Annotated in this window: 73 protein-coding genes, 4 tRNA genes and 1 pseudogene; 45 read left to right on the top strand and 33 right to left on the bottom strand. The window is 71.8% G+C overall.

Features of this window, described 5'->3' with window-relative positions; all coding sequences use genetic code 11:
- Positions 1 to 293 precede the first annotated feature (293 nt).
- Positions 294 to 2,162 (top strand): glycoside hydrolase family 3 protein, encoded by a 1,869-nt coding sequence (locus tag ACWEBX_RS08405; protein WP_451884131.1) that lies wholly within the window; start codon positions 294 to 296, stop codon positions 2,160 to 2,162.
- A 65-nt stretch (positions 2,163 to 2,227) separates the two neighbouring features.
- Here ACWEBX_RS08405 and ACWEBX_RS08410 read toward each other — a convergent pair whose 3' ends face one another.
- Together ACWEBX_RS08410 and ACWEBX_RS08415 are read right to left on the bottom strand one after the other, a co-directional pair.
- Positions 2,228 to 3,691, bottom strand: coding sequence for a S28 family serine protease (locus tag ACWEBX_RS08410; RefSeq protein ID WP_451884132.1), 1,464 nt, complete (start codon positions 3,689 to 3,691; stop codon positions 2,228 to 2,230).
- Between the two features lie 87 nt (positions 3,692 to 3,778).
- Complete coding sequence (locus ACWEBX_RS08415; protein ID WP_451884133.1) at positions 3,779 to 4,168, bottom strand: hypothetical protein; 390 nt, start codon at positions 4,166 to 4,168, stop codon at positions 3,779 to 3,781.
- Between the two features lie 247 nt (positions 4,169 to 4,415).
- Between ACWEBX_RS08415 and ACWEBX_RS08420 the strand changes: the two genes are divergently transcribed.
- Positions 4,416 to 4,892 (top strand): hypothetical protein, encoded by a 477-nt coding sequence (locus tag ACWEBX_RS08420; RefSeq protein ID WP_451884134.1) that lies wholly within the window; start codon positions 4,416 to 4,418, stop codon positions 4,890 to 4,892.
- Here the strand turns inward: ACWEBX_RS08420 and ACWEBX_RS08425 are convergent.
- Both ACWEBX_RS08425 and ACWEBX_RS08430 read right to left on the bottom strand, forming a co-directional pair.
- Positions 4,876 to 8,604 (bottom strand): ABC transporter ATP-binding protein, encoded by a 3,729-nt coding sequence (locus ACWEBX_RS08425; protein WP_451884135.1) that lies wholly within the window; start codon positions 8,602 to 8,604, stop codon positions 4,876 to 4,878. The genes ACWEBX_RS08420 and ACWEBX_RS08425 overlap by 17 nt on opposite strands.
- 189 nt (positions 8,605 to 8,793) lie before the next feature.
- Positions 8,794 to 9,717, bottom strand: a complete 924-nt coding sequence (locus ACWEBX_RS08430) for a serine hydrolase (protein ID WP_451884136.1) — start codon at positions 9,715 to 9,717, stop codon at positions 8,794 to 8,796.
- 190 nt (positions 9,718 to 9,907) lie between these two features.
- Here ACWEBX_RS08430 and ACWEBX_RS08435 point away from each other — a divergent pair, with 190 nt between their 5' ends.
- Positions 9,908 to 12,187 carry an ArnT family glycosyltransferase gene (locus ACWEBX_RS08435; RefSeq protein WP_451884137.1) on the top strand — a complete coding sequence of 760 codons (2,280 nt, stop codon included), beginning with the start codon at positions 9,908 to 9,910 and terminating at the stop codon, positions 12,185 to 12,187.
- Between the two features lie 204 nt (positions 12,188 to 12,391).
- On the top strand, positions 12,392 to 13,195 hold the full coding sequence (locus ACWEBX_RS08440) for an endonuclease I family protein (RefSeq protein ID WP_451884138.1): 804 nt from the start codon (positions 12,392 to 12,394) through the stop codon (positions 13,193 to 13,195).
- 115 nt (positions 13,196 to 13,310) lie between these two features.
- Here ACWEBX_RS08440 and ACWEBX_RS08445 read toward each other — a convergent pair whose 3' ends face one another.
- The 3 genes from ACWEBX_RS08445 to ACWEBX_RS08455 all read right to left on the bottom strand — a co-directional run bounded on the left by ACWEBX_RS08445 (position 13,311) and on the right by ACWEBX_RS08455 (position 17,488).
- Positions 13,311 to 14,996: a thiamine pyrophosphate-binding protein gene (locus tag ACWEBX_RS08445; protein ID WP_451884139.1), complete on the bottom strand. Its 1,686-nt coding sequence runs from the start codon at positions 14,994 to 14,996 to the stop codon at positions 13,311 to 13,313.
- Positions 14,993 to 15,961 carry an agmatinase gene (gene speB / locus ACWEBX_RS08450; protein WP_451884140.1) on the bottom strand — a complete coding sequence of 323 codons (969 nt, stop codon included), beginning with the start codon at positions 15,959 to 15,961 and terminating at the stop codon, positions 14,993 to 14,995. Before speB ends, ACWEBX_RS08445 begins: the two co-directional genes overlap by 4 nt.
- A gap of 63 nt (positions 15,962 to 16,024) precedes the next feature.
- Complete coding sequence (locus tag ACWEBX_RS08455; protein WP_451884141.1) at positions 16,025 to 17,488, bottom strand: sodium:solute symporter; 1,464 nt, start codon at positions 17,486 to 17,488, stop codon at positions 16,025 to 16,027.
- Between the two features lie 199 nt (positions 17,489 to 17,687).
- On the opposite strand from ACWEBX_RS08455, the gene ACWEBX_RS08460 reads away from it, so the two are divergent.
- Both ACWEBX_RS08460 and ACWEBX_RS08465 read left to right on the top strand, forming a co-directional pair.
- A complete protein-coding gene (locus ACWEBX_RS08460; protein WP_451884142.1) occupies positions 17,688 to 19,310 on the top strand; it encodes a PucR family transcriptional regulator ligand-binding domain-containing protein in 1,623 nt (540 codons plus the stop codon).
- 62 nt (positions 19,311 to 19,372) lie between these two features.
- Complete coding sequence (locus ACWEBX_RS08465; RefSeq protein ID WP_451884143.1) at positions 19,373 to 20,161, top strand: phosphatase; 789 nt, start codon at positions 19,373 to 19,375, stop codon at positions 20,159 to 20,161.
- Between the two features lie 217 nt (positions 20,162 to 20,378).
- Here the strand turns inward: ACWEBX_RS08465 and ACWEBX_RS08470 are convergent, their stop codons facing one another.
- The 4 genes from ACWEBX_RS08470 to ACWEBX_RS08485 all read right to left on the bottom strand — a co-directional run bounded on the left by ACWEBX_RS08470 (position 20,379) and on the right by ACWEBX_RS08485 (position 24,171).
- The gene (locus ACWEBX_RS08470) at positions 20,379 to 21,347 is read right to left on the bottom strand and encodes a cation diffusion facilitator family transporter (protein WP_451884144.1); all 969 of its coding nucleotides are present in this window, start codon (positions 21,345 to 21,347) and stop codon (positions 20,379 to 20,381) included.
- A gap of 23 nt (positions 21,348 to 21,370) precedes the next feature.
- A complete protein-coding gene (gene tesB, locus ACWEBX_RS08475) occupies positions 21,371 to 22,243 on the bottom strand; it encodes an acyl-CoA thioesterase II (RefSeq protein ID WP_451884145.1) in 873 nt (290 codons plus the stop codon).
- Positions 22,244 to 22,277: 34 nt separating this feature from the next.
- Positions 22,278 to 23,435: an acyl-CoA dehydrogenase family protein gene (locus ACWEBX_RS08480; RefSeq protein WP_355988824.1), complete on the bottom strand. Its 1,158-nt coding sequence runs from the start codon at positions 23,433 to 23,435 to the stop codon at positions 22,278 to 22,280.
- A gap of 109 nt (positions 23,436 to 23,544) precedes the next feature.
- Positions 23,545 to 24,171: an SACE_7040 family transcriptional regulator gene (locus ACWEBX_RS08485; RefSeq protein ID WP_451884146.1), complete on the bottom strand. Its 627-nt coding sequence runs from the start codon at positions 24,169 to 24,171 to the stop codon at positions 23,545 to 23,547.
- 97 nt (positions 24,172 to 24,268) lie between these two features.
- Between ACWEBX_RS08485 and ACWEBX_RS08490 the strand changes: the two genes are divergently transcribed.
- The 10 genes from ACWEBX_RS08490 (at position 24,269) to ACWEBX_RS08535 (ending at position 37,333) form a co-directional block, all read left to right on the top strand.
- Positions 24,269 to 25,885 (top strand): carboxyl transferase domain-containing protein, encoded by a 1,617-nt coding sequence (locus tag ACWEBX_RS08490; protein WP_451884147.1) that lies wholly within the window; start codon positions 24,269 to 24,271, stop codon positions 25,883 to 25,885.
- Between the two features lie 8 nt (positions 25,886 to 25,893).
- The gene (locus tag ACWEBX_RS08495; RefSeq protein WP_451884148.1) at positions 25,894 to 27,822 is read left to right on the top strand and encodes an acetyl/propionyl/methylcrotonyl-CoA carboxylase subunit alpha; all 1,929 of its coding nucleotides are present in this window, start codon (positions 25,894 to 25,896) and stop codon (positions 27,820 to 27,822) included.
- Complete coding sequence (locus ACWEBX_RS08500) at positions 27,819 to 28,778, top strand: hydroxymethylglutaryl-CoA lyase (RefSeq protein ID WP_451884149.1); 960 nt, start codon at positions 27,819 to 27,821, stop codon at positions 28,776 to 28,778. Before ACWEBX_RS08495 ends, ACWEBX_RS08500 begins: the two co-directional genes overlap by 4 nt.
- An 11-nt stretch (positions 28,779 to 28,789) precedes the next feature.
- Complete coding sequence (locus ACWEBX_RS08505; protein ID WP_451884197.1) at positions 28,790 to 29,950, top strand: acyl-CoA dehydrogenase family protein; 1,161 nt, start codon at positions 28,790 to 28,792, stop codon at positions 29,948 to 29,950.
- A gap of 245 nt (positions 29,951 to 30,195) precedes the next feature.
- Positions 30,196 to 31,242 (top strand): ABC transporter substrate-binding protein, encoded by a 1,047-nt coding sequence (locus tag ACWEBX_RS08510; protein ID WP_451884198.1) that lies wholly within the window; start codon positions 30,196 to 30,198, stop codon positions 31,240 to 31,242.
- A gap of 42 nt (positions 31,243 to 31,284) precedes the next feature.
- On the top strand, positions 31,285 to 32,142 hold the full coding sequence (locus tag ACWEBX_RS08515) for a siderophore-interacting protein (protein ID WP_451884150.1): 858 nt from the start codon (positions 31,285 to 31,287) through the stop codon (positions 32,140 to 32,142).
- Positions 32,143 to 32,312: 170 nt separating this feature from the next.
- Positions 32,313 to 33,755 carry a lysine decarboxylase DesA gene (desA, locus tag ACWEBX_RS08520; RefSeq protein WP_451884151.1) on the top strand — a complete coding sequence of 481 codons (1,443 nt, stop codon included), beginning with the start codon at positions 32,313 to 32,315 and terminating at the stop codon, positions 33,753 to 33,755.
- Positions 33,739 to 35,016: a lysine N(6)-hydroxylase/L-ornithine N(5)-oxygenase family protein gene (locus ACWEBX_RS08525; RefSeq protein ID WP_451884152.1), complete on the top strand. Its 1,278-nt coding sequence runs from the start codon at positions 33,739 to 33,741 to the stop codon at positions 35,014 to 35,016. Before desA ends, ACWEBX_RS08525 begins: the two co-directional genes overlap by 17 nt.
- On the top strand, positions 35,013 to 35,564 hold the full coding sequence (locus ACWEBX_RS08530; RefSeq protein ID WP_451884153.1) for a GNAT family N-acetyltransferase: 552 nt from the start codon (positions 35,013 to 35,015) through the stop codon (positions 35,562 to 35,564). The genes ACWEBX_RS08525 and ACWEBX_RS08530 overlap by 4 nt, the downstream gene beginning before the upstream one ends.
- Entirely contained in the window at positions 35,561 to 37,333 is a 1,773-nt protein-coding gene (locus tag ACWEBX_RS08535; RefSeq protein ID WP_451884154.1) for an IucA/IucC family protein, read from the top strand. The genes ACWEBX_RS08530 and ACWEBX_RS08535 overlap by 4 nt, the downstream gene beginning before the upstream one ends.
- Positions 37,334 to 37,412: 79 nt before the next feature.
- Here the strand turns inward: ACWEBX_RS08535 and ACWEBX_RS08540 are convergent, their stop codons facing one another.
- The gene (locus ACWEBX_RS08540) at positions 37,413 to 38,996 is read right to left on the bottom strand and encodes a beta-N-acetylhexosaminidase (protein WP_451884155.1); all 1,584 of its coding nucleotides are present in this window, start codon (positions 38,994 to 38,996) and stop codon (positions 37,413 to 37,415) included.
- 138 nt (positions 38,997 to 39,134) lie between these two features.
- Here ACWEBX_RS08540 and ACWEBX_RS08545 point away from each other — a divergent pair, with 138 nt between their 5' ends.
- Positions 39,135 to 40,016, top strand: a complete 882-nt coding sequence (locus tag ACWEBX_RS08545) for a DUF4429 domain-containing protein (protein WP_451884156.1) — start codon at positions 39,135 to 39,137, stop codon at positions 40,014 to 40,016.
- A gap of 131 nt (positions 40,017 to 40,147) precedes the next feature.
- Here ACWEBX_RS08545 and ACWEBX_RS08550 read toward each other — a convergent pair whose 3' ends face one another.
- Complete coding sequence (locus ACWEBX_RS08550) at positions 40,148 to 41,716, bottom strand: purple acid phosphatase family protein (protein WP_451884157.1); 1,569 nt, start codon at positions 41,714 to 41,716, stop codon at positions 40,148 to 40,150.
- Positions 41,717 to 41,880: 164 nt separating this feature from the next.
- Here ACWEBX_RS08550 and ACWEBX_RS08555 point away from each other — a divergent pair, with 164 nt between their 5' ends.
- Positions 41,881 to 42,138, top strand: a complete 258-nt coding sequence (locus ACWEBX_RS08555; RefSeq protein WP_451884158.1) for a hypothetical protein — start codon at positions 41,881 to 41,883, stop codon at positions 42,136 to 42,138.
- A gap of 14 nt (positions 42,139 to 42,152) precedes the next feature.
- Entirely contained in the window at positions 42,153 to 43,970 is a 1,818-nt protein-coding gene (gene glmS / locus ACWEBX_RS08560) for a glutamine--fructose-6-phosphate transaminase (isomerizing) (RefSeq protein WP_451884159.1), read from the top strand.
- Between the two features lie 162 nt (positions 43,971 to 44,132).
- On the opposite strand, the gene ACWEBX_RS08565 is transcribed toward glmS, so the two are convergent.
- Both ACWEBX_RS08565 and ACWEBX_RS08570 read right to left on the bottom strand, forming a co-directional pair.
- Positions 44,133 to 44,696 (bottom strand): GPR1/FUN34/YaaH family transporter, encoded by a 564-nt coding sequence (locus ACWEBX_RS08565; RefSeq protein ID WP_451884160.1) that lies wholly within the window; start codon positions 44,694 to 44,696, stop codon positions 44,133 to 44,135.
- Between the two features lie 164 nt (positions 44,697 to 44,860).
- Positions 44,861 to 45,388: a universal stress protein gene (locus tag ACWEBX_RS08570; RefSeq protein ID WP_261703579.1), complete on the bottom strand. Its 528-nt coding sequence runs from the start codon at positions 45,386 to 45,388 to the stop codon at positions 44,861 to 44,863.
- Between the two features lie 1,359 nt (positions 45,389 to 46,747).
- Here ACWEBX_RS08570 and ACWEBX_RS08575 point away from each other — a divergent pair.
- The 4 genes from ACWEBX_RS08575 (at position 46,748) to ACWEBX_RS08590 (ending at position 49,516) form a co-directional block, all read left to right on the top strand.
- Positions 46,748 to 47,986: a helix-turn-helix domain-containing protein gene (locus tag ACWEBX_RS08575; protein ID WP_451884161.1), complete on the top strand. Its 1,239-nt coding sequence runs from the start codon at positions 46,748 to 46,750 to the stop codon at positions 47,984 to 47,986.
- A gap of 139 nt (positions 47,987 to 48,125) precedes the next feature.
- On the top strand, positions 48,126 to 48,728 hold the full coding sequence (orn, locus tag ACWEBX_RS08580) for an oligoribonuclease (RefSeq protein WP_355763633.1): 603 nt from the start codon (positions 48,126 to 48,128) through the stop codon (positions 48,726 to 48,728).
- 109 nt (positions 48,729 to 48,837) lie between these two features.
- Positions 48,838 to 48,910 (top strand) — tRNA-His (locus ACWEBX_RS08585).
- Between the two features lie 81 nt (positions 48,911 to 48,991).
- Positions 48,992 to 49,516 carry a GNAT family N-acetyltransferase gene (locus ACWEBX_RS08590; protein ID WP_451884162.1) on the top strand — a complete coding sequence of 175 codons (525 nt, stop codon included), beginning with the start codon at positions 48,992 to 48,994 and terminating at the stop codon, positions 49,514 to 49,516.
- A gap of 314 nt (positions 49,517 to 49,830) precedes the next feature.
- Here ACWEBX_RS08590 and ACWEBX_RS08595 read toward each other — a convergent pair whose 3' ends face one another.
- Positions 49,831 to 50,886, bottom strand: coding sequence for a LacI family DNA-binding transcriptional regulator (locus ACWEBX_RS08595; protein WP_451884163.1), 1,056 nt, complete (start codon positions 50,884 to 50,886; stop codon positions 49,831 to 49,833).
- A 388-nt stretch (positions 50,887 to 51,274) separates the two neighbouring features.
- Here ACWEBX_RS08595 and ACWEBX_RS08600 point away from each other — a divergent pair, with 388 nt between their 5' ends.
- From ACWEBX_RS08600 to ACWEBX_RS08615, 4 genes are all read left to right on the top strand, one after another.
- Positions 51,275 to 52,597 (top strand): ABC transporter substrate-binding protein, encoded by a 1,323-nt coding sequence (locus ACWEBX_RS08600; RefSeq protein ID WP_451884164.1) that lies wholly within the window; start codon positions 51,275 to 51,277, stop codon positions 52,595 to 52,597.
- The gene (locus ACWEBX_RS08605; RefSeq protein ID WP_451884165.1) at positions 52,594 to 53,622 is read left to right on the top strand and encodes a carbohydrate ABC transporter permease; all 1,029 of its coding nucleotides are present in this window, start codon (positions 52,594 to 52,596) and stop codon (positions 53,620 to 53,622) included. The genes ACWEBX_RS08600 and ACWEBX_RS08605 overlap by 4 nt, the downstream gene beginning before the upstream one ends.
- A complete protein-coding gene (locus ACWEBX_RS08610; protein ID WP_451884166.1) occupies positions 53,619 to 54,527 on the top strand; it encodes a carbohydrate ABC transporter permease in 909 nt (302 codons plus the stop codon). Before ACWEBX_RS08605 ends, ACWEBX_RS08610 begins: the two co-directional genes overlap by 4 nt.
- Before the next feature lie 105 nt (positions 54,528 to 54,632).
- On the top strand, positions 54,633 to 56,060 hold the full coding sequence (locus ACWEBX_RS08615; RefSeq protein ID WP_451884167.1) for a GH1 family beta-glucosidase: 1,428 nt from the start codon (positions 54,633 to 54,635) through the stop codon (positions 56,058 to 56,060).
- A gap of 232 nt (positions 56,061 to 56,292) precedes the next feature.
- Here ACWEBX_RS08615 and ACWEBX_RS08620 read toward each other — a convergent pair whose 3' ends face one another.
- The 3 genes from ACWEBX_RS08620 to ACWEBX_RS08630 form a co-directional block, all read right to left on the bottom strand.
- Entirely contained in the window at positions 56,293 to 57,771 is a 1,479-nt protein-coding gene (locus tag ACWEBX_RS08620; RefSeq protein WP_451884168.1) for a glycoside hydrolase family 18 protein, read from the bottom strand.
- A gap of 474 nt (positions 57,772 to 58,245) precedes the next feature.
- The gene (locus tag ACWEBX_RS08625) at positions 58,246 to 59,622 is read right to left on the bottom strand and encodes an ATP-binding protein (protein ID WP_451884169.1); all 1,377 of its coding nucleotides are present in this window, start codon (positions 59,620 to 59,622) and stop codon (positions 58,246 to 58,248) included.
- Positions 59,619 to 60,323, bottom strand: coding sequence for a response regulator transcription factor (locus ACWEBX_RS08630; RefSeq protein ID WP_355770372.1), 705 nt, complete (start codon positions 60,321 to 60,323; stop codon positions 59,619 to 59,621). Before ACWEBX_RS08630 ends, ACWEBX_RS08625 begins: the two co-directional genes overlap by 4 nt.
- A 157-nt stretch (positions 60,324 to 60,480) precedes the next feature.
- Here ACWEBX_RS08630 and ACWEBX_RS08635 point away from each other — a divergent pair, with 157 nt between their 5' ends.
- Positions 60,481 to 61,023, top strand: coding sequence for a hypothetical protein (locus ACWEBX_RS08635; protein ID WP_451884170.1), 543 nt, complete (start codon positions 60,481 to 60,483; stop codon positions 61,021 to 61,023).
- Positions 61,024 to 61,108: 85 nt separating this feature from the next.
- On the opposite strand, the gene ACWEBX_RS08640 is transcribed toward ACWEBX_RS08635, so the two are convergent.
- A complete protein-coding gene (locus ACWEBX_RS08640) occupies positions 61,109 to 62,014 on the bottom strand; it encodes a spermidine synthase (RefSeq protein ID WP_451884171.1) in 906 nt (301 codons plus the stop codon).
- A gap of 56 nt (positions 62,015 to 62,070) precedes the next feature.
- The gene (locus ACWEBX_RS08645; RefSeq protein ID WP_451884172.1) at positions 62,071 to 62,508 is read right to left on the bottom strand and encodes a hypothetical protein; all 438 of its coding nucleotides are present in this window, start codon (positions 62,506 to 62,508) and stop codon (positions 62,071 to 62,073) included.
- Positions 62,509 to 62,807: 299 nt separating this feature from the next.
- Here ACWEBX_RS08645 and ACWEBX_RS08650 point away from each other — a divergent pair, with 299 nt between their 5' ends.
- Positions 62,808 to 64,364 (top strand): hypothetical protein, encoded by a 1,557-nt coding sequence (locus tag ACWEBX_RS08650; protein ID WP_451884173.1) that lies wholly within the window; start codon positions 62,808 to 62,810, stop codon positions 64,362 to 64,364.
- A 19-nt stretch (positions 64,365 to 64,383) separates the two neighbouring features.
- Here ACWEBX_RS08650 and ACWEBX_RS08655 read toward each other — a convergent pair whose 3' ends face one another.
- Positions 64,384 to 64,980, bottom strand: a complete 597-nt coding sequence (locus ACWEBX_RS08655) for a histidine phosphatase family protein (RefSeq protein ID WP_451884174.1) — start codon at positions 64,978 to 64,980, stop codon at positions 64,384 to 64,386.
- 243 nt (positions 64,981 to 65,223) lie between these two features.
- Here ACWEBX_RS08655 and ACWEBX_RS08660 point away from each other — a divergent pair, with 243 nt between their 5' ends.
- The 7 genes and pseudogenes from ACWEBX_RS08660 (at position 65,224) to ACWEBX_RS08690 (ending at position 71,890) form a co-directional block, all read left to right on the top strand.
- Complete coding sequence (locus ACWEBX_RS08660) at positions 65,224 to 66,225, top strand: phosphatase PAP2 family protein (protein ID WP_451884175.1); 1,002 nt, start codon at positions 65,224 to 65,226, stop codon at positions 66,223 to 66,225.
- A pseudogene (locus ACWEBX_RS08665) lies at positions 66,206 to 67,291 on the top strand (hypothetical protein); the annotation flags it as partial. The gene ACWEBX_RS08660 and the pseudogene ACWEBX_RS08665, both read left to right, overlap by 20 nt.
- Positions 67,292 to 67,566: 275 nt before the next feature.
- On the top strand, positions 67,567 to 69,162 hold the full coding sequence (locus tag ACWEBX_RS08670; RefSeq protein WP_451884176.1) for a hypothetical protein: 1,596 nt from the start codon (positions 67,567 to 67,569) through the stop codon (positions 69,160 to 69,162).
- Entirely contained in the window at positions 69,159 to 70,493 is a 1,335-nt protein-coding gene (locus tag ACWEBX_RS08675; RefSeq protein WP_451884177.1) for an AAA family ATPase, read from the top strand. The genes ACWEBX_RS08670 and ACWEBX_RS08675 overlap by 4 nt, the downstream gene beginning before the upstream one ends.
- A gap of 85 nt (positions 70,494 to 70,578) precedes the next feature.
- The gene (locus tag ACWEBX_RS08680) at positions 70,579 to 70,956 is read left to right on the top strand and encodes a hypothetical protein (RefSeq protein WP_328452125.1); all 378 of its coding nucleotides are present in this window, start codon (positions 70,579 to 70,581) and stop codon (positions 70,954 to 70,956) included.
- Positions 70,957 to 71,157: 201 nt separating this feature from the next.
- On the top strand, positions 71,158 to 71,826 hold the full coding sequence (locus tag ACWEBX_RS08685; RefSeq protein ID WP_451884178.1) for a bifunctional DNA primase/polymerase: 669 nt from the start codon (positions 71,158 to 71,160) through the stop codon (positions 71,824 to 71,826).
- A tRNA-Lys gene (locus tag ACWEBX_RS08690) sits at positions 71,817 to 71,890 on the top strand. The genes ACWEBX_RS08685 and ACWEBX_RS08690 overlap by 10 nt, the downstream gene beginning before the upstream one ends.
- A gap of 73 nt (positions 71,891 to 71,963) precedes the next feature.
- Here ACWEBX_RS08690 and ACWEBX_RS08695 read toward each other — a convergent pair.
- Complete coding sequence (locus ACWEBX_RS08695; protein WP_451884179.1) at positions 71,964 to 73,628, bottom strand: M6 family metalloprotease domain-containing protein; 1,665 nt, start codon at positions 73,626 to 73,628, stop codon at positions 71,964 to 71,966.
- A gap of 354 nt (positions 73,629 to 73,982) precedes the next feature.
- Here ACWEBX_RS08695 and ACWEBX_RS08700 point away from each other — a divergent pair, with 354 nt between their 5' ends.
- Complete coding sequence (locus ACWEBX_RS08700) at positions 73,983 to 75,938, top strand: putative bifunctional diguanylate cyclase/phosphodiesterase (RefSeq protein WP_451884180.1); 1,956 nt, start codon at positions 73,983 to 73,985, stop codon at positions 75,936 to 75,938.
- On the opposite strand, the gene ACWEBX_RS08705 is transcribed toward ACWEBX_RS08700, so the two are convergent.
- Positions 75,902 to 77,029 carry an LLM class flavin-dependent oxidoreductase gene (locus ACWEBX_RS08705; RefSeq protein WP_451884181.1) on the bottom strand — a complete coding sequence of 376 codons (1,128 nt, stop codon included), beginning with the start codon at positions 77,027 to 77,029 and terminating at the stop codon, positions 75,902 to 75,904. The two genes, ACWEBX_RS08700 and ACWEBX_RS08705, sit on opposite strands and share 37 nt — an antisense overlap.
- Positions 77,030 to 77,227: 198 nt before the next feature.
- Positions 77,228 to 77,959 carry a maleate cis-trans isomerase family protein gene (locus ACWEBX_RS08710; protein WP_451884182.1) on the bottom strand — a complete coding sequence of 244 codons (732 nt, stop codon included), beginning with the start codon at positions 77,957 to 77,959 and terminating at the stop codon, positions 77,228 to 77,230.
- A gap of 244 nt (positions 77,960 to 78,203) precedes the next feature.
- Between ACWEBX_RS08710 and ACWEBX_RS08715 the strand changes: the two genes are divergently transcribed.
- The 7 genes from ACWEBX_RS08715 (at position 78,204) to ACWEBX_RS08745 (ending at position 83,697) form a co-directional block, all read left to right on the top strand.
- Positions 78,204 to 79,187: a D-2-hydroxyacid dehydrogenase gene (locus ACWEBX_RS08715; protein ID WP_451884183.1), complete on the top strand. Its 984-nt coding sequence runs from the start codon at positions 78,204 to 78,206 to the stop codon at positions 79,185 to 79,187.
- A 132-nt stretch (positions 79,188 to 79,319) separates the two neighbouring features.
- Positions 79,320 to 80,249, top strand: a complete 930-nt coding sequence (gene ehuB / locus ACWEBX_RS08720) for an ectoine/hydroxyectoine ABC transporter substrate-binding protein EhuB (RefSeq protein WP_451884184.1) — start codon at positions 79,320 to 79,322, stop codon at positions 80,247 to 80,249.
- Positions 80,246 to 80,980 (top strand): ectoine/hydroxyectoine ABC transporter permease subunit EhuC, encoded by a 735-nt coding sequence (ehuC, locus tag ACWEBX_RS08725; RefSeq protein WP_451884185.1) that lies wholly within the window; start codon positions 80,246 to 80,248, stop codon positions 80,978 to 80,980. The genes ehuB and ehuC overlap by 4 nt, the downstream gene beginning before the upstream one ends.
- A gap of 40 nt (positions 80,981 to 81,020) precedes the next feature.
- A complete protein-coding gene (gene ehuD / locus ACWEBX_RS08730; RefSeq protein ID WP_451884186.1) occupies positions 81,021 to 81,671 on the top strand; it encodes an ectoine/hydroxyectoine ABC transporter permease subunit EhuD in 651 nt (216 codons plus the stop codon).
- Positions 81,661 to 82,461: an ectoine/hydroxyectoine ABC transporter ATP-binding protein EhuA gene (ehuA, locus tag ACWEBX_RS08735; protein ID WP_451884187.1), complete on the top strand. Its 801-nt coding sequence runs from the start codon at positions 81,661 to 81,663 to the stop codon at positions 82,459 to 82,461. Before ehuD ends, ehuA begins: the two co-directional genes overlap by 11 nt.
- A 253-nt stretch (positions 82,462 to 82,714) precedes the next feature.
- Positions 82,715 to 83,473, top strand: coding sequence for an IclR family transcriptional regulator (locus ACWEBX_RS08740; RefSeq protein WP_451884188.1), 759 nt, complete (start codon positions 82,715 to 82,717; stop codon positions 83,471 to 83,473).
- A 150-nt stretch (positions 83,474 to 83,623) separates the two neighbouring features.
- Positions 83,624 to 83,697, top strand: a tRNA-Lys gene (locus tag ACWEBX_RS08745).
- Positions 83,698 to 83,765: 68 nt separating this feature from the next.
- Here the strand turns inward: ACWEBX_RS08745 and ACWEBX_RS08750 are convergent.
- The 6 genes from ACWEBX_RS08750 to ACWEBX_RS08775 all read right to left on the bottom strand — a co-directional run bounded on the left by ACWEBX_RS08750 (position 83,766) and on the right by ACWEBX_RS08775 (position 91,620).
- Entirely contained in the window at positions 83,766 to 85,079 is a 1,314-nt protein-coding gene (locus ACWEBX_RS08750; protein ID WP_451884189.1) for a M18 family aminopeptidase, read from the bottom strand.
- Positions 85,080 to 85,634: 555 nt separating this feature from the next.
- Entirely contained in the window at positions 85,635 to 87,365 is a 1,731-nt protein-coding gene (locus tag ACWEBX_RS08755) for an AMP-binding protein (RefSeq protein WP_451884190.1), read from the bottom strand.
- A gap of 155 nt (positions 87,366 to 87,520) precedes the next feature.
- Positions 87,521 to 87,991: a hypothetical protein gene (locus ACWEBX_RS08760; protein ID WP_451884191.1), complete on the bottom strand. Its 471-nt coding sequence runs from the start codon at positions 87,989 to 87,991 to the stop codon at positions 87,521 to 87,523.
- Between the two features lie 147 nt (positions 87,992 to 88,138).
- The gene (locus ACWEBX_RS08765) at positions 88,139 to 88,792 is read right to left on the bottom strand and encodes a lytic polysaccharide monooxygenase auxiliary activity family 9 protein (protein ID WP_451884192.1); all 654 of its coding nucleotides are present in this window, start codon (positions 88,790 to 88,792) and stop codon (positions 88,139 to 88,141) included.
- Positions 88,793 to 88,929: 137 nt separating this feature from the next.
- Positions 88,930 to 90,219, bottom strand: a complete 1,290-nt coding sequence (locus tag ACWEBX_RS08770) for an SPFH domain-containing protein (protein WP_451884193.1) — start codon at positions 90,217 to 90,219, stop codon at positions 88,930 to 88,932.
- A gap of 60 nt (positions 90,220 to 90,279) precedes the next feature.
- Positions 90,280 to 91,620: a peptidoglycan-binding protein gene (locus ACWEBX_RS08775; protein ID WP_451884194.1), complete on the bottom strand. Its 1,341-nt coding sequence runs from the start codon at positions 91,618 to 91,620 to the stop codon at positions 90,280 to 90,282.
- A 183-nt stretch (positions 91,621 to 91,803) separates the two neighbouring features.
- On the opposite strand from ACWEBX_RS08775, the gene ACWEBX_RS08780 reads away from it, so the two are divergent.
- Positions 91,804 to 91,877, top strand: a tRNA-Lys gene (locus ACWEBX_RS08780).
- A gap of 429 nt (positions 91,878 to 92,306) precedes the next feature.
- Here ACWEBX_RS08780 and ACWEBX_RS08785 read toward each other — a convergent pair.
- Together ACWEBX_RS08785 and ACWEBX_RS08790 are read right to left on the bottom strand one after the other, a co-directional pair.
- A complete protein-coding gene (locus tag ACWEBX_RS08785) occupies positions 92,307 to 92,972 on the bottom strand; it encodes a class F sortase (protein WP_451884195.1) in 666 nt (221 codons plus the stop codon).
- 1 nt (position 92,973) lies between these two features.
- A complete protein-coding gene (locus tag ACWEBX_RS08790; protein ID WP_451884196.1) occupies positions 92,974 to 93,531 on the bottom strand; it encodes a hypothetical protein in 558 nt (185 codons plus the stop codon).
- Positions 93,532 to 93,642 lie beyond the last annotated feature (111 nt).

The following is a 93,642-nucleotide window of genomic DNA, read 5'->3' on the forward strand; positions in this document are numbered from 1 at the left end:
CCGCCGTTGAGGAGCTGGCGGGTCAGGGCAGGCATGCAGGGGTGGATGGCCTCGGTGCTCTGCCGGGCCACCGACGCCCACCCCTCACCCAACGGCGACGGGCTGATGCACCGGCACGGCCCCGACCCACCGGACCGACCCAACCCGCCGCCGGAACACAGTCACCGGCGCGTCCCCCTCCAACTGCGCCGGTGGCGGCCCCTGCGCGGATACTGTGCACACCCTTGACTGGAAGAAACTTCCCGGATATTCGTGACTCCTTGGAAGTTTCCTTCACGAGGGAAGGAGCGCTTGTGCGCGACTCCAGCACGGGAAGCACCGCAAGACCGTCCGCGCCTGCCGGGCCGGACAGACCGTCAAAGCCCTCCCGGCGTACGGTTCTCGCCGCCACGGCGGGCGTCACCGCCGCGCTGGCCGCCGGTACCCGCGCCCAGGCGGCGGAATCCCGCCCGGGCGCCGACAAGGCCCTGCGCGCCCTGATCTCCCGTATGACCCTGGAGGAGAAGGTCGGCCAGCTCTTCGTCATGCGGGTGTACGGCCATTCGGCCACCGCGCCCGACCAGGCCGACATCGACGCCAACCTCAAGGAGATCGGCGTCCGCACGGCCGCCGAGCTGATCGCCAAGTACCGCGTCGGCGGCATCATCTACTTCGCCTGGGCGCACAACACCCGCGATCCGCACCAGATCGCCGACCTGTCGAACGGGATCCAGCGCGCCTCGCTGGAACTGCCGCGCGGGCTGCCGCTCTTGATCTCCACGGACCAGGAACACGGGATAGTGGCCCGGGTGGGCAAGCCCGCGACGCTGTTCCCGGGCGCCATGGCGCTGGGCGCCGGCGGTTCGCGGTCCGACGCCCGGACGGTGGGCCGCATCAGCGGTGCCGAGCTGCGCGCGATCGGCATCAACCAGGACTACTCCCCCGACGCCGACGTGAACGTCAACCCGGCGAACCCGGTGATCGGCGTGCGCTCCTTCGGCGCCGATCCGGACGCGGTGGCGGGCCTGGTGGCGGCCGAGGTGAAGGGCTATCAGAGCTCGGGTGTCGCGGCCACGGCCAAGCACTTCCCGGGCCACGGCGACACCGCCGTGGACAGCCACTTCGGCTTCCCCGTCATCACCCACAGCCGCGAACTGTGGTCGGAGCTCGACGCGGTGCCCTTCCGGGCGGCCATCCGCGCCGGCATCGACTCGATCATGACCGCACACATCATGGTCCCGGCGCTCGACCCGGCCGGTGACCCCGCCACCCTCTCCCACCCGATCCTCACCGGCATCCTGCGCGGCGAACTCGGCTACGACGGCGTCGTGGTGACGGACTCGCTGGGCATGGAGGGCGTGCGCACGAAGTACGGCGACGACCGCGTCCCCGTCCTCGCGCTCAAGGCCGGTGTCGACCAGCTCCTCAACCCGCCCGACCTGGACGTCGCGTGGAACGCGGTGCTGAACGCCGTGCGCGGCGGCGAGCTGACCGAGGCGCGGCTCGACGAGTCGATCCTGCGCATCCTGCGGCTCAAGGCGAAGCACGGGGTGCTGAGCGACCCGTACGTCCGTGACGCGGCCGTGGACCGGGTGGTCGGCGTCCCTGAGCACCTCAGGGCGGCCGACCGGATCGCCGAGCGCACCACCACCCTGCTGGTCAACGAGGAGGGGCTGCTCCCGCTGTCCCGGCGGCGCACCCCGAGGGTCCTGGTGGTGGGCGCCGATCCGGCCTCGCCGTCGCTGTCCGACGGGCCGCCGACCACCGTCATGGCGGCCGCGCTGACCGGACTGGGCTTCACGGCGACGGCCCTGTCCACGGGTACGGCCCCGTCGGCGGCCACGATCGACAAGGCCGTCACCGCGGCGGCCGACGCGGACGCGGTGGTCGCCCTGACGTACAACCTGACGGCGGCCGGGTCCCAGAAGACCCTGGTCGACCGTCTGGTCGCCACGGGTGTCCCGGTGACGGCCGTCGCCATCCGCAACCCGTACGACATCGCCCGGATCCCGGGCGTCGGCGCCTGCCTGGCCTCGTACTCCTGGACCGACGTCGAAGTGCGCGCCGCCGCCCGGGTGATCGCCGGCCGGGTGGACCCGCGCGGCAGCCTGCCGGTGCCGGTGCAACGGGCGGACGACCCGGCACAGGTGCTGTACCCGATCGGATACGGGCTCAGGTACTAGGTCTGTCCGACGGTACGCGGCCGCGCCCGCCCGTGGGGTCACGGGCGGGCGCGGCCGGGTTCCGGTCACGGGCGCAGGGTCATGTCCCGTTCGGTGTCGCGGCTGTCCAGCCTCGCGTCGAACCTCGCGAGCGGCCGGGCCGCCGAGGGGTCCGCCTGGACCGTCGTGGAGGCGACGCCCGCCCAGTCGAGGATGCGGGCGGTGGCCAGCGCCTTCTCGTCGGCGGCGAGCCCGGCGACGTTGGCGCCGTGGTTCAGGCCCGGAGCCGTGAAGACGTAGGAGTCGCGCGCCTTGGAACCGAGACGGAACCGCTCGGCGCCCCAGGGGTCGTTCTGGCCGTAGACGAACAGCATGTGGTGCGCGCTCCGGCGGACCCAGCCGTCCACGTCACGCATCGCCGACTGCTGGAACCTCATCGGGATGGAGCGCGGCACGAAGGTGCGCGGGGCCTGGTAGCCGTAGCGGACGTACTTCTTCTCGATGTACGGGAAGTGGATGGTGGGCGCGCCCAGTTGGGTGCCCGCCTGGTAGTAGTACGGGGTGTACGGCTCCAGGCCCTGGTCGGTGTAGAACGAGAACCCGGAGATGGCGTCGACGGAGTTCCAGATGGCGTCGTCGCTCGCGTGCGCGGCGTCCGCGGGGATCGTGTCGCAGTCGGCGAGCAGGCTGTACTGCCAGAAGCCCCACACGTAGTCGAGCACGACCGCCTCGTACGCCTTGTCCAGGCTGCCGACCGTGGTGAAGGTGTAGCCGTTGTCGACGGCGTACTGGGCGTACTTCTTCTCCAGCGGCTCGCGGCGCACCAGGGCCTCGCGCTGCACGGCGTTCAGCCGGTCGCGGCACTCCTTGGTGCCGACCTGCCGGAAGAAGCGGTCGTACGCCGAGTCCTCGTCGTTCACGACGTCGTTGGGCGCGACGTAGGCGACGACGCCGTCCATGTCGCGGGGGTAGAAGCGCTCGTAGTACGTCGCGGTCATGCCGCCCTTCGAGCCGCCGGTGGAGATCCACTTCTTGCCGTAGACCGGCTTCAGCGCCTGGAAGATGCGGTGCTGGTCGCTCGCCGCCTGCCAGATGTCGAGCTTGGACCAGTCGGCCGGTTCGGGCCGGGACGGCGTGAAGTAGCGGTACTCCATGGAGACCTGGTTGCCGTCCACGATCTGGGTCGGCTCGCGCCGGCTCGGCGTGGTCGAGACGTTGTAGCCGCCGGTGTAGAAGACCGTCGGGCGCGAGGTGTCCTTGTGCAGCACGGTGATCCGCTGCTGGAACGTGCCCTTGGACGGGTGCCGGTGGTCGACCGGCTGGGTGTAGTTGAGGACGAAGTACCGGTAGCCGGTGTACGGCTTCTCCTGGACGAGGCTCATGCCCGGGATCGCGAGCAGCCGGTCCAGGATGTCCTTGTTCTCGTCGGCCGTGCTGGTGGCCGCTGTGGTGCCGTGGGCCTCGGACCGGACGGCGGTGGCCGTCCCGGCCGTGCTGAGCGTGCCGATGAGCACCGTGAGCACGAGCAGCCCTCTGAGCGCCTTGCGCATGCACCCTCCCCTGGGATTACGCGGTTGTCCGCCGGAACCTAACGGAGCAACTCCCGTGACACCAGGGGGTCTTGGGTCATACGTGGTTCAGCACAGAATCCAGCCGGAGCTCACCGAACCCGAGCCGACCGAGCCCTTGATCCGGACGCAGCGATGGCCCGCGTACAGGGTCACCGGGCCCGCGTGATGCGCGAAGTGCCCGGAGTCCATCACCGGCCGGCCGCCGCGCGCCTGCACGCTGACGGACATCCGCTTGCGCGAGCCCCGCGCCTCGGGGAAGGTCACGGCGCAGACATAGCCGCTGCGCTTGTACACCTGCACGGAACCGGTCGTGAAAGGCAGGGTGCGGACCTTGCGGCCCGAGCAGGAGGAGGAGGCGGCCTGGGCGCTGCCCGCGCTCATGAAGGCGAGCAGTCCGCCCGCTGTCAGCACGGCCAGGCCGAGCGCCAGCCGTCGCCGTATCGCACCACTGTCCACTGTCGTCCCTCCCGCAGCAATCAGCGTACTGGTGTACGGACGCAGGACGTACGGCGGATGGTTGCGTACCGCTACGACTCACCGTCAGCGCATCCCACCCTTGCGAGGTTTTTGCCTTCTTTGGATACAACGGTGCCTGTTTCTCCCGGGTCCAACTCATGGGCCCACCTCACGGGCCCCACCCACGGGTCCCACTCATCGATCCGACTCATGGGTCCAACTCGCCAGGAGAAGAAGGCGGTTCACCATGTCCGGCACCAACTCCTCCCTCACCACCGGCCGCGCGGTCATCGCCGCGGCCCTCCTGATCGCCGCCGGCGCCTCGGTGCCGGCCGTCGCGAGTTCCACCGCGGCGCCGCCCGCCCGCAGCGGGAGCAGCGGTCCCGCCTACGACCGCGTGGCCGACTTCTACGGCGCCTACATCGACGCCGTGACCGACGGGGACTCCGGCACCCTGAGCACCCGGCTGCGGTCCTTCTACCTGACGCCGGCGCTGCGCACCCAGCTCGCCGGCTGGGAGCACCGGCAGCACGCGGACGGGGTGCTGCGCGCCCAGGACGTGCCGAGCGCCTGGAAGGTGACGGCGGGCGACAGCGGCGCCGGGCACACCTGGTCGACGGTCCGGCTCACCTGGGGCTCCGCCGCGCACCCGGCGTACACCTATCTGACGGTGCAGTCGGATCTGGCGACGAAGAAGATCTCCGGCATCAAGCCGAGGAGCTGACCGGCTCCTCGGGCTCGGGAGCGCCCACGAAGGTCCGCCACAGCGCCGCGTACCGGCCGTCCAGGCGGAGCAGTTCCTCGTGGGTGCCGTCCTCGGCGACCCGGCCGTGGTCCATGACCACGACCCGGTCCGCGCGGGCGGCCGTCGTCAGCCGGTGGGCGACCACCAGCGTCGTACGGCGGCCCGCCAGCCGGTCGGTGGCCTGGTTGACCAGTGCCTCGGTCGCCAGGTCGAGCGCCGCCGTCGCCTCGTCGAGCAGCAGCACGTCCGGGTCGACCAGCTCGGCGCGGGCCAGCGCGATGAGCTGGCGCTGTCCGGCGGAGAGGTTGCGGCCGCGCTCGGCGACCTCGTGGAGATAGCCGCCGTCCAGGGTGGCGATCATTTCGTGCGCTCCGACCGCGCGGGCGGCGGCCTCCACCTCGGCGTCGCCGGCGCCCGGACGGCCGTAGGCGATGGCGTCGCGGACGGTCCCCTGGAAGAGGTAGGCCTCCTGGGGGACGACGCCGAGCCGGTGCCGGTAGGAGGTGATGTCCAGGTCGCGCAGATCCATGCCGTCGACCGTCACCCGCCCGGCCGTCGGGTCGTAGAACCGGGCGACCAGCTTCACGAGCGTCGACTTGCCCGCGCCGGTCTCGCCGACGAAGGCGACGGTCTGCCCGGCCGGGACGCGCAGGGACACCGCGCTGAGCGCCTCCTCGGCGCCGTCCGCGCCGCCGTACGCGAAGCCGACGTCCTCGAACGCGATCTCGCCGCGCAGCGAGGGCACGTCCAGCGGCGCGTCGGCGGACTTCGTCGAGGTCGGCTCCCGGAGCAGCTCCTGGATGCGGCCCAGCGAGACGGTGGCCTGCTGGTAGCCGTCGAACACCTGCGAGAGCTGCTGCACGGGCGCGAAGAACAGGTCGATGTAGAGGAGGTAGGCGACCAGCGCGCCGGTGGTGAGCGTGCCGGAGTCGATCCGGTGGGCGCCCACGATCAGCACGGCCGCCGCGGCCCCCGAGGCCAGGAGCTGGACGAAGGGGAAGTAGACGGAGATCAGCCACTGGCCGCGGATGCGCGCCCTGCGGTAGCTGTCGCTGCCCTCAGCGAAGCGCCGCCCGCTCGCGTCCTCGCGCCGGAACGCCTGGAGGATCCGCAGCCCGGACACCGACTCCTGGAGATCGGCGTTGACGACGGACACCCGCTCGCGGGCCAGTTCGTACGCCTTCACGCTCGCCCGGCGGAAGAAGAACGTGCCGACGACGAGCGGCGGCAGCGTCACGAAGACGACCAGCGCCAGTTGCACGTCGATCACGAGCAGGGCGGCCATGATGCCGAAGAAGGTGACGACGGAGACGAACGCGGTGACGAGCCCGGTCTGCAGGAACGTGGACAGGGCGTCGACGTCGGTCGTCATCCGGGTCATGATCCGGCCGGTGAGCTCGCGCTCGTAGTAGTCGAGTCCGAGGCGCTGGAGCTGGGCGAAGATCTTCAGGCGCAGCGAGTACAGCACCCGCTCGCCGGTGCGGCCCGTCATCCGGGTCTCGCCGATCTGCGCGGCCCACTGCGCGAGCACCGTGATCAACCCGAAGGCGGCGGCCGCCCAGACCGCGCCGAGCGCGAGCCGGGTGACGCCCTGGTCGATGCCGTGCCGGATCAGGATGGGCAGCAGCAGCGTCATCACCGCGTCGACGGCGACCAGCGCGAGGCTGATGAGCAGCGGGGCGCCGAAGCCGCGCAGCATGCGGCGCAGTCCGTAGGAGTCCTCGGCCCCGACCGCGCGGGCCTCGTCGACGTCCGGCACATCGGCGGCGGGTGGCAGCGCCTCGACCTGGGCGAGGAGTCCGGGGGTGGCGGGCATGCCGTCGAGCGCGTTGTCGCGGGGCTCGCGGTCGCCGGTCCACAGGCGCGGTGTCACTCCGCGCTCGGCGTCGAACTCGGCGTCCAGCTCATCCCGTACGGAGGTGTCCTCCCGCGGCGCGGCCGGCAGGGCGTGTCCCGGGGAGACGCCGCCCAGCTCGTCCGGGTCGGTGAGCAGCCGCCGGTACAGCGCGGAGCGCTCCTGGAGCTCGTCGTGGGTGCCGATGTCGGCGAGCCGGCCGCCGTCCAGGACGGCGATGCGGTCGGCGAGGTTGAGGGTGGAGCGGCGGTGGGCGATGAGCAGGGTCGTACGGCCCTCCATGACCTGCCCGAGCGCCTCGTGGATCTCGTGCTCGACCTGGGCGTCGACGGCGGAGGTGGCGTCGTCGAGGACGAGCAGCCGCGGGTCGGTGAGGATGGCGCGGGCGAGTGCGACGCGCTGGCGCTGGCCGCCGGAGAGGGTGAGGCCGTGCTCGCCGACCTTGGTGTCGTAGCCGCCGGGCAGCTCGGCGATGAAGCGGTGCGCCTGGGCGGCGCGGGCGGCGGTCTCGATCTCGTCCTGGGTCGCGTCGGGGCGGCCGTAGGCGATGTTGGCGCGGATGGTGTCGGAGAAGAGGAAGGAGTCCTCGGGGACGAGCCCGATCGCGGCCCGCAGGGAGGCGGTGGTGAGCTCGCGGACGTCGTGCCCGCCGATGAGGACGGCGCCGTGCGTCACGTCGTAGAAGCGGGGCATCAGCAGCGAGACGGTCGACTTGCCCGAGCCGGAGGAGCCGACGACGGCGAGGGTCTCGCCGGGCCTGATCTCGAAGCTCAGCCCGTCCAGGACGGGCCGGTCCGGGGTGTAGCCGAAGGACACGTCGTCGAACTCGACGGTGGCGGGCGCGTCTGCCGGCAGGGTCTTGGTGCCGTCCTTGATCGACGGCTCGGTGTCGATGAGCTCCAGCACGCGCTCGGCGCCGGCGCGGGCCTGCTGTCCGACGGTCAGCACGACGGCCAGCATCCGCACCGGTCCGACGAGCTGCGCCAGGTAGGTGGAGAACGCCACGAAGGTGCCCAGCGTGATCTGGCCGCGCACGGCCAGCCAGCCGCCGAGCGCGAGCATCGCGACCTGGCCGAGGGCGGGCACGGCCTGGAGGGCCGGGGTGTACTTGGCGTTGAGGCGGATGGTCCGCAGCCGGCCCGCGAAGAGCCGCCGCCCGACCTCGCGCAGCTTGCCGGTCTCCTGCTCCTCCTGGCCGAAACCCTTCACCACGCGGACGCCGCTGACGGCGCCGTCGACGACACCCGCCACGGCGGCGGCCTGCGCCTGCGCGTACCAGGTGGCGGGGTGCAGCTTGGAGCGGCTGCGCTTGGCGACGAACCAGAGGGCCGGGGCGACGGCCAGCGCGACCAGGGTGAGCGGCAGGGACAGGGCGGCCATGATCCCGAGGGAGATCAGGAAGAGCAGGATGTTCCCGATGGTCATCGGGAGCATGAACAGCAGGCCCTGGATGAGCTGGAGGTCGCTGGTCGCGCGCCCCACGACCTGCCCGGTGGACAGCTCGTCCTGGCGCCGCCCGTCCAGCCGGGTGATCGTCTCGTACATGTCGGTCCGCAGATCGTGCTGGACGTCGAGCGCGAGCCGGCCGCCGTAGTAGCGGCGCACGAAGGTGAGGGCGTAGACGAGGACGGCGGCGCCGAGCAGCGCGCCCGCCCAGGGGGCCATGCCCCGGCTGTGGTCGCCGATGACGTCGTCGATGATCACCTTGGTGACCAGCGGGACCACCGCCATCAGGGCCATGCCGCCCAGCGAGGACCCGAGCGCGAGCACCACGTCCTTCGGGTACCGCCAGGCGTACCCGGCGAGCCGCCGCGCCCATCCCCGTTCCGTCGCCACTCCGGCACCTTCCGTAGATCTCACTCCGCCGGAAGGGACCAACACCGAACGAAGCGGATTTCATCCCTCCGCAACAATCGTCCGCCCGTCCACGCGACAGCGGTCCGCCCGCCGGGCCGGGTGGCCGGGCGGGCGGACGACGGAATACGAATAGGTGTACGAAGGTGACGGTGCTGGTCCCGGCCCCGGTCAGCCCGCCGGGACGGCCGGGAAGGCCTCCGTCGGCTGCGAGGTCGGCGTGAACCGCTGGGGGGCGACGGTGGTCGGCACGAGGTCCTTGTGGATGACCTTGGCGACGGCCTGAATGGTGGCGACGCCGTAGTCCATGGTGCTGCTGCCGACGGTGAGCACCGACATCATGTAGTCGCGGCCGCCCCCGTTGAAGGTGCCGAGGCTGTGCACCCGCCACGCGTTCGAGGAGCGCGAGAGCCAGCCGTTCTTGACGTGCACGGCGACCGTCGAGGGTGCCCCGGCCGGTGTCCCCCAGCGCTGCGAGGAGACGACCTGGCCCATGAGCTTCAGGATGTAGGCGCGGGAGCTGTCGCTCAGCACCGTGTTCTTGGCGGTGACGAGCTTGAGCAGCTTCTGCTCGTCGGTGACGTTGATCTGGGTGAGACCCCAGTAGCCGCCGGTGCCCGGGGTGGTCTTCGTCATCCCCGCGGCGGTCAGGAAGCCCTTGATCTTCGTCAGACCGAGCTGGTTCCACAGCCTGGTCGTCGAGGCGTTGTCCGACTGGGTGATCATCTTGGTGGCGAGCGAGGTCTCGGTGCTCGTCAGGTAGCGGTTGTGCTTCTTCGCGTCCCACAGCAGCGTGGCGAGGACGGTGACCTTCACCGTGCTGGCCGAGTCGAACGAGGTGGTGGCGCGGAGTGTGCAGGTCGTGTTCGTCGAGCGGTCGTACAGTCCGACCGCGACGGTGCCCCTGCGGTTCGCGAGCGCCGCGGTGATGTCCGTCTGCAGCTTGGCGGCCAGACCGGCCTTGCTCGACGTACAGCTGACCGTCGGCGCCGGCGCGGCACCGGCCGGGGCCGCGGCGATCGCGATCGGCACGATCACCGCGGCACCGAGGCTCGTTGCGAGCACACGGGCAGCCCGGGATATCCGGTGAGTCATGGAGGCTTCCCATCCCCTTGAAGCGATACGGAGCGCGCCAAGGGCGCGCTCGCCTCAGATGACTCACAGGGGGGCCCGATAGTTGTACGAGTGTTCTGGGTACAGGGGTTCGGGCGTGGCGGGCCGAACGCACAGCTCACGCCAAGGCGGGCCACAGTCCGCGCCCATCACCGGGCGTCAGGGTGCGGTGGTGACGTCTGCCACTGACCCATCGCCCGACGCCCCCACGACTCCCCCCGCTCCGCCGCCGGTTCCCCTGCCGACGGGGTCCGAGGAGCGGGCGCCGGCCGTACCCCGCTGGTCGCTGCCCGCGCTGCTCGCGATCCTCGTACTGGCCGGAGTCCTCTACTCCTGGAACCTGTCGGCCTCCGACCTCAACAGCTTCTACAGCGCCTCGGTGCTCAGCGGCACCCAGAGCTGGAAGGCCTGGTTCTTCGGCTCACTGGACGCGGGCAACTTCATCACCGTCGACAAGCCGCCGTTCGCACTCATGATCATGAGTCTGTCCTGCCGGGTCCTCGGATTCGGCACCTGGCAGATGATGGCGCCCATGGTCGCCGCCGCGCTCGGCACGATCTGGATCCTGCACGCGAGCGTGAAGCGGCACTTCGGGCACGCGGCCGCCACCGTCGCCGCGCTCGTCCTCGCTCTCACGCCGATCACGGTCGCCATCAACCGCGACAACAACCCGGACACCACACTCGTCCTGCTGATGGTCGCGGGCGCGGCGCTCGGTCTGCGGGCCACCCGTGAAGGCAGGCTGCTTCCGCTGCTCGGCTCGGCGGCGTGCTTCGGACTCGCCTTCAACACCAAGATGCTCCAGGGATACATCGCCCTGCCCGCCGTCTTCGCCGTGTACATGTGCGCCTGCCGGCTGCCCTGGGCGCGGAAGGTCCGCGACCTGCTGCTCGCCACCGTGACGCTGGCCGTCGCGAGCTTCTGGTGGGCGGCCGCCGTCTCCCTCGTACCGGCCGGCGAGCGCCCGTACATCGGCGGCTCCACGGACGGCTCCGCCTGGGATCTGATCATGGGCTACAACGGCCTGGGCCGGGTGCTGGGCGGCGAGGGCAACGGCGGCGGGGGCGGGGGCTTCTCCGGAACCGCGGGCCTCGGCCGGATGTTCAACGACATCCTCGGCGGCCAGATCTCCTGGCTGCTCCCCTTCGCCGGTATCGCGCTCGTGGGCGGACTGGTGCTGTGCGGACGCGCTCCGCGCACCGACCCGACGCGTGCCGCGCTGCTGCTGTGGGGCGGCTGGACCGTGCTGCACTACCTGACGTTCAGCATGGCCGAGGGCACCATGCATCCCTACTACACGACCGCGCTCGCTCCCGGCATCGCGGCGCTGACCGGCGCGGGCGGTGTCATGCTGCTGCGCGCGCTGCGCGGCCCGGACACCCGCTGGGTGTGGGTGCTGCCCGCCGGACTCGCGGTCACCGCGCTCTGGGCGGTCGTCCTGCTGCGCCGGGCCGCCGACTGGAACGGCTGGCTGTGGCCCGCGGTCGCGGTGGTCATGGCACTGGCCGTCGCGGGGCTGGTCCTCTTCCGCTCCGGCCGGCGCGCCCGGCTGTTCACGGTCTCCGTGGCCGCGGCGGTCGTCGCGGCGCTCGCCGGCCCGGCGGCGTACGCCGTCTCCGAGCCGGCGTCCGCGGGCGGTGGCGCGGGCGGCAGCATGGGCGGCACCAACCCGACCGCCGGGCCGTCCACGGGCGGCGGCTTCGGCGGCCCCGGCGGCGGCCGGAGCGGCTTCCCCGGAGGCGGCCGGGCAACCGGCGGCAACGGAGAGACGCCCGAGGGCCTCCCCGGAGGCGGGCAGGCACCTGACGGCGGCGGCGGGCTGCCCGAGGGCGGCTTCCCCGGCGGCGGCCAGGGCACGGGCGAACCGGGCGGCGCGAACGGGGAGTTCCCCGGCGGCGGCCAGGCGCCGGGCGGCAACGGCGAGCTGCCCCAGGGCGGTACCGGCGGCGGGCCGGGCGGATCCGGCGGGGGCGGGGGTGGCATGGGCGGTATGGGCGGCACCACGAGCAGCGCCATGGTCGCCTACCTGGAGAAGCACCAGGACGGCGCCAAGTGGCTCCTGGCGGTGTCCAATTCGCAGAGTGCGGCGTCGCTGATCGTGAGCACCGGCAAGCCCGTCATCTCCATGTTCGGCTTCACCGGTTCCGACCAGGCCATGACCCTCGCCAAGCTCAAGTACCTCGTACGCAAGGGCGAGTTGCACTACATCCAGCTCGGCGGCGGCGGGATGGGCGGGAACAGCACGCTCAGCTCGCAGATCACCTCCTGGGTGCAGAAGAACGGGACGGCGGTGAAGGAGAGCGCGTACGACAAGTCGGCCTCGTCCGGCTCCACTTCGTCGTCCGGCTCCGACTCCGGCTCCGGCTCCTCATCCGGCTCCGGGTCCTCCGCTTCTGACAGCGGCGCGTCGTCCTCGACGCTCTACCGGCTGGACCCGTCCGACCTGGACTGATCGCACATTCCCGCACGCCCCGAGCGGGCGGCCCCCGGCCGGATCGGCCGGGGACCGTCCGTTCCGTCATGTCCCGCGTAGAACAACCGAGTTGTTGAATCCCGACACAGAACCGCCACCTTCCCTTAACCCCAGGAGTCGCATGTCCATGTCACCCTCCCGATTACCCGCTCCATTCAACCCGCGTAGAACGGACACCCCACGATGCCCGCCACGCACATGCGACGCTGGAAAACCCTGGCGCTGAGCACCTCCGCGGTCCTCGTCGGCCTCACCCTGCCGACGATGACCGCTTCCCCCGCGAGCGCGACGACGACCGCGTACGACAGCACGTACTACAAGAACGCGGTCGGCAAGACCGGCACGAGCCTGAAGTCATCGCTGCACACCATCATCAGCAGCCAGACCAAGATCTCGTACTCCGCGGTCTGGAACGCGCTGATGGCCACCGACCAGGACCCGAACAACAGCAGCAACGTGATCCTGCTGTACAGCGGTGTCTCGCGCGCCAAGTCCCTCAACGGCGGCGACGTCGGCGACTGGAACCGCGAGCACACCTGGGCCAAGTCGCACGGCAACTTCGGCGAGGTGACCGGCCCCGGCACCGACCTGCACCATCTGCGCCCGGCGGACGTCCAGGTCAACAGCATCCGCGGCAATCTGGACTTCGACAACGGGGGCAGCGCCGTCACCAACGGCGGCGGCAGCAAGGTCGACTCCGACTCCTTCGAGCCGCGCGACGCGGACAAGGGCGACGTGGCCCGCATGATCCTCTACATGGCGGTCCGCTACGAGGGCGACGACGGCTTCGCGAACCTGGAGCCCGACGAGAAGGTGAACAACGGAAGCACCCCGTACATCGGCAAGCTGTCCGTCCTCAAGGCGTGGAACGAGCAGGACCCGCCGAGCGCCTTCGAGGAGAAGCGCAACCAGGTCATCTACGACACCTACCAGCACAACCGCAACCCGTTCATCGACCACCCGGAGTGGGTCGAGGCGATCTGGTAGGCGGGCGGGCCGGGCCCTCTCGCGTGCCCGGGATCCCTTCCGTACGGGAGGGGTCCCGGGATCGGCTCCCTGCCCGGGGCGACGGTGAGCACTCGCCCCGGGCAGGGCAGGGCCCTCAGTCCAGGTGGGTCGGCGCGAACATCCGCAGCAGCGCCGGCAGGACGACGACGGAGGGGCCGGGCGCGGCCAGGGCCTTGGCCAGGTCCTCCTCCAGCGTCCCGGGAGTCGTCAGGACGCCCGGGACACCGAAGGACTCGGCGAGGGCCACGTAGTCCGGGCGGGACAGCTCCGTCGCCGTGGCCTGACCGAAGGCGTCGGTCATGTACTCGCGCAGGATGCCGTAGCCGCCGTCGTCGACGATCAGCCAGGTGACGTTCAGGCCGTACTGCCTGGCCGCGGCGAGTTCGGCGATCGAATAGAGCGCGCCCCCGTCGCCGGACACCGCGAGGACCGGGCGGGAGGGATCGGCCGCCGCCGCGCCGAGGGCCGCCGGGAAGCCGTAGCCGAGGCCGCCCGCGCCCTGCGCGGAGTGCATGGTGTTGCTCCCGCGCGGGTCGAAGGCCGACCACGCCCAGTACGCCAGGATCGTCATGTCCCAGAAGGACGGCGCGCCGGCCGGCAGGGCCCGGCGCACGGACGCCAGCACGTCCTGTTCCAGGGTGAGTTCCTGGGCGGCGATGCGTTCCGCCACCCGGGAGAGGACCGTGCTCACGCGCTCCGCCGCCGACGGGTCGGGGCGTTCCTCCACCGTCTCCAGGAGCGCGGACAGCGCGAGGCGCGCATCCGCGTGGATCCCGATCGCCGGGTGGTTGGACTCCAGCTTGCCGAGGTCGGCCTCGATCTGGACGACCCGGCCGCGGGGCTTGAACGTGTGGTAGTTCGAGGACAGTTCACCGAGACCGGACCCGACGACCAGCAGGACGTCCGCGTCCTCCAGGAAGTCCGTGGTGTGCCGGTCCTCCAGCCAGGACTGGAGCGAGAGCGGGTGGGTCCAGGGGAAGGCGCCCTTGCCGCCGAAGGTGGTGACGACCGGCGCGTTCAGCGTCTCCGCGAGCGCCTTCAGCTTGCCGGACGCGTCCGACCGTACGACCCCGCCACCCGCGATGATCGCGGGGCGGGCTGCCGAGGACAGCAAGTGGGCGGCCAGCGCGGTCAGTTCGGGGCGCGGGACGAGGTCCTCGGGAGTCGCGTCCATCGCCGTGACCTGCGGCAGGTGGGTCTCCGCGAGCAGGACGTCCTGCGGGATCTCCACCCACACCGGCCCGTGCGGGGCGGTGAGCGCCGACTCCCAGGCCGCCGCGATGGCGGACGGGATCTGCGACTGTGTACGGACGGTGTGGACGGACTTGACGACACCCCTGAACGACGCCTGCTGGTCGGGGAGTTCGTGGAGGTAGCCGTGGCGGCCGCCGCCGAGTCCCGCGGTCGGGATCTGGCTGCTGATGGCGAGGACGGGAGCCGAGGCGGCCCGGGCCTCCTGGAGCGCGGCGAGCGAGGTCAGCGCCCCGGGGCCGGTGGAGAGCAGCAGCGGCGCGGCCTCGCCGGTGATGCGGCCGTAGGCGTCCGCCGCGAATCCCGCGTTGTTCTCGACGCGCAGACCGATGTAGCGAAGCGAGGAGCGGCGCAGCGCGTCGAACATGCCGAGCGCGTGCTGGCCCGGCAGTCCGAAGACGGTCGTCGCGCCGAGACCGGAGAGGGTCTCCACGACCAGGTCTCCGCCGTTGCGGCCGGGGGGCGGGTTGAGCGCGGCCTCCGTCTGGGCCGCCGTCGGGCGGAGAACCAGGTCGTGGTCGTGGGTCACTTGTTCCGGGCCTCCGCGATCTGGCGGGACATGATGGTGGTCAGTTCGTACGCGGTGTGGGACGCCGCCACCGCGGTGATCTCGGCGTGGTCGTACGCCGGGGCGACCTCGACGACGTCGGCCGAGACCAGGTTGCAGGACGACAGTCCGCGCAGGATCTCCAGGAGCTCGCGGGAGGTCATGCCGCCCGCCTCCGGGGTGCCCGTGCCGGGCGCGTGCGCCGGGTCGAGGCAGTCGATGTCGATGGAGATGTAGAGCGGGCGGTTCCCGATGCGCTGGCGGAGCTGGTCGGCGACCTCGTCGGCGCCGCGGCGGTAGATGTCCGCCGAGGTGACGATGCCGAAGCCCATCTTCTCGTCGTCGGTGAGGTCCTGCTTGCCGTACAGCGGGCCGCGGGTGCCGACGTGGGAGAGCGCCGAGGTGTCGAGGATGCCCTCCTCGACGGCGCGGCGGAACGGGGTGCCGTGGGTGTACTCGGCGCCGAAGTAGGTGTCCCAGGTGTCGAGGTGCGCGTCGAAGTGGAGCAGCGCGACCGGGCCGTGCTTCTTGGCGACCGAGCGCAGCAGGGGCAGCGCGATGGTGTGGTCGCCGCCCAGGGTCATCAGGCGGGCGCCGGTGCCGAGCAGTTCGTCGGCGGCGGCCTCCACCGTCTCCACGGCCTCGTTGATGTTGAACGGGTTCGCCGCGATGTCACCGGCGTCCGCGACCTGCGCGAGGGCGAACGGGGAGGCGTCCTGCGCCGGGTTGTAGGGGCGCAGCAGCCGGGACGCCTCGCGGATCGCGTTGCCGCCGAAGCGGGCGCCCGGCCGGTACGAGACGCCGGAGTCGAACGGCACACCGACGACGGCGACGTCGGCGGTGCCGACCTCGTCGAGGCGCGGCAGCCGGGCGAAGGTCGCGGGACCGGCGTACCGCGGGACGCGGGAGGAATCGACGGGACCGCGGGGCGTCTCGTTGCTGCTCATGGGGTTTTGCCTTCTTTCCTACGCTTCATCGCGTATGTACAACTAAGTACAAGTAACACGACTCTACTGGGGAACCGGGACCGGTTCGGACAGGGGTTCGGCGTCACGGCCGGCGAGCCGCTCCCGCCAGGTGGCCAGTACCGCGGCGTCGGTCGCCGGCGTGGCCAGCGAGACGATCACGTACGCGGCCAGGGAGAGGAGCAGTCCGTAGTAGACGGGCTCGTTCGCGAGGATGCCGTACGTGGCCATCAGGCCGATGACGGCGAGGCCGCCGGCGGCGACGGAGGCGAGCGCGCCGTGCACCGTGCCCCGCTTCCACAGCAGACCGCCGAGGATCGGGACGAGCAGACCGCCGACGAGCAGGTTGTACGCGACCGTCAGCGCCTCGACGACGTTGTTGAGCGCGATCGCCGTACAGATCACGGCGATTCCCATGACCAGGATGAAGACGCGGTTGCCCTTGACCTCGTCGTGCTCGTCGCCCGCGTCCCGCTTCACGGCGCCGCGCAGCCGCGACCAGATGTCGTTGTTGGCGACGGTGGCGCAGGCGATCAGGGCGCCGGAGGAGGTGGACATCACGGCGGCGAGGGCCGCGGCGAGCACCAGTCCGCGCACACCGACCGGGAGTTCGTCCTTGACGATGGTCGCGAAGGCGGTGTCGGCGCTGGGCAGCTTCGGGTACATGACCTTGGCGGCCGTGCCGATGACGGCGCCGGCGAGGGCGTACACCAGGCAGTAGGTGCCGGCGACGGTGCCGCCCCACTTGGCGGTCCTGTCGCCGCGCGCGGTGAACACGCGCTGCCAGATGTCCTGCCCGATCAGCATGCCGAACGTGTAGATCAGCACGTAGGTGAAGATCGTCTCGCCGCCGATGCCCAGCGGGTCGAAGTACTCGGTGGGCAGCTTGGCCTTCATCGCGCCGAACCCGCCGGCCTTGACGACCGCGATGGGCAGCAGCAGGAGCAGCACGCCGACGGTCTTGACCACGAACTGCACCATGTCGGTGATGGTGATCGACCACATGCCGCCGAGCGTGGAGTAGGCGACGACGATCGAGCCGCCCAGGATGATCGCGAGCGTCCGGTTCATGTCGAAGAGGACGTCGAAGATCGTGGCGTACGCGATGGTCGAGGTGACCGCGAGCATCAGGGTGTACGCCCACATGACGACGCCGGAGATGACTCCGGCCCGGCCGCCGTAGCGCAGGTCGAGCATCTCGGAGACGGTGTAGACCTTGAGGCGCGCGATGCGGGCGGAGAAGAAGACGGACAGGGCCAGCAGGCCGAGGCCGATGGTGAAGACCATCCAGGCTCCGGAGAGCCCGTACTGGTAGCCGAGGCCGACACCGCCGATGGTGGACGCGCCACCCAGGACGATCGCGGCCATGGTGCCGGAGTACATGACGGGTCCGAGCCGCCGCCCGGCGACGAGGAAGTCGCTCTTGGACTTGGCGCGGCGCATGCCCCACCAGCCCATGGCCAGCATGCCGGCCAGATAGACGACGATCACTGTGTAGTCGACGGCCATGGGTCTCCTCCAGGTGCTCGGTGGCGTGTCGTGCGGGGATGTGGGGGACGAGCCGGCGACTGGTCGCGGGGACATACGCCCGTACCCGTGACTGCCGGTCGGGACCGACCTTAGGTGGCCGGAATGCGGCTGCGAAGTGTACGTTTCATCCATTCGAACCGAACGGGATGGATGAATCGTCCATCCCGGCCTGAACGGGATGGAGGAATCCTCCGTCGTGCCGGACTCACCGCCGCCGTCCGTCCCCGCCGTGTCCGCCCCGGCCGTGCCGCCGACCCCTCCCGTGCCGCTGGCGGCGCTCTTGGCCCGCGAGGACCTGGGCCTGCGCCTGATCGCCGGGCCCGCGGAGCCCGACACGGTGATCCACTGGGCGCACACCTCGGAGATGGCCGACCTCTACCCGTACCTGCTGGGCGGCGAGCTGCTGCTGACGGCGGGGGTCCACGTGCCCTCGGCGGCCGTCTCCGGCGAAGGCGCTCCCGGCCCGGACGACTACTTCGACGGCTATGTCTCCCGGATCGTCGCGGCGGGCGGCGCGGCCCTCGGGTTCGGTCTCGCGCCGGTCCACGACACGGTCCCGCCCGCCCTCGTCGCGGCCTGCGACACCCACGGGCTTCCCCTGCTGGAGGTCCCGCCCCGGACGACGTTCTCCGGGGTCGCCCGCGCGGTGTGGCAGCTCATGGCCCAGGCCCGGCTGGCCGAGCTGCGCCGCGTGACGGAGGCCCAGCAGAGCCTGGCGGCCGCCGCCGCCCGCCCCGATCCGGTGCCGGCGGTCCTGCGGCAGCTCGCCCGGCGGGTGAACGGCTGGGCGGCGCTGTACGGCCCGGAGGGCACGGAACTGGCCCACGCCGGAACCGTCCCGCCGCCCCACCCACCGGAGCCGCCCCGCCCCGGCCCGGCACCCGAGGACGTGCTCGGTGAGCTCGCCGGCGTCGTGCGGCCCCGTGAGGCCCAGGGGCCCGCCCCGTCCTCGGCCACCGACACCGTGGGCGGTGTCCATCTCACGGCCTACGCCCTCGGCAGCGGCCAGGGCTTCGTCCTCGGCGTCGCCGCACCGCGCCGCGACCCCGGCGACCACACGATCGCCTCCGTCGCGTCCGTGCTGCTCTCGCTGCTCACCGGGGAGCACCAGAGCGCGAGCGAGGCCGGCCGGTCGGCGGCCCTGGTGCGGCTGCTGCTCGGGGCGGCGCCCGAGGCGGTGGCGCCGCTGCTCGGCGGTGAGCGGTGGGTGGTCGTGCACGCGCGCCCCGCCGGGGACGGCCCCGCACCGGACAGCGTCGCGGCGTCCGCGCTCGCGGCCGCGCTGGGCTCCGCGCTGGTGGACGTGGGCGGCGACGAAGTCCGCGTCCTCGTCCCCGGCGACCGTGTGCCCGCAGCGCAGCCGGGCTGGGTCTGCGGGGTCAGCGCTCCCGCGGGCCCGCACGGGTGGGCGGCCGCCGACACCCAGGCGGCCCGCGCGCTGGCCCGCGCCCGCGCCACCCGGGCGGCCCTCGTCCGGCACGGCGACCGCCCCGCGCTCGCCGACCTCGTCCCCGCGGCGGACGCCGAGGCCCACGCCCAGGCCCTCCTCGCCCCCGTCGCCGGAACTCCCGCCCTGACCGAGACCCTGCGCACCTGGCTGTCCCTGCACGGCAGTTGGGACCGCACGGCGGTCGCCCTGTCCGTCCACCGCAACACCGTCCGCCAACGCGTCGCCCGCTGCGCCGCGTTGCTGGACACCGACCTCGACGACCCGGACGTACGCATGGAGTTGTGGTTCGCGCTCCGGGAGGAGGAGACACGGGGTGCCGGGAACGGCGCCGCGGTCCGTACACCCGAGTGACGCACGTCCCAGCGACCGGGACGGCCGCGCCCGGGGGCCGAGCGCACCGGCACAATGGTGCTATGCCGATACCCGGGACGCCCAGCCGCGCCGAACTCGTCGACCATCTCGTGAAGACCCGTATCGCGGGCGATGTCGCCACCCCCCGCGAGAACAACCTCTCCCACTACCGCAAGCTGGCGAACGGCGAACGCAACTGGTGGCTCGGTCTGGAACTCGGCGACCGCTGGAGCGACGAGCAGGACGTGCTCGCGGTGATGGCGGAGCGGGTCGGCGTCAACGACGACCCGGAGCACCGCTACGGCCAGGACACCATCGACCCCGAGCTGACCCTGGACGCGCTGGACCGTCTCGCGGGCCGGCTGCGCAAGGCGGCCGAGGACCGGCAGCGGGTGCTGTTCGCGACGGGTCACCCGGGCGGGCTGCTGGACGTGCACCGGGCCACGGCCGCCGCCCTGCGCGCCGCCGGCTGCGAGATCGTGGTGATCCCGGACGGTCTGCAGACGGACGAGGGGTACGTCATGCAGTTCGCGGACGTGGCGGTGCTGGAGCACGGCGCCACGCTGTGGCACACGCACTCGGGCGAGCCGATGCGCGCGATCCTCACCGCGCTGGAGCGGGAGGGCCGCCCGCTGCCCGACCTGGTCGTGGCCGACCACGGCTGGGCCGGCTACGCGGGTCAGCACGGCGTGGACTCCGTGGGCTACGCCGACTGCAACGACCCGGCGCTCTTCCTCGCCGAGTCGGAGGGCACGCTCCAGGTCGCCGTCCCGCTCGACGACCACGTCCTCAGCCCGCGCCACTACGACCCGATGACGGCGTACCTGCTGAACGAGGCCGGCCTGGCCTGAGCCCGCCCCGGCCTCCTCGGACGGCGGCCCCGATCCCGGCGACCGGTCCGGGGCGCGCCCGGCGCGGGCGGGCTCCCGGACGGCGTCCACCGTCCCGCGCCACCGGACCTCGGCGACCGGACCTCGGCGACCGGGCCCGCACGCCACGGGACCGTGCGGCCCCGGCCCGCACGCCACCGGACCCCCGCGGCCGCGGACCCCGCGGCAAGTGCCCCGTTCACGGCCAGGGGTTCAGCCCCTCGGACCGCCGCTGGGCGTAGCCCGGGGTCGGGTCCAGGTACACCCTGCTCACCACGGGGACCACCGACCGGATCCGGTCCTCCGCCTGTTCACAGGCCCACTCGATCTGCGCCGCGGTCGACACGTCCCGGAAGTCGACCTTGGCGGCGACGAGCGCCTCACGCGGCCCCTGCACGAGCGTGATCAGCTCCAGTACGGCCTCCACGTGCTCCACCTCCAGCAGTTCCACCCTGATCCGCTCCCGCACGGGCTTCGGCAACGGCCGTCCGATCAGCAGCTCCGCGTTGGAGCGGCCCAGCACCCAGGCGACGTAGAGCAGCAGGAGCCCGATGAGCAGCGAGGCGATGCCGTCCCAGACGCCCGATCCGGTGAGCTGGCCGCCGAGCAGGCCGCCCGCGGCGAGCACCAGGCCGACGAGTGCGGCCGAGTCCTCCATGACGACGGCCTTCACGGCGGTGTCGGGGGTGCGCCGGAGGTAGGTCTTGAAGGAGGCGTCGAGCCGGGCGGCCTCGCCGCGCGCCTGCCGCAGTCCCGTCCGCAGGGAGAAGCCCTCCAGGAGGAAGGCGACGGCCAGCACGATGTACGAGACGAGCGGGTCGCCGAGCTCCTCGCCCGCGACCAGGGTGTGGATGCCGTCGTAGAGGGAGAAGACGGCGCCGCCGACGAAGGTGGCGACGGCGGCGAGCAGCGCCCAGATGTAGCGCTCGGGGCCGTAGCCGAGCGGATGGTCCTCGTCGGCCGGTTTCTCGCTGCGTTTGAGCGCCGTGAGCAGCATCAGTTCCGTGACGGTGTCGGCGACGGAGTGGGCGGCCTCCGACAGCATCGCGCTGGAGCCGCTGATGACACCCGCGACCGCCTTGGCGAGGGCGATCCCGAGGTTGGCGGCCGCGGCGACGATCACCGTGGAGACGCTCTCGCCGCCGGTGTCCTGCGGTGCGTCAGTCATGCCCCACTTCTACCCGCGAACGCCTACCGGGGGACGCGGACCACGCCCTCCTGGATCACCGAGATGGCCAGCCGGCCGTCCTGGGTGTAGATCCGGGCCTGGCCCAGGCCCCGGCCACCCGACGCGGACGGCGACTCCTGGTCGTACAGCAGCCACTCGTCGGCGCGGAACGGGCGGTGGAACCACATCGCGTGGTCCAGTGAGGCGCCGACGACGTCGCCGGTCACCCAGCCGCCGCGCCCGTGGGCGAGAAGGATGGAGTCGAGGAGCGTCATGTCCGAGACGTAGGTGGCGAGCACGACGTGCAGCAGCGGGTCGTCCGCGAGTTTGCCGTTGGTGCGGAACCACACCTGGGAGCGCGGTTCGCGGGCCTCGCCGACGGTGCCGTACGGCGGCGCGTCGACATAGCGCAGGTCGACGGACTCGCGGGCCTCCAGGATGCGGGCCACGACCTCGGCGTCGGTGAGGACGTCGGCGTACCGCGACAGCAGTTCGGCGGCCGTGGGCAGCGTCTCCGGGTCGGGTGCGGGCGGCATCGGGGCCTGGTGCTCCATGCCCTCCTCGTACGCCTGGAAGGACGCGGAGAGGTGGAAGATCGGCTGTCCGTGCTGGACCGCGACCACCCGGCGGGTGGTGAAGGAGCGGCCGTCACGGATGCGGTCCACGGAGTACACGATGGGCGCCCCGGGGTCACCGGTCCGCAGGAAGTAGGCGTGCAGGGAGTGGGCGAGCCGATCCTCGGGGACCGTGCGCCCGGCGGCGACCAGTGCCTGCGCCGCCACCTGCCCGCCGAAGACGCGCGGAATGACGGCCGACCGTGACTGGCCGCGGAAGATGTTCTCCTCGATCCGCTCGAGATCGAGCAGATCGAGGAGAGACTGAAGTGCCTCGCTCATAAGGCAGTTGTACCGCGCAGTCTTTTCTCGGACCTTACAGGCCCATGTCCTTGGCGATGATCGTCTTCATGATCTCGCTGGTCCCGCCGTAGATGCGGTTGACGCGGTTGTCCGCGTACAGGCGCGCGATCGGGTACTCGTTCATGAAGCCGTAGCCGCCGTGGAGCTGGAGGCAGCGGTCGATGACGCGGTGCGCGACCTCGGTGCAGAACAGCTTGGCGCTGGCGGCCTCGGCCGGGGTCAGCTCACCGGCGTCGAGGGCCTCCAGGGCGCGGTCGGCGACGGCCTCGGCCGCGTCCACCTCGGCCTGGCAGGCGGCCAGCTCGAACTTGGTGTTCTGGAAGGAGGCGACCGACTTGCCGAAGACGGTGCGCTCCTGGACGTACTCCTTGGCGAACCGGACGGCGGCCTTGGCCTGCGCGTAGGCGCCGAAGGCGATGCCCCAGCGCTCGGAGGCGAGGTTGTGGCCGAGGTAGTAGAAGCCCTTGTTCTCCTCGCCGAGCAGGTCCTCGACGGGCACCTTCACGTCGACGAACGCCAGCTCGGCGGTGTCGGAGGTCTTCAGGCCGAGCTTGTCGAGCTTGCGGCCGATGGAGTAGCCCTCGGACTTGGTGTCCACGGCGAAGAGGGAGATGCCGAAGCGGCGGTCCTCGGCGGTGGGCGCGGAGGTGCGGGCGCAGACGATCACGCGGTCGGCGTGGACGCCACCGGTGATGAAGGTCTTGGAGCCGTTGAGGACGTAGTGGGTGCCGTCCTCGGAGAGCTTGGCGGTGGTCTTCATGCCCGCGAGGTCGGAGCCGGTGCCCGGCTCGGTCATCGCGAGGGCCCACATCTCCTCGGCGCTGACGAACTTCGGCAGGAAGCGCTTCTTCTGCTCGTCGCTGGCGAGCATCTTGATGTAGGGCAGGCCGAGCAGCACGTGCACACCGGAGCCGCCGAACTGGACACCGGCGCGCGCGGTCTCCTCGTACATCACGGCTTCGAACTTGTACGAGTCGATGCCGGCGCCGCCGAACTCCTCGTCCACGCGGATGCCGAAGACGCCGAGCTCGGCGAGCTTGTAGTAGAAGTCGCGCGGCGCCTGGCCGGCGGCGAACCACTCGTCGTAGACCGGGACGACCTCGGCCTCGATGAAGGCGCGCAGGGTCTCCCGGAACGCCTCGTGGTCCTCGTTGAACACAGTACGGCGCACCGCCGCCACCTCCGCCTGGATACCTGGTGTTATGTCTAAGCGCTTGCTCAGATATGAGGTTACCCGTCGGTCACGAGCGCCGTCCAGGGGTCACCCCCCGAGACGCTCGTCACGCACCGGGAGCCACAGCGGCCGCTCCGAACGCTCCCCGCGCCATCCGGTGCAGCAGCTCGGCCGTGACCGCACGCCCGGGGAGCGCGCCCGGCCGCCCCAGGTGCGGGGTCGAGTTCAGCAGGCCGAAGACCGAGTGCACGGCGGAGCGCGCGGCGGGCTCCGCCAGATCCGGGTACACGTCGCGCACCACCTCCACCCACAGCTCGACGTACTGACGCTGGAGCTGGCGCACGAGCTTGCGGTCGCTGTCCCGCAGGCGGTCCAGCTCGCGGTCGTGCAGGGTGATCAGAGGGCGGTCGTCGAGCGCGAAGTCGATGTGCCCCTCGATGAGCGAGTCGAGGAGCCCCTCGGCGCCGTCCTCGACGGCCCCCTCGGAGCCCGCCCTGGCCTCCGCCACCCTGCGCCGGCCGCCCGTGAGCAGTTGCCCGCTGATCCCCACCAGCAGCTCGGCGAGCATCGCGTCCTTGCCGGCGAAGTGCCGGTAGAGACCGGGGCCGCTGATTCCGACCGCCGCTCCTATCTCGTCCACTCCCACACCATGGAAACCACGTTCGGCGAACAGCCGCGCGGCCTCCCTCAGGATCTGCTCGCGCCGGGTGGGGGCGTCGGTTCTGGTGGCCATGAAAACAATTCTAGACACCGGCGTTAGCGGTCGTTAACCTGAAGGAAGTTGCGTTAACGCTCATTAACTGGTCGACCACTGGTGAGGGGACCGCAGGATGCAAGAGGCACCGGAGCTGACGAGCGCGGCGGATCCCGCGTCGGAGGCCTGGAGGGCCAACGAGGCGGCACACCGCGCGCTGGGCGAGGAACTGCGCCGCAAGCTGGCCGCGGTGCGGCTCGGCGGCGGCGAGAAGGCACGGGCGCGGCACACCGCGCGCGGCAAGCTGCTCCCCCGCGACCGCGTGGACGCCCTGCTCGACCCCGGCTCCCCGTTCCTGGAGCTGGCGCCGCTCGCCGCCGACGGGATGTACGACGGCGCGGCCCCGGCCGCCGGTGTCATCGCCGGGATCGGCCGGGTGAGCGGGCGCGCGTGCGTGATCGTCGCCAACGACGCCACCGTCAAGGGCGGCACGTACTACCCGATGACGGTGAAGAAGCACCTGCGTGCCCAGGAGGTCGCGCTGGAGAACCGTCTGCCCTGTGTGTATCTCGTCGACTCCGGAGGCGCCTTCCTGCCCATGCAGGACGAGGTGTTCCCCGACCGCGAGCACTTCGGGCGGATCTTCTACAACCAGGCGCGGATGTCCGGCGCCGGGATCCCGCAGATCGCGGCCGTCCTCGGCTCCTGCACGGCCGGCGGCGCGTACGTGCCGGCGATGAGCGACGAGGCCGTGATCGTCCGCAACCAGGGGACGATCTTCCTGGGCGGGCCCCCCTTGGTGAAGGCCGCCACCGGTGAGGTGGTGACCGCCGAGGAACTGGGCGGCGGCGAGGTCCACTCCCGGACCTCCGGCGTCACCGACCACCTCGCCGAGGACGACGCGCACGCGCTGCGGATCGTGCGCACCATCGTCTCCACGCTCCCCGCGCGCGGGGAGCTGCCCTGGGAGGTCACCGCGGCGGCCGAACCCAAGGTCGACCCGTCCGGGCTGTACGGCGCGGTGCCGGTCGACTCCCGCACTCCCTACGACGTACGCGAGGTCATCGCGCGCGTGGTCGACGGTTCCCGCTTCGCCGAGTTCAAGGCCGAGTTCGGGCAGACCCTGGTCACCGGCTTCGCACGGATCCACGGCCACCCGGTCGGCATCGTCGCCAACAACGGCATCCTGTTCTCGGAGTCGGCCCAGAAGGGCGCCCACTTCATCGAACTGTGCGACCAGCGCGGCATCCCGCTGGTGTTCCTGCAGAACATCTCCGGCTTCATGGTGGGCCGCCAGTACGAGGCGGGCGGCATCGCCAAGCACGGCGCGAAGATGGTCACGGCCGTCGCCTGCGCCCGCGTGCCCAAGCTGACCGTCGTGATCGGCGGTTCGTACGGCGCGGGCAACTACTCGATGTGCGGCCGGGCGTATTCGCCGCGCTTCCTGTGGATGTGGCCGGGCGCCAAGATCTCCGTGATGGGCGGCGAGCAGGCCGCCTCGGTCCTCGCGACCGTCAAGCGCGACCAGATCGAGGCGCGCGGCGAGTCCTGGCCGGCCGCGGACGAGGAGGACTTCAAGGACCCGGTCCGCCGGCAGTACGAGCAGCAGGGCAGCGCCTACTACGCGAGTGCCCGGCTCTGGGACGACGGTGTGATCGACCCGATGGAGACCCGGCAGGTCCTCGGACTCGCCTTGACCGCCTGCGCCAACGCGCCCCTGGGTGACCCCCAGTTCGGCGTCTTCCGGATGTGAGGGGACCCATGTTTGACACGGTGCTTGTGGCCAACCGGGGTGAGATCGCCGTACGCGTCATCCGCACCCTGCGTGCGCTCGGCGTGCGCTCGGTAGCCGTCTTCTCGGACGCGGACGCCGACGCCCGGCACGTCCGGGAGGCCGACACGGCGGTACGGATCGGACCGGCGCCCGCGTCGGAGAGCTATCTGTCGGTGGAGCGACTGCTGGAGGCGGCGGCCCGCACCGGCGCCCAGGCGGTGCACCCGGGGTACGGCTTCCTCGCCGAGAACGCCGCCTTCGCGCGGGCCTGCTCGGAGGCCGGACTGGTCTTCATCGGCCCGTCCGCCGAGGCGATCTCCCTGATGGGCGACAAGATCCGCGCCAAGGAGACGGTGAAGGCGGCCGGCGTCCCGGTCGTCCCCGGCTCCTCGGGCAGCGGTCTGACGGACGCGGAGCTGATCGCGGCCGCCCGCGAGATCGGCGTCCCGGTGCTCCTGAAGCCGAGCGCGGGCGGCGGCGGCAAGGGCATGCGCCTGGTGCGCGACACCGAGGTGCTGGCCGACGAGATCGCCGCCGCGCGGCGCGAGGCGCGCGCCTCCTTCGGCGACGACACGCTCCTCGTCGAGCGCTGGGTCGACCGGCCCCGCCACATCGAGATCCAGGTCCTGGCGGACGGGCACGGCAACGTCGTGCACCTGGGCGAGCGCGAGTGCTCCCTCCAGCGCCGCCACCAGAAGATCATCGAGGAGGCGCCCAGCGTGCTCCTCGACGACGCCACGCGCGCCGCGATGGGAGAGGCGGCCGTCCAGGCGGCCCGCTCCTGCGGCTACCGGGGCGCGGGCACGGTGGAGTTCATCGTCCCCGGCGGCGACCCTTCCTCGTACTACTTCATGGAGATGAACACCCGCCTCCAGGTGGAGCACCCGGTCACCGAGCTGATCACCGGCCTCGACCTCGTCGAGTGGCAGCTTCGGGTCGCCGCCGGCGAGCACCTGCCCTACGAGCAGCGGGACATCACCCTCACCGGCCACGCGGTGGAGGCCCGGATCTGCGCCGAGGACCCGGCGCGCGGTTTCCTCCCCTCCGGCGGCACCGTGCTCGCCCTGCGCGAGCCGCAGGGGGACGGGGTGCGCACCGACTCGGGCCTCTCCGAGGGCACCGAGGTCGGCAGCCTCTACGACCCGATGCTCTCCAAGGTCATCGCGTACGGCCCCGACCGCCCGACAGCGCTGCGCAGGCTCCGGGCCGCCCTCGCCGACACGGTCACGCTCGGGGTCCAGACGAACGCGGGCTTCCTGCGCCGGCTGCTGGCCCACCCCGACGTGGTGGCCGGCAACCTGGACACCGGTCTGGTCGAGCGGGAGGCGGACGGCCTGGTACCGGACGGGGTGCCCGAGGAGGTGTACGAGGCGGCGGCGGCCGTCCGGCTCGCCGCTCTGGAGCCCGCGGGCGAGGGCTGGACCGACCCGTTCTCGGTGCCGACCGGATGGCGGCTCGGCGGCACACCGAAGCCGGTCGGCTTCTCCCTGCGGGTCCTCGACCCGGTGGAGTACACCCCGCGCGGCACCCACACGGTTTCCGCCGACCGCGTCGCGGTGACCCTCGACGGGGTGCGGCACACCTTCCACCGCGCCGCCGACTGGATCGGCCGCGACGGCGACGCCTGGCATGTGCGCGACCACGACCCGGTGGCCGCGTCGCTCACCGGATCGGCGCACGCCGGCGCCGACTCGCTGACCGCCCCCATGCCCGGCACGGTGACCGTCGTGAAGGTCGCCGTCGGCGACGAGGTGGCCGCCGGACAGAGCCTGCTCGTGGTCGAGGCGATGAAGATGGAGCACGTCATCTCCGCGCCGCACGCCGGGACGGTCAGCGAGCTGGACGTCACCGCGGGCACGACCGTCGCCATGGACCAGGTCCTGGCCGTCATCACCCCCGCGGAGGAGACGGAATGAACACGTCCGAGCTCGGTCTGCCGATGCCCGTACCGGCCCAGGACCTGCCCGCCCAGGTACGGATCTACGAGGTCGGCGCGCGCGACGGGCTGCAGAACGAGAAGGCGACCGTACCGACCGAGGTGAAGGCGGAGTTCATCCGGCGCCTCGCGGACGCGGGCCTGACCACGATCGAGGCGACCAGCTTCGTCCACCCCAAGTGGGTTCCCCAACTGGCGGACGCGGAGCGGCTCTTCCCGCAGGTGGCCGACCTGCCGGTGGCGCTCCCGGTGCTGGTGCCGAACGAGCGCGGGCTGGAGCGGGCGCTGGCGCTCGGCGCCCGGCACGTGGCCGTCTTCGCCAGCGCGACGGAGTCCTTCGCGAAGGCCAACCTCAACCGGACGGTCGACGAGGCGCTCGCCATGTTCGAGCCGGTGGTGAACCGCGCCAAGGAGGCGCGGCTCTCCGTCCGCGGCTATGTCTCGATGTGCTTCGGCGACCCGTGGGAGGGACCCGTCCCGGTCCATCAGGTCGTCCGCGTCTGCAAGGCGCTGCGGGACATGGGCTGTGACGAGCTGAGCCTCGGCGACACGATCGGCGTGGCGACACCGGGCCATGTGCAGGCCCTGCTCGCCGAGCTGAACGAGGAGGGCGTGCCCACCAGCGCGCTCGGCGTGCACTTCCACGACACCTACGGCCAGGCGCTCTCCAACACCCTGGCCGCCCTCCAGCACGGCGTCGCCACCGTCGACGCCTCCGCGGGCGGCCTCGGCGGCTGCCCGTACGCGAAGTCGGCGACGGGCAACCTCGCCACGGAAGACCTCGTGTGGATGCTCCAGGGCCTCGGTATCGACACCGGGGTCGACCTCGGCCGCCTCACCGCCACAAGCGTGTGGATGGCTGGACAACTGGGCCGACCCAGCCCGTCCCGCACCGTCAAAGCCATCGGTCAAACGACACAGTCCCACCAGGAGTGAACACCATGTCCCTGGACCACCGCCTCTCCCCCGAGCTCGAAGAACTCCGCCGCACGGTCGAGGAGTTCGCGCACGACGTCGTGGCGCCGAAGATCGGCGACTTCTACGAGCGGCACGAGTTCCCGTACGAGATCGTGCGGGAGATGGGCCGCATGGGCCTGTTCGGGCTGCCGTTCCCCGAGGAGTACGGCGGCATGGGCGGCGACTACCTCGCCCTCGGCATCGCCCTGGAGGAACTGGCCCGCGTCGACTCGTCCGTGGCCATCACCCTGGAGGCGGGCGTCTCGCTGGGCGCCATGCCGATCCACCTCTTCGGCACCGAGGAGCAGAAGCGGGAGTGGCTTCCGCGGCTGTGCTCCGGCGAGATCCTGGGCGCGTTCGGCCTCACCGAGCCGGACGGCGGCTCGGACGCGGGCGCGACCCGCACGACGGCCCGGCTCGACCCCGAGACGAACGAATGGGTCATCAACGGCAGCAAGTGCTTCATCACCAACTCGGGCACGGACATCACGGGCCTGGTGACGGTCACCGCGGTCACCGGCCGCAAGCCCGACGGCAAGCCGCTGATCTCCGCGATCATCGTCCCCTCCGGCACCCCCGGCTTCACGGTCGCCGCCCCGTACTCGAAGGTCGGCTGGAACGCCTCCGACACCCGTGAGCTGTCCTTCTCGGACGTGCGCGTACCGGCGGCCAACCTGCTCGGTGAGGAGGGCCGCGGCTACGCGCAGTTCCTGCGCATCCTGGACGAGGGCCGTATCGCCATCGCGGCGCTGGCCACGGGTCTCGCCCAGGGCTGTGTCGACGAGTCCGTCAAGTACGCCAAGGAGCGGCACGCGTTCGGGCGCCCGATCGGCGCCAACCAGGCGATCCAGTTCAAGATCGCCGACATGGAGATGAAGGCGCACATGGCCCGGGTGGGCTGGCGCGACGCCGCGTCCCGACTCGTCGCGGGCGAGCCCTTCAAGAAGGAGGCGGCGGTCGCCAAGCTGTACTCCTCCACGATCGCCGTCGACAACGCCCGTGACGCCACCCAGGTCCACGGCGGCTACGGCTTCATGAACGAGTACCCGGTCGCCCGTATGTGGCGCGACTCCAAGATCCTGGAGATCGGCGAGGGCACGAGTGAGGTCCAGCGCATGCTGATCGCCCGGGAACTGGGGCTCACGGGCTGAGTCCCGCGCACGACCGACACACCGCGGCCACCGACGGGCACCCGCCCGCCGGTGGCCGCGGTGCGTCCGTGACCTGGGCCCGCCGGTGGCGCGGCGCGCCGGTGGCCGCGGCGCGCCGGACAGGCCGTCGGCCGCGGATTCGATCAAGGTGCCCCGCCCTCTGGACATGAGCTGAGGTTAGGCTAACCTACCTTCGAACTGATCCGGTGGATCTTCTCCGCCCCATGTCGAAAGCAGCCGCACTCATGTCCAACGCCCGTGCCACTCAGCTCTCCCGTCGCGGCATCCTCGCCGCGGGCGGCGTCCTCGGCCTCGGCGCCGTCCTCGCCGCCTGCGGTGACGACGACTCGAAAAGCGCTGGCTCGGACGCGACCAAGGCCGCGGCGAAGGCCGGCCCCTGGACGTTCAAGGACGACCGCGGCACGACCGTGAAGCTGGACAGGACCCCGGCGAACATCGTCGCCTTCACCGGTGTCGCCGCCGCCCTGTTCGACTACGGCGTCGAGGTCAAGGGCGTGTTCGGCCCGACGACGACCAAGGACGGCAAGGCCGACGTCCAGGCCGGCGACATGGACGTCAGCAAGCTGACGGTCCTCGGCAACGAGTGGGGCCAGTTCAACATCGAGAAGTACGCGGGCCTCGCCCCCGACGTGCTGATCTCCACGATGTTCGACTCCGCGGGCACCCTCTGGTACGTCCCCGAGGAGTCCAAGGACAAGATCCTCAAGCTCGCGCCGAGCGTCGGCGTCTCCGTCTACGACCGCCAGATGCCGCAGTCCCTGGAGCGCATGTACGCGCTGGCGCAGTCCCTGGGCGCCGACGTGAAGTCGGCGAAGATCGTCGAGGCGAAGAAGAAGTTCGAGGCGGCCGCCGAGCGACTGCGCAAGGCCGCCAAGGCGCGCCCGGAGATCAAGGTGCTGGCCGGTTCCGCGAGCCAGGACATCTTCTACGTGTCCGGCTCCAACCTCTCCATCGACCTGGAGTACTTCAAGGCCCTCGGCGTGAACATCGTCGAGCCCTCCGCCAAGGCCCTCAAGGCCAGCGGCGGCTGGTTCGAGAACCTGAGCTGGGAGAACGTCGACAAGTACCCGGCCGACATCATCATCATGGACGACCGCAGCGCAACCATCCAGCCGGCCGACATCACCGAGGCCACCTGGAAGAAGCTGCCCGCCGTCAAGGCCGGCCAGGTCATCGCCCGGACGCCCGAGGCGATCCTGTCGTACGACAAGTGCACCCCGATCCTCGAGCACCTCGCCGAGGCCATCGAGAACGCCAAGAAGGTCGCCTGACACCCTCCGCGGTGACCACCTGACGATCACTCAGGAGCACGCATGACGACGGCCGTAGCCGCCCCGTTCCGTTTCTTCACCCTCCGGGTCGTACGGACGAGGCGGCTCGGCCCGTCTCTGGTCCGGGTGACCTTCGGCGGACCCGACCTGCGGGACTTCCACTCCGACGGACGTGACCAGTCCCTGTCCCTGTTCCTCCCGCACCCCGGCCGGACCGAGCCCGCCGTTCCCGTCGAACTCGGCGACGACTGGTGGCAGGGTTGGCGCGAACTGCCCGACGACGTGCGGGCGGTGATGCGCTCGTACACCCTGCGGGCCCTGCGCCGCGACCCCGACGAGATCGACATCGACTTCGCGCTGCACGGCCTGGAGCCGGGCGCGGCCGCCCCCGCCGGGCCTGCCTCGCGCTGGGCGTCCGGCGCCGCGCCCGGCGACCGGGTGGTCCTGCTCGGCCCCGCCGTGGCGGACAACCGGGCCATCCGCTTCCGGCCGCCCGCGGACGCCGACCTCGTGGTCCTGTGGGGCGACGAGACGGCCCTTCCCGCGGTCTCCGCCATCCTCGAATCGCTCCCGGCGGGACTGCGGGTGCGGGCCTGGCTGGAGGTCCCGCACGCCGGTGACATCCAGGACCTGGCCACCCCGGCCGACGCCGAGATCACCTGGCTGGTCGGGGACGACCACACCGCCGGGGAGCGCCCCCTGGCGCTCGACGCCCTGCGGTCGGCGCATCTCCCGCCCGCCGAGGCCCCCTACGCCTGGATCGCGGGCGAGTCCGGGTGCGTGCGGGAACTGCGCCGCCATCTGGTGCACGAGCGCGGCATCGACCGCCGGAGGGTCACCTTCGTCGGGTACTGGCGCCGGGGCCTGACAGAGGAACAACTGCGGCAACAGGGCGAGTAGTTCCGCTCCCCGGGCGCCTTCCGCCGATCGGAAAGAGGCGTACGTCACGAAGGACGGGCCAGGGCGAGGAAGCGTGATCGATTTAGGTTAGGCTAACCTAAATCGAACGTCGCGACCTCGCCCTTTCCCGTGTCCCGCTCGGACTGTCTCCCCGCACGGAGGACCCCCACATGCGCTCGCACCTGCTCAACGACACCACCGCGGACCGGTACCGCCGCTCCGTGACCGAAGGGGTCGAGCGGGTGGCCGCCAAACTCGCCGCCACCGACCGCCCGTTCACGGGTGTCTCGGTCGACGAACTCGCCCCCCGCATCGAGCGGATCGACCTCGACAAGCCCCTGCACGACACCACGGCCGTCCTCGACGAGCTGGAAGAGGTCTACCTCCGGGACGCGGTCTACTTCCACCACCCGCGCTACCTCGCCCACCTCAACTGCCCGGTCGTCATCCCGGCCGTGCTCGGCGAGGCCGTCCTGTCCGCCGTCAACTCCTCGCTGGACACCTGGGACCAGTCGGCCGGCGGCACCCTCATCGAGCGCAGGCTCATCGACTGGACGAACGAACGCATCGGTCTCGGCCCGGCCGCGGACGGCGTGTTCACCAGCGGCGGCAGCCAGTCCAACCTCCAGGCCCTGCTCCTGGCCCGCGAGGAGGCCAAGGCGGAGAACCTCGCCGATCTGCGGATCTTCGCCTCCGAGGTCAGCCACTTCAGCGTCAAGAAGTCGGCCAAACTCCTCGGCCTCGCCCCCGACGCCGTCGTCTCGATCCCCGTCGACCACGACAAGCGCATGCAGACCGTCGCCCTCGCCCACGAACTGGAGCGCTGCCGGCAGGACGGCCTCGTGCCCATGGCCGTCGTCGCCACCTCGGGCACCACCGACTTCGGCTCCATCGACCCGCTGCCCGAGATCGCGGAACTGTGTTCCCAGTTCGGCACCTGGATGCACGTGGACGCGGCCTACGGCTGCGGACTGCTCACCTCGCTGAAGCACCGGGACCGCATCGACGGCATCGAGCGGGCCGACTCCGTCACCGTCGACTACCACAAGTCCTTCTTCCAGCCGGTGAGTTCCTCGGCCGTGCTGGTCCGCGACGCCGCGACCCTGCGCCACGCGACCTACCACGCGGAGTACCTCAACCCGCGCCGCATGGTCCATGAGCGCATCCCCAACCAGGTCGACAAGTCCCTCCAGACCACCCGCCGCTTCGACGCGCTCAAGCTGTGGATGACGCTGCGCGTCATGGGCGCCGACGGCATCGGCGAACTCTTCGACGAGGTCTGCGACCTGGCCGCCGAGGGCTGGAAACTGCTCGCCGCCGACCCGCGCTTCGACGTCGTCGTACGGCCCTCGCTGTCCACCCTCGTCTTCCGGTACATCCCGGCCGCCGTCACCGACCCGGCCGAGATCGACCGCGCCAACCTGTACGCCCGCAAGGCCCTGTTCGCATCCGGCGACGCCGTCGTCGCGGGCACCAAGGTCGGCGGACGCCACTACCTGAAGTTCACCTTGCTCAACCCCGAGACCACACAGGACGACATCGCCGCCGTCCTCGACCTGATCGCCGGCCACGCCGAGCAGTACCTGGGAGAGTCCCTTGACCGCGCTTGCTGAATCCACGGACACCACCTACGACTTCGTGGGGATCGGCCTCGGGCCCTTCAACCTCGGCCTCGCCTGCCTCACCGAGCCGATCGCCGAACTCAGCGGTGTCTTCCTGGAGTCGAAGCCCCACTTCGAGTGGCACTCCGGCATGTTCCTGGAGGGCGCGCACCTGCAGACCCCGTTCATGTCGGACCTGGTCACCCTCGCCGACCCGACCTCCCCGTACTCCTTCCTCAACTACCTGAAGGAATCGGGCCGTCTGTACGCGTTCTACATCCGGGAGAACTTCTACCCCCTGCGGGTCGAGTACGACGACTACTGCCGCTGGGCCGCGTCCAGGCTGAGCAGCGTCCGCTTCGGGACGACGGTCGCGGAGGTGACGTACGAGGACGAGGTGTACACCGTACGGACCGAGGCCGGCGAGCTGTTCCGCGCCCGCCACCTGGTCCTCGGCACCGGCACCTCGCCCCACGTCCCGGAGTCCTGCGCGGACCTCGGCGGCGACTTCATCCACAACTCCCGCTACATGCAGAACAAGCGGGAGCTCCAGGCCAAGGACTCGATCACCCTGGTCGGCAGCGGCCAGTCCGCCGCCGAGATCTTCTACGACCTGCTCAGCGAGATCGACGTCCACGGCTACCGGCTGAACTGGGTGACCCGCTCGCCGCGCTTCTTCCCCCTCGAATACACCAAGCTGACCCTGGAGATGACCTCCCCGGAGTACATCGACTACTTCCACGCGCTGCCCGAGGCGACCCGCTACCGCCTCCAGTCGGAGCAGAAGGGTCTGTTCAAGGGCATCGACGGGGAGCTGATCGACGCGATCTTCGACCTGCTCTACCAGAAGAACCTCGGCGGCCCGGTTCCCGCCCGGCTGCTGACCAACTCCTCGCTGGAGAGCGCGCGCCACGACCAGGGCACGTACACCCTCGGGTTCCGCCAGCGGGAGCAGGGCAGGGACTACGAGCTGAGCTCGACGGGCCTGGTGCTGGCCACCGGCTACCGCTACGCCGAGCCCGCGTTCCTCGCACCGGTCCGCGACCGGCTCCGCTACGACACCCAGGGCAACTTCGACGTGGCCCGCAACTACGCCATCGACGTCACGGGCGGCGGGATCTTCCTGCAGAACGCGGGCGTCCACACCCACTCGATCACCTCACCGGACCTCGGCATGGGCCCGTACCGCAACGCGTCCATCATCCGCGAGCTGCTCGGCACCGAGTACTACCCGGTCGAAAAGGCCATCGCGTTCCAGGAGTTCTCCGTATGACCACCGCCACCGCCACCGCCATCGGCACCTTCACCGTCCGCCCCCTCGACCCCGTCGAGGACGCGCCGGTGCTGCACCGGTGGGTGACCCACCCCAAGGCCGCCTTCTGGATGATGCAGGAGGCGAGACTGCACGACGTGGAGCGCGAGTACATGGCCATCGCGGCCAGTGACCACCACGACGCCTTCCTCGGTCTCCTGGACGGCGAGCCCGTGTTCCTGATGGAGCGCTACGACCCCCGGTACGTCGAACTCGTCGGCCTGTACGAGCCGCGGCCGGGCGATGTCGGCATGCACTTCCTGGTCGCCCCGAGCGACACCCCCGTACACGGCTTCACCCGGGCCGTGATCACCTCGGTGATGGAGCACCTGTTCGCCGACCCGGCGACCGAGCGCGTCGTCGTCGAGCCCGACGTGGCCAACACGGCCGTGCACGCCCTCAACGAGGCCGTCGGCTTCGTCCCCGTCGAAGAGATCCAGAAGCCGGAGAAGAAGGCGCTGCTGAGTTTCTGCACCCGGGAGCAGTTCGCGAAGGCGGTGGCCGCGTGAGCTCCGCCGAGAGTGTCGCCCACCTCTCCCCCGAGCGCTGGGCCGACGCCAACCGCCTCCTTCTCCGCAAGGCCCTCGCCGAGTTCGCCCACGAGCGGCTGCTCACCCCGCGGAGCCTGCCGGACGGCCGCTACGAGGTCCTCGGCGACGACGGGCTGACGAGCTACCGGTTCGCCGCGACCCGGCGCCTGCTCGACCACTGGCAGGTGGCCGCCGAGTCCATCACCCGGCACCGCGACGGCGCCGAACTCCCGCTGTCGGCGCTGGACTTCTTCATCGAGCTGAAGACGTCGCTCGGCCTGAGCGACGAGATCCTGCCGGTCTACCTGGAGGAGATCTCCTCCACCCTCGCGGGCACCTGCTACAAGCTGACCAAGCCGCGGGTCCCGGTCCGCGAGCTGGCCGGCGCCGGCTTCCAGGCCATCGAGACCGGCATGACCGAGGGGCACCCCTGCTTCGTCGCCAACAACGGGCGGCTCGGCTTCGGTGTGCACGACTACCTCGCCTACGCTCCCGAGACCGCGCACCCGGTGCGGCTGGTGTGGCTGGCGGCGCACCGCTCACGGGCCGCCTTCACGGCGGGCGTCGGCATCACGTACGAGTCCTTCGTGCAGGGCGAGCTGGGCGTGGAGACGGTCGAGCGGTTCGACGGGATCCTGCGCGAGCGGGGGCTCGACCCCGAGGAGTACCTCCTCATACCCGTCCACCCCTGGCAGTGGTGGAACAAGCTGTCCGTGACGTTCGCGGCCGAGGTCGCGCAGCGGCGCCTGGTCTGTCTCGGCGAGGGCGACGACGAGTACCTGGCCCAGCAGTCCATCCGGACGTTCTTCAACACCAGCAGCCCGCACAAGCACTACGTGAAGACGGCGCTGAGCGTGCTGAACATGGGCTTCATGCGGGGTCTGTCCGCCGCCTACATGGAGGCGACCCCGGCGATCAACGACTGGCTGGTCCAGCTCGTCGAGAGCGACCCGGTGTTGAAGTCCACCGGCCTGTCGGTCATCCGTGAGCGGGCGGCCGTCGGCTACCGGCATCTGGAGTACGAGGCGGCCACCGACCGGTACTCCCCGTACCGCAAGATGCTGGCCGCGCTGTGGCGCGAGAGCCCGGTCCCCTCGCTGGGTGAGGGCGAGTCCCTGGCGACGATGGCGTCCCTCGTCCATGTCGACCACGAGGGCGCCTCGTTCGCGGCCGCGCTGATCGAGCGGTCGGGCCTGACGCCGGTGGAGTGGCTGCGCGGCTATCTGCGCGCCTACCTCACCCCGCTCCTGCACAGCTTCTACGCGTACGACCTGGTCTACATGCCGCACGGCGAGAACGTCATCCTCGTCCTGGAGGACGGGGCGGTGCGGCGGGCGGTCTACAAGGACATCGCCGAGGAGATCGTGGTCATGGACCCGCAGGCGGTACTGCCGCCCGCGGTGGAGCGGATCCGCGTCGACGTCCCCGAGGACACGAAGCTGCTGTCGATCTTCACGGACGTCTTCGACTGCTTCTTCCGCTTCCTGGCCGCCCAGCTCGCGGAGGAGGGGGTCCTCGCCGAGGAGGACTTCTGGCGGACGGTCGCCGAGTCGGTGCGCGCGTACCAGGAGGCGACGCCCGAACTCGACGACAAGTTCCGGCAGTACGACCTGTTCGCACCCGAGTTCGCGCTGTCCTGCCTCAACCGGCTCCAGTTGCGCGACAACCGGCAGATGGTCGACCTGGCGGATCCGTCGAGCGCGCTGCAACTGGTCGGCACCCTGAAGAACCCGATCGCCGGGTTCTGAGCACCGGGCTCCGCGAGGAGCCCCGAAGACGGGCGGGCGCCCCGGAGACGGTCCTCCGGGGCGCCCGTCGGCTTTCCGTCTAACGCGCGGGCCAGGGGACCTGGGGCGAGCGGTAGTACGCGATGCCGAGGGCGTCCCAGCGGGGCGCCTGGGCGGCGAGGCGCACCTTGTAGGTGTCCCAGTCGTGCGTGGCGGCGGGGGACCAGCCGAGCTCGGCGGCCCCGGGCAGCCTCGGGAAGGCCATGACGTCGATGTCCGCGGAGCTCTGGATCGTCTCCGTCCACAGCGGCGCCTCGACGCCCTTGACGGCCGAGGCGGGCACGCCGGGCAGGTAGCTCCCCGGGTCCCAGTCGTAGGCGCGCCGCACCTCCACCAGGCCGGCCCAGTCCTGGCCGAGCGGGGTGTCGGCGGTGTACTTCATGTCGAGGTAGAGCCGGTCCGCGGGCGACAGCACGAGCCCGGTCCCGTTCCGCGCAGCCGCGGCGACCTGCGCCTTCTCCTCGGCACCGGTGTCGTCGAGCCCCCAGTACTGCGCGAGGGCGCCCTTCGCCGGAGTGGCCCCGGTGAGCTGGTGCCAGCCCATCACCTTCTTGCCGTACTTGGTGACGAGGGGCTGCACCTTGTCCATGAAGGTCACGTAGTCCGCGTGGCTGGTGGAGTGCGCCTCGTCGCCGCCGATGTGGAGGTACCCGCCGGGGGTGAGCGCGGCCAGCTCCCGGATCACGTCGTCCACGAAGGAGTACGTCACCGGCTTGCCCACGCACAGCGAGCTGAAGCCGACGTCGGTGCCGGTGTAGAGGTCCGGCGCGACCCCGTCGCAGTTCAGTTCCGCGTACGAGGCGAGGGCGGCGTTGGTGTGCCCGGGCATGTCGATCTCCGGGACGACCTCCAGATAGCGCGAGGAGGCGTACCGGACGATCTCGCGGTAGTCGGCCTTGGTGTAGAAGCCGCCCTGTCCGCCGCCGACCTGGGTGGAGCCGCCGTGGGCCGCGAGCCGGGGCCAGGAGTCGACGGCGATGCGCCAGCCCTGGTCGTCGCTCAGGTGCAGATGCAGCTTGTTGACCTTGTACAGCGCGAGTTCGTCGATGTACCGCTTGACCTGGGCGACGGTGAAGAAGTGCCGGGAGACGTCGAGCATGGCCCCGCGGTAGGCGTAGCGGGGCCGGTCCTTGATGCTGCCGCCGGCGATCAGCCAGGGGCCGCGCTGGACGGAGTCCTTCTCGACGGCTGCGGGCAGGAGCTGACGCAGGGTCTGGACGCCGTGGAAGAGGCCCGCGGGCTCGCCGGCCGTGATGGTGACGCCCGAGGTCCCGCTGTCGAGCCGGTAGCCCTCGACGCCGAGGCCCTTGCCGCCGAGCCGGAGCCGGATCGCCCCGGGGCCGTGCGAGGCGACCGGCAGCCGGTACCCGGTGGAGGGCCGCAGGATGCCGGCGAGGTACTCGCCGACCGCGCGGGCCGCGCGCGAGTCGTCGACATGGATGCGGGTGTCACCGGTGATGCGGTACGGGGCTCCGCCCGGCTCGACGGAGGCGGGGGCCGGGACGACGCGGCCCAGTGGCGCGGCGGCCCGGGTGTGCGGTGCCGCGCCGGCGAGGGAGAAGCCGGCCGCCGCCACGAGCAGCAGCGTACCGAGAAGGCGGGGCGTTCTGTGGTGCTGTCTCACATGCGCTCCCTTCGGTGCCCGGCGAAGGCTCTCCCGGCCCGTCCTCGGCCGCGTTCTCCGCCGTGCCCCTTCGTTGGGGTCGAAACCTCGAATTGGTCGAGACCACTCTGCCTCAGTAGCGGTGGAACAATCCTCCTCATGGCGGAAATCATCCAGCGGGACGGCACGTGGATCTTCGACGGCGACACTCTGCGGCTGACCCCGGGACGGGACAAGGGCGTCAGCCTGCTGCGCCGGACGCTGGGTGAACTCACCGTGCCGCTGGGCGCGTTGGCGGGCATATCGCTGGAGCAGGGCAGGAAGGCCGGGCGGCTCAGGCTCCGGCTGCGCGACGGCGCCGACCCGCTGCTCCAGGCGACGGGCGGCAAGCTCGTGGAACCGAACGACCCGTATCAGCTCACGGTGGAGGCCGACCGGTTCGGCGTCGCCGAGTACTTCGTGGACGAGGTGCGGGGCGCACTGCTCCTCGACCAGGTCCCCACGGGCCCGGTCGACGGCTATCTGCTGCCCGGCCCGGCGGTGCCGCTGTCCGCGTCCGCGGGGGACGGCACGGCGAGCTTCGACGGCGAGCGCGTACGTCTGGAGTGGAACTGGAAGACGGAGGACGCGAAGTCCGCGGCGGGTGCCCGGACGCTGGCGCTCGTGGACGTGACGGCCGTCGAGTGGCGGCCCGCGGCCGGGCTGGAGAACGGCTGTCTGCGCTTCACCCTCCGCGGCTCCGACACCAAGGCACCGCCGAAGTACGACCCCGACTCCGTGGAGCTGTGGGGCTTCAAGAGGGACCCGCTGATGGCGCTGGTCGCGGCGGCCGTGCAGGTGAGGCTCCCGCATCCGGCGGCGGCGGTGGAGGACCGGCCGGACGAGGAGCCGGCCTCGGAGGCCGCCGCCGGGCCGGGGCCCGAGGCCGATCACGACGCCCTCCTGCGCAGGCTCCGCGAACTGGGCGAGCTGCGCAAGGAGGGCGTCCTGACGGACGAGGAGTTCGCCCTGGCCAAGCAGGCGGTCCTCAAGCGCCTGTAGGAACGGGCGGGCGAGGACCGCCGCGCGGGGGCCGGCCGCCGGTCAGGGAGGCGGTACGCCCCGCCTTCCGGGCGTACCTGGTGCCGGTGGACCGGTGGTACCCCGCGTGCCCGGGTGCGCGGCCCCGGAGGCTACTTGGCCCGGCGCGCGATCGTGAAGTGGTCGACCTCCGCACCGGTCTCGGCGATGCCGCGGACCTTCAGGGTGGCCAGGCGTCCCTTCACGGCCGGCTGGACGTCGACGCGCAGGAACGAGTAGTTGAGGTAGCGCACGCGCGACCAGGTGACCGTCTCGTTCTGCTTCCCGTCCTTGAGGTTGACGAAGGAGGCGACCGACTCGACCTCGTTCTCCTTGCCCTCGTAGGACTCGGGGGCGGTGAACGCGTACAGGCTGCGGCCGGCCGCGCCCGCCGTCACGTACACGACGCCGTCGGTCTCGGTGTACGCCGTGCCGCCGATCGGCAGCTTCTTGGTGACCGCGTTCCCCTTGATGACGTCCGTGCGCTCGTACTGGTGGTTGTGGCCGTTGATCACCAGGTCGACGCTGTACTTCTCGAACAGCGGCACCCACTCCTGGCGCACGCCCCCCTCCGAGGCGTGCGCCGTGGAGGTGCAGTACGCGCAGTGGTGGAAGAAGATCACGACGAAGTCGATGTCCTTCGAGGCGCGGTACTTCTTGAGCTGCGCCTCCAGCCACTTGGTCTGGGTGCCGCCGGAGATGCCGAGGTTGGCCGGGATCTCGAAGGAGATGTCGTTGGCGTCGAGCGAGATGATCGCCGTGTTGCCGTGGACGAAGGAGTAGACGCCCGGCAGGTTGGCCTTGTCGGGTCCGTTGTCCGGAAGCGTCCAGCGGGCCTCCTCGCCGCCGTAGCCGTTGGGCGAGTACCAGGCCTCCATGTCGTGGTTGCCGTACGCCGGCATCCACGGCACCTGCTTGGCGACCGTCTCGGTCTGGGCGAGGAACTGGTCCCAGATGCGCGAGTCGAAGCCGGTGTCGGTGGTCTTGCCCTGGCCCGCGGGGTCCGCGTACGCGATGTCGCCGGCGTGCAGGTGGAAGGCCGGGTTCTGGGCGAGCAGCAGGGCGTCGTTGGCGAGGCCGTGGTAGCCGACGCCCTCGTCGCCGAAGGCGGTGAAGGTGAAGGGCTCGGCCTGCGAGGGCGCGGTGGTGAAGGTGCCGAGCGTGCCGAGGAGGTGCGGCTGGGCCGGGTCGAAGCCTGCGTGGCCGACACCGTAGTAGTAGGTCCTGCCGGGGCGCAGGTGGGTGAGCCTGGCGTGCAGGTAGTACTGGGTGTGGTCGCCGCTCGCGCCCACGCCGGCCGGGGTGTAGAGGGTGCGGACCTCGGCCTCGATCTTGCGGGAGAGGTCCCAGGGGTGGGCGCCGATGCGGATGTAGGGCTTGGCGACGGCGGCCGGCACCTGCCAGGAGACGGTCATCTCGGTGCGCGGGTCGTTGCCGAAGGCGAGGTGACGGCCGAAGGGGGCGACGAGGGCGCCGTCCACCTTCTCCGTCGAGGTCGGGGCGGCCGTCCGCTGCGAGGGGACGGCGGCCTGGGCGGCGCCGGGTACGAAGGCCCCGCCGGCGACGGCGCCGATGGTCACGGCGCCGCCTCTGATCATGTTGCGCCGGGAGAACTTGGCGCGAAGGTACTCGTGCTGCTCGGCCATGGTCATCTTCTCGGCGAGCTGCTCGGGTACGCCCATGCGTGGAGTGTCCATGGATCCAGAAGTTGCTCCGGGCAATCGACGGGACGCAAGACGACGGATGGACAGCCCGCAAACAGCACACCATAAGAGATTCAACAAGCACTTGCCCGATATCGGGCAGGATTCTTGCGAATCGTCTTCCCGTACCCCAGGATCAACGGGTGCACGACGAACTCGTTGATCATTTGACGCGGTCGACCCCCCTGAACCGGGGTGAGGCGCTGCGGGTGGTCCAGGACGTTCTCGCCTATTTCGACGAGACGGCCCAGGAGTTCGTCCGCCGCCGCCACCGTGAACTCCAGGCCCAGGGCCTGGTGAACGAGTCGATCTTCGAACGGATCGAGGCGGACCTGAAATATCGCGCGGTCGCGCCGCCGGAGCTCACGCTCAGGCAACTGCGCCGCATCGTTTACGGCTGAGGGAATCTACCTGTATGTGCGGAATCGTCGGATACATCGGCAGGCGTGATGTGACCCCGCTGCTCCTCGAAGGCCTTCAGCGCCTGGAGTACCGCGGCTACGACTCGGCGGGCATAGTCGTGACCTCCCCGAAGTCGGCCGGCCTGAAGATGGTCAAGGCGAAGGGCCGCGTCCGCGACCTGGAGGCGAAGGTCCCCAAGCGCTTCGCCGGCACCACGGGCATCGCCCACACCCGCTGGGCCACGCACGGCGCCCCCTCCGACGCGAACGCGCACCCCCACATGTCCGGCGACAGCAAGGTCGCGGTCGTCCACAACGGCATCATCGACAACGCCTCCGACCTGCGGAAGAAGCTCGAGGCCGACGGCGTCGAGTTCCTCTCCGAGACGGACACCGAGGTGCTCACCCACCTGGTCGCCCGCTCCCAGCAGGAGAAGCTGGAGGACAAGGTCCGCGAGGCGCTGCGGGTCATAGAGGGCACCTACGGCATCGCGGTGATGCACGCCGACTTCCCCGACCGCATCGTGGTGGCCCGAAACGGCTCCCCCGTCGTGCTCGGCATCGGCGAGAAGGAGATGTTCGTCGCCTCGGACATCGCCGCCCTGGTCACCCACACCCGCCAGATAGTCACGCTGGACGACGGCGAGATGGCCACGCTCAAGGCCGACGACTTCCGGACGTACACCACCGAGGGCACCCGGACGACCTCCGAGCCGACCACCGTCGAGTGGGAGGCCGCCTCGTACGACATGGGCGGCCACGACACGTACATGCACAAGGAGATCCACGAGCAGGTCGAGGCCGTGGACCGCGTGCTGCGCGGCCGGATCGACGACCGGTTCTCGACGGTCCACCTCGGCGGCCTGAACCTGGACGCCCGCGACGCGCGCGCCGTGCGCCGCGTGAAGATCCTCGGCTGCGGCACCTCGTACCACGCGGGCATGATCGGCGCCCAGATGATCGAGGAGCTGGCCCGTATCCCCGCGGACGCCGAGCCGGCCTCCGAGTTCCGCTACCGCAACGCGGTCGTCGACCCCGACACCCTCTACATCGCGGTCTCCCAGTCCGGTGAGACCTACGACGTCCTGGCCGCCGTGCAGGAGCTCAAGCGCAAGGGCGCCCGGGTGCTCGGCGTCGTCAACGTCGTCGGCTCGGCGATCGCCCGCGAGGCGGACGGCGGCATGTACGTGCACGCCGGCCCCGAGGTCTGCGTCGTCTCGACGAAGTGCTTCACCAACACCACCGTCGCCTTCGCGCTGCTCGCCCTGCACCTCGGCCGCACCCGCGACCTCTCGGTCCGCGACGGCAAGCGGATCATCGAGGGCCTGCGCAAGCTCCCCGCCCAGATCGCCGAGATCCTGGAGCAGGAGGACGAGATCAAGAAGCTGGCCGAGCAGTACGCCGAGGCCCGCTCGATGCTCTTCATCGGCCGCGTCCGGGGTTACCCGGTGGCCCGTGAGGCCTCCCTGAAGCTCAAGGAGGTCTCGTACATCCACGCCGAGGCGTACCCGGCCTCCGAGCTCAAGCACGGCCCGCTGGCGCTCATCGAGCCGGCCCTCCCCACGGTCGCGATCGTCCCCGACGACGACCTGCTGGAGAAGAACCGCGCCGCCCTGGAGGAGATCAAGGCCCGCAGCGGCCAGATCCTCGCCGTCGCGCACCAGCACCAGGAGAAGGCCGACCAGACGATCGTCGTCCCGAAGAACGAGGACGAGCTCGACCCGATCCTGATGGGCATCCCGCTCCAGCTCCTCGCCTACCACACGGCGCTGGCGCTCGGCCGGGACATCGACAAGCCGCGCAACCTCGCCAAGTCGGTCACCGTCGAGTAGTCACCACCGGGCGGACCGCCGGCCGGTGGTCCGCCCGCCCCGTCCCCGCCGGGCAAGTCCCCTGCCGGCGACCGGACATGGACGATCCCCGTGCGCACCACCCGCGCACGGGGATCGTTCTTCAAGGGCCGGAGCCGCCCAATACCCCGACCCGCGCCGAGGTCAGCCGGTGGCCGTCACCCCCCGGCCGGCGGCGCGTCGCGGAAGTGCGGTGGGCCAGTGGGCGAGAGCGGCGGTGGCCGCGTACCAGGCGACCGCGCCGGCCGCGACGGCGAACCAGCCGCCGGCCTTGCCCAGGGCGGTGCTGTCCGCGAAACGGCCGACGGCCAGCAGCAGCAGGGAGACGAAGAACAGTCCGTAGGCGCCCTGGCCGAGGGTGTCCCCGCCCGCGAGGGCGAGCGAGAGCACGACGAGCGCGAAGAGCAGCAGGAAGAGTCCCGCCGCGTTGTCGGAGACCTGGCCGCCGGCCGAGACGGCCCAGGTGAACCAGAGGGCGCCGATTCCCGTGAAGGCCGTGCCGTTGGCCGTGTCACGGTCGCGGAGAGCGAGCAGACCGGCGACGAACAGCGCTACGCCGCCTACGTAGTGGGCCAGTGACACGGCGTCAGCCGCCGTCACTCCGTCGATCAAGTCGGTGTACCCGAGGCCGAAGGCCAGCAGGGTCACGCCGAGCGCGAGTCTTCCTACGATGGTGGTGGTGCTTCCCGCAGAGACGTCATTGTCCACGGCGGGCTCCCTTCATGCCTGTGCAGTTGTGCTGCGCCGTACCGGTCGCCGCGTAGGACCGGCGTCCCGTATATGCCCTTCACAAAGGCACAAACACCTCTACGCGCCAGTAGGTTCACTCACCGCACGGAGAACACCGGCGCCCCGCGTCGGCGGGGCGGGTTTCAGGGAATGACGATGACGGGGCGCTTGGCGCGCTTGGCGAGGCGTCCGGCGACCGAGCCGAAGATGCGCCCGACGATGCCGTGCGTGGAGCCCACGACTATCGCGTCCGCCTCGTACTCCCGTCCCACTTCCTCGAGTTCGTGGCAGATGTCGCCGCCGCGCTCGACCAGGATCCAGGGCACCTCGGACAGGTATTCGGCGCAGGCGAGTTCGAGCCCCAGCACCTCGGTGCGGTGGTCGGGGACGTCGACGAAGACAGGCGGCTCGCAGCCCGCCCACACGGTGGTGGGAAGCCGGTTGGCCACATGGACGATGATCAGGCCGGAGCCCGAGCGGTGGGCCATCCCGATCGCGTAGGCGAGGGCGCGCTCGCTGGACGTCGAGCCGTCGAAGCCGACGACGACGCCGTGCTTGAAGGCGGGATCGCAGGACTGGCGGGGTTCTTCCGCCGCCAGGGGCTCGGCCGCCGTGGGATCGGCGAGCGGGCGCTTGCGGTCCGCGGGATCGAAGAATTCGTGACCGGCCATGGGTGTCTCGGCGTTTGGATCCTCGTGTGGGGACGACAACGAACGGCAGAGCTGTGTCTGGGAAACATCTTCCCAACCCCATACCCCCAAGGGTACGGCGGCACGCCTCCTCTGCCCAGATCCCGCGCCCCTTACGCGGCATTCCAGGGAGCATGCACGAGAGGGCGCCCGTAACGCAATGGTTGCTGCCCCGTACAGGCGGTTTGCGCAGGGCCCCGCGTGAATTTGCACCGGCGCCCGGGAAGGGATGATTCCGTCGCCCCGCGGGACCGGGCGGCCCCCTTCCGGGCGCATGCCCCACCCACCGGGCAGTGACCGGCGGGTCGAACGCGCGTTGAACCGGTCGCGGCCGTCGCCGCGAAGGCACGCCATGGAGATCACACGCCGTGGGGAGCACGGAGAACACCGGAGCACCAGGGAGCAGCACGTGTCCGGACCCGACACCGCCCCCCGCCCCTCCGCACCCTCGGCATCCCCCACCCCAGAGGCTCGCCCCTCCCCCTCCCCGCGCCCCGGATCCCGTTCGGGAACACGCTCCGGATCGCGATCGGGAACACGCTCCGGTTCGCGCCCCTCGGCGCCGGGCGCGGTGGACACGGTGAGCGATGTGGTCCGCTGGGCGGCCTTCGCCTGCGTCGTGGTCCCGGCGGTCCTCCTCTGGTGTGGCAGCTCCCTCGCCGGAGCGGCCGGTACGGCTCTCGGTCTCGCCGCCGTGACCGGGGTCTGTGTGATCCTGCTGCGTCAGTCCGAGCGGGGGGCCGCGCTCCTGGCCGACGAGCGGCGCGGCGCGGCACGCTCGCGCGCACACCGGCCTGCCCCGCGCCGGCGCGGACGGCACGGGAGGAGCGGTCCGGGCGGCAGGGGAAGCGCGGGGGTCACGGGGCGCGGGAACGGGTCGGGGGCACGGATCGGCCCACGGGGCGGGAACGGCACGGGAGTTCACCGAGGCGCTCGTCACAGTGGGGGAGGCAAGCCGGTCGACTGACCGGTTTGCGCGTACACCTACGCTTCTTTTCAGCCAACTTCCGGTAGTGGCTCATCCCTTGCTCGAACGACCCCCCAACCCCCGTTCGACCTGCACCTAAAGGGGTACGGAGGGCTCGCGCACCCTACGTGGATTGGCCACTGCCACGAGGCGCACTTCCCTGCGACGCCCACGAGTGCAACGCTTCGTGATCGAATGCTTCACGCCAAGTTGCCATGTCGACATTCTGCGGAGTAGCGAACTGGTCACCTTGGCTCAACGGGACACAGTAGATTCGATCTTGTCTTACGGCGGGGGACTCGTGCAGGACCGAGGGGAAACGTGCAGGAGCGACACAACCGAGGAGCCGCGACCACCGAGGGGGGCTTAGCAGGATGAGCCACGACTCCACTGCCGCGCCGGAAACCGCGGCCCGGAAACTGTCCGGGCGACGCCGCAAGGAGATCGTCGCGGTGCTGCTGTTCAGCGGCGGCCCCATTTTCGAGAGTTCCATTCCGCTGTCGGTGTTCGGGATTGACCGCCAGGACGCCGGCGTGCCGCGCTACCGCCTTTTGGTGTGTGCCGGCGAGGAAGGCCCGCTGCGGACCACAGGGGGCCTGGAACTCACCGCACCACATGGCCTGGAAGCGATCTCCAGGGCCGGCACGGTCGTCGTGCCCGCCTGGCGGTCGATCACCTCGCCACCACCGGAGGAGGCACTCGACGCACTGCGCCGTGCCCATGAGGAAGGTGCCCGCATAGTCGGGCTGTGCACCGGTGCCTTCGTGCTCGCCGCGGCCGGCCTGTTGGACGGCCGTCCGGCGACCACGCACTGGATGTACGCGCCGACGCTGGCCAAACGCTATCCGTCGGTGCACGTCGACCCCCGCGAGCTCTTCGTGGACGACGGCGACGTGCTGACCTCCGCGGGTACGGCGGCCGGAATCGATCTCTGTCTCCACATCGTGCGGACGGACCACGGCAACGAGGCGGCCGGCGCGCTCGCCCGGCGTCTGGTGGTCCCGCCGCGGCGCAGTGGAGGCCAGGAGCGCTATCTCGACCGGTCACTGCCGGAGGAGATCGGCGCCGACCCCCTCGCGGAGGTCGTCGCCTGGGCGCTGGAGCATCTCCACGAACAGTTCGACGTCGAGACGCTGGCGGCTCGCGCCTACATGAGCCGCCGCACCTTCGACCGCCGGTTCCGCTCGCTCACCGGAAGCGCTCCCCTGCAGTGGCTGATCACTCAGCGCGTCCTGCAGGCGCAGCGTCTCCTGGAGACGTCCGACTACTCGGTGGACGAGGTCGCGGGCCGCTGCGGCTTCCGTTCGCCGGTGGCGCTGCGGGGTCATTTCCGGCGGCAGCTCGGATCGTCACCGGCCGCGTACCGGGCGGCGTACCGCGCCCGCAGGCCACAGGCCGAGCGGGTCACGGATCCGGACGGCCCGACGGGTCCGGTCGGACCGCCGCCGTCACTGCACCAGGAGCACTCGGGCCCGGTCCCGATGCAGACCCGGCGCACCGCGGCGGCCGGCCTGGGCGCGGCGGCCTCGCTCTCCGCGGAGGCGATGCGGGAGCGGGCGGAGCTGTACGCGACGGGCAGGCCCAGCCTGCCGGGACAGCGCAGCGCGCCGTAGTCCGGCGTCGACGGACGCGCGGGGCCCGCACCTTCGGGTGCGGGCCCCTTCGCATGAGGCCGGGGCCCGGCGCGATCCGCCGCCCCGGCGGGGCGTACGGGCGGGTTAACCGGAGGGGGCGGGCCGTAGGGTGAGACACATGAACGATCGCATGGTGTGGATCGACTGCGAGATGACCGGACTCTCGCTGTCGGATGACGCGCTCATCGAGGTGGCCGCGCTGGTCACCGACTCTGAGCTGAACGTGCTCGGCGAAGGGGTGGACATCGTGATCCGCCCGCCGGACGCGGCCCTGGAGACGATGCCGGACGTGGTGCGCCAGATGCACACGGCCTCCGGCCTGCTGGAGGAGCTCGCGGGGGGTACGACCCTGGCGGACGCCGAGGAGCAGGTCCTCTCCTACGTACGTGAGCACGTCAAGGAGCCGGGCAAGGCCCCGCTCTGCGGGAACTCCGTCGGGACGGACCGCGGTTTCCTGCTGCGGGACATGGCCACGCTGGAGAGCTATCTCCACTACCGCATCGTGGACGTCTCCTCGGTCAAGGAGCTGGCCCGCCGCTGGTACCCGCGGGCGTACTTCAACAGCCCGGAGAAGAACGGCAACCACCGCGCCCTGGCCGACATCCGCGAGTCCATCGCCGAGCTCCGCTACTACCGCGAGGCGATCTTCGTCCCGCAGCCCGGCCCCGACTCGGACACCGCCCGCACCATCGCGGCCAAGCACGTCCTGCCCGTCGAATAGGCCTTTGACGGGGCCCTCCCGGGCCCCGGAAAAAGGTGTGCGCGAGCACCCCTCAGAACCCTGTACACTTTTTCTCGGCCGGTCAGGGAAACCCCGAAGACCGGACATGGTGGGTGTAGCTCAGTTGGTAGAGCACCTGGTTGTGGTCCAGGTGGCCGCGGGTTCAAGTCCCGTCACTCACCCTGAGTAGTCAGCCGGTGACCTTGTGAAAAGGTCACCGGCTGATTGCGTTCCCGGCCCTGGCGGCCCGTACGCTCCCCTTCGTGCCTCACCCCACGGAACCCTTCGCCACCACGGAACCTCTCGCCACCGCCCGGCTCGATCTCCTGCCGTTGCGGGCCGAGCATGCCGAGGAGATGGCCCGGGTGCTGTCCGATCCGGCGCTGCACACGTTCATCGGCGGGGAGCCGGACACTCCGGGGGCGCTGCGGACCCGGTACGAGCGCCTCGTCGCGGGCTCGCCCGATCCCGGCGTCCTCTGGTGCAACTGGGTGCTGCGGGAGCGGGAGCCGGGACGCCTGGTGGGGACGGTCCAGGCGACCGTCTCGGGCGGTACCGCGGAGGTCGCCTGGGTCGTGGGCACGCCCTGGCAGGGGCGCGGGTACGCGGTGGAGGCGGCGAGGGCTCTGGTCCGGCACGTGGTCCGGACGTTCCCCGTCCGCACGGTCGTGGCTCATGTCCACCCCGCCCACCACGCGTCGGCGGCCGTCGCCGCGGCGGCGGGACTCACCGCGACGGACGAGGTCCACGACGGCGAGATCCGCTGGGAACTGACGGTACGCCGGTGACCCCGCCCGGTCCCGGGCCGACCGCGACGGCCGCGGCCGGATCCGAACGCCACCCCTGACGGCCGTACGGCCTCGCGGGACCGGCCTCGCGGGACCGGTCACGCCGCGGGACCACCTTCGGGCGACGAAGGCCGCCCGGCCCGCGAGCCCGCGTCGTCGGGCGTCACGAGCCGCCCTCCGGGCGAAGGAAACCACCCCACCCGGCCTGCCGGGCGGCCCCATCAGGCACCGCGGGCTGCCTTCCGGGACACGGAAGCCACCCCGCGGGGCGAGGGTGCCGCCCCGGCCTGACCGGGGACCGCCCCGCGCCGGCCTCAGGACGAGGCCCGCACCACCAGTTCCGCGGGCAGGACGAGCTGACGCTTCTCCAGGCCGCGGGAGGCCGCCGGGCGGCGGTCCGCGATCTCGCCGAGGAGGAGGTCGATCATGGCCCGGCCCATCTCCTCGATGGGCTGGCGGACGCTGGTCAGGGGCGGATCCATGTGCCGGGCTATGGCCGAGTCGTCGTAGCCGATGAGCGCCACGTCGTCCGGGATGCGCCGGCCGCTCTCGCGCAGCACCTGGCGGGCGCCCGCCGCCATGACGTCGGACCCGGCGAACACCGCGTCGAGGTCCGGGAAGCGCTCGAGCAGCAGGGCCATGGCACGCCGGCCCCCCTCCTCGGTGAAGTCACCGGGGACGATCAGCCGCTCGTCCACCTCCCGGCCCGCGTCCCGCAGGCCCTGGCGGTAGCCGTCGACGCGTCGCTGGGCGCCGTAGACGTCGATACGGCCGGCGAGATGGCCAATTCTGCCGCGCCCCCGGGAGACGAGATGCTCCACGGCCGCGCGCCCGCCGCCGTAGTTGTCGGAGTCGACCGACGGAAGGGTCTCCTCCGCCGAGCGCCGGCCGCTGATCACGGCCGGGATCTCGAGCTGGGAGAGCAGATCAGGCAGCGGATCGTCGGCGTGCACCGAGACCAGCAGGACGCCGTCCACGCGATGCGCGGCCAGATACTGCGCGAGGCGCTCCCGCTCCCGGTCGCTGCCCGCGAATATCAGCAGCAACTGCATCTCGGTCTCGGAGAGTTCGGCTCCGACACCGCGCAGCATGTCCGAGAAGTACGGTTCCGCGAAGAAACGTGTCTCCGGCTCGGGGACGACCAGGGCGATCGCGTCCGTGCGGTTGGCCGCGAGGGCGCGCGCCGCCGTGTTCGGGACATAGCCGAGCTCGGCCACCGCCGCCTCGACCGCGGCCCGGGTCGCGTCGCTGACCCGCGGGGAACCGTTGATCACCCGGGAGACCGTGCCACGGCCCACTCCCGCGCGCGCGGCCACCTCTTCGAGGGTCGGCCGCCCGCCACTGCGGCCCCGCGCTCCGTGGACTGCCATGGCCTCCGCCTCCCGTCGACACCAACCTGGCCTGGAATGTAACAGCCCCGTCCGGTGGGACCCGCGCCGCTGGGCCGCAGCCCAGGAGGCGTCACCTCACGGACGGCCGCCCCGGGAGTGCCGGACGGGCCATGAGACGCTTCCGGCCATGTGGCGGAATGACATCTTCAGCTAACAGGCCGATAACTGAAGGCATCTCTCCGCCCCCTCACCCTTGACACCCCCGCCGGAACCGACGACTCTTCAACACATCACCTGTGGGAGCGCTCCCACAGTACCTGACACATACACATCCCGCACGTTCCCCGCCCGAGCCGCAGCGAGAAACAACGGGCGCCACCAATGCAGTTGGCCGGGGGGTCGGCACGTCAGGCAACAGGAGGACGCAATGCGCACGAGTACCCGCCGGTCCCGCAGACTGGGGTCCATAGCGGTCGTCGCCGCGCTGGCTACGGGACTGCTGGCCGGCTGTTCGAGCGACCCGGACAACGGCTCGTCGGACAACAACGGTGGTAGCGGCAAGGGCAAGACGACCCTGACCGTAGGCACCTTCGGCGTCTTCGGCTACAAGCAGGCCGGCCTCTACGACGAGTACACGAAGCTGCACCCGAACATCTCCATCAAGGAGAACGTCACCACCCGCACCGACGTGTACTGGCCCAAGACGCTCACGCGTCTGCAGGCCGGCTCCGGCACCGACGACATCCAGGCGATCGAGGTCGGCAACATCACCGAGGCCGTCCAGACCCAGGCCGACAAGTTCGTCGACCTCGGCAAGGAGGTCGACAAGTCGCAGTTCCTGGACTGGAAGGTGTCCCAGGCCACCACCAAGGACGGCAAGACCATCGCGCTCGGCACCGACATCGGCCCGATGGCGATCTGCTACCGCAAGGACCTCTTCGAGAAGGCCGGTCTGGAGACCGACCGCGCCAAGCTCGCCGAGCAGTGGAAGGGCGACTGGGCCAAGTACGTCGACCTCGGCAAGACGTACATGAAGAAGGCGCCGAGCGGCACCAAGTTCGTGGACTCCGCCTCCTCGGTCTACAACGCGGCCCTCGGCGGCGAGAGCCAGCGGTACTACGACAAGGACGGCAACGTCATCTGGGACAAGTCCACGGGCGTGAAGAAGTCCTGGAACGCCGCCATGACCGTGGCGACCAGCAACATGTCGGCCAAGCTGAAGCAGTTCGACCCGACGTGGGACCAGGGCTTCGCCAAGGGCTCGTTCGCGACCGTGGCCTGTCCCGCCTGGATGATGGGCTACATCCAGGAGAAGTCCGGTGACTCCGGCAAGGGCAAGTGGGACGTGGCGGCCGCGCCGACCGCGGCCAACTGGGGCGGTTCGTTCATCGGCGTGCCGACGGCGGGCAAGCACCAGAAGGAGGCCATCGCGCTGGCGAAGTGGCTGACCGCCCCCGAGCAGCAGGCGAAGGTCTTCGCCAAGCAGGCGAGCTTCCCGTCGACCCCGTCGGCCTACGCGACCCTGACGCCGGCCGCCGCCACCACGGAGTACTTCTCCAACGCGCCGATCACGCAGATCTTCGGCGACTCGGCGAAGACCATCCCGGTCCAGTACTTCGGCACCAAGGACCAGCCGATCGGCACCGCGATCACGGACGTCGGCATCCTCCAGGTCGAGCAGAAGGGCAAGTCCCCGGCCCAGGGCTGGGACGCGGCAAAGGCTGAGATCAAGGACGTGCTCGGCCAGTGACCAGCTCCAAGCAGGCTCTCGCGCACCCCGCGACGAGCGCCGACGCCGCGCCCGGCTCTCAGCCGGGCGCGGCCCGGGGCGCTCAGGGTCGCGGTAAGCCGCCGCAGGACCCCGGTTCCTGGCGCAGCCGGCTGTACCGCTGGGACATGAAGGCGTCGCCGTACGCATTCATCGCCCCCTTCTTCATCATCTTCGGAGCCTTCGGGCTCGTACCGCTCCTCTACACGGCGTGGTACTCGCTGCACAATGTGCAGCTCTCCGGGCTCGACCACCAGACCTGGGCGGGTCTGGACAACTACAAGAATCTGCTGTCCTCGGAGTTCTTCTGGAACGCCCTGGGGAACACCTTCACCATCGGCGTGATCTCCACGGTGCCGCAGTTGGTCATGGCGCTCGGGATCGCCCACCTGCTCAACTACCGGCTCCGCGGCTCGACCGTGTGGCGGGTCGTGATGCTCACCCCGTACGCCACCTCGGTGGCGGCGGCGACGCTCGTCTTCACGCTGCTGTACTCGTGGGACGGCGGCATGGTCAACTGGCTGCTGCACTTCGTCGGGGTGGACCCGATCAACTGGCGCGAGTCCGACTGGGGCGGGCAGTTCGCCGTCTCCTCGATCGTGATCTGGCGCTGGACCGGCTACAACGCGCTGATCTATCTCGCGGCGATGCAGGCGATCCCTGCGGACCTGTACGAGTCCGCAGCCCTCGACGGCGCCGGCCGCTGGCAGCAGTTCCGCCACGTGACGGTCCCCATGCTGCGGCCGACGATCCTCTTCACGGTGGTCGTGTCCACGATCGGCGCGACCCAGCTCTTCGGTGAACCGCTCCTGTTCGGCGGGGTCAGCGGCTCGAAGGGCGGCTCCGCGCACCAGTACCAGACGCTCGGCCTGTACATGTACGACCAGGGCTGGGGCATCGGCAACCTCGGCAAGGCCTCGGCGATCGCATGGACGATGTTCCTGATCCTGCTGATCATCGCCGCGATCAACCTGCTGATCACCCGACGGCTGAGGAAATCCCAATGACCACGACTGAACTGACTGCCCCTCAGGCGGAAGCGAAGGCGGCCAAGGACGGCCGCCCCTGGCGCCGGCGGATCCTCGGCGCGGGCAAGCAGCTCCACGCGGGTCCGGCCACCTATGTCGCCCTGACCGTCTTCGCGCTGGTCTCGCTCGCACCGCTGGTCTGGACGGCCGTCGCGGCCTCGCGCAACAACACCCGGCTGGCGCAGTCGCCACCGCCGCTGTGGTTCGGCGGAAACCTGTTCAAGAACCTGGAGGCCGCCTGGGAGCAGGCCGGGCTCGGCACCGCGATGATCAACTCCACGATCGTCGCCGGGACCGTCACCATCGGCACGGTCGTGTTCTCCACGCTCGCCGGGTTCGCCTTCGCCAAACTGCGGTTCAAGTTCTCCGGGCTTCTGCTGCTGCTGACCATCGGCACGATGATGATCCCGCCGCAGCTCGCCGTCGTACCGCTGTATCTGTGGATGAGCGACTTCGGCTGGTCGAACCAGCTCCAGACGGTCATTCTGCCCACCCTGGTGAGCGCCTTCGGCACGTTCTTCATGCGCCAGTACCTGGTGCAGGCACTGCCCTCCGAACTCATCGAGGCGGCGCGGGTGGACGGCGCGAACAGTCTGCGCGTGGTGTGGCACGTCGTCTTCCCGGCGGCGCGCCCGGCGATGGCGGTGCTCGGCCTGCTGACGTTCGTGATGTCCTGGAACGACTTCCTGTGGCCGATCATCGCCCTGAACCAGCAGGAGCCGACGGTTCAGGTCGCCCTCAACGCGCTGGGCACCGGCTACATCCCCGACCAGGCCGTCATCATGGCGGGCGCGCTGCTCGGCACGCTGCCGCTGCTCATCGCCTTCCTCCTGTTCGGCAAGCAGATCGTGGGCGGGATCATGCAGGGCGCGATCAAGGGCTGACCGCCCCTCCGGGGGCCGGGTCGCCGCCGCCTCGGCCCCTCTGTCCCGCCTTTACCTTCCCCCCTCCAACTCGTCGGTCTTCACGACCCCCTTGGGAGCGCTTCCATGCCTGAGTCCGCAACGCCCGTGACGTTTCCTCCGGCCTTCCTCTGGGGTGCGGCGACCTCCGCCTACCAGATCGAGGGCGCTGTGCGGGAAGACGGCCGAACGCCGTCGATCTGGGACACCTTCAGCCATACACCTGGCAAGACGGCCGGCGGCGAGCACGGTGACATCGCTGTCGACCACTATCACCGCTACCGCGACGACGTGGCCCTGATGGCGGACCTGGGCCTTGGCGCGTACCGCTTCTCCGTGTCCTGGTCGCGGGTGCAGCCCACCGGCCGGGGCCCCGCCGTCCAGCGCGGCCTGGACTTCTACCGGCGTCTGGTCGACGAGCTGCTGTCGAAGGGCATCAAGCCGGCAGTCACCCTCTACCACTGGGACCTGCCGCAGGAGCTGGAGGACGCCGGCGGCTGGCCCGAGCGCGAGACGGCGCTGCGCTTCGCGGAGTACGCGCAGATCGTGGGCGAGGCGCTGGGCGACCGTGTCGAGCAGTGGATCACGCTGAACGAGCCCTGGTGCAGCGCCTTCCTGGGCTACGGCTCCGGTGTGCACGCCCCCGGCCGGACGGACCCGGCGGCGGCGCTGCGCGCGGCCCACCATCTGAACCTCGCGCACGGGCTCGCCACTTCGGCGCTGCGTTCCGTGATGCCGTCCCGCAACTCGGTCGCGGTGAGTCTCAACTCCTGCCCGATCCGCCCGCTTTCGCAGGACCCGGCGGACCTGGCCGCGGTCCAGCGCATCGACGACCTGGCCAACGGCGTCTTCCACGGCCCGATGCTGCACGGCGCCTACCCGCAGACGCTGCTCACGGCGACCCGGTCGATCACCGACTGGTCGTACGTCCAGGACGGCGACCTCGCGCTGATCCACCAGCCGCTGGACGCGCTCGGCCTCAACTACTACACGCCGACGCTGGTCTCGGCCGCCGCCGTCTCGGACGGTCCGCGCGCGGACGGCCACGGCTCCAGCGCGCACTCCCCCTGGCCGGGCGCGGACGATGTCGCGTTCCACCAGACGCCGGGCGAGCGCACGGAGATGGGCTGGACGATCGAGCCGCAGGGACTGCACGAGCTGATCATGCGGTACACCCGTGAGGCGCCGGGCCTGCCCCTGTACATCACGGAGAACGGCGCGGCCTACGACGACAAGCCGGACCCGGACGGCCGCGTCCACGACCCCGAGCGCGTCGCCTACCTGCACGGCCACCTGTCCGCCGTGCACCGCGCGATCGAGGACGGGGCGGACGTCCGCGGCTACTACCTGTGGTCCCTGATGGACAACTTCGAGTGGGCCTACGGCTACGAGAAGCGCTTCGGAGCGGTCTACGTCGACTACGCGACCCAGATCCGCACTCCGAAGTCGAGCGCCCACTGGTACAGCCAGGCGGCCCGCACGGGAACGCTGGCACCGGTGGCGCCCGCCGAGTAGGGCGGCGCCCGAGGACACGGGGGAAGCGGGGGACAGAGGGCGCGGCACCCGAGGGGGGTGCCGCGCCCCTGCGTGTCCGGCCGCGGGAAGCCCGGCGGGAGAGCGTGAGGCGGGGGCCGCGTCCGGAAGTCAACCGGACACGGCCCCCGCCTTTCAGGTCCTGCTACGACGCCCCGGCCGGACGGGGGGTGGCGGAGTCCGGCCGGGGCGCGCAACCCCCGTTTCGCGATGGCTACTTGAGAGCGGCGAAGGCCTTCGAGAAGGCGCCGTCGCTCTGGACGATGGAGCTGCAGACCGCGTCCGCGGTGTTCTTGGCGCCGCCGGCGCACTGCTTGTCACGGGCGGCGGACCACATCGAGAGCCAGCCGATGCCCTTGGACTTCGCGAAGGTCACGAGCTGCGAGGCGTCGTCGACCTTGAAGATCTCCGAGGAGACGTCGTTGACGCCGATCATCGGGGTGATCGCGACGGTCTTCCAGGCGGCGCTGTCGGAGAGGGAGAGGACGCTCTTGATCTGCGCCTGCGTGGCCGTGGCGGCCTGCTCGGCGAGATCGCCCATGTCACCGCTGAAGGCGGGGCCGTAGTCCATCGCCATGATGTTCACGGCGCTCATCTTCACGCCGTTGGACTTGGCGTCGGAGAGCAGGTTCACGCCGTCCTGGGTGAGGCCCTGCGGCAGGACCGGCAGGGTGAAGGAGACGTCCAGGCCCGGGTGCTGCTGCTGGAGCTTGGCGATGGCCTTCGCGCGGTTCGTGTTCGCGGCCGTGTTGGGCAGCGCGCCGCCCTCGATGTCGAAGTCGACCTTCGTCAGCTTGTAGGCGTCCACGGCCTTGCCGTACGCCGCCGCCAGCGCGTCGGCCGAGCCACAGGTGGTGGCGAGCTCCGAGCCGGAGGCGCCGCCGAAGGAGACCCGGACGTCGCCGCCCTTGGCGCGCAGCGCGCCGATCTGTGCCGCCACCGCGTCGCTCGCGAGGTCGCTGACGCCGCCCCACTTCGGCGTACAGCCGCCGCCGTCGGTGATGAACGCGAGGTTGTAGTTCTTCACGCCGGTGGCGTCGGCCGCCTTGAGCAGGTCGAATGCCGGGAAGAGCGAGGTGTCGACGTAGGGCGCGAAGCCCGCGGACGTCGTGGTGCCGCCGCCCGAGGTCGAGGTGGGGGTCGGGGTGGCCGTGGCCGTGGCGGTGGCCGTCGGCTTCGGGGTCGCGCTCTGTGTCGCGGTCGGGGTGGGCGTGGCCGTGGCGGTCGCGGTCTGCGTCGGACGGCCGCTCGGTTCGGGTGTCGCCCCGTCCACCGAGCACTTGGTGCCGTCGATGACACAGCCCGTCGGGTTCGCGGTGCCGTTCACGACGAAGCCGACGGTGACGGACTCGCCCGCCGCGAGGCCGTCCTTGTCCCAGGACGGCGGGGTCACGGTGACGTGCTGACCGCTCACCGTCGAGGTCGCGTCCCACAGCGAGCTGAGCTTGGAGCCCGAGGGCAGGTCGAACTCCAGCTTCCAGTCGGGCTTGCGCTGGCCGGTGTCGTTGGAGACGACGTACTGCGCGGTGTAGCCCGTGGACCACTCGCTGGTCCTGGTGTACGCGGCGCCGACGCTGGAGGCGTTCGCGATGCCGGTGAACACGAAGGCGCCGCCGCCGGCCACGGCCGCCGCGACGATGCCGCCTATCGCCTTGTTCCTGCCACTGACCTTGCGCCGGTGCGTGCTGCTCATCGCGTGTGCCTGCCTTCGCGGTTCACGGGGGGGGTCGCTGGGGTCTCCCAGGGGGTGCGGGCATCACGCTAGCGATCCGGAATCGGTCAAACCGGTTGATCCGGACGGCGGTTGAGGATCTTAGGGTCCGCTTAAGGAAGGCATCGGGAGCCGTTAAAGGTCGAGACCAATGTGGGCGGTTTGGTGCGTGCCACGAACCGACCGACGCAGGGCACAGGTCCGCACGGCGCAGGCCGCGGGCCCCGTTCGGCACACGCCACGGGCCGCGCTCCGCACCGGCTGCGAGCCCGGAGGGCGCGGGGCGCGGATCAGTTCAGCGCGGGGCGCGGATCAGCTCAGCGCGGGGCGCGGGCCCGCTCCGTACAGGCCACCGGCCCGCGCGGCGCGGAACGCCGGCCCGCGCGGCGCTTCGCGCACGTCCCGCTCAGCGGGTGACGCGGGCCCACTCGGCACGGTACGACGCCCATGGCGTGTTCAGCGCACGGTCGCGCCGCGTCTGCGGCGGCGTACGCTGCCGCGGTGTCCGCTGCGGACCGGGGCCCTGCCGTCGAGCTGGATCCAGATGCGGACCTCGGTTCCGCCGAGCACGGAGGAGCCGATCCGTACGTCCCCGCCCGTCGACTCCGCGAGCCGTCGCACGATGTCGAGGCCGAGGCCCGTCGACCCGTCGTTGCCCGAACCCCGGCCGCGGGCCATCGCCGCCTCCGGGTCCATGATTCCGGCGCCCGCGTCCGACACCAGCACGATCACGGCGTCCTCGGCGTTGTGCACGTCGACCGCGAAGGCCGTGCCCTCGGGGGTGTGGCGGAAGACGTTGCCGAGGAGGGCGTCGAGCGCGGCGGCGAGGTCGGCGCGGGCCACGGGTATGCGGCACGGCCGGTCCACACCGGCCACCCGCACCTTGCGTCCCTCGTCCTCGGCGAGCGCCGACCAGAAGTCCATGCGCTCACGGACGACTTCGGAGGCGTCGCACCCGGTTCCGGCGCCGATCGCCGCGGTCTGCGGTTTGGCCTCCCGGGCCGTCCTGATGATCGTGTCGACCTCGCGCTCGAGCTGCTCGACGGCGGCCCGGGTCTGCTCGACGGCCGGCCCGTCGCCGAGCGAGGCGGCGTTGAGGCGGAGCACGGTCAGCGGTGTGCGCAGGCGGTGCGAGAGGTCGGCGGCGAGTTCCCGCTCGTTGGCGAGCAGTTGGACGACCTGATCGGCCATGGAGTTGAACGCGACGGCGGCCTGCCGCAGTTCGGTCGGCCCTTCCTCGGGCACGCGGGAGCCCAGCTTCCCCTCACCGAGTTCGTGCGCGCTCTCGGCGAGGCGCTGCGCTGGCTGCACCATCCGTACGCCCAGCCGGTCGGCGACCGCGACGGAGCCGATGATCAGGGCGACACCGACCGCGGCGAGGACCGCCCAGGCCGTGCCGACGCCGTTGCTGACCTCGGCCTCGGGGACGTACACCTCGATGACCGCGATCTTGCCGGAGCTGAGCGCGACGGGCTGGAGCAGCGCGGAGCCGCCCGGCACGTCCGCGGTGGAGGCCCGGCCCAGCCGCCGGGTCATGGCGACGTCCTTGCCGACGGCGCGCTGCTCGCCGATCTCGACGGTCGGCTTGCCGTCGGCGGCGGGGATGTGCACGGCCATCTGCGCGTCCGAGCCGGCCGAGGCGACGACGCGCTCCAACTCGTCCCGGTCGGTGGTGATGGAGAGCGCGGGCGCGATGGCCGCGGCCTGCCGCTCGGCGTTCGAGAACGCCCGGTCGCGCGCCATCTCCTTGATCACCAGGCCCAGCGGGACCGCGAAGGCGACGACGACCATCGTCGTCACCGCCACGCACACCTTGACGAGTGCCCACCTCACAGCGGCCGCTCCGCTCTCGGCGGCTCCAGCTTCACGCCGACGCCCCTCAGGGTGTGCAGATAGCGCGGGCGCGCCGCCGTCTCCCCCAGTTTCCGGCGCAGCCACGAGAGATGGACGTCTATGGTCTGGTCGTCGCCGTAGGCCTGCTGCCACACCTCGGCGAGCAGTTCCTTGCGGGGCACGACGACACCGGGGCGCCCGGCCAGGAAGGCGAGCAGGTCGAACTCGCGCCGGGTGAGGTCGAGTCGTACGCCGTCCAGTTCCGCCTGGCGGCGCAGCGGGTCGATGGCGAGCCCGCCGACGCGGATGACCGTCGACACGGGGGCCTCGCCCACGGTGGTGCGGGAACGGCGCAACACCGCCGCCATGCGCGCGGACAGGTGCTCGACCGAGAACGGCTTGGTCAGATAGTCGTCCGCCCCGGCGTTCAGCAGGCGGACGATCTCCGTCTCGTCGTCCCGCGCGGTGGCGATGATCACCGGGACGTCGGTGATCCCGCGCAGCATCTTCAGTGCCTCGGACCCGTCCAGATCGGGCAGTCCGAGATCGAGGATCACGACGTCGAAGGAGAAATGGGCGACCTCGCGCAGCGCCTCCAAGGCGGTGCCGACGCTGCGCACGATGTGCGCGGCCTCGGTCAGATGCCGGATGAGCGCCGAGCGTACGAACTGGTCGTCCTCGACAACGAGCACACTTGCCATGGGCGGCACCGTACGCCATCCGGGGGCGGCCGTCCGGGCCTGTGGACAACGCCCGCCAGGCACTTGTGGACAATCCCGGCCCGCTCCCCTCGGGGACATTCCGGATCCTTCCGGGGCCGTGAGACACCCGTGGTGCTCGTGGTGCAGTATGGCCGCGATGCGCAGAGGACTCGTACACGTACTCGCGTGGTCGCTCGCCACGGGCGCGGCGGTCACGCTGTCCTGGTGGGGTGTCCACACCGTCATGACGGGCACGGCCTACGACCCGCCGCGTGCCCTGCCCATCACGGTGGCGGGCGCGACGGCCGAGGAGACGAGACCCCTGGCGTCCTCGACCCGGCGGGCCGAGCCGTCGAAGAGCGCCGCGAACAGGCCGTCCGCGGACCCGAAGCCGAGCGCGACGCCCTCGAAGTCCGCCTCGGCGGGCGGCGGTCCGTCGCCGGCGCCGTCGGCCCCGGCCGCGTCTCCGTCCTCCTCCGGGCAGGTCAAGAGCTACGACTCCGACGGCGGCCGGGTGGTCTTCGACATCACCGCCACGTACGGGACGCTGGTGTCCGCGACGCCGAACACCGGCTGGTCGATGCAGGTTTGGAAGACCGAGACGTGGATCCGCGTGGAGTTCTCCTCGGGCGCCGACCGGGTGTCGGTGTTCTGCGACTGGCACGACGGTCCCCCGCACGTGGACATCGGGACGTACTGAACCGGCCTCCGCGGCGAACGGGCGCACGTGCGCCGGCCCACCCCGACGCCGGGCCCCGCCGACGCCGGGCCCCGCCGACGCCGGGTCAGCGGAACACGGAAGGCGGCGGCGCGGGTGACGCGACCGCCACCGCGTCCGTGACCGGTGCCGCGCCCCCCGTGAAGTCCATGAGTTCCTTGCCGTGTTCGACCCGGGCGGGATGCGGGTCGGAGGCGGCGCGCCGGGTCAGTTCCGCGATGGGCAGGGGCCGGCCGGAGGCGACGAGGACGGCGTTCCCGAAGCGTTTGCCGCGCAGGACCGTCGGGTCGGCGACCAGGGCGAGTTCGGGGAACACGGAGGCGACGGTGGCGATCTGCCCGCGGAGGTGGGCGAGCGGGGGTCCGTCGGCGAGGTTCGCGGCGTAGACCCCGGAGTCCTTCACGGTCCGGCGGACCTCCGTGACGAACTCGGCGGACGTCAGATGGGCCGGTGTGCGCGCGCCGCTGAAGACGTCGGCGATGACCAGGTCCGCCCAGCCGTCGGGCACCTTGGCGAGACCTTCCCGCGCGTCCACGGATCGCACCCTGATCCGGGCGTTCGGGTCCAGCGGCAGTTCGCGGCGCACCAGTTGGACGAGGGCCGCGTCGCGTTCGACGACCTGCTGGGTGGACCGGGGGCGGGTGGCGGCGGTGTAGCGGGCCAGGCTGAGGGCGCCGCCGCCGAGGTGGACGACCTGCACGGGTCTGCCGGGCGGGGCGACGAGGTCGATGACATGGCCGAGCCGGCGCTGGTACTCGAAGCTCAGGTACGCGGGGTCGTCCAGGTCGACGTGGGACTGCGGGGCGCCGTCGATGAGCAGGGTCCAGGCGCGTGCCCGGTCCCGGTCGGGCAGCAGTTCGGCGAGCCCCCCGTCGACGGCTTCGACGACCGCCTCGGCGGCACCCTGCCCACGCCGTCCACCCCGTCCGGTGTCGCGGCCGTCGTCCGCCCGCTGTTTCCTCGCCCGTGCCATCTGGCCATTATCGGGGCGCGGGGGCTGGTCGGCTCAGCGGCCGTTCACCGGGCGGCTCACCGGCAGCCGTCCGCGGCCTCGATCAGCCGGGCGGCCTCGCCCAGCGCGGCCCGCAGCACCGCCGGATCGGTCGCGAGGTCCGCCTCACCGGGCGGGAGCAGCCAGTCCGAGCCCTCGACCGGGGGCTCGGGGGCCGCTCTCAGACCACGGCCGTTGGTCTGCGTACAGGTGCTGCCGGGCACGTCCCAGGCGTCGGCGGTGCCGGGCGGCACCAGGAAGCCGAGGGTGTCGCAGCCGTCGTCGTGCAGGACGGGCCCCACGAGGTCGGCCGCGCCGCGGCGCAGGATGTCGACCGCCTCCAGCCCCTGGCGGGCCGGGACGGTCACCAGGTCGCACTCGGCGGCCGGCCGCAGCGGTACGCCGCACTCCGGGGACGGCCTGTGCTGCGCGGTCGACGGCGGCGTACGGAAATCGGTGCTCTGCGTGATCTGCATCCCGGCCTCCAACGGAACCCCTCCTCATGACGAGTGGGTCGGGAGTTCGGGCGGCTCCCGGTCCACCCGGTTCAACGCGCCAGGACGTCAACGGCTACGGCGAAACTCCGCCACAAAGGATGGCAGTTCATGGCAGATCGTGGATGAGATATCCGGTTTGTAGCCAAACCCAGCGTGGCGGCGTTGTCACAACAGGTACGTTCTTGCCCCGCCGGAACCAGGGCACCTTCTGGGTACAACCAGGTCAACTCAGCCACGGATCCGGCGTGGTTCGACGGTTCGCAAGAGAGGGCCCGGCCATGGCGTCGTCATCGGTGACCTCGTCCCCGTCCCCCCGGCCGGCACGGCCGAATCTCGCCTTCCGGCGGTTGCGCGGTCAGCGCTCCCCGGGCGAGTTCGCCGCGCTGGTACGGAGGGCCGCACGCGAGATCGGCGAGCGGGTGAGCTGCGACGCGCGCTACATCGGGCGCGTCGAAGCGGGCGAGATCCGCTGTCCCAACTACGCGTACGAGCGGGTGTTCCTGCACATGTTTCCCGGCCGCACGCTGACGGACCTCGGTTTCACGCCCCGCTCATGGGTACGCGGACGCGGGGCGCGCGACCCGGGGGAGCCACCCCTCTCGCACTCCACGAACCCTCCACACGCCCCCTATGAGACGGACGGGGCGCACGAGACGTATGAGATGCCGGGTCAGCTCCACGTCCCGGCCCCGTACGGCCCGCACACCGCGCACCACACGGACAGCCCGCACGATCCGCACCGCCCGCACGATCCGTACGACCCGCACCACATGTGGGATCCGTACGGCCCGTACGAGAAACGCGATCAGAACCACGAGGAGAGCGACGTGCAGCGTCGCGCATTCATGACCGGAGGCACCGCCACCGTGGCGGCGGCCTCACTGGGACCCTTCGGCGGCAGCGCCGCGGCCGCCGAACGACGCGTCCACCGGGCCGGTACGTCCGAGGCGGGCGCCCTCGAAGAGGCCGTCCGCCGGATCCGGCTGCTCGACGACAGACACGGGGCCGACGGGCTCTACCGACGCGCGGCGGTCCCCCTGCGCACCGCGTACGAGCTGCTCGACGCCGGCACGACCCGGCAGACGACCGCCGACCGGCTGTACTCCGGAGCCGGCGAACTGGCCATCTCGGTGGGCTGGCTGGCACACGACTCCGGGCGCTTCGACGACGCCCGCTCCCACTACGCGGAAGCCCTCGCCACCGCCCGGATGGCGGGCGACGCGGGCCTGGAGGCCCACGCCTTCTGCAACACCGCGTTCCTCGCCCGCGACGCGGGGCGCCCGCGCGAGGCCGTGCGCGCGGCCCAGGCCGCCCAGCGCGCCGCACGCCCCCTGGGCTCCTCCCGGCTGCTCTCCCTGCTCGCCCTGCGCGAGGCCGGCGGCTGGGCCGGACTCGCCGACCGCCGGGGATGCGAGCAGGCGATGGCGCGCGCGCAGGCCCTGTACGAACGCGGCCCCGCGGAGACCGACCCCGAGTGGATGACCTTCTACGGGGAGGCCGAGCTGGAAGGCCTCGAGGCGCAGTGCTGGTCGACGCTGGGCGACTGGCCCCGGGCCGCCCGCCACGCGCGCCGCGCCGCGCACCTCCAGGACCCGCACTTCACCCGCAACATCGCCCTCTACACCGCGGAACTCGCCGACGACCTCGCCCGCGGCGGCCGCCCCGACGAGGCCGCCCTCGCCGGTCTGCGCGTCCTGGACCTGCTGAACGAGGTCCAGTCCTCCCGCATCCAGACCATGCTGGCGGCGACGGCCCGTGTGCTGCTCCCGCACCGCAGGGCCTCGGGCGTCTCGGCGTTCCTCGACCGCCACGCGAGCCTGCCCCGCACGGCGTGAGGGCCGCCGGGGGCGCCGGTCAGGCGCTCAGGTGCCCGCAGTCGTTCCACACCTCGATCGCGGGCTCCCCGTAGGCCCAGCCGAGCACCGACAACGAGGTGGGGTTGAGGCGTATACGGGCCGCGAAGTCCAGCGGCAGACCCAGCCAGCGGGCGCCTATGGACCGCAGGATGTGGCCGTGGGCGAAGATCAGCACATCGCGGTCCGCGGAGCGGGCCCACGCGACGACCTCGTCCGCGCGCGCGGTGACCTGCTCCAGGGTCTCCCCCTCGGGGACACCGTCGCGCCAGATGAACCAGCCGGGGCGGATGTCCTGGATCTCGGCCGGGGTCATGCCCTCGTAGGCGCCGTAGTCCCACTCCAGGAGCGCGTCCCAGGTCGTCGCCCGCTCCCCGAAGCCGGCCAGTTCGCACGTCTCGCTCGCGCGCGAGAGCGGGCTGGTGCGCACCTCGGCGGCGGGCAAAGAGTCCAGCGGCGACCGGTGCAGCCGCTCGCCCAGCAGCTTGGCTCCGCGCCGCCCCTCTTCCAGGAGCGGGATGTCGGTCCTGCCGGTGTGCTTTCCGGACAGTGACCATGCGGTCTGTCCGTGCCGGGCCAGCAGGATGCGCGGTGCCATGACGAGAGGCCCTTCCGGGACGGGCGGCACGAACGAGGCTCTGCTCACCCGTGGACGACTGAGGAGTGGGTCACTCCATCATCGCGCACCGCCGCTCCGGGCAACCCGGAGGGCGATCTCCGCGTCTTTGAGTTCCGGGGCGCCCCTTCGGGGCAATCGCGCACACCGTAAAATCCCGGGGTGGCCACCGACCGCCGGTCACCACGGGCAGATGGACACGAGCAGATGGGGGAGGGCGATCGGATGCCGCAGACCGATACACCGCGTACCGAAGCGGCACCGCGCGTCCGGCCGGGCCGGTGGGCCGAGCTGCGCGCGTCCGCCGCGTCGCAGGTGCGTCTGCGCTGGTGGACCGAGGTCCCGCTGATCCTGCTCGTGTACGCGGCGTACACCGCGGGCCGGCTGCTCGCCCGGGGCAACGCCTCCGGCGCCATAGACCACGGCCTGGAGATCCTGCGCGTCGAGAAGGCCCTCCACCTCAACGCCGAACATCCGCTGAACCGGCTGTTCACGCAGGAGGCCTGGCTCGGCGTGCCCGCCGACTTCTGGTACGCCTCGCTGCACTACCTGGTGACGCCGGCGATCCTGATATGGCTGTTCCGCTCCCGGTCCGTGCGCTACCGCGCGGCCCGCACCTGGCTCTGGACCTCCACGTTCGTCGGCCTGATCGGCTTCACCCTGCTGCCGACCTGCCCGCCCCGGCTGCTGTCCCCCGAGCACGGCTTCGTCGACACGATGGCCCAGTACAGCGGCTACGGCTGGTGGGGCGGCGAGGCGAGCGCGCCGCGCGGCATGGGCGGGATGACGAACCAGTACGCGGCGATGCCGAGCCTGCACGTGGGCTGGGCGCTGTGGTGCGGAGTGATGCTGTGGCGCCACGGCCGTACGCCCGCCGCCAAGGTCGCCGCCGTCGTCTATCCGCTGTTCACCACGATCGTCGTGATGGGCACGGCCAACCACTATTTCCTGGACGCCGTCGCGGGCGTCGCGGTGATGGGGGCCGGTCTGCTCCTGACCCCGTTCGTGATGCGGGCGGCGGACCGTCTGCGGACGCTGCTGAAGGCCGTCCTCCCGTGGGGCCGGGGTGCCTCGGGGGGCGAGGGTTCCGCGATTGTCAGTGCGGGGTGCCAGACTTCCCCGGGTGAACGAATTCCCCGACAGCGCGAGTCCCGACCCGGGCCGGGAGCCGAGCCGGGTTCCGCCGCCACGGACGCGGGCGACAGCGCTGCGACAGCAGCTCGCTGAGCTGCGCGGTCCCGACATCGCGCCGAAGGCGCTGGACGCGCGCGCCCTCGCGGCGCTCGCCGCCAACCCCGGGTGCGACCGGCGCGCCCTGCTGGACGGCGTGGGTGTGGACAAGGCGAAGCTGGCCGGTGCGCTCGGCGCGCCGTCGGCGTTCGGAATGTCACAGTTCGCCTTCATGCGGGGCAACGCGTTCGAGGCGCGGGTCAAGGCCGACGGCGGTGCCGAGCTGCTGCGGCTGGTGCACGAAAAGCTGGACCCGGGCGCCGAGCCGCCCGGCGCCGGTGCCGTGCCCGACCTGAGCGCGATCGGCCCCGAGGGACGCACGGCCCGTACGGAACTGGCGTTGCGCGAGGCCGCCGGGGCCGGCGTCTGGACGCTGCTCGACCACCCGATGCTCGCCCTGGACGTCGCGGGCTCCCCGGCCTTCCTGGAGCCGGACGCGGTGGTCGTGCATCCGGACGGGGGCTGGACGGTCGTCGAGATCAAGTCGTTCCCGATGCTCGACGGCTCGGCCGACCCGGCCAAGGTGGGCGCCGCCGCCCGGCAGTCCGCGGTGTACGTCCTGGCCCTGGAGGAGGTCGCGGCCCGCCTCGATCCCGCTCCCGAGGTCCACCACCGTGTCCTGCTGGTCTGCCCGAAGGACTTCTCCAACCTCCCGGCCGCCTCGGCCGTCGACGTGCGCAAGCAGCGCGCGGTCACCCGCCGCCAGCTCGCCCGGCTCACCCGCGTCGAGGACATCGCGGCCGCCCTCCCCGAGGGCACCTGCTTCGCCCCCGGCCTTCCCGCCGAGGAACTGATCACGGCCGTCGAGGCGGTCCCCGCGACCTACGCCCCCGAGTGCCTGTCCGCCTGCGAACTGGCCTTCCACTGCCGGGCCCGTTCGCGCGCCGAGGGCGCGGTGACCTCGCTCGGCCGCTCGCTGCGCGCGGAGCTGGGCGGTCTGAGGACCGTCCCCGACGTCCTGGCCGCGGCGCACGGGAAGGCGGGCGACCCCGGGGATCCCGCCGTCGCGGCCCTCAGGAGAGCGGCGCTGCTGCGCGCGGAGGCCCTGCGCGGCACGGCCGCGGAGACCCGCACCCGAGCGACCGAGACCCGGGTGCCGGCGGCGGCGCGGACCGGCGTGCCGCACGACCTCGCGGCAGGCCGGAAGGGCTCGGCCGGCGACCTCGCCGAGGTACCCACCGTGCCCGCACCCGGCTCCCCGGAGCCCGGCGCACCCAGGGCCGGCGCACCCAGGGCCGGCGCACCCAGGGCCGACGCACACGAAACGCCCGTGCCCACCGGTGCGGGCGCACCCGAAGCCGCCGCCCCCGGCGTCGCCGACGGCCGGGAGGCGGGCGTATGTCGCTGATCACTGCCCTCGCGCGGCTGGAGGCCGTCGAGAGCGGCCGCGCGCAGCCCGCCGCCACCGCGCTCCACCGCCATCTCGCCGAACGGCCCCTGGTGTTCGTGCCGCTCACCACCGCGGGCGAGGCGGGAGCCCCGCTCGGCGCTCTCGTCGGCACGGACCGGGACGCGCCCCGGCTGCTGGTCGTGCCGCAGCCCCGCGACCGCGACCTGCGCTTCGCCTTCCTCGCCGAACTGGCGGACGTCGTCCTGCCCTACATCGACACCTTCGCGGACGTGGTCGAGGCGGCCGAGCGCAGCGAGACCGACCCGGAGACCGGCAAGCGCGTCAAGGTCGAGGTCGAGCTGTGCGCGGACGCGCCGCAGATCGTCGTGCCGGGCCGGGCCGGCATCGAGCTCGTCCGTCTCCTCGGGCGCTCCACCCGCTTTCGCCGCACCGCCGAGCAGGATCCCGAGACCCCTCATCCGGCGCCTCCCCGGGTGCCGTTGTTCGGGCGCTGGCTGACCCACTTCGGGGAGCGCGCCCGGGTGCCGGGCTCCGCCCTGCTCCTGGCCCTCACCGACGTGCTGTCCCGGCACTGGGCGACGGGGCAGAGCAGCCTGGAGGACCAGCATCTCGGCGCGCTGCTCGCCTGGCTCGACCCGACGGACGGCGAGCCGGGCGCCGAGGCGGCGGTGCGGGCCGAGCTCCAGCGCGACGCGCGCGGCCAGCTCGTCTGCCCGCCCGCAGGACCGGCCACCGACCCCGCCTTCGACAACGAGCTGCTGGCCCCCGCGATCGAACGCTACGACCGCGCGCGGACGGCGCTGGCCGCCGCCGAGGACGGCGTCGAGGCGGACGACCGGCTCGGTGAACTCACCGCGGCGGAGCGGACGATCCGCGAACTGGTCGCGAGCGTCACCCGTCCCACCTGGGACGCGGTCTGGCGGGGCCTCGACCTGCTGCGGGCGCTGCCGGAAGGGGCGCACGCCGCCGACCGGTGGACCCGCGACCGCTGGTCGTTCACCGGGCACCGCGACCGGGTCGTGGCGGGCGAGCCGCCGCAGCCGCGCCACGACGACGCGGTCACCGCCGCGAACAAGCTGGCCACGCGCGAGCGGGAGCAGGCCCGGCTGGAGGCGCAGGAGGCCCTCGACGATCCGCTGGTCATGGCGGGCCGGCGGCTCGCAGGGGAGGCGTTCGCCGGAGAGGTCACCGAGGTGGTGATGGCGTACGGCGAGGGGAAGCGGCCGAGCCCCCGCCCGCTGGTGACCGTCCGCACGGACGACCGCCCGCACCTGGGGGAACGGGCCAGGGTGTACCGCTCGCTGGGCGGGAAGCCACAGGCCGCGGAGTTCGTGGGGTACGACGACGAGGGCGCGTCCCTGGTGCTGCGGATCGTCGACAAGATGGGGCGCGGCAAGGAACCCGAGGCCGGGTCCGTGCCGGAGAAGGGGGACGTCGTCTGCTTCACCCTCTTCGAGCACGAGCAGCGCGGCGGGGCGAAGCTGCCCGACCCGGAGGAGACGCCGTGGACGCACGGAGGGCCGCCGGGTGAGGCCGGCGCCCTGCCGCTGCCGGACCCGGTGACCGAGGAGGACGTCCTGTGACCGCCGTGTTCGACCCGGGTGCCGAGGCCGCCCGCGCCACCGACGCGATCCTGCGCGACACCCTGCACGGCAGCGACCGGGGTGTCGTGGTCGACTCCCCGCCGGGCGCCGGCAAGTCGACCCTCGTCGTCCGGGCCGCTCTCGAACTCGCGGCCGCGGGGCGCCCGTTGATGGTCGTCGCGCAGACGAACGCGCAGGTCGACGACCTGGTGCTGCGGCTCGCGGAGAAGGAGCCGGACCTGCCCGTGGGCCGGCTGCACAGCAGCGACTCCGACCCGTACGACAAGGCCCTCGACGGTTTTGACCAGGTCCGCAAGTCCGCCAAGGCGGCGGACCTCGCGGGCCTGGACGTCGTCGTCTCGACGGCGGCGAAGTGGGCCCATGTCAAGGGTGTCGAGCCCTGGCGGCACGCGATCGTCGACGAGGCCTACCAGATGCGCTCGGACGCGCTCCTCGCGGTCGCCGGGCTCTTCGAGCGGGCGCTGTTCGTGGGCGACCCGGGCCAGTTGGACCCGTTCTCGATCGTCGGCGCGGAGCAGTGGGCGGGACTGTCGTACGACCCGTCCGCGTCGGCGGTGTCCACGCTGCTCGCGCACAATCCGCGGTTGCCGCAGCACCGGCTGCCGGTGTCCTGGCGGCTGCCCGCGTCGGCCGCGCCCCTGGTCTCCCACTCCTTCTACCCGTACACGCCGTTCCGCAGCGGCACCGGTCACGGCGACCGGCGGCTGAACTTCGGTGTCCCGTCGGACGGTTCGGGCACCGACCGGGTCATCGACGAGGCGGCGGAGTCCGGTTGGGGTCTGCTGGAGCTGCCGGCCCGGCACACTCCGCGCACGGACCCGGAGGCGGTGCACGCGGTGGCCGGGGTCGTGCGGCGGCTGCTCGACCGGGGCGGCGCGGCCACGTCGGAGCGGGCGGAGGAGCCGGTGCCGCTGACGGCCGAGCGGATCGCCGTCGGCACGGCGCACCGCGACCAGGCCGCGGCCGTACGGGCGGCGCTGGCGGGTCTCGGCGTCACGGACGTCACCGTGGACACGGCGAACCGGCTCCAGGGGCGGGAGTTCGATGTCACGGTCGTCCTGCACCCGCTGTCGGGGCGGCCCGACGCCACGGCCTTCCATCTGGAGACCGGACGTCTGTGCGTGCTCGCTTCCCGGCACCGGCACGCGTGCATCGTGATCTGCCGGGAAGGAATCACGGAGTTGCTGGACGACCACCCGTCGACCGAGCCCGTGCAGCTGGGCGTGACCGTGAAGTTTCCGGATGGCTGGGAGGCCAATCATTCGGTGTTGTCGCACCTGGCGGAGCACCGGGTGGCCTGGCGGTCCTGAGGCCGGGCCCACTTGCGCGGGCGCGCGACAATGGAGGGTGGCCCTTTGCCGAGAGGGGCCCCGAACCGCATGAGGAGGAGAAGACATGGCGGAGCCCACGCCGCGTCGGAACGAACCGCGGCTACGCCCCGCGCCCCTGCTCTTCGAGCCCGCGGAGGCCGCCGGGGATCCGGAGCATTTCTTCGACCTGGAGTCGATCGACGACCCCCGCGCGCTGCTCGACCGGTCCACGGAGCTGGCACACGCGTTTCGCGCCGCCGCCGACCGGGCCGTCGAGTTCCAGGCCATCGCCGCCGCGCAGCTCGCCGATCCGCGTCGTTTCGACCGGCTGACCACCGCCTCGATCGCCGAGCGCGCCGAGTGGACCGAGGACTACGCGAAGAAGATGGTCGAGTTCGGCCAGGATCTGCTGCGGGGCACGGAGGGCAACGGACACGGTCACGGGGTGACCGACCCGCTCTGACGCGCCCGTCCGGGACGAGGACCGCCGGACGCCCCGGTCCGGGACCGGGACCTCGGGGCACCCCGGGACCTCCGGACATCCCGTTTTCACCCCGTTCCTGGCATATGCCAGCCGGGCAAGATACTCCACCTCGGCCCCGCCTGTCCCGGTTTCGGGCAACCGTCCGGGGCCGGGCGCTCACCGCCGGTAGATGTATGCGGCATGAGCAGCACACGGAACGCGCCGAGCAGCACCCCGCACACCCCCGGGGCGAGGTCGTCCGAACGGCTGGACGTCTCCGGCGTCACGGCCGAGGGCGCCGCCTGGCTCGCCTCGGCGGGAACGTATCCGCGCAGCACGCTCGCCCTGTGGCGCGAGCGGCCCGACGCGCCGGTCGTCCTGCTCTGCGGCAGCGCGTTCGACGTCGTCAGCGCCTCGGCCCTCTTCGGGCGGCGGATGCTCGACCGGCTCTGGGAGGAGGGGCCGGGCTCGGGCCCGGTGGCGGCCCACCGCGGGCGGATCCTGCTGTTCGCCGCGCCCGGCACCGCCCAGCGGCTCCCCTCGCTCATGGAGTGGGAGGAGTGGGGCGCGGAACCGGGCGGCCGGTCGGGGCGGTGCCGGGAGGTGCCACCGCTGCTCTGCCACGGCACGGGGGACGCGGTGACCGTGCCCCCGCCGTATCCCGGGGGCGGCGCGCCGGAAACCGTACGGACCGATTCCCGCTGGCTGGTCGCCCCCGACACACGGCAGCCCTGGCTCCCCGGCCCCGAGATCCTGCTCTGGGCGGCCGTACGGGCGGCCCGCGCGGCGGCGTCGGCAGCGGTACGGATATCGATTTTTCCTCCCGCCGATCAGGATGCTAAGGTCTACGACGTCAGCAGGCGCCGCTAGCTCAGTTGGTTAGAGCAGCTGACTCTTAATCAGCGGGTCCGGGGTTCGAGTCCCTGGCGGCGCACGCCAACGAGAGCGGGATGATTCGCGGAAACGCGAACGTCCCGCTCTCGTCGTTTCCGCCTTCGCGGGGCCGCTCAGCCCGTCGTGATCCGCACCGTCCAGGCCCCCGAGGCGGTCCGGTCCTCCACCTGGACCCGGATGTCCGCGCCCGGCACGGCGAAGCTCTCCCCGAGGCGCACCGGAGCGTCCGCGAGCGGCGGGTACACCGAGTCCTCCCAGCAGGACTCGGAGCGGGGGTGGGCGTCGAGGACCTGGACGGGGCCGCTGCCCGACTCGGTCCGGCTGCGGACCCGGTAGACCAGGACGCCCCGCTCGCACGTCGAGCTGTCGTTGCCCGCCGGTCCGCGCGCCTCCAGAGCGATGGCGCTGTCCGGGCCCGTCGGGACCACCGCCAGCTTGGTGCCCGAGCCGGCGCCGAAGGTCTGCGAGCCGGGCGGCGCCGCCACACCCACGGCGATCGGGGACGTGCCCGGCGCGCCCGAACCGCGCGAGGACGTCCGCGCCGCGCCCGAGGGCACCCGCGGCCCCTGCCAGGCCCCCTTCGCCCCGGCCGCCTCGGCCGCCTCGGCCGCCTCCTTCGTCCCGGCCGCCTTGGCGGCCCCGCTCCTCCCCGCCGTTCCGGTGGCCCCGCTCGCCCCGTCTGTTCCGGTGGTCCCGCTCAACTCGGTCACCCCTCCCATCGCCGCCATCCCTCCCGTCCCGTCCGCCGCGGCCGGTCCACTCGCCGTCGACGCGGCCGGGCGGGAGGCCAGCACCCCGGCGCCGACCGCTCCCCCGGCTCTCGCGCCGGCCGATCCCACCGCGGAGCGCGCGGGTCCGGTCTCCAGCGGCTCCAGCGTCAGCCGGGTGGTGCCGGAGCCCAGTACGCACGCCACCTGGCGCGGTTCCAGCCACCCCAGCCGCCACTTGTGCCAGCCGAAGAGGTCGGGGGCGAGGCCGAACTGGCTGCCCATGAGGTCCCAGTCGCCGACATAGGTGTCCCAGTCGCCCTTGCCGTCGGCGGGGCGGTGGTAGAGGTCGGGCAGGTCGAAGACATGGCCGGTCTCGTGCGCCAGGACGAGGCGGTCCGGCGGATGCTTCTCGAAGACCGTGACGACGCGCCGGATGTCCTTGCCGTCCGCGTGCAGGGGGGTGTCCAGGTTGACGACCTTCGTGGCGTCCGAGTCGACGCCCGGAGCGTCCGGGTCCGCCACGAAGTAGACGACGTCGTAACGGGAGAAGTCGACCTTCGGGTCGGCCACGGCGAGGGCGTCGCGCAGATAGGCGGCACGGTCGCCGGCGTTCCAGTCGCGCTGTATGGCGTACGAGGTGGAGGCGTGCGGCATCCGGATCCAGGCGCGCTGGGGGTGCGGCCGGACCGTGAACTTTCCGTACGAGGCCTGCTCGAAGAAGCGACTGGTGGCCGGGAAGTAGTCACCCGTCAGCTCGGCGGGCGTGGTGCGCGGGGTGGAGTCCGGGAAGGACAGGAAGACCATCACGGCGTCGAGGGGGCGGGTGGGACGCACATAGGCGGTGTTCCAGGTGTCGGCGCCCTCCGAGTGGTGCGCCGCGGTCCGCGTCAGGGCGCAGGGCGACGCGAGGGGTTCGGCGAGCGCGTGGCCCGGACCCAGGGAGGTCGCGGCGAGCGCGGTCATCGAGGTGAACATGGCCGCGGTACTGCGCCAGCGGAGCACCCCGTCGCGGGCGAGACCGCGCAGGGCCCCGCGAGCGAGAACCCTCAGGGGGAGCGGACGCGGCACGTCGACCTCCGGATGCGGTTTCGGGACACCGCCTCCAGCCTGATCGCATTTATACTATTGCGCCCTGTTTGCCTACACCGGAAGGGTGAGCCGGCGAGCGAACCGACACCCCCGGACATGCACGGAACGTCACGTGCGGCCGACGGGAGAAGGAACCCGTCCGGATAACAGGCAGAAACGATCTGTCAGAACAGGTGGTTGTTCCTGGACACTGGACAGTGGCCGCACCGTTTCGGGGGCAGCCTCTATGATCGGCACACTTTCCTGCACGGACACGGCTTGTGCGGCCGCCCATCACCGGCCGACCGCCCTGAGAGACCCATACGAAGAACGAGTGCACTGCGGGAGCGAACGGTGAGCGGAACGTCCGAAGGGCCGGCGCCCGCGGGGGACCTCGTCCGGCCGGCCGTCACAGAACGTCACGTAAACACGTCTTCTCGTACGTCCGCCGGGACCTCTCCCGGCCCACTCGCCCCCTCCGTACCGCCCGTGACGCCGGGGCCGCCCTCCGGGACGCCCGCGCCCTCGGCGGTTCCCGACGGAACGTCACTCCGCACCTTCCACGCGGCGTTCGCCACCGCTCCTCTCGCGATGGCGGTCGTCGACCGCGAGGGCCTCGTCGTCACCGCCAACGAGGCGCTGAGCACGCTGCTCGGCGCCGGGACGCGGACGCTGGCCGGGCGGGCCGCCGCCGACCTGGTGGACCTGGCCTCCGACGCCCGCACCTGGCACGCGTACCGCGAGATGCTGGGCGGCAGCCAGGCCCGGCTGCGCTGCACCCGCCGGCTCAAGCACCCCGACGGCCATGTGATCTGGGCGCAGGTCACGATCGCGCCCCTGCCCCCGCAGGAACGGGCGGTCCTGATCTCGGTCACCGACATCGGCGCGCGGCGTGAACTCCAGGCGCGGCTGCGCCACTTGCAGATGCACGACCCGGTGACCCGGCTGCCCAACCGCACCCTGTTCTTCGAGCGCCTGTCGGCGGCGCTGGAGGCGGAGGCGTACGAGGAGTGCGGAACCGGCCGGATCGGGCTCTGCTATCTGGACCTGGACGGGTTCAAGGCGGTCAACGACACCCTCGGCCACCGGGTCGGGGACCGGCTGCTCGCGGCGGTCGCCGAGCGCCTGACCCGCTGCGCCGAGGCGGCCGGCCTCACACGGGCGGCCGCTCCCCTGGTGGCGCGGCTGGGCGGGGACGAATTCGCCCTGCTCGTCGAGGACTCCACGGGCACCGACCAGTTGGCGGATCTCGCCGAGTCCGTGCTGAAGGCGCTCCAGGCGCCGTTCGACCTGTCGGGGCAGCGGCTGTCCCTGTCGGCGTCCATCGGGGTCGTCGAGCGGCGCGCCACCGGCACCACCGCGACCGGTCTGATGCAGGCCGCGGACACCACGCTGTACTGGGCGAAGGCGGACGGCAAGGGCCGCTGGACACTCTTCGACCCTGAGCGCAACGCGCACCGCATGACCCGCCAGGCCCTGTCGTCCACCCTGCGCTCGGCCGTCGAGCGGGGTGAATTCGCCCTGGAGTACCAGCCGTTGGTGGGCATGGAGGACGGCGGGGTGCACGGCGTCGAGGCGCTCGTCCGCTGGAACCACCCGCGGTTCGGGACGCTCACACCGAACCGGTTCATCGGACTCGCCGAGGAGAACGGCTCGATCGTCCAGCTCGGCCGCTGGGTACTGGCCACCGCCTGCCGCCAGGCGCGCCGTTGGCAGCTCGACCGTCCGGACGCGCCGCCGATCTTCGTCAGTGTGAACGTCGCCGTGCGCCAGGTCTGGGACTCCGACCTGGTGGCGGACGTGGCGAAGATCCTCGCGGAGACCGGACTGGCCCCGCATCTGCTGCAGTTGGAGCTGACGGAGTCGGCGGTGATGGGCTCGGCCGGCCGGCCGCTCCAGGCGCTGCAGGCCCTCAGCGACATGGGCGTCCGCATCGCCATCGACGACTTCGGCACCGGCTACTCGAACCTCGCCTACCTGAGCAGGCTTCCGGTGTCCGTGCTGAAGCTGGACGGCTCCTTCGTCCGCGGCTTCCAGTACGAGAACGCCGACGGCTCCTCCGCCCACCCGAACCCGGCCGACGAGGTCATCGTCGAGGCGCTCATCCAGCTCGCCCACCGGCTCGGCCTGACGGTCACCGCCGAGTGCGTGGAGACCGCCTCGCAGGCGTCACGGCTGCGCGGGATCGGCTGCGACACCGGCCAGGGGTGGTTGTACTCCCGGCCGGTGGCGCCGGAACGCATCTCCGCGCTCCTGATGTCGGCGAACCGCCCTCAGGCCTCGGCGGCCGGCTCCCCCGGCAACCCGTAGGCGTCCGCGATCAGTTCGTACGAGCGCAGCCGTACGTCGCCGCTGTGCGCGTTGCCCGTGATCATCAACTCGTCGGCGCCGGTGCGCTTCTGGAGGTCGTCGAGGCCGGCGCGCACCTCGTCGGCGGTGCCGTGGATGACGTTCGCGTTCCAGGAGCCGATGAACTCCCGCTCCATCGGGCTGAATTCGTACGCCTCGGCCTCCTCCGGGGTGGGCACGAGTCCGGGACGCCCGGTGCGCAGGCGGACCATGCTCAGGGCGGCCGCCAGGACCTGACGGCGGGCCTCCTTCTCCTCGTCGGCGGCCAGGGCGGAGACGCCGATGAGGGCGTAGGGGGCGTCGAGGACCGCGCTCGGCCGGAAGGACTCGCGGTAGAGGTCGAGGGCCGGGATCGTGTTCTGCGCCGAGAAGTGGTGCGCGAAGGCGAACGGGAGGCCGAGGGCACCGGCGAGGCGGGCGCTGAAGCCGGAGGAACCGAGCAGCCAGACCGGGGGCCGGTGCGGGGACTGGACACCGCCCGGCGAGGTCGCCTGGACGGGCCCGGGGACGGCGTGGATCCGCGTGTAGGGGTGGCCGTCGGGGAAGTCGTCGTCCAGGAAGCGGACGAGTTCCGCGAGCTGTTCGGGGAAGTCGTCGGCGCCCTCGGCCGGCCGCTGGGTGCGGCGCAGCGCGGCGGCCGTGGCGCCGTCCGTGCCCGGGGCCCGGCCGAGGCCCAGGTCGACGCGGTGCGGGGCCATCGCCTCCAGGGTGCCGAACTGCTCCGCGATGACCAGAGGGGCGTGGTTGGGGAGCATCACTCCGCCGGAGCCCAGCCGGATGCGGTGCGTGTGGGCGGCGAGGTGGGCGAGGATCACCGCGGGCGAGGAGCTGGCCACTCCGGGCATCGAGTGGTGTTCGGCCACCCAGTAGCGGTGGAAGCCGCGGTTTTCCGCGAGGCGGGCGATCTCGACGCTGGTGCGGAGGGCGTCGGTCGCGGTGCGGCCCGCGCCCACCGTGACCAGGTCCAGTACGGACAGGGGTACGGGGGCGGTGCCCCGTGCCGTGCCGCGGATCTCGTCCGTCTCGGGCGTCTCGTCCACCGTCTGGTCCACCGGGGGTGCCTCCTGTTTTGCGTACGTCGTCTCCTCGCGTTGCGAACAGGAGGGTGTCTCCGCTTATTCCCCGAGGGCGGGCTGGGGAGCTCCCCGGGGTGGGGCTGGGGGCTTGTTTCGCCCCCTCCGCCCCTACCCGTCCCGTACCTGGGGCTCCGCCCCGGACCCCGCTCCTCAAACGCCGGAGGGGCTGGAGTTTCACGCCTGGACGATGGGTTCCCGGGTGAAGAGGGTGCCCAGGTCCGGGGCGTTCACCCTGCGGCCCGTCAGGCGCAGGGCCTCCCAGACCGTGACCTGGGCCGCGGTGAGGACCGGTTTGGCGAGGTCCTTCTCCAGGGCCGTGAGGTGGGAGGCGGTGTGCAGGGCCGTGTCGGGGAGGAGGATCGCGTCGGCGTCCGGATGATCGGCCTCCCGGGCCAGCGCGAGGACCCTGCCGTAGTCCCAGCCGGCGACCTCGGCGGGGGTGACGGCACCGGAGCCGCGCACCGCGGCCACCTCCGTTCCGGTCTCCGTCAGGAACCGCGCGATGAGCGCGGCCACGTCGTCGGGACAGGCCGCCCCGATCGCGACCCGGTCCGCGCCGATCTCCCGCGCCGCGTGCGCGAAGGCGAAGGACGTCGAGGACGCGGGCAGTCCGGCCGCCCTGGCGAGGCCGCGGACCTGCTCGTGGGCGCCCTGCACGCCGTACACGAAACTGCCGCTCGCACACGCCCAGACCACGGCCTCCGCGCCGGACAGGCGCAGCTCCTCGACGCCCGCCGCGAGTCGCTGCGCCGAGCCCGTGTCGCGGAGCGCGTCCACGTCGTGCGTGTCCTCGCCCAGGTCCGTGTGCACGACGGCCAGGCGGATGTCACTGCCGAGGAGCTGCTCGATGCGCGGGTAGTCGTCCTCGGCCGAGTGGCCGGGGTAGAGGAATCCGAGTGCGGTCATGCCCCACCTTCCTGTTCATCGGGAAATACGGTCCCCGCCGGGCGGCCCGGTCAATCAGCCGCCGGCAAGGGCCCACCGCCCGGGTACCCAGTTGGCGCAGCGCCGCCCATTTCTCCACCTGGTTGGCCGAGATCACCGGTCTCCGGGGTTCGCCTCCGACCGGGGGACGCCGTCGTACGCCGGTGTTGACGGCCGCGGGTTCGGGTGCGAGCGTGGTCGATCCCCTTGCGAAAGGGTTCCCCTGATGAACGCCCGTACGTCCCCCGGTGCGCCCCGCCCGTCGGCCCCGGCCACCCTGCTCGTCCTGGACGCCGACCCGCTCCCCCGGCTGGGCCGGCTCACCGGCCGGGTGCGGATCGAGCACGCCGACGAGTCCACGCTCGCCGAGAGGCTGCCGGACGCGGACGTGCTGCTCGTGTGGGACTTCGCCTCGCAGGCCGTACGCCGCGCCTGGCCGGGCGAGGGGCCACGGCCGGGCTGGGTGCACACGGCGAGCGCGGGCGTGGACCATCTGATGTGTCCCGAGCTCGCCGCCTCCGACACGGTGGTGACCAACGCGCGCGGTGTCTTCGACCGGCCGATCGCCGAGTACGTGGCCGCTCTGGTCCTCGCCATGGCGAAGGACCTTCCGCGGACCTGGGACCTCCAGCGCCGGCACGAATGGCGGCACCGGGAGTCGCAGCGGGTGGCCGGGACCCGCGCCTGTGTGGTGGGGTCGGGGCCGATCGGGCGGGCGATCGTGCGCACGCTCAAGGCGCTCGGTGTCACCACGGCACTGGTGGGACGCGTCCCGCGCACCGGGATCCACGGGCCCGAGGAACTGGACCGGCTGATGGCGCGCGCCGACTGGGTGGTGTCCGCGGCGCCGCTCACCACGGAGACACGCGGCATGTTCGACGCCCGGCGCTTCGGGATGATGCAGCCCTCGGCCCGCTTCATCAATGTCGGGCGCGGTCGGCTCGTCGTCGAGGAGGCGCTCGCCGAGGCGCTGTCGAAGCGGTGGATCGCGGGCGCGGCCCTCGATGTCTTCCAGCACGAACCGCTCGGCCACGACAGCCCGTTGTGGGACGTCCCGGGTCTGATCGTGTCGCCGCACATGAGCGGGGACACGGTCGGCTGGCGGGACGAACTGGGTGAGCAGTTCGTGGAGTTGTACGAGCGCTGGGCCGCGGGCAGGCCGCTGTCGAACGTGGTCGACAAGCAGCGCGGGTACGTGCCGGGACACTGAACCGCCCCGGAGGGACCACGCCGGGAGGGACGGTCCGGAACCGGCCGAGCGATGCCGTACAACTCCTCGACCGCGGGCGCAAGGACGAATCCGGACCGCATACATCGCATGGTCCCGGGTAGCCGCGCCGCCATGGCTCCACCACTTGGGAAAGCATGTGCGAATGCAACAGGACACGACAGACCGCCGTCCGGGACGACCCGCCGGTCGCTGCTCGCGGGAGTCGCGGCGCTCGGGGCGCTCGGCGCCGCCGGCTGCAGTCGCGTGGCCACGGCGGCGTCGACGGACGGCGGTGATCTCCTCGACCGGCTGAGGGCGCAGGGCGTCGTCCGGCTCGGCATCGCGGGCGAGATCCCCTTCGGCTACATCGACCGGGACGGCCGGCTCACCGGAGAGGCGCCGGAACTCGCCAAGGCCGTGTTCAAGCGGCTGGGAGTCGACCGCGTCCAGCCGGTGCCGACCGAGTTCGGTTCCCTCATACCCGGGCTGGACTCGCAGCAGTTCGACGTCGTCTCCGCGGGGATGTACATCAATGCGGAGCGCTGCGAGCAGGTCATCTTCGCCGACCCCGACTATCAGATGCTCGACGCGTTCATCGTGCGCAAGGGCAATCCGAAGGGGCTGCGGGACTACCGGGACGTCGTGGCGAAGAAGGCCACCTTCGCGACCGGGACCGGCTACGCGGAGATCCAGTACGCCGTCGAGGCCGGGTACGAGGAGAGCGACATCCTGATCGTGCCCGACCAGGTGGCCGGGCTGAACGCGGTCGAGGCGGGGCGCGCCGACGTCTTCGCGGGGACGGCGCTGACCGTCCGCGAGGTGGTGCGGAACTCCGCGAAGACCGAGAGCACCAGGCCCTTCGCACCGCTGGTCAAAGGCAAGCCGCACGTCGACGGCGGCGGTTTCGCCTTCCGTTCGCCGGAGACGCGGCTGCGGGACGCCTTCAACGCCGAGCTGCGGAAGATGAAGGAGAGCGGCGAACTCTTCCGCATCCTGCGGCCGTTCGGCTTCACCAAGGCCGAGATGACCGACATGACCGCGAAGGAGCTGTGCCGCGGATGACATCGGGACTCTGGAAACTCGTCCTCGAAGGGATCTGGGTCACCATCCAACTGCTGTTCCTCAGCGCACTGTTGGCCGGAGCCATGTCCTTCCTGGCAGGAATCGCCCGCACCTCGCGGTCATGGATCGTCCGCTTCCTCGCGGGCTTCTACACCGAGGTGTTCCGCGGCACCTCCGCGCTGATCATGATCTTCTGGGTGTACTTCGTGCTGCCGCTCGCCTTCGGCTGGCAGCTCGTCCCGCTGTGGGCGGGCACGCTGGCGCTCGGGCTGACGTACGGGGCGTACGGATCGGAGATCGTGCGCGGCGCGCTGACCGCGGTCGACCCGGCGCAGCGCGAGGGCGGGATCGCGCTCAGCTTCACGCCCTGGCAGCGGATGCGGCTGATCCTGCTGCCGCAGGCGGTGCCGGAGATGATCCCGCCCTTCTCCAACCTGCTGGTCGAACTGCTCAAGGGCACGGCGCTCGTCTCCGTGATGGGCATGGGCGATCTGACCTTCAGCGCCAACCTGGTGCGGCTCGCCCTCCAGCAGAGCGCGGAGGTCTACACGTACGTCCTGCTCATCTACTTCGTCATCGCCTTCCTGCTCACCCGGCTGATGCGCGGCCTGGAGAAGCGGCTCAAGGCCGGGGTCGGCAGGACGTCGGACAGCATGCCGGCCCGCGAGGCGAAGCGGACCGCGACGGCCGGCGCGGGCGCCGGCGCGGCCGCGGGCGGAGGTGCCTCATGAGCGGCACACCCTTCATGGAGACGACGATCGGTGGTGCCGCGTGACCTGGGACTGGAACGCCGTCGGCGACTTCATGCCGCACTTCCGGGACGGTCTGCTGGTCACGCTTCAGGCGCTGGCCCTCGGCTCGGTGATCTCGTTCGCCCTCGGCCTGGTGTGGGCGCTGCTGATGCGGACGCCGACACGCTGGGTGCGCTGGCCGGTCGGGGTGGCCACCGAGTTCGTGCGCGACACCCCGTTGCTGGTGCAGCTCTTCTTCCTCTTCTACGTGCTGCCCGAGTGGAACATCACGTTCTCCGCGCTGACCACCGGTGTGATCGCGATCGGGCTGCACTACTCGACGTACACGATGCAGGTCTACCGGGCCGGCATCGAGGGCGTGCCCGCCGGACAGTGGGAGGCGGCCACGGCGCTCGGCCTGCCCGCGCGGCGCACCTGGACGGCGGTGATCCTGCCGCAGGCGGTCCGCCGTGTGGTGCCGGCGCTCGGCAACTACGTCATCGCGATGCTCAAGGACACCCCGCTGCTCATGACGATCACCGTGCTGGAGATGCTCGGCGAGGCGCGGCTGTACTCGCAGCAGCACTTCCAGTTCACGGAGCCGCTCACGGTCATCGGTGTGGCCTTCATCCTCATTTCCTACCCGGCTTCCCTGCTGCTGCGAGCCCTGGAGCGACGCCTTGTCCGCTGAGACGAACACCGGAACCAGCCCCCTGGACGACCTCGCCAATCCCCCGGTGGACGGCAGCGAGCTGATCCGCTTCGACAAGGTCACCAAGCGCTTCGGGGACAACACCGTCCTCGACGACCTCGACTTCCGCGTCGACTCCGGCAAGCACGTCACGCTGATCGGCCCGTCCGGTTCCGGCAAGACGACGATCCTGCGGCTGCTGATGACCCTGACCCGGCCGGACGAGGGCACGATCACGGTCGCCGGGGACCGGCTCTTCCCCGCACAGGGGAAGCAGGTCCGCGAGGTCCGCAAGAAGATCGGAATGGTCTTCCAGCAGTTCAACCTGTTCCCGAACATGAGCGTGCTCAGAAACGTCACCGAGGCACCCGTGACCGTCCTCGGCCTGTCCCGGGACGAGGCCGAGGAACGGGCCCGCGGACTGCTGGACCTGGTCGGTCTCGCGGACAAGTGCGACGCGCGGCCGGGCCGGCTGTCCGGCGGCCAGCAGCAGCGCGTGGCCATCGCCCGCGCGCTGGCGATGCGCCCGCAGGTGCTGCTCCTGGACGAGGTGACGTCCGCGCTCGATCCCGAACTGGTCGCGGGCGTCCTCGACGTCCTGAGCGACATCGCCCACACCACGGACATCACGATGCTCTGTGTGACCCACGAGATGAATTTCGCCAGGGACATCTCGGACCAGGTGCTGATGTTCGATTCCGGTCATGTCATCGAATCCGGCACGCCGGAGCAGATCTTCAGCGACCCGGAGCACGAACGGACCAGGGAATTCCTCGGCGCGGTCCTCTGAGGTCGGGGAGCGACCGACGGGCGGCTGGGGAGCGCGGCCGGCAAGGCACGAGGTCCCGCGAGTGGGGCATGCCCGAAGTGCCATGCCTTTGGCATATGCCAGGGTGGTGCGCTCCTGCTGAGAGGCATGGAGCGCACCACCAATGTCGTCAACGGACCGCCACAGATGGCGCCTTGACCGTTATCGTGTAGTGAGCCCAGGTGTCCGGCCCGACGTCATTTTTGAGCCGGGCCATGAAGCGCAGGGGGAAACCGTGGCGCTGATGAACGAGCCGACCGTGCCGTACAACTCGGCCCAGGACGCCCTGCGCGTCCTGGAGACGCTGTCGCGGCACACCACCGGTGTCACCACGACCGAACTCGCCCGCCGGGCCGGCCTCGGCGCCGACCGGCTGACCGCTCTGCTGCGCATGCTGCGCAGGGAGGACTACGTCGAGCAGGTCACGGACGGCGCGTACGTCACCGGCGCCGCCCTCGGCCGTCTCGGTTCCGCCCACGGCCGCGAGCAGGCGCTGCGCGACACACTCCAGCAGACGATCGACCGGCTCCGCGACTCGGTCGGCGCCGCGATCTACATCAGCCGCTACATCGACGGCGAGGTGCACGTCACCCAGTACGCGGAGAGCCCGACCACTCCCGCGGTCAACGAATGGGTCGACTTCCGCTCCTCCGCCCACGCCAGCGCGGTCGGCAAGAGCCTTCTCGGCCAGCTCGACCACAACGGCCGCCGCGACCACCTCGCCCGCCACAAGATGGCCCGGCTCACCTCGCGGACCATCACCAGCGAGCGGCTCCTGCTGTCCCGCCTCGACTCCCAGCCGGCCACCGTGCCCGTGCTCGACCTCCAGGAGTACGCGATCGGCACGGTCTGCGCGGCCGTCCCGATCACCGCAGGCTCCTCCGTCGGCTGCCTCGCCCTCTCGCTCCCGGTCGAACACGCCCACCGGCTCCGCCGCGCCGCGGACACCCTGAACCGCGGCGCGACCCCGGTGCTGCTGTCCCTCGCGATCTGACGGCCGCCACCGCACCGGGCCCGCGCACAGCTCGTACGGGCCCGCACGAGTGGTCGGCGCGCGTGGTCCGCGCGGCTGGTCGGAAACACCCGCGCGGACCAGGTAGTATTTCCTTCGTCGCCGACCGCAGAAGCGGAAGGCGGGAGTCATGCGCCGCTAGCTCAGTTGGTTAGAGCAGCTGACTCTTAATCAGCGGGTCCGGGGTTCGAGTCCCTGGCGGCGCACCTTGGTGAAGGCCCTCCACATCAGTGGGGGGCCTTCACGCGTCTCCGGGAGCCTCAGACGCCCGTGCTCATCCCCCGGACGGCCCCGCCGTGACGAACTCCGTCAGCACCCGCGCCAGCAGTTCCGGATCCCGTGCCCCGCACAGTTCGCGCGCCGAGTGCATCGACAGCCCGGCCACCCCCACATCGACCGTCGTCACACCGAGACGGGCCCCGATGACCGGACCGATCGACGTCCCGCACGGCATCGCGTTGTTCGAGACGAACGGCTGATACGGCACCCCGGCCCGTTCGCAGGCCGCGGCGAAGGCGGCGACCCCGACACCGTCGCTGGCGTACCGCTGATTGACGTTGACCTTGATCACGGGACCGCCGTTGGGCAGCGGACGGTGGTCCGGGTCGTGCCGTTCGGCGTAGTTGGGGTGGACCGCGTGGGTCATGTCGGAGGAGACGCACAGGGCACCGGCGAGGGCACGGTCGAAGTCCTCCCGGCCGCCGCCCCGCGCGGTCACGGAGCGGCCGAGCACCCGCTCCAGGAAGGGGCTCTCGGCTCCGGACTCCGATCCGTTGCCGACCTCCTCGTGGTCGAAGGCGGCGAGCACCGGTATGGAGGCGGGCGGCCGTTCCGAGCCGGCCGCCGCGACCAGGGCGGTGACACCCGCGTGCACCGAGATCTGGTTGTCGAGGCGTGGCGCGACGATGAACTCCTCGTCCGCGCCCAGATATCCCGGCCGCTGGATGTCGTGCAGCATGAGGTCCCAGCCGAGGACCTCCGAGGCGTCGGCGCCCGCCTCGTCCGCGACCCGGCCGAGCAGCGCGCCGGGCGCGGAGCCGCCGAGCCCCCACAGCGGGGTCATGTGCCGCTGCCGGTCCAGGGCGAGCCCCTCGTTCACGGTCCGGTCGAGGTGGATGGCGAGCTGCGGCACCCGCAGCAGCGGCTTGTCGACGCGGACCAGCCGGGTCGAACCGTCACGCAGGACCAGCCGCCCCGAGACGCCGAGGTCCCGGTCGAGCCAGGTGTTGAGCGGCAACGCGCCGTAGATCTCCACGGCGATCTGCCGCCACCCCGCCGAGCCGGTGTCCGGCGTGGGCTTCACCCGCAGGTTCGGCGAGTCGGTGTGCGTGCCGACGATCCGAAACGGGGTGGCGGCGGGGGCGCCCGGCGGGACGTACCAGGCGACGAGTGCTCCCCCGCGTACGACATAGCGGCCTCCCTCGGCACCGGCCGTCCACTCGTCCCGCTCCCGCACCTCCGCGAAACCCGCCTTCTCCAGGCGCTGCGCCGCGCTCGCCACCACGTGGTACGGCGAGGGGCTGGCTCTGACGAACCCGAGCAGGTCGTCGTTGTGTCCGCGGTCGAGCGGGTCATGCGTGGGGGACATGATGGCCTTTCGGGTGCCGTCGAGGGAGTGGGGGTGGCGGAGCGTCGGACCGGCCGGTGGGGCACACGGGCCGGCTGGGGCGGCGGTCCTCCCGGGGGCGGCCTGGGGCGCGGGGGCATGACACGTCCCCGGCCGGCTCCGGGCCCCGGCACCGGCGACACCACCGGCGTCCCCGGCACGGACGTGAGCCGGGGCGGCATCGCCCCGCGGCTGACGAGTCCGCGACCCGGATCAGGCAACGCAACGCCCTTCTTCCCTCGGCTCGGGCCCGTGGCGCACAGGCCCCTCGGCACACGTGCCCGGATATCCTCCCCGCGGAAAGCGGCCGGGATGCCTCGTGTCGCCACCGTTCACAAGACACCGCCGGGCGTCACGGCCCTCGCGGACCATCCGGGACGGACGCCCCCGTGCCCCCGGACCATCCGGGACGACGGTCACCCCTCCGCCGGACCACCCGGGACGAAGGTCACCGGCCCCGGACCTGTACGAGTACCAGGCCCGGGACGAGGCCCGCTCGTGCGCCGCTGGAGCCCAGGTCCCGATCCGTCCCGGCGGCTATCGCGTCAGCAGTTCCTCCCGGCCGTGCGCCCGGTACCGGGCCACCAGGCCGTCCACGTCCGCCGCCGTGAGTCTCCGGTACCCCGGTTCGCCCGGCGGCCGCCACCACACCGGGTCGGCACAGCGGAAGCCCTCGCGCCGCAGCGCCACCCGGTGGATCTTGTTGGTGGCGGTGACGGGCATCCGTTCCACGATCCGCAGGAACCGGGGTGCCATCTTCGTGCCCAGATCCGGCTGGGCGAGCAGGAACGCGATGAAGGGCGAGGGACCGAAACGGGCGCCCTCCTTCAGGGCCAGGGCCGCCATCACCTGGTCGCCCGCCACCGGATCCGGTACCGCGTAGACCGCGACGGCGGCGGCGTCCTCGTACCGCGCGAGGATGTTCTCGATCATCGCGGCGGCGAGGTTCTCGCTGTCGACGCGCAGCCGGTCGTCGGCCCGTCCGGCGAAGTAGAGGAAGCCGTCAGCGTCGCGGTAGAAGAGGTCACCGGTCCAGTACCAGCCCTCTCCCGCCCCGCCGTTCCCCTCCTCCGCCTTCCGTTCCCCGCCGTTCCCCTCCCCCGGTGCGGGCGGCGCTCCCCGGCGCCGGGCCGCCTCGGCCTCGGGATTGCGCCAGTACCCCTCGAAGAGACTGGCGCCCCGGTTCACCAACTCCCCTATCGCGTCGCCTCCGTTGAGCAGACGCCCGTCCTCGGCGAAGACGGCCGGCGGGCACTCGCGCCGGGTGTCCGGGTCGATCACCGCGAGGTCGTCCGCGGGCGCCGCCCGGCCGATCGCCCCGGCCGGGGTGCCGGGCGTGCGCTGGACGGCGGCGCCGCCCTCGGAGGACCCGTAGCCCTCCACGAGCCGAGCTCCGAAGCGCTTCTCGAAGGCGGCCGCGTCGACCGCCCCGGCCTCCGTCCCGAATCCCAGGCGCAGCGGGTTGTCGCGGTCGTCGGGGCGGGCGGGCGTGGCCAGGAGGTACTGCACGGCACGGCCGACGTAGGTGAAGTACGTGGCCCCACAGGCCCGTACGTCAGGCAGGAACCCGGAGGCCGAGAAGCGGCGCCGCAGCGCGATCCCCGCACCGGCCGCCAGCGCGGGGGCCCAGTCGGCGATCACGGCGTTGCCGTGGAACATCGGCATGCAGATGTAGTGGGTGTCGTCCGCGCGCACCCCGAAGTGGCCGGCGAGCGAGCGGCCGGCTGCCGCGATCCTGCCCTGGGTGCAGATCGCGGCCTTGGGCGCGCCGGTCGAACCGGACGTGAAGAGCAGCAGGAAGCGGCTGTCCGGGCTCGCCCCGCCCTCGTCCGGCTTCGCGCCCTCGTACTCCTTCAGAAGCTCGGCGTAGGCGTCCGTGCCGGTCACCAGGACCCGCACGTCAGGGAGTTCGAGTCCGTCGAGGAGCGGCAGGTGGGCCCGCTCGGTGACGAGCACCCGGCACTCGGTGTGCAGGATGTCCCGGGCCAGTTCGGGTCCGCGCCGGGTCGGGTTGATCCCCGCGACGGCGGCACCGGCGAGAGCGGCCGCCCCCAGCCACAGGGGGTATTCGGGGGTGTTGTCGAGCAGCACCCCCACGTGCGGCTCCGCGCCGGACGGCAGCAGCTCGGCGAACAGTGCCGCGCGGGCCGCCGCTCCCGCCGCGACCTGGTGATGACTGACGACCCGGCCCTCGAACCACAGCCCCGGCCGGTGGTCGCCCCACCGCTCCCGCACGAGTTCACCGACGGTGCGCCTGCTGGATCCCATGAGCCGTACCGTAATTGACGGTCCGTCAGATGAGGAGGGTCGTGCACGCCCTCCGGCCCCCGGCCCCGCGCCGTCCGGCCCCGCCCGCGCCGTCCGGGCCCCGGCCGGCACCGTGACTCACGGCGGCAGGCGCCCGGCAGGCACCGCGACCGGCACTACACCCCGCCGAACAACCCGTCGATGCCCGAGGCCACCTGGTGGTAGGTGACCATGAAGCCGATGCAGCCGCTGACGATCAGACCGAAGAACACCAGCAGGCCGAAGGTGCCCACGGCCGCCCTGGTCTGGCTCGGCGGCTGCGCCGTCGCCTTCTCCGGCTGCGAGGCGGTGTAGTACACGAGGACGATGTCCCCTTCGACGACCGTCGCGCGGCCGTTGGCCTCCTTGAAGCGGACCACGACGCCCTCACGCGTCGTGAACTCGTAGACGTGGTGCAGGGTCGTGGTGACGGAGGTGTCGTTGCCGCCCCCGCTGACCGTCGTGTACGAGCGCAGACAGCGCGCCTCCGCGGTCAGTCCGCTGCTCCAGGCGCTGCGCAGTTCCAGCGAGCGGCGCACGATTCTGGCCGCCGCCAGCAGCACCACGGCGATGATCAGGCTGGGTATGGCATAGAAGATCACACTCATGACGGTCCCCCGGTGGTCGATGTGGTTCCCCGCACGCCGACTTGGTCGAGTCGACGTGCGGGGAACATACCCGCACCGGTGGCCCTCGCGCCTCAGATAAGGCTCAGAACTCGGGCGCCCGGGGATGGCAACCCGGGTGTCCGGGGCTCAGAACGTGACGTCCGCGCAGGAGTAGAACGCGTTCGTCGTGTCGGCGACCGTCCACACCCCGAGGACGACGTGGTGCCCTGTCCTGCCGCTGGGCAGCGTGCCGGTGTGCGTGAGCGTGGACGGGGGGCGCTGTCCGTTGTAGGGGACCGTCAGGAACGGGGTGGTCTCCAGGTCCGCGCGGGTCAGCGCGTGGTTCTGGTTCCAGCCGGTCTTGGTGATGAAGTACTTGAAGTCGGTGGTCGCGTGCATGGCGGTGAACTGCCAGCGGAACGTGTAGGTCTGGCCCGCGGTGACCTTGGTCGTCGGCCAGGCCGTGCCCGCTGGGGTCTTCGGCTGGTCGAGCTGGCCGAAGTTGGTGTGGCCGGCGGAGCAGATCCGCCCGTCGGCCGGGCCCGCCGCCGGGAAGCCCTTGAGGCCCTCGACGCTCTGCGGCTCCCATTGGATGTCACCGCAGTTGGCCACGATGCCGCCGTTCGCGGCGCACATCTTCTGCCTGCTGAGGGGCTGGTCGGTGTAGCCGTGGGCGCTGGCTCCGCCGGTGGAGAGCACGAAGGTGCCTGCCGTCGCGAGGCCGAGCGCCGCCGCGTACATCTTGGCCTTCCGGCCGGTACGGGGCCGGCCGGCGCGGAAGTGGTTCGTCCGTGTGCGCATACTGCCGCTCCTGGAGGACGTGGGGGATGTTCCCGTGAGCTGTGCGCGCGATTTCAGGTCTAGACCAAGTGTCAGATTATTGCGGGTAGTTGAACATGTCCATACCAATAGCGAACCTGCCGGCCCCGCCCGGCCGCCTACGAGGAGACCTCCCCGCGCCCCGTGCAGAACGCCACCGTCAAGTCCTTCACCAACGCCTTGCGCTCGTAGTCGTCCAGTTCGACCAGCCCGCGCAGGGTCAGCCGGGTCACCGTGTCCTCGACCGAGTCGACGACCGAGCCCAGCACGCTGTCGCGGTGCTGGGCGTCCAGGGCCGCGATCCGCCGGCGCTGCATCACCGCGGCGATCTCCGGCGCGTACGCGATCCGGGTCGGCTGCGCGGAGAACACCTCCAGGCCGACGGGAGCCGTGTCCGCGGCCACCATCCGGGTCAGCGCCTCGCCGACCGCGTCCGTGTTGCGCAGGGTCAGATCCCTGATCACGGCGGGCGGCAGCTCGGCCGGAAGCTGCGAGAGCACCCGCGACAGGGCCGCCTCCACGCATTCGCGCAGATACGTCCGGTGGTCGTCGACCGCGAGCGTGGCCCGCGCGGTGTCCTTGACGCGCCACACGACGAGCACGACGACCCGCAGCTCGATCCCGTTCGCGTCGACCACGGACATCGGCTCGCTGCGCCAGTGCCGCAGCCGTACGTCGACCCGGCGGCGCAGCACCAGCGGGTTGACCCACATCAGACCCGTGCGCCGGACCGTGCCGCGATAGCGCCCGAACAGGCCGAGCACCCAGGCCCGCCCGGTCCGGCCCCGGGCGAGACCGCCGAAGCCGAACAGAGCGACCGCGCCCGCACCGGCGTACGCGGCCCACTGCGCCGGCCCGAGTCCGGTGCCCGCGTGCCCGTGGAGCTCCAGCGCCGCCAGCACGGAGGGCGGCAGGAGACCCGCCCACCAGGTGGTGAGGGCACATCCGGCCACACCACAGGCCCCGGCCAGCACACCCGCCGCTCCGGGCAGCACGCGTGCGGGCCGTTCGACCAGCTCGGGGTCGGCCTCCGGCACCGGGCGCGGAGGGCGGCCGGGCGCGGGCCGCCGGATCCTCGGCTGCTCCCCCGTGCCGCGCCGGCGGCCCACGACGGCGGGCGCGAGCGGCACGGACACCGGGTCGGGGTCGTCGCGGAAGAGCAGGTGGACGGGGATCTCGGTGGTGACCTCGTTGTGGATGAGCCGGGCGGACCGGTGACCACCGCCGCCCTCGGCCGCGCTCTCGGACCGGTGACCGCCGCCCCCGGCCACCGCGTCGGACCGGTCGCCGCCCCCCTCGGCCGCAGTGTCGGACCGGTCACCGCAGCCACCCCCGGCCGCCGTGTCGGGCCGGGGTTCCGCCGGAGCCGCCCCCTCGGACTCCGGGGTGTCTGACGTCGTCGTACTCATAGCTGCCTCCATGCCTCCGCGCCTGGAAGTGTGTTCACGAGCCGTGGGGAACCCGGCCGCTCAGGAGAAGAGCCGCCGCCAGGTCTCCGGTCCCGGATAGCCGTCCGCCGCCCCGCCGCGCCAGCCCTGGGCCCGCTGGAACGCCTCGACGTTGCGCCGGTCCGCCTCGCCCCAGCGCGGCCCGGGACCGGACGTGTAGTACGTGCCGAAACCCTTCTTGACGAGCTGCTTTCCCAGCGCGGTCACCTGGGCGTCGTTCGCTCCGGGCCGGAACACCGCACGTCCCGGATAGCCGGGCACGGTGCCCGTGGAACCCGGTCCGGCCGTCACGGCGGGGATGTTCCTGCCCTGCTTGCCGACCAGGTACGACCAGGTCCTCGGCCCCGGCAGCCCGTCCGCGTCGGCTCCCTTCCAGCCCTGCGCCCGCTGGAACGCCTGCGTGGCCCGCCGGTCCGCGGCCGACCAGCGCGGCCCCGGTCCCTTCGTGTAGAAGCGGCGCCCGCCCCGGTCCACCAGGAGCCGGCCGAGCTGGGTGACGTACGCGTTGTCCGCGCCGGTCCCGAAGTACGCGGCCCCCGGAAAGCGGGTCGACGTGGACGGCGGCGGACCGCCCGCGCCCTCCGTGATCCCCCGGTAGCGGTAGGGCACGTAGCGGTCCGAGTTCGTCCAGTACGCGTACGGGGTGGACTGCCTCCTGGCGTGCGGCGGGGCCTGCTCGTAGGCGACGTACTGCGTGTGCGTGTAGTCCGTCCAGCCGCCGAAGACGACGACGTGCGAGCCCTTCTCCGGGTTGTCGGGGTTGTGGAAGAGCAGGATGTCGCCCGGCTGGAGCCGGTCCCGGGTGATCCGCACTCCGAAGCTGCCGAGACTGCCCGTCCATTCGTTGCCCGCCAGGTTCCAGGCCATCGACACGAAGCCGGAGCAGTCCTGCCGGTATCCGTCCCGCCAGTAGTCGTCCATGTTGTACGGCACCTGCGCGTCGATCCAGGTCCTGGCCCGGCTGATGATCGCGGCCCGCGTGGTGGTGGGCCCCCGGACCGCCTTGCCCGGCCTGACGGGCAGCGCGGGCTTCCCCGCCGGGCCGTGCAGCGGCGCCCGGTGCCCCTGCGGGGTCTCGACGTCCCCGTCGGCCGGGGGAAGACCGGGCCGGGCGGGCGCGTGCACGGCCGCGACCGCCGGCACCGCGCCGAGGACGGCTCCCGCGGAGACGGCCAGCGCGAGCGCCATGGGGGTTCGCGCCACCCCCGCGCGGGCGAGGACATGGGCGCGGGCCGCCGGATGGCCCAGCGGTCCGGACGGCCCGAGCCGTGAGGAGAGGGGCAGCACACGCCGCCAGTGAACACATCCGGGGCAATCGCAGTCACTCGCGGGATCGACTTCCTCGAACACCGGAGTCTTCATGTGGCGCCCCTCGCACTCCAGATTGAAATGTCGCAATTCTGCACGTTCGTCAGTTTCTCAACTGGCATCCGCGGCCGCACGCTGACGGTCCGAATGATGTACGGGAGCGCCCCGACCTGCCCCGCAGCCGCACACCCGGTCGGGAGCACCCTCGCGGGTCGGGTAGAGTTTTCCCGTCAGCAGGCGCCGCTAGCTCAGTTGGTTAGAGCAGCTGACTCTTAATCAGCGGGTCCGGGGTTCGAGTCCCTGGCGGCGCACCGACCGGAGGGCCTCCTCGTGATGAACGAGGGGGCCCTTCGTCATGCCCGGATCGTCCTGCCCGGACGCCGTCCTCCGGGGTGCTCGCCGAAGGTGTCCGCCAAAGCCGCTCGCCGGAGCCGCCCCCGTTCCGGACTTGGCGTCAAACAGTCTAGGAACGGTGGCGCTCATCCGTTCTAGGGTGGCCTCAGGTGGGCTCGACATCAGGTCGGCCGCTCCGGCCCGACCGCGTCACTCCGGTGGGCGGGCCCCGGACCTCCCGTGCCGACGCCGGGCTACTCCCGCAGCCCGTGCGCGTGCGGTCGAGGACCAGCCCGGTCGGCGGCTTCGGGGGGAAACCAGCCGTCGACCGGGCCCGGTACCGCCCCGTCGCGGCCCCGGCCGAGCACCAGCCGCCTCACCCCCGGCCCCGCCCGGCGCCCTCCGCCCTACAACCCGCTCCCCGTGAGATAAGCCGAGACGACCACGTTCGCCGTGTAGCTGCCGTCGGCACGGTCGAAGGTCCCGCCGCAGGTGATCAGCCGCAGCTCGGCCCGCCCCGCCTCCCGTACCCCGTAGGCCTGTCGGGCGTCGAAGTGGTCGCGCGGCAGCACCTGGACGTCGTCCACGGTGAACTCGGCGACCGTCCCGTCGTCGCGCGTGACCCGGACGGTGTCGCCGGGCTTGACGGTGCTGAGCCGGTAGAAGACCGCGGGCCGGGTCTCGGTGTCGACGTGGCCGACCATGAGCGCCGTCCCGGCGGCCCCCGGCCTCGCCCCCGCCGCGTACCAGCCGACGACACCCGGCTGGTCGAACGGCGGCGGATCGATGGCGCCCCGGCCGTCGAGCCCACGGGCCACGACGGGGGCCTGCACCCCCATCGAGGGAATGTCGACGCGCTGCGGCCGGGCGCTGCCGAGGGGCTTGAGCGCGGGAGGCAGCCGCACCTCAGGCGGCCGGCCGACGGCCGCGATGTCCCCCGTCGTCGGTGCCGACGTCCCCAGCCGCACATCCGTCACCTCGCGGCCCCACAGCCACAGCCCGAGCAGCAGGACCAGCCAGGCCACACCGGTCAGCAGACGTCCGGTGCCGGGGGAACGCTCCCGTTCGGCCATGTCAGTCGCGGCCGTCGTCGTCCCGGCGCGCGCTGCGGATCGCCACGGCGATCGCGGCCGCGCTCGCGAGGACCAGGCCGACCACGGCCTGCCGGGTGCCGGGTCCGGCCGCGTGGGCGTCGTTGTCCGCCGCGGCGAGCCGGGCGGTTCCGCCGCCGCCCGCGTTCACGGGCGCGACCGGCGAGGCGGGCGTGCCGACGCTCGGGGAGGAGTCGGGTGCCGGGACGGTGAGAGTGCCCTTGACCCGGTCGCGGTGGCCGTCGCAGTCGACCCGGATGCCGTAGCTGCCGGGGCGCAGTGCGGTACGGACGCGGGTGTCACCGACGAGTCCGCCGCCGCCCCCGCCGGTCAGCCGCGCGTCCGAGACGAACGCGGCCGACACCGCGGTGCCCGTGCGCCCCGCGCAGCCCATGGCCCGCAGCCGGATGTCGCTGCCGGCGGCCGGGGACGCCGGGTTCACGGACACACCGGCCGGTCCCGTGTCGGCCGCGTACGCGGCGGGAACGAAGCCGGCCGCGACCACCGCCCCGGCGCAGAGAGTGAGACGCATTGAGCGCATCGTGAAACCTCCAGACACCTGGAGACTCCCCCTCCGGGCGGCGGCCCGCATCTTCACGGAGGGCCGGCGACCGGGGCTCCGGCGGGCCGGGGTCAGGAGGGGTCGATCTCC

It is taken from the genome of Streptomyces sp. NPDC005070, assembly GCF_053600395.1.

What these genes read in the sequence shown, in the direction of transcription:
- ACWEBX_RS08670 (WP_451884176.1), top strand. Translation starts at nt 67,567, where the DNA reads ATGTCGCTGATCACTGCCCTCGCGCGGCTGGAGGCCGTCGAGAGCGGC.
- ACWEBX_RS08715 (WP_451884183.1), top strand. Translation starts at nt 78,204, where the DNA reads ATGAACGCCCGTACGTCCCCCGGTGCGCCCCGCCCGTCGGCCCCGGCC.
- ACWEBX_RS08410 (WP_451884132.1), bottom strand. Translation starts at nt 3,691, where the DNA reads ATGCGCAAGGCGCTCAGAGGGCTGCTCGTGCTCACGGTGCTCATCGGC.
- glmS (WP_451884159.1), top strand. Translation starts at nt 42,153, where the DNA reads ATGTGCGGAATCGTCGGATACATCGGCAGGCGTGATGTGACCCCGCTG.
- ACWEBX_RS08685 (WP_451884178.1), top strand. Translation starts at nt 71,158, where the DNA reads ATGAGCAGCACACGGAACGCGCCGAGCAGCACCCCGCACACCCCCGGG.
- ACWEBX_RS08630 (WP_355770372.1), bottom strand. Translation starts at nt 60,323, where the DNA reads ATGGCAAGTGTGCTCGTTGTCGAGGACGACCAGTTCGTACGCTCGGCG.
- ACWEBX_RS08545 (WP_451884156.1), top strand. Translation starts at nt 39,135, where the DNA reads ATGGCGGAAATCATCCAGCGGGACGGCACGTGGATCTTCGACGGCGAC.
- ACWEBX_RS08575 (WP_451884161.1), top strand. Translation starts at nt 46,748, where the DNA reads ATGAGCCACGACTCCACTGCCGCGCCGGAAACCGCGGCCCGGAAACTG.
- tesB (WP_451884145.1), bottom strand. Translation starts at nt 22,243, where the DNA reads ATGAGCGAGGCACTTCAGTCTCTCCTCGATCTGCTCGATCTCGAGCGG.
- ACWEBX_RS08640 (WP_451884171.1), bottom strand. Translation starts at nt 62,014, where the DNA reads ATGGCACGGGCGAGGAAACAGCGGGCGGACGACGGCCGCGACACCGGA.
- ACWEBX_RS08500 (WP_451884149.1), top strand. Translation starts at nt 27,819, where the DNA reads ATGAACACGTCCGAGCTCGGTCTGCCGATGCCCGTACCGGCCCAGGAC.
- ACWEBX_RS08765 (WP_451884192.1), bottom strand. Translation starts at nt 88,792, where the DNA reads ATGCGCACACGGACGAACCACTTCCGCGCCGGCCGGCCCCGTACCGGC.
- ACWEBX_RS08660 (WP_451884175.1), top strand. Translation starts at nt 65,224, where the DNA reads ATGCCGCAGACCGATACACCGCGTACCGAAGCGGCACCGCGCGTCCGG.
- ACWEBX_RS08420 (WP_451884134.1), top strand. Translation starts at nt 4,416, where the DNA reads ATGTCCGGCACCAACTCCTCCCTCACCACCGGCCGCGCGGTCATCGCC.
- ACWEBX_RS08615 (WP_451884167.1), top strand. Translation starts at nt 54,633, where the DNA reads ATGCCTGAGTCCGCAACGCCCGTGACGTTTCCTCCGGCCTTCCTCTGG.
- ACWEBX_RS08650 (WP_451884173.1), top strand. Translation starts at nt 62,808, where the DNA reads ATGGCGTCGTCATCGGTGACCTCGTCCCCGTCCCCCCGGCCGGCACGG.
- ACWEBX_RS08530 (WP_451884153.1), top strand. Translation starts at nt 35,013, where the DNA reads ATGACCACCGCCACCGCCACCGCCATCGGCACCTTCACCGTCCGCCCC.
- ACWEBX_RS08470 (WP_451884144.1), bottom strand. Translation starts at nt 21,347, where the DNA reads ATGACTGACGCACCGCAGGACACCGGCGGCGAGAGCGTCTCCACGGTG.
- ACWEBX_RS08755 (WP_451884190.1), bottom strand. Translation starts at nt 87,365, where the DNA reads ATGGGATCCAGCAGGCGCACCGTCGGTGAACTCGTGCGGGAGCGGTGG.
- ehuC (WP_451884185.1), top strand. Translation starts at nt 80,246, where the DNA reads ATGACATCGGGACTCTGGAAACTCGTCCTCGAAGGGATCTGGGTCACC.
- ACWEBX_RS08710 (WP_451884182.1), bottom strand. Translation starts at nt 77,959, where the DNA reads ATGACCGCACTCGGATTCCTCTACCCCGGCCACTCGGCCGAGGACGAC.
- ACWEBX_RS08570 (WP_261703579.1), bottom strand. Translation starts at nt 45,388, where the DNA reads ATGGCCGGTCACGAATTCTTCGATCCCGCGGACCGCAAGCGCCCGCTC.
- ACWEBX_RS08460 (WP_451884142.1), top strand. Translation starts at nt 17,688, where the DNA reads ATGGAGGAATCCTCCGTCGTGCCGGACTCACCGCCGCCGTCCGTCCCC.
- ACWEBX_RS08680 (WP_328452125.1), top strand. Translation starts at nt 70,579, where the DNA reads ATGGCGGAGCCCACGCCGCGTCGGAACGAACCGCGGCTACGCCCCGCG.
- ACWEBX_RS08490 (WP_451884147.1), top strand. Translation starts at nt 24,269, where the DNA reads ATGCAAGAGGCACCGGAGCTGACGAGCGCGGCGGATCCCGCGTCGGAG.
- ACWEBX_RS08610 (WP_451884166.1), top strand. Translation starts at nt 53,619, where the DNA reads ATGACCACGACTGAACTGACTGCCCCTCAGGCGGAAGCGAAGGCGGCC.
- speB (WP_451884140.1), bottom strand. Translation starts at nt 15,961, where the DNA reads ATGAGCAGCAACGAGACGCCCCGCGGTCCCGTCGATTCCTCCCGCGTC.
- ACWEBX_RS08515 (WP_451884150.1), top strand. Translation starts at nt 31,285, where the DNA reads ATGACGACGGCCGTAGCCGCCCCGTTCCGTTTCTTCACCCTCCGGGTC.
- ACWEBX_RS08770 (WP_451884193.1), bottom strand. Translation starts at nt 90,219, where the DNA reads ATGAGTACGACGACGTCAGACACCCCGGAGTCCGAGGGGGCGGCTCCG.
- ACWEBX_RS08595 (WP_451884163.1), bottom strand. Translation starts at nt 50,886, where the DNA reads ATGGCAGTCCACGGAGCGCGGGGCCGCAGTGGCGGGCGGCCGACCCTC.
- orn (WP_355763633.1), top strand. Translation starts at nt 48,126, where the DNA reads ATGAACGATCGCATGGTGTGGATCGACTGCGAGATGACCGGACTCTCG.
- ACWEBX_RS08775 (WP_451884194.1), bottom strand. Translation starts at nt 91,620, where the DNA reads ATGAAGACTCCGGTGTTCGAGGAAGTCGATCCCGCGAGTGACTGCGAT.
- ACWEBX_RS08760 (WP_451884191.1), bottom strand. Translation starts at nt 87,991, where the DNA reads ATGAGTGTGATCTTCTATGCCATACCCAGCCTGATCATCGCCGTGGTG.
- ACWEBX_RS08600 (WP_451884164.1), top strand. Translation starts at nt 51,275, where the DNA reads ATGCGCACGAGTACCCGCCGGTCCCGCAGACTGGGGTCCATAGCGGTC.
- ACWEBX_RS08430 (WP_451884136.1), bottom strand. Translation starts at nt 9,717, where the DNA reads ATGACTCACCGGATATCCCGGGCTGCCCGTGTGCTCGCAACGAGCCTC.
- ehuB (WP_451884184.1), top strand. Translation starts at nt 79,320, where the DNA reads ATGGCTCCACCACTTGGGAAAGCATGTGCGAATGCAACAGGACACGAC.
- ACWEBX_RS08440 (WP_451884138.1), top strand. Translation starts at nt 12,392, where the DNA reads ATGCCCGCCACGCACATGCGACGCTGGAAAACCCTGGCGCTGAGCACC.
- ACWEBX_RS08645 (WP_451884172.1), bottom strand. Translation starts at nt 62,508, where the DNA reads ATGCAGATCACGCAGAGCACCGATTTCCGTACGCCGCCGTCGACCGCG.
- ACWEBX_RS08750 (WP_451884189.1), bottom strand. Translation starts at nt 85,079, where the DNA reads ATGTCCCCCACGCATGACCCGCTCGACCGCGGACACAACGACGACCTG.
- ACWEBX_RS08655 (WP_451884174.1), bottom strand. Translation starts at nt 64,980, where the DNA reads ATGGCACCGCGCATCCTGCTGGCCCGGCACGGACAGACCGCATGGTCA.
- ACWEBX_RS08465 (WP_451884143.1), top strand. Translation starts at nt 19,373, where the DNA reads ATGCCGATACCCGGGACGCCCAGCCGCGCCGAACTCGTCGACCATCTC.
- ACWEBX_RS08495 (WP_451884148.1), top strand. Translation starts at nt 25,894, where the DNA reads ATGTTTGACACGGTGCTTGTGGCCAACCGGGGTGAGATCGCCGTACGC.
- ACWEBX_RS08785 (WP_451884195.1), bottom strand. Translation starts at nt 92,972, where the DNA reads ATGGCCGAACGGGAGCGTTCCCCCGGCACCGGACGTCTGCTGACCGGT.
- ACWEBX_RS08510 (WP_451884198.1), top strand. Translation starts at nt 30,196, where the DNA reads ATGTCCAACGCCCGTGCCACTCAGCTCTCCCGTCGCGGCATCCTCGCC.
- ACWEBX_RS08620 (WP_451884168.1), bottom strand. Translation starts at nt 57,771, where the DNA reads ATGAGCAGCACGCACCGGCGCAAGGTCAGTGGCAGGAACAAGGCGATA.
- ACWEBX_RS08550 (WP_451884157.1), bottom strand. Translation starts at nt 41,716, where the DNA reads ATGGGCGTACCCGAGCAGCTCGCCGAGAAGATGACCATGGCCGAGCAG.
- ACWEBX_RS08635 (WP_451884170.1), top strand. Translation starts at nt 60,481, where the DNA reads ATGCGCAGAGGACTCGTACACGTACTCGCGTGGTCGCTCGCCACGGGC.
- desA (WP_451884151.1), top strand. Translation starts at nt 32,313, where the DNA reads ATGCGCTCGCACCTGCTCAACGACACCACCGCGGACCGGTACCGCCGC.
- ACWEBX_RS08790 (WP_451884196.1), bottom strand. Translation starts at nt 93,531, where the DNA reads ATGCGCTCAATGCGTCTCACTCTCTGCGCCGGGGCGGTGGTCGCGGCC.
- ACWEBX_RS08455 (WP_451884141.1), bottom strand. Translation starts at nt 17,488, where the DNA reads ATGGCCGTCGACTACACAGTGATCGTCGTCTATCTGGCCGGCATGCTG.
- ACWEBX_RS08485 (WP_451884146.1), bottom strand. Translation starts at nt 24,171, where the DNA reads ATGGCCACCAGAACCGACGCCCCCACCCGGCGCGAGCAGATCCTGAGG.